97 protein-coding genes, 1 pseudogene, 2 riboswitches and 1 other annotated feature are annotated in these 108,542 nt (G+C 51.3%); of the genes and pseudogenes, 12 read left to right on the top strand and 86 right to left on the bottom strand.

All coding sequences use genetic code 11. From position 1 onward, the window contains the following. Positions 1–235: 235 nt before the first annotated feature. The 11 genes from H8J70_RS01885 to H8J70_RS01930 all read right to left on the bottom strand — a co-directional run bounded on the left by H8J70_RS01885 (position 236) and on the right by H8J70_RS01930 (position 8,562). Positions 236–1,270: an MmcQ/YjbR family DNA-binding protein gene (locus H8J70_RS01885; RefSeq protein WP_186502066.1), complete on the bottom strand. Its 1,035-nt coding sequence runs from the start codon at positions 1,268–1,270 to the stop codon at positions 236–238. Positions 1,271–1,334: 64 nt separating this feature from the next. Beyond that, a complete protein-coding gene (locus H8J70_RS12550; RefSeq protein WP_343068679.1) occupies positions 1,335–1,994 on the bottom strand; it encodes an MATE family efflux transporter in 660 nt (219 codons plus the stop codon). Positions 1,995–2,006: 12 nt separating this feature from the next. Next, complete coding sequence (locus tag H8J70_RS12555) at positions 2,007–2,744, bottom strand: MATE family efflux transporter (RefSeq protein WP_246415228.1); 738 nt, start codon at positions 2,742–2,744, stop codon at positions 2,007–2,009. Between the two features lie 199 nt (positions 2,745–2,943). Next, positions 2,944–3,105, bottom strand: a complete 162-nt coding sequence (locus H8J70_RS01895) for a hypothetical protein (RefSeq protein WP_186502067.1) — start codon at positions 3,103–3,105, stop codon at positions 2,944–2,946. A gap of 351 nt (positions 3,106–3,456) precedes the next feature. Next, a complete protein-coding gene (locus tag H8J70_RS01900) occupies positions 3,457–4,017 on the bottom strand; it encodes a hemerythrin domain-containing protein (RefSeq protein ID WP_186502068.1) in 561 nt (186 codons plus the stop codon). 17 nt (positions 4,018–4,034) lie between these two features. Beyond that, positions 4,035–4,628 carry a hypothetical protein gene (locus H8J70_RS01905; RefSeq protein ID WP_186502069.1) on the bottom strand — a complete coding sequence of 198 codons (594 nt, stop codon included), beginning with the start codon at positions 4,626–4,628 and terminating at the stop codon, positions 4,035–4,037. Between the two features lie 13 nt (positions 4,629–4,641). Continuing rightward, positions 4,642–4,887 carry a DUF1858 domain-containing protein gene (locus tag H8J70_RS01910; RefSeq protein WP_186502070.1) on the bottom strand — a complete coding sequence of 82 codons (246 nt, stop codon included), beginning with the start codon at positions 4,885–4,887 and terminating at the stop codon, positions 4,642–4,644. Positions 4,888–5,065: 178 nt separating this feature from the next. Continuing rightward, positions 5,066–6,451 (bottom strand): sodium/glutamate symporter, encoded by a 1,386-nt coding sequence (locus H8J70_RS01915; RefSeq protein ID WP_186502071.1) that lies wholly within the window; start codon positions 6,449–6,451, stop codon positions 5,066–5,068. Positions 6,452–6,491: 40 nt separating this feature from the next. Beyond that, positions 6,492–7,655, bottom strand: coding sequence for an alanine dehydrogenase (locus H8J70_RS01920; protein ID WP_186502072.1), 1,164 nt, complete (start codon positions 7,653–7,655; stop codon positions 6,492–6,494). Between the two features lie 199 nt (positions 7,656–7,854). Then, on the bottom strand, positions 7,855–8,160 hold the full coding sequence (locus H8J70_RS01925) for a rhodanese-like domain-containing protein (protein WP_186502073.1): 306 nt from the start codon (positions 8,158–8,160) through the stop codon (positions 7,855–7,857). A 12-nt stretch (positions 8,161–8,172) separates the two neighbouring features. After that, positions 8,173–8,562: an HI0074 family nucleotidyltransferase substrate-binding subunit gene (locus H8J70_RS01930; RefSeq protein WP_186502074.1), complete on the bottom strand. Its 390-nt coding sequence runs from the start codon at positions 8,560–8,562 to the stop codon at positions 8,173–8,175. Between the two features lie 196 nt (positions 8,563–8,758). Further along, positions 8,759–9,003 (top strand) — a binding site (T-box leader). 76 nt (positions 9,004–9,079) lie between these two features. Here H8J70_RS01930 and H8J70_RS01935 point away from each other — a divergent pair. Continuing rightward, positions 9,080–10,321 (top strand): YkvI family membrane protein, encoded by a 1,242-nt coding sequence (locus H8J70_RS01935; RefSeq protein WP_186502075.1) that lies wholly within the window; start codon positions 9,080–9,082, stop codon positions 10,319–10,321. A gap of 182 nt (positions 10,322–10,503) precedes the next feature. On the opposite strand, the gene H8J70_RS01940 is transcribed toward H8J70_RS01935, so the two are convergent. The 8 genes from H8J70_RS01940 to H8J70_RS01975 form a co-directional block, all read right to left on the bottom strand. Continuing rightward, positions 10,504–10,665 (bottom strand): FeoB-associated Cys-rich membrane protein, encoded by a 162-nt coding sequence (locus H8J70_RS01940; RefSeq protein ID WP_186502076.1) that lies wholly within the window; start codon positions 10,663–10,665, stop codon positions 10,504–10,506. Between the two features lie 118 nt (positions 10,666–10,783). Continuing rightward, positions 10,784–13,174: a ferrous iron transport protein B gene (feoB, locus tag H8J70_RS01945; RefSeq protein ID WP_186502077.1), complete on the bottom strand. Its 2,391-nt coding sequence runs from the start codon at positions 13,172–13,174 to the stop codon at positions 10,784–10,786. 2 nt (positions 13,175–13,176) lie between these two features. Next, the gene (locus tag H8J70_RS01950) at positions 13,177–13,422 is read right to left on the bottom strand and encodes a FeoA family protein (RefSeq protein WP_186502078.1); all 246 of its coding nucleotides are present in this window, start codon (positions 13,420–13,422) and stop codon (positions 13,177–13,179) included. Between the two features lie 82 nt (positions 13,423–13,504). Next, entirely contained in the window at positions 13,505–13,798 is a 294-nt protein-coding gene (locus H8J70_RS01955) for a DUF2325 domain-containing protein (protein ID WP_186502079.1), read from the bottom strand. Between the two features lie 347 nt (positions 13,799–14,145). Further along, positions 14,146–16,227: a heavy metal translocating P-type ATPase gene (locus H8J70_RS01960; RefSeq protein ID WP_186502080.1), complete on the bottom strand. Its 2,082-nt coding sequence runs from the start codon at positions 16,225–16,227 to the stop codon at positions 14,146–14,148. Position 16,228: 1 nt separating this feature from the next. Continuing rightward, positions 16,229–16,876, bottom strand: coding sequence for an HMA2 domain-containing protein (locus H8J70_RS01965; RefSeq protein WP_186502081.1), 648 nt, complete (start codon positions 16,874–16,876; stop codon positions 16,229–16,231). A 6-nt stretch (positions 16,877–16,882) separates the two neighbouring features. Next, positions 16,883–17,161, bottom strand: coding sequence for an HMA2 domain-containing protein (locus H8J70_RS01970; RefSeq protein ID WP_186502082.1), 279 nt, complete (start codon positions 17,159–17,161; stop codon positions 16,883–16,885). 78 nt (positions 17,162–17,239) lie between these two features. Beyond that, the gene (locus tag H8J70_RS01975; RefSeq protein WP_186502083.1) at positions 17,240–17,455 is read right to left on the bottom strand and encodes a 50S ribosomal protein L9; all 216 of its coding nucleotides are present in this window, start codon (positions 17,453–17,455) and stop codon (positions 17,240–17,242) included. Between the two features lie 462 nt (positions 17,456–17,917). On the opposite strand from H8J70_RS01975, the gene H8J70_RS12805 reads away from it, so the two are divergent. Together H8J70_RS12805 and H8J70_RS01985 are read left to right on the top strand one after the other, a co-directional pair. Further along, on the top strand, positions 17,918–18,148 hold the full coding sequence (locus tag H8J70_RS12805; protein ID WP_425489116.1) for an ArsR family transcriptional regulator: 231 nt from the start codon (positions 17,918–17,920) through the stop codon (positions 18,146–18,148). 160 nt (positions 18,149–18,308) lie between these two features. Then, positions 18,309–20,414, top strand: coding sequence for a heavy metal translocating P-type ATPase (locus H8J70_RS01985; RefSeq protein WP_186502085.1), 2,106 nt, complete (start codon positions 18,309–18,311; stop codon positions 20,412–20,414). An 82-nt stretch (positions 20,415–20,496) separates the two neighbouring features. On the opposite strand, the gene H8J70_RS01990 is transcribed toward H8J70_RS01985, so the two are convergent. The 3 genes from H8J70_RS01990 to H8J70_RS02000 all read right to left on the bottom strand — a co-directional run bounded on the left by H8J70_RS01990 (position 20,497) and on the right by H8J70_RS02000 (position 22,895). After that, entirely contained in the window at positions 20,497–21,228 is a 732-nt protein-coding gene (locus H8J70_RS01990; RefSeq protein ID WP_186502087.1) for a hypothetical protein, read from the bottom strand. 450 nt (positions 21,229–21,678) lie between these two features. After that, positions 21,679–21,882 carry a 50S ribosomal protein L9 gene (locus H8J70_RS01995; protein WP_186502089.1) on the bottom strand — a complete coding sequence of 68 codons (204 nt, stop codon included), beginning with the start codon at positions 21,880–21,882 and terminating at the stop codon, positions 21,679–21,681. Positions 21,883–22,187: 305 nt separating this feature from the next. Continuing rightward, complete coding sequence (locus H8J70_RS02000; RefSeq protein ID WP_246415229.1) at positions 22,188–22,895, bottom strand: ZIP family metal transporter; 708 nt, start codon at positions 22,893–22,895, stop codon at positions 22,188–22,190. 385 nt (positions 22,896–23,280) lie between these two features. Between H8J70_RS02000 and H8J70_RS02005 the strand changes: the two genes are divergently transcribed. Next, on the top strand, positions 23,281–23,838 hold the full coding sequence (locus H8J70_RS02005; protein WP_186502090.1) for a DUF3793 family protein: 558 nt from the start codon (positions 23,281–23,283) through the stop codon (positions 23,836–23,838). Positions 23,839–23,858: 20 nt separating this feature from the next. Then, on the top strand, positions 23,859–24,272 hold the full coding sequence (locus H8J70_RS02010; protein ID WP_186502091.1) for a flavodoxin domain-containing protein: 414 nt from the start codon (positions 23,859–23,861) through the stop codon (positions 24,270–24,272). 101 nt (positions 24,273–24,373) lie between these two features. On the opposite strand, the gene H8J70_RS02015 is transcribed toward H8J70_RS02010, so the two are convergent. From H8J70_RS02015 to H8J70_RS02095, 17 genes are all read right to left on the bottom strand, one after another. Then, positions 24,374–25,141: an EFR1 family ferrodoxin gene (locus H8J70_RS02015; RefSeq protein WP_186502093.1), complete on the bottom strand. Its 768-nt coding sequence runs from the start codon at positions 25,139–25,141 to the stop codon at positions 24,374–24,376. A 195-nt stretch (positions 25,142–25,336) separates the two neighbouring features. Next, positions 25,337–26,629: an S-layer homology domain-containing protein gene (locus H8J70_RS02020; protein WP_186502095.1), complete on the bottom strand. Its 1,293-nt coding sequence runs from the start codon at positions 26,627–26,629 to the stop codon at positions 25,337–25,339. Positions 26,630–27,170: 541 nt separating this feature from the next. After that, positions 27,171–28,487 carry an S-layer homology domain-containing protein gene (locus tag H8J70_RS02025; RefSeq protein WP_186502097.1) on the bottom strand — a complete coding sequence of 439 codons (1,317 nt, stop codon included), beginning with the start codon at positions 28,485–28,487 and terminating at the stop codon, positions 27,171–27,173. Between the two features lie 286 nt (positions 28,488–28,773). After that, the gene (locus H8J70_RS02030) at positions 28,774–30,252 is read right to left on the bottom strand and encodes a [FeFe] hydrogenase, group A (protein WP_186502098.1); all 1,479 of its coding nucleotides are present in this window, start codon (positions 30,250–30,252) and stop codon (positions 28,774–28,776) included. A gap of 226 nt (positions 30,253–30,478) precedes the next feature. Continuing rightward, on the bottom strand, positions 30,479–31,354 hold the full coding sequence (locus H8J70_RS02035) for a DMT family transporter (protein WP_186502100.1): 876 nt from the start codon (positions 31,352–31,354) through the stop codon (positions 30,479–30,481). A gap of 165 nt (positions 31,355–31,519) precedes the next feature. Then, on the bottom strand, positions 31,520–32,176 hold the full coding sequence (locus H8J70_RS02040) for a 3-oxoacid CoA-transferase subunit B (protein ID WP_186502102.1): 657 nt from the start codon (positions 32,174–32,176) through the stop codon (positions 31,520–31,522). Then, complete coding sequence (locus H8J70_RS02045) at positions 32,176–32,919, bottom strand: CoA transferase subunit A (RefSeq protein ID WP_186502104.1); 744 nt, start codon at positions 32,917–32,919, stop codon at positions 32,176–32,178. The genes H8J70_RS02040 and H8J70_RS02045 overlap by 1 nt, the downstream gene beginning before the upstream one ends. A gap of 23 nt (positions 32,920–32,942) precedes the next feature. Continuing rightward, positions 32,943–33,737: an enoyl-CoA hydratase/isomerase family protein gene (locus H8J70_RS02050; protein ID WP_186502105.1), complete on the bottom strand. Its 795-nt coding sequence runs from the start codon at positions 33,735–33,737 to the stop codon at positions 32,943–32,945. A gap of 425 nt (positions 33,738–34,162) precedes the next feature. Next, the gene (locus tag H8J70_RS02055) at positions 34,163–35,134 is read right to left on the bottom strand and encodes an NADH:flavin oxidoreductase (protein WP_186502107.1); all 972 of its coding nucleotides are present in this window, start codon (positions 35,132–35,134) and stop codon (positions 34,163–34,165) included. A gap of 14 nt (positions 35,135–35,148) precedes the next feature. Next, positions 35,149–36,033, bottom strand: coding sequence for a radical SAM protein (locus tag H8J70_RS02060; RefSeq protein WP_186502109.1), 885 nt, complete (start codon positions 36,031–36,033; stop codon positions 35,149–35,151). An 81-nt stretch (positions 36,034–36,114) separates the two neighbouring features. Further along, positions 36,115–36,375 (bottom strand): ArsR/SmtB family transcription factor, encoded by a 261-nt coding sequence (locus H8J70_RS02065; protein ID WP_246415230.1) that lies wholly within the window; start codon positions 36,373–36,375, stop codon positions 36,115–36,117. Between the two features lie 96 nt (positions 36,376–36,471). Then, positions 36,472–36,921, bottom strand: a complete 450-nt coding sequence (locus H8J70_RS02070; RefSeq protein ID WP_186502113.1) for a flavodoxin — start codon at positions 36,919–36,921, stop codon at positions 36,472–36,474. 73 nt (positions 36,922–36,994) lie between these two features. Further along, positions 36,995–38,002 carry an aldo/keto reductase gene (locus H8J70_RS02075; RefSeq protein ID WP_186502115.1) on the bottom strand — a complete coding sequence of 336 codons (1,008 nt, stop codon included), beginning with the start codon at positions 38,000–38,002 and terminating at the stop codon, positions 36,995–36,997. A 2-nt stretch (positions 38,003–38,004) separates the two neighbouring features. After that, positions 38,005–38,631 (bottom strand): TetR/AcrR family transcriptional regulator, encoded by a 627-nt coding sequence (locus tag H8J70_RS12745; RefSeq protein WP_186502117.1) that lies wholly within the window; start codon positions 38,629–38,631, stop codon positions 38,005–38,007. 282 nt (positions 38,632–38,913) lie between these two features. Next, positions 38,914–42,045, bottom strand: a complete 3,132-nt coding sequence (locus H8J70_RS02085; protein ID WP_186502125.1) for an autotransporter outer membrane beta-barrel domain-containing protein — start codon at positions 42,043–42,045, stop codon at positions 38,914–38,916. Positions 42,046–42,384: 339 nt separating this feature from the next. Beyond that, a complete protein-coding gene (locus H8J70_RS02090; RefSeq protein ID WP_186502127.1) occupies positions 42,385–45,786 on the bottom strand; it encodes an autotransporter outer membrane beta-barrel domain-containing protein in 3,402 nt (1,133 codons plus the stop codon). A gap of 242 nt (positions 45,787–46,028) precedes the next feature. Beyond that, positions 46,029–46,583, bottom strand: a complete 555-nt coding sequence (locus tag H8J70_RS02095; protein ID WP_186502129.1) for an NAD(P)H-dependent oxidoreductase — start codon at positions 46,581–46,583, stop codon at positions 46,029–46,031. Positions 46,584–46,698: 115 nt separating this feature from the next. Here H8J70_RS02095 and H8J70_RS02100 point away from each other — a divergent pair, with 115 nt between their 5' ends. Then, positions 46,699–47,097: a peptide deformylase gene (locus H8J70_RS02100; RefSeq protein ID WP_343068680.1), complete on the top strand. Its 399-nt coding sequence runs from the start codon at positions 46,699–46,701 to the stop codon at positions 47,095–47,097. Positions 47,098–47,263: 166 nt separating this feature from the next. Here H8J70_RS02100 and H8J70_RS12560 read toward each other — a convergent pair whose 3' ends face one another. From H8J70_RS12560 to H8J70_RS02130, 7 genes and pseudogenes are all read right to left on the bottom strand, one after another. Beyond that, a complete protein-coding gene (locus tag H8J70_RS12560) occupies positions 47,264–48,304 on the bottom strand; it encodes a mechanosensitive ion channel family protein (RefSeq protein WP_186502131.1) in 1,041 nt (346 codons plus the stop codon). 155 nt (positions 48,305–48,459) lie between these two features. After that, a complete protein-coding gene (locus H8J70_RS02110) occupies positions 48,460–49,566 on the bottom strand; it encodes an MBL fold metallo-hydrolase (protein WP_186502133.1) in 1,107 nt (368 codons plus the stop codon). A gap of 73 nt (positions 49,567–49,639) precedes the next feature. Then, complete coding sequence (locus tag H8J70_RS02115; RefSeq protein WP_186502135.1) at positions 49,640–50,473, bottom strand: pyridoxamine kinase; 834 nt, start codon at positions 50,471–50,473, stop codon at positions 49,640–49,642. A gap of 194 nt (positions 50,474–50,667) precedes the next feature. Beyond that, the gene (locus tag H8J70_RS02120) at positions 50,668–51,834 is read right to left on the bottom strand and encodes an iron-containing alcohol dehydrogenase (protein ID WP_186502137.1); all 1,167 of its coding nucleotides are present in this window, start codon (positions 51,832–51,834) and stop codon (positions 50,668–50,670) included. A 197-nt stretch (positions 51,835–52,031) separates the two neighbouring features. Then, positions 52,032–52,292 (bottom strand): annotated as a pseudogene (locus H8J70_RS12450) (SDR family oxidoreductase); the annotation flags it as partial. 12 nt (positions 52,293–52,304) lie between these two features. After that, complete coding sequence (locus tag H8J70_RS02125) at positions 52,305–52,868, bottom strand: SDR family NAD(P)-dependent oxidoreductase (RefSeq protein ID WP_222433547.1); 564 nt, start codon at positions 52,866–52,868, stop codon at positions 52,305–52,307. A gap of 136 nt (positions 52,869–53,004) precedes the next feature. Continuing rightward, a complete protein-coding gene (locus H8J70_RS02130) occupies positions 53,005–53,889 on the bottom strand; it encodes a LysR family transcriptional regulator (protein ID WP_186502140.1) in 885 nt (294 codons plus the stop codon). 689 nt (positions 53,890–54,578) lie between these two features. Between H8J70_RS02130 and H8J70_RS02135 the strand changes: the two genes are divergently transcribed. Further along, positions 54,579–56,063: an amino acid permease gene (locus H8J70_RS02135; RefSeq protein ID WP_246415232.1), complete on the top strand. Its 1,485-nt coding sequence runs from the start codon at positions 54,579–54,581 to the stop codon at positions 56,061–56,063. 73 nt (positions 56,064–56,136) lie between these two features. Here H8J70_RS02135 and H8J70_RS02140 read toward each other — a convergent pair whose 3' ends face one another. Then, positions 56,137–56,772: a flavodoxin family protein gene (locus tag H8J70_RS02140; RefSeq protein WP_186502142.1), complete on the bottom strand. Its 636-nt coding sequence runs from the start codon at positions 56,770–56,772 to the stop codon at positions 56,137–56,139. Positions 56,773–57,110: 338 nt separating this feature from the next. Here H8J70_RS02140 and H8J70_RS02145 point away from each other — a divergent pair, with 338 nt between their 5' ends. Then, positions 57,111–57,806 (top strand): ferredoxin--NADP reductase, encoded by a 696-nt coding sequence (locus tag H8J70_RS02145; RefSeq protein ID WP_186502144.1) that lies wholly within the window; start codon positions 57,111–57,113, stop codon positions 57,804–57,806. Between the two features lie 106 nt (positions 57,807–57,912). On the opposite strand, the gene H8J70_RS02150 is transcribed toward H8J70_RS02145, so the two are convergent. The 29 genes from H8J70_RS02150 to trkA form a co-directional block, all read right to left on the bottom strand. After that, complete coding sequence (locus tag H8J70_RS02150; RefSeq protein WP_186502146.1) at positions 57,913–58,653, bottom strand: YebC/PmpR family DNA-binding transcriptional regulator; 741 nt, start codon at positions 58,651–58,653, stop codon at positions 57,913–57,915. Positions 58,654–58,669: 16 nt separating this feature from the next. Beyond that, positions 58,670–59,242: an RNA methyltransferase gene (locus H8J70_RS02155; RefSeq protein ID WP_186502148.1), complete on the bottom strand. Its 573-nt coding sequence runs from the start codon at positions 59,240–59,242 to the stop codon at positions 58,670–58,672. After that, complete coding sequence (gene trmD, locus H8J70_RS02160) at positions 59,239–59,976, bottom strand: tRNA (guanosine(37)-N1)-methyltransferase TrmD (RefSeq protein ID WP_186502150.1); 738 nt, start codon at positions 59,974–59,976, stop codon at positions 59,239–59,241. The genes H8J70_RS02155 and trmD overlap by 4 nt, the downstream gene beginning before the upstream one ends. Then, positions 59,973–60,476, bottom strand: a complete 504-nt coding sequence (gene rimM / locus H8J70_RS02165; protein WP_186502153.1) for a ribosome maturation factor RimM — start codon at positions 60,474–60,476, stop codon at positions 59,973–59,975. The genes trmD and rimM overlap by 4 nt, the downstream gene beginning before the upstream one ends. Before the next feature lie 6 nt (positions 60,477–60,482). Continuing rightward, entirely contained in the window at positions 60,483–60,890 is a 408-nt protein-coding gene (locus H8J70_RS02170) for a YlqD family protein (protein WP_186502155.1), read from the bottom strand. 8 nt (positions 60,891–60,898) lie between these two features. Next, positions 60,899–61,126 carry a KH domain-containing protein gene (locus tag H8J70_RS02175; protein ID WP_186502157.1) on the bottom strand — a complete coding sequence of 76 codons (228 nt, stop codon included), beginning with the start codon at positions 61,124–61,126 and terminating at the stop codon, positions 60,899–60,901. Between the two features lie 15 nt (positions 61,127–61,141). Further along, positions 61,142–61,408 carry a 30S ribosomal protein S16 gene (gene rpsP, locus H8J70_RS02180; protein ID WP_186502159.1) on the bottom strand — a complete coding sequence of 89 codons (267 nt, stop codon included), beginning with the start codon at positions 61,406–61,408 and terminating at the stop codon, positions 61,142–61,144. A gap of 47 nt (positions 61,409–61,455) precedes the next feature. Further along, positions 61,456–62,808 carry a signal recognition particle protein gene (ffh, locus tag H8J70_RS02185; protein ID WP_186502161.1) on the bottom strand — a complete coding sequence of 451 codons (1,353 nt, stop codon included), beginning with the start codon at positions 62,806–62,808 and terminating at the stop codon, positions 61,456–61,458. 27 nt (positions 62,809–62,835) lie between these two features. Next, positions 62,836–63,156 (bottom strand): YlxM family DNA-binding protein, encoded by a 321-nt coding sequence (ylxM, locus tag H8J70_RS02190; protein ID WP_186502162.1) that lies wholly within the window; start codon positions 63,154–63,156, stop codon positions 62,836–62,838. 183 nt (positions 63,157–63,339) lie between these two features. Continuing rightward, the gene (locus H8J70_RS02195; protein WP_186502164.1) at positions 63,340–64,515 is read right to left on the bottom strand and encodes a phosphoribosylaminoimidazolecarboxamide formyltransferase; all 1,176 of its coding nucleotides are present in this window, start codon (positions 64,513–64,515) and stop codon (positions 63,340–63,342) included. 51 nt (positions 64,516–64,566) lie between these two features. Continuing rightward, a riboswitch (ZMP/ZTP riboswitch) is annotated at positions 64,567–64,648 on the bottom strand. A 124-nt stretch (positions 64,649–64,772) separates the two neighbouring features. Further along, on the bottom strand, positions 64,773–65,999 hold the full coding sequence (dnaJ, locus tag H8J70_RS02200) for a molecular chaperone DnaJ (RefSeq protein WP_186502166.1): 1,227 nt from the start codon (positions 65,997–65,999) through the stop codon (positions 64,773–64,775). Positions 66,000–66,022: 23 nt separating this feature from the next. Beyond that, on the bottom strand, positions 66,023–67,885 hold the full coding sequence (dnaK, locus tag H8J70_RS02205) for a molecular chaperone DnaK (protein ID WP_186502179.1): 1,863 nt from the start codon (positions 67,883–67,885) through the stop codon (positions 66,023–66,025). Positions 67,886–67,921: 36 nt separating this feature from the next. Continuing rightward, complete coding sequence (grpE, locus tag H8J70_RS02210) at positions 67,922–68,494, bottom strand: nucleotide exchange factor GrpE (RefSeq protein WP_186502181.1); 573 nt, start codon at positions 68,492–68,494, stop codon at positions 67,922–67,924. Between the two features lie 14 nt (positions 68,495–68,508). Then, the gene (gene hrcA / locus H8J70_RS02215) at positions 68,509–69,549 is read right to left on the bottom strand and encodes a heat-inducible transcriptional repressor HrcA (RefSeq protein ID WP_186502183.1); all 1,041 of its coding nucleotides are present in this window, start codon (positions 69,547–69,549) and stop codon (positions 68,509–68,511) included. A gap of 295 nt (positions 69,550–69,844) precedes the next feature. Beyond that, positions 69,845–70,627 carry an enoyl-CoA hydratase-related protein gene (locus H8J70_RS02220; RefSeq protein ID WP_186502185.1) on the bottom strand — a complete coding sequence of 261 codons (783 nt, stop codon included), beginning with the start codon at positions 70,625–70,627 and terminating at the stop codon, positions 69,845–69,847. Between the two features lie 35 nt (positions 70,628–70,662). After that, the gene (locus tag H8J70_RS02225; protein WP_186502187.1) at positions 70,663–71,520 is read right to left on the bottom strand and encodes a 3-hydroxybutyryl-CoA dehydrogenase; all 858 of its coding nucleotides are present in this window, start codon (positions 71,518–71,520) and stop codon (positions 70,663–70,665) included. A 388-nt stretch (positions 71,521–71,908) separates the two neighbouring features. Further along, entirely contained in the window at positions 71,909–73,435 is a 1,527-nt protein-coding gene (locus tag H8J70_RS02230) for an FGGY-family carbohydrate kinase (protein ID WP_186502189.1), read from the bottom strand. Positions 73,436–73,529: 94 nt separating this feature from the next. Next, positions 73,530–73,666, bottom strand: a riboswitch (FMN riboswitch). A 61-nt stretch (positions 73,667–73,727) separates the two neighbouring features. Beyond that, complete coding sequence (locus tag H8J70_RS02235; RefSeq protein ID WP_186502190.1) at positions 73,728–74,261, bottom strand: hypothetical protein; 534 nt, start codon at positions 74,259–74,261, stop codon at positions 73,728–73,730. Positions 74,262–74,401: 140 nt separating this feature from the next. Then, positions 74,402–74,848 (bottom strand): large conductance mechanosensitive channel protein MscL, encoded by a 447-nt coding sequence (gene mscL / locus H8J70_RS02240; protein ID WP_186502192.1) that lies wholly within the window; start codon positions 74,846–74,848, stop codon positions 74,402–74,404. A 75-nt stretch (positions 74,849–74,923) separates the two neighbouring features. Further along, positions 74,924–75,256 carry a YerC/YecD family TrpR-related protein gene (locus H8J70_RS02245; protein WP_186502194.1) on the bottom strand — a complete coding sequence of 111 codons (333 nt, stop codon included), beginning with the start codon at positions 75,254–75,256 and terminating at the stop codon, positions 74,924–74,926. A 125-nt stretch (positions 75,257–75,381) separates the two neighbouring features. Beyond that, entirely contained in the window at positions 75,382–79,014 is a 3,633-nt protein-coding gene (locus tag H8J70_RS02250) for a PolC-type DNA polymerase III (RefSeq protein ID WP_186502196.1), read from the bottom strand. 27 nt (positions 79,015–79,041) lie between these two features. Next, positions 79,042–80,562, bottom strand: a complete 1,521-nt coding sequence (locus H8J70_RS02255) for a VanW family protein (RefSeq protein ID WP_186502198.1) — start codon at positions 80,560–80,562, stop codon at positions 79,042–79,044. Positions 80,563–80,597: 35 nt separating this feature from the next. Then, entirely contained in the window at positions 80,598–81,644 is a 1,047-nt protein-coding gene (holA, locus tag H8J70_RS02260; RefSeq protein WP_186502200.1) for a DNA polymerase III subunit delta, read from the bottom strand. Then, positions 81,634–83,775, bottom strand: coding sequence for a ComEC/Rec2 family competence protein (locus H8J70_RS02265; protein ID WP_186502201.1), 2,142 nt, complete (start codon positions 83,773–83,775; stop codon positions 81,634–81,636). Before H8J70_RS02265 ends, holA begins: the two co-directional genes overlap by 11 nt. Then, complete coding sequence (locus H8J70_RS02270; RefSeq protein WP_186502203.1) at positions 83,772–84,308, bottom strand: ComEA family DNA-binding protein; 537 nt, start codon at positions 84,306–84,308, stop codon at positions 83,772–83,774. The genes H8J70_RS02265 and H8J70_RS02270 overlap by 4 nt, the downstream gene beginning before the upstream one ends. A 191-nt stretch (positions 84,309–84,499) precedes the next feature. After that, positions 84,500–85,951: a TrkH family potassium uptake protein gene (locus H8J70_RS02275; protein ID WP_186502205.1), complete on the bottom strand. Its 1,452-nt coding sequence runs from the start codon at positions 85,949–85,951 to the stop codon at positions 84,500–84,502. A gap of 46 nt (positions 85,952–85,997) precedes the next feature. Further along, complete coding sequence (locus H8J70_RS02280; RefSeq protein ID WP_186502207.1) at positions 85,998–87,449, bottom strand: TrkH family potassium uptake protein; 1,452 nt, start codon at positions 87,447–87,449, stop codon at positions 85,998–86,000. Positions 87,450–87,497: 48 nt separating this feature from the next. Next, on the bottom strand, positions 87,498–88,943 hold the full coding sequence (locus H8J70_RS02285; protein ID WP_186502208.1) for a TrkH family potassium uptake protein: 1,446 nt from the start codon (positions 88,941–88,943) through the stop codon (positions 87,498–87,500). A 2-nt stretch (positions 88,944–88,945) separates the two neighbouring features. After that, positions 88,946–90,292 carry a Trk system potassium transporter TrkA gene (gene trkA / locus H8J70_RS02290; RefSeq protein WP_186502210.1) on the bottom strand — a complete coding sequence of 449 codons (1,347 nt, stop codon included), beginning with the start codon at positions 90,290–90,292 and terminating at the stop codon, positions 88,946–88,948. 197 nt (positions 90,293–90,489) lie between these two features. Here trkA and H8J70_RS02295 point away from each other — a divergent pair, with 197 nt between their 5' ends. Both H8J70_RS02295 and nadE read left to right on the top strand, forming a co-directional pair. Further along, positions 90,490–92,037, top strand: a complete 1,548-nt coding sequence (locus tag H8J70_RS02295) for a putative polysaccharide biosynthesis protein (RefSeq protein WP_186502212.1) — start codon at positions 90,490–90,492, stop codon at positions 92,035–92,037. A gap of 125 nt (positions 92,038–92,162) precedes the next feature. Further along, on the top strand, positions 92,163–94,064 hold the full coding sequence (nadE, locus tag H8J70_RS02300; RefSeq protein WP_186502214.1) for an NAD(+) synthase: 1,902 nt from the start codon (positions 92,163–92,165) through the stop codon (positions 94,062–94,064). A gap of 135 nt (positions 94,065–94,199) precedes the next feature. Here the strand turns inward: nadE and H8J70_RS02305 are convergent, their stop codons facing one another. The 6 genes from H8J70_RS02305 to H8J70_RS02330 all read right to left on the bottom strand — a co-directional run bounded on the left by H8J70_RS02305 (position 94,200) and on the right by H8J70_RS02330 (position 101,137). Continuing rightward, on the bottom strand, positions 94,200–97,367 hold the full coding sequence (locus H8J70_RS02305) for an efflux RND transporter permease subunit (protein ID WP_186502216.1): 3,168 nt from the start codon (positions 97,365–97,367) through the stop codon (positions 94,200–94,202). A gap of 13 nt (positions 97,368–97,380) precedes the next feature. Next, positions 97,381–98,544, bottom strand: coding sequence for an efflux RND transporter periplasmic adaptor subunit (locus H8J70_RS02310; RefSeq protein WP_186502223.1), 1,164 nt, complete (start codon positions 98,542–98,544; stop codon positions 97,381–97,383). Continuing rightward, entirely contained in the window at positions 98,528–99,202 is a 675-nt protein-coding gene (locus H8J70_RS02315) for a TetR/AcrR family transcriptional regulator (RefSeq protein ID WP_186502225.1), read from the bottom strand. The genes H8J70_RS02310 and H8J70_RS02315 overlap by 17 nt, the downstream gene beginning before the upstream one ends. 136 nt (positions 99,203–99,338) lie before the next feature. Further along, positions 99,339–99,851 (bottom strand): energy coupling factor transporter S component ThiW, encoded by a 513-nt coding sequence (gene thiW / locus H8J70_RS02320; protein WP_186502227.1) that lies wholly within the window; start codon positions 99,849–99,851, stop codon positions 99,339–99,341. Next, positions 99,844–100,653 (bottom strand): hydroxyethylthiazole kinase, encoded by an 810-nt coding sequence (thiM, locus tag H8J70_RS02325; protein ID WP_186502229.1) that lies wholly within the window; start codon positions 100,651–100,653, stop codon positions 99,844–99,846. Before thiM ends, thiW begins: the two co-directional genes overlap by 8 nt. A gap of 13 nt (positions 100,654–100,666) precedes the next feature. Continuing rightward, positions 100,667–101,137 carry a NanQ anomerase/TabA/YiaL family protein gene (locus tag H8J70_RS02330; RefSeq protein ID WP_186502231.1) on the bottom strand — a complete coding sequence of 157 codons (471 nt, stop codon included), beginning with the start codon at positions 101,135–101,137 and terminating at the stop codon, positions 100,667–100,669. A gap of 105 nt (positions 101,138–101,242) precedes the next feature. On the opposite strand from H8J70_RS02330, the gene H8J70_RS02335 reads away from it, so the two are divergent. Further along, the gene (locus H8J70_RS02335) at positions 101,243–101,740 is read left to right on the top strand and encodes a flavin reductase family protein (protein ID WP_186502233.1); all 498 of its coding nucleotides are present in this window, start codon (positions 101,243–101,245) and stop codon (positions 101,738–101,740) included. 49 nt (positions 101,741–101,789) lie between these two features. On the opposite strand, the gene ftsY is transcribed toward H8J70_RS02335, so the two are convergent. From ftsY to H8J70_RS02350, 3 genes are all read right to left on the bottom strand, one after another. Next, positions 101,790–102,734: a signal recognition particle-docking protein FtsY gene (gene ftsY, locus H8J70_RS02340; protein WP_186502235.1), complete on the bottom strand. Its 945-nt coding sequence runs from the start codon at positions 102,732–102,734 to the stop codon at positions 101,790–101,792. A 2-nt stretch (positions 102,735–102,736) separates the two neighbouring features. Further along, on the bottom strand, positions 102,737–106,291 hold the full coding sequence (gene smc / locus H8J70_RS02345; RefSeq protein WP_186502245.1) for a chromosome segregation protein SMC: 3,555 nt from the start codon (positions 106,289–106,291) through the stop codon (positions 102,737–102,739). A 173-nt stretch (positions 106,292–106,464) separates the two neighbouring features. Continuing rightward, positions 106,465–107,145 (bottom strand): DUF554 domain-containing protein, encoded by a 681-nt coding sequence (locus tag H8J70_RS02350; protein WP_186502247.1) that lies wholly within the window; start codon positions 107,143–107,145, stop codon positions 106,465–106,467. Positions 107,146–107,360: 215 nt separating this feature from the next. Here H8J70_RS02350 and H8J70_RS02355 point away from each other — a divergent pair, with 215 nt between their 5' ends. Continuing rightward, on the top strand, positions 107,361–108,314 hold the full coding sequence (locus tag H8J70_RS02355; protein ID WP_186502250.1) for a magnesium transporter CorA family protein: 954 nt from the start codon (positions 107,361–107,363) through the stop codon (positions 108,312–108,314). A 119-nt stretch (positions 108,315–108,433) separates the two neighbouring features. On the opposite strand, the gene H8J70_RS12810 is transcribed toward H8J70_RS02355, so the two are convergent. Beyond that, positions 108,434–108,538, bottom strand: coding sequence for an IS3 family transposase (locus H8J70_RS12810; protein WP_425489114.1), 105 nt, complete (start codon positions 108,536–108,538; stop codon positions 108,434–108,436). Positions 108,539–108,542 lie beyond the last annotated feature (4 nt).

Genomic DNA, 108,542 nt, shown 5'->3' on the forward strand with positions numbered 1-108,542 from the left:
TACTTCTCCAAGTTGATTCCCTCCATGAATCTGTTGAAAACCAACACCGGATCGCAAATATCCAGAAAATCTGAAATATATAGTGGCAAAATTGCCTGTTTTGGTTTAGAATAATTAGTGGTTGAATTTTTCATTGGTTATGTAAATTTTACCACAAAAGGAGGTCCGCTGACTCGAAAGAGTCGGTGGACCTCCTTTGTTATTTGGGTCTGTGTTATTTCACAGCCCCTTTTCGTTAGTGCTCGTTTTTATAAGCAGTGACGAGCCCTTCGATATGTGCTACTATGTCAGCTGTGAGGCGGCGGCCGCTGCGCACGGCATGAAAGCCATACGGCTTTAACCGTTCCAGTGTGAGGAGATCATCCGGATAGGCTTCGACCTTGGCGATGGTCATCATCCGCTTGGCCTTGAGGCCTGATTCCGGTGCCAGGTCGACGGCGATGGCGCGGCACTTATAAAGAATGGCCGAGTCCGGCGCAGCGCTGTAGAGGTAGACCGTTTCGCCCTTGCGGACCGTACCGGTCTGTTTCCACGTAATGCACGGGTTTTCTTCAAGGCCCTTGCGGAAGTCGTAGTATTTGGGATTGGCCGGAATGATCCAGGCCGTACCACGCCAATCCTTGCCGCCGGCCAGGCTGTAGCTTTCCTGAAGGAGCTCCTGCCAGGCCGCATCAGGCAGATCGCTGTCGATGAGGATACTGAGCCAGTGCTTTTTATTCATATGGTAGGCCGGGAAATAATGGCGTCCGTCAGGCAAAGCGACCACCTTTTCTGGTGCCGCCTTGACGTTGAGGACCGTAACCGTATCTGTCCCCGCCAAGCCTAATACCTTGGCAGGAACAGGCATGACCAGACCGTACCACTTATTTTCCGGCGTTTTTAAGGTACAAAAGCCGGGATACTTCTCCCAGGGCTGCTCCGTTTCTGTACCATACTGTGCCCGGGCGTACGCCACGATGCGGGCCGTCCCGTCGGCCTGGACAGTGCATTCGTCTTGCAGGCGCCGGACGACGGCCTCTGCTGCTTCGCGTACGGCGGCGGCAAAGGCACCCGTATCGTTAGGCATTTCAAAGGGCAAGTAATTCTCCCCCATATCGGGATCGTACACGTGCAGCGTGAGCGTATTTTCTGTGAGGGTTACGTGCAGTTCGACGCCCAAATCACCTAAGGGCGCTGCATAGGTCCAGACGCCGTGGTCTGCGTGAAAGCCAAAGGCAGTCAGTTTTTCCGGCACGAAATGCCAACGCGCCAAGAGATAGGATACATCCATAGAATTCCTCCTTTCATCTTTGTCTAATCCGGCACGCCGCTTCAAAAGGCGTTTCGTTCTGCCTCTACGCCTGGCTTTGCCGGTACTTTCTTTCCCGGGCAAGGAGCGAGCGCAAATGCTTTAAGTACCAGAAATAGAGGACGATGAGGAGGGCTGCCGTGACGATCCAGCTTACGGGATAGCAAACCATGATGTTCGTAAAGGTCGGGTTGCCCGGAAAAATTGTCCAAATCCAGGTCAGGCGGACGCCGCAAATGCCGACCAGGGCCAGGATAGCCGGCGGCAGGGAAAAGCCGTAGCCCCGCAGGACACCGGAAATGATTTCTATGAGAATATTGGTAAACTGCATGTACGTAACGTAGAAAAGGCGCGTATTGCCCATGGCGATGACGTCCGGGTCTTTGCTGAAAAAGCCGAGCATAGGCGTAGCAAAGATGTAGATGACAATGACCAAGAGGCCCATATAAAAAATGTTGAGGCCAATGCATTCCCAAAGGATGCGGCGGCAGCGGGCAAAGTTGCGGGCACCGAAGTTCTGGCTCGTAAAGGTCGTCGCTGCCTGGCCGAAGGAATTAATAATGCAGTAGACGTTGATTTCAATCGTATAGGCCGCAGCCGACGCTGCCATGGCATCGGCACCGAGGCCGTTGATGGCGTATTGGATGATGACGTTAGAAATGCAAAAGACCATGCCCTGCAAGCCTGCCGGCAGGCCAATGCGCACGATAGGCGACACTTAGGCGCGGCGGATGTGGAGCGCTTTGGGATCGAGATGAAGAACGCCCGTATCGCGGCGCAAGAAGACGTAGAGAATACCGGCGCAGACGACGTTGGCCAGAACCGTAGCAATGGCGACACCTGCGACACCGCCAGCAAAAACGAGGGTAAAGACCAGGTTGAGGATAATATTGACAGCACTGGCCACAGCCAAAGCCATGAGCGGCGTCCGCGTATCGCCGCGGCTGCGGATAATGGCCGCTTCGAAGTTGTAGAGGCTCATAATGGGTAAGCCAACGAGGTAAATACGCAGGTACTCCTCAGCCGGACCGATGACGTTTTCCGGCACGCTGAGAAAAGCCAGCATAGGACCCGTCGTGATTTCCCCAATAAGGGCCAGGGCTACGCCGACGACGAGAGCCATGGGCAGGGCTGTGTGCAGGGCTTCGCTGGCCTTATCAGGACGGCGCGCCCCCAAGAGCTGGGCAATGACCACGTTAGCCCCCAGGGAAAGACCCAAAAAGAGCGTTACAAAGAGGGAAATGATGGGCGTATTATTGCCTACGGCGGCCATGGCTTCCTTGCTGACGAACTGGCCCAGGACGGCGACATCGGCCGTATTAAAGAGCTGCTGCAAGACCCCCGTCAGGGCCAGGGGCAAGGCAAAAAGCGTCAATTTATCCCATAAGGACCCATGCAGCATATCGAGCTGCCGTTGTTTGTGTTGTACCCGTTTCTCTCGTTGGATTTCGTCCATGATCGCTCCTCTTCTGCCAGCGGCACAAGTATTAAAATAATTAAGGATAGGCCTTATTATAGCACAGTGTACGGCAAAGAAAAGAGGCAACGGCTACGTATATGTGCTACACTTTTTCTGTAAGCAAAGACATACAAAAAGCCGCAGCGAGGAACCTTCCCTTCACTGCGGCTTTCATCTGCCATTGATCATATTTTCTTTACCCCATAGCAGGCAGGCTGCTATACAAACTGAGACAAATACCGACGGGCAAGCCCTTGCGGGGACCACGGCGGTGATCGTTGTCATCCTTGTCTTTCTGTGCTTTTTTCCAAGCCGCATAGGTCCGGCTCAGTACCTTTTCCATTCCCATAATATACATAGCAAGCTCTCTCCTCTACCTAAAAATACAGGTGCCGCCAGCCCCTCATGGTACGTGTTGCTGCTGGCGTTTCCCTTATCTTTCACCTCGTAACGAGATTAATTATAAGATATATGAGGGCTTAAATCTAATATCGTTTACGAAAGGGGCAGTGCCTGGACAGTTCCGTAGAATCGCGCTTTTTCAGCCCTTCCCGGAAGAATCCTAAAGGATGGAAAAACGTTGTACTTGAAATTTACAGCATGCAGGCAGTACATAGTTAAGGGAGAGATTATTTTCGCGTAGAACAAAAATGCATGCATTACAAAAAGTAATGTGGCGCAGTCCCCCACCGGTCCTGCGCCGCCTTACTTATACTAAGTGATATTTTGCTTCGAGCTTGTCCAGGAGAGCCAAAGACTGGGCCGTAAAGGAGGCACTGTCTTCGGTTTCCAGGTCCCGTGCAGCCGCGTCGATTTTTTCCTTTACGTCAGCCGGGAGTTCCCGTTCTGCCATAGGATAAACGACGTTGTTTTCTTTTTCTACATGGACCTGCAAGCGGTTCACATAGCCCATAGCTTCCGTCAGAATCTGCAGCTTGTATTCTGTCTGCGGATCTTCGGCGTAAAGCTTGAGCGCTTCGTTAAGGGAGCGGATATGGGCCCGGCCCAGGTCGTGTTCGACGAGCATGCCGTGGGTAATGATCGTGTTGGCCAGAGGACCGAGCTTATCGATCATTTCCGGGAACAAAACCTGTTCTTCCCGCTGGTGGTGATGGGCGTCGGCGTAGTTGCGGACGAAATCGACGATGTCGGCAAATTCCGCCTGGTCTACGTCAGCCCCTTCGAGGATGGAACAGCACGCCGCTTTGATGATGCGGAGCATGCGGGAAATATTTCTGTGCTGTTCAACCATAACATCTATGCTATACATGTTTTTTCTTCCTTTCCTTATGCGGCTTTACGGGAAATGACGAAAGCACCGTCTGCTTCCTGCGTAAAGGCAAAGTCCGTACCAGCCAGGAGGCCTTTAATCATGGCCTGACGCAGGGCGTAGTAATAGGCGCCGTTGTCACCCCAGAAGGAGCTGTGAATGTCCATAGCCTGCTGCCAGACGAAGCGTTCATCTGTGCTGTCGACGACCTGGTTGACCATATCGCAGGGCATGCCGTCCAACAGGAGGTCATCGAGCTGATGGTATACAGCCGGGGCCGTTTCCCCACTGACGCCCTGGTTTTTACCAAAATCGTAAGCAGCCTGTTTCAGTTCTTCCAGACGTTCCGCATGGCCTTCGACCATGGCGTTGACGAAGGCGGCATAGCGGCCTTCTGCGTCGTGAATGCGGGACTGGAGCCAGCCATGGATGTTGGCTTCGTCAATGACTTCTTCCAGTTCCCGGCGGTCCTTGGTGCAGTATTTGTCAGCCAGGTCTTCTGCAGACCAGTTGTGTACGCGGGCGTACGCCACGAGTTCATCAATCAGTGCTTCCTGAAACTGGATTTTTTTGTACAGCCAAAAATGAATCGGTCCCAAAAATGCGCTCATCTTCGTCTCCTCCTTACTGCTTGCCAGCCTGAATGGCAACGTTAACAGCCATGGCTACCTGCTGCGGATCGAGACCGTGGACGCGGCACGCATTTTCCAGGCTTTCAGCCTGCGACGACGGGCAGCCCAGGCAATGCATACCCTGTGCAATCAGTGTATCGGCTACTTCCGGGTGCTGGCGGAGAATATCGCCCATGAGCATATCCTGTGTAACTTTTTCATTAGCAGCAAATTTGTTTAATACGTTTTTCAGTGTCATCGTGTGTGCCTCCTATATAATGGAAATTGTATATTCAATAGTAATAGGTATTTCTTTTCTCTTTCTGAACACAGTATAGCATGGATAAGGCCACCTTTTCCGTTGTAATCACAACACCTGACAAAATTTCTCAAAAAAAATTCCTCCCCTGCCAAGGACAGGAGAGGAAAGGAAAAACTTATTCTTTGATGGCTGCTGTTTCTACAGCATCGGTGCCTAGGCCCGGACGATGTTTGTCCGTACCGCCCCACCACCAGCCGCAGGCTCTGCAAACGACAAAGCAGGCAATGGTGAGCGCCAGGTAGAGGCCGCAGAAGAGCCAGTGCTGGCCTTGCATGAGCATAATCGGCCCGAAGGACCAGGCGAACATTTCAAAGGGCGTATTGAGGGAGCCTACAATAGCCGTATCGTTCAAGGTCTTGGACTTGTTTTCCGGATCGACAATACGCAGGAGTACGAAGCCGATGGCAAAGACGCCTGTGGAATAGCCATAGACGAAGAGCGACCGTTCGAACCAGCTTTCGTTATTCATCTGCGGACCGACAATCCAGAGCATGTACGTAACGATGAGGCAGCCGAAGATGAGCAGCATGAGCAACGGAATGGCGTATTCTACGACGACGTCAAGCTTGATCGAAGCAATGCCGAAGAAGACGAGATAATCCGTTGCCGTGCCGGAAATACGGCTGATGACGCGGTTATCAATGTAGTCGTACGCCGGTGTGCGCTTCAAAATGAGGAACAAGGCGATCCCCAAGAGGAAAGCAAAGAGGTAGCTCGGCAGATCGAGGCCGGTGCTCTTATAGACGAAGTCCATAATCAGCCAGCCGGCGCCGGAGCACAGGAGGAGCAAGGCGAAGTGGAAGGCCAGCGTATCCAAGGTCGTCGAGGAAATAGTTTCATCACCCATGGACTGACGGTGGTTCTTCGGAATAAGGCCGGTCCGCAAATCGCCGGAAATGTAAGAGAAATCCTTAATGTACGCCGTGTAGCCTTTACGGGCAGCAATCTTGGTATAGATAAGGCCGCCGAAAATACCCGCTAAGAGGCCGACAGTGGCGCAGGTCATGCCAATGTCCTTGGCATCTTCAAAGCCCATTTCTGCCAAGGCCGAGCCGACAGCAGCTGCCGTGCCGTGGCCACCGGAAAAGCCCGAAGCCAAAAGGAGGCCGAAGGAATAGTTAATATCCGGGAAGAGCTGGGAAATGACGACGATAGAGAAAATGACGGGCAGGCTGAACTGAATGGCCTGGGCCAGTGTCTTATAGCAGAAGTACGAGCCGAGACGGGCCACTTCCTTTTTCATATCGTTCTTGTGGATCGTAAAGCCCTGCAGGCCAATGGCGGCGAAGATCAGGATGATCAGTGTACCGGGATAGCTGCCGAGGCCCTTGGAAAAAGGCAGGATGCCTGTATAGCGGACGGCCAGTGCCAAGAGGCCGGCAACCATGGCTGAAGGCATGAAGAATTTCTGAATAAAGCCTACTTTACTGCGCAGGAGTTGTCCAATGAGGATAAATACGGAGGCAATAAAGAAGTCGATGAGGAAATTAGTAACGGTCACAGCGGTGTCCCCCTTTGTCAGAGTGTGCGTTGCTCAATAATTATAATTTAATGAAGTTCGTCGATTTGGAAGTCGTAGCGGCCGGTGCCGGGTCGATAGCCTGGTCCTTGATGCCCAAGATGACTTCCGGCTGGATCCACGGTTTGTCCTGGATGGCGCTCGTTTCTTCGTGCGTCAGGTAGCCCTTGTAGGTAACCATAGCGCGGCGCAGGAAGCCGTCTTTAGCGCAAGCCTGGGCGACGCCGTTGTTGATGATGCTCACGAAATGCGGCAATACGGAAGCAGCATAGGCCTGGGATGTGGACTGGCCGCAGGCAGCAGGAATATTGCTGACGCAGTAATGAACGACACCTTCTTCGATGTACGTCGGGTTGGAATGGGTCGTTTCATGGAACGTTTCGATCGCACCGTAGTCATTACTGATATCGACGATAACCGAGCCTTTTTCCATAGAAGCAACCATAGAGCGGTCGATCATGTATTCTGTTGCATTCTTCGGCCAGCGGACGCAGTTGTAGACGACGTCTACTGTAGGAAGAATTTTTGTCAGGTTGTAGTGGTTGGAAATCATCGTATCGATGGATTCGTGGAACTGCTGGCCCAGGCTACGCAGAACGCCAATGTTGATATCCATGACGGTAACACGGGCACCGAGCTGCTGCAACACGCCGACGCAGGCACGGCCAACCGTACCGGCACCGATGACCAGGGCGTGAATGCCGGGAGCCCCGCCGAAGCCGTTGACGAATTTGCCTTTGCCGCCATTGCAGGACATGAGGCTCGTAAGGCCCATCATAGCGCCGATCTTACCGGCAGCTTCACAGTTCGGCGAACCGTAGCGGTGCGAATCTTCTGCAGCGAAGGAAATGGCCTTGTGCTGCAAGAGGGCATCGACTTCTGCCGGATGGGCAGCGGGATGGATGCACGTGAAGATGATCTGGTTTTCCCGGATGAGCGGGAATTCCCGTTCTTCCAATTCTTTTACTTTAGCGACGAAATCGCAGGTTGCGTAAATATCTTCCATCGTGTCGGCCAGCTTGGCACCGGCGGCTACGTAGGCTTCATCAGCAAAGCCGGCCCCTTCGCCAGCGCCTTTTTGTACCAGCACATCACTGCCTGTACGGGCAATCATAGCTACTTCTGCCGGTGTGGCGATGACACGGTATTCATCGGCTTTAATATCTTTTAAAATACCAAATTTCATGAATAATTCCTCCTCGAACTACTAAGGTGTATATAAATAAAATATATAATGTCCTGTACAATTATAGGGGACATTTACAGTACTTGTCAATACAAAAGGCCTTATGTATAGTGTATACAAACATGTTCACTATACACAAAGCCTTTGATTCTTTATGCAAAATGTAATAATTCGTTTTATCGATTGCCCAGCTACGCCCCTATTTGGTCAGGCCGTAGGGCCAGTTGATGACACCACCGAAGTTTTCTACGTCGGTATAGCCCAAGTCGCGCAGTTTCTTCTTCGCCTGTTCGGCACGCATGCCGGAATGGCAATATATGAGATACTTTTGCGTCTTATCCGGCAAGGCCGCGGCAGCCGTTTCTGCCGTTATCTTTTCGTTTTCCAGCCAAACAGCACCGGCAATATGTCCTTCCGTGTATTCGCCGGCGTGGCGTACATCGACGGCAATGGCTTTACCTGCATCGAGCAGGGCTTTTGCTTCCTTCGTATCAAATAATTTCAAGCTGCTCATCTCCTAAATAAATGTCGGTTCATAAATGACTTCGTTGGCCAAGGCCCGGAAGGCCGGCATGTAGGCCGTGCGGATCCGTTCGATGAGGGCCGGCCAGCGCGTGTCTTCGTTGCTCCTGTCATCCCGTTCGCGCATCATTTCCAGCCACAGGCTGTCGTCCATGAAGGCATATTCATCGTAGGCCTCCATAATGATTTCCCGCGGGCCCGACGAGAAGAAGGCGCCGCTGTCGTGGTGATCCAGAAGCTGGGAGAGCAAGGCCAGGGCCAGGTCAAACTGGACTTCAAACAAGTGGATCGTGCCGTGTATGGCCAGGGGCGTGGGCTCTTCTGTCCCCAAGGCGGCTGTAAGAAGCTGTAACTGCTTTAGGTAGCGTTCTTTTAATTCAGGCATAGTCGTGTCCCTCCTTTTTTCTAAGTATACCACAACTGTCCATATTTCACCATGTTTTTCTGTGTTTTCTATATTTTCTATACACTAGCAACTTAAAGGTTTTACTGAAACGTTTACTTTAATTTTTTAATATTTTTCAAGAAATTTCCTTGACACGCTCTGTCTGGCATGCTATCATTGCCACATCAAACATCACACAAACGCGATGAAGCAAACTAGTAGGTCTGCTGGAATGTTGCAGAGAGCTGTCAGCCGGTGCGAGACAGTACAGGAAGCAGAGTGAACTCATTGCCGAGCGGCAAGGCTGAAGCGAGTAGGCCTTCCCGGGAACTCCCGTTACAGAGCATGGATATCGCCACCAGGCCGTATCCGAGAGAGCGCCTGCACGGCAGGTGAATAAGAGTGGTACCGCGGAAGGAATATACGCCTTTCGTCTCTTACGTATACACGCAGAGAGACGAAAGGCGTTTTCGATTCTCTCTGAAAGTTCTATTCGTATCCTAAGGGGGAATCTAGTATGCCATCTGCATCTGCTGTAAAAACAGCTTCATTAAGTCTTTGCTTTTCCGTCGGCGCCGTCCTGTTCAGCTCCCACGCTGGCGGCGGCTTTGCCACAGGCAATCAGGCCAACGTCTACTTTATCAGCTTGGGCTGGCTCGGGCCTATTACAGCCATCATCACCATGCTGCTTCTGACACTGACCATCAAAGAAGCCATGAACATGTACAATTCCCGTCATTTAACGAGCTACAAGCAATTATTCATGAATTTGTACAGCCCCTTTAAAGCCGTGGAAGTCCTCTTTGAAGTCTTCTTCTACATCATGGTCCTCATGGCCGTCTCGGCAGCTATTTCCGGTGCCGCCTCGGCCTTAGCTGACCAGCTGGCTATCAATTACTACATCGGTGTCGTCCTCGTCGGCGCCGTCGTCTTTGCCCTGACCATCTTCGGTGCCAATCTGGTCCGCAAGGCTACGACCTACATGGGCATTGGCATCTTGGTCACGTCCATCCTCATCTTCACCATCGGTATCTTTATGACCGGCGACGTAGTCGGCACGACGACCGTCACGGCCGCCATGGAAAATGACTTCATGGCCAACGGCTTTGCCAAATTGCCCCAGGCTATCCTCTACGCCGTAACCTACGCTGGTTTCCAGTGCGTCGTCATTCCGACCATGATCGTCGTAGGCACGCCCTTGGTAACGCGTAAAAATTGCGCCACCTCCATGTGGTTCTCCTTTGCCATGAACGCCGTGGCCCTGACCTTATCGGTCTGCATGCTCTTGGGCTGGACCGGCGTCTACGGCAAATCGCCCTTGCCGACCCTGACGAGCTGCCAAGCCATGGGTATGCCCTGGCTGACCGTCGTCTACAGCATTTGCCTGCTCCTCTGCCTCGTTTCGACGGGCGTTACGACAGTCTTTGGCTTTACAGCCCGTTTTTCTGAAGTACAGCCCTTGAAGAAAATCTCCCGCAGCAGCGTCGTCCGCTCGGCCATGGTGACCTTCTTCATCATTCTCCTCTCTATGACCGTTTCCTTAGCCGGCCTGACGAATATCATCAAATATGGCTACGGCTACTGTGGCTACTTGGCCATTGCCATCATCATCGTGCCCTTCCTGACTGTTGGCTGGTACAAAAACAAACGCTACGCCACGGACGCAGCCTACAAAGGCCGCATCGACCAGATGAACGCCCAGCCTGAAAGTTCCGAAGAGTATGCACCGGTCACTGAAACGATGAAAGAAACGATCTGATTTCGTTCCCCAGTCTCCCTGTTTCCTTACGGCCTGAGCCGCAAGGAAGCAGGGATTTTTTTCTTCTTATATATAATACATTATATTGCTTTAGAAAAGGCAAAAACGGCCGGACCTATGGGAGTATATCACTCCGCATAGGTCTGGCCATTTGTATAAAGGGGGAAAGACTACGCTTTCACCTACTTCTTAGGTTTCGGCGCACAGCCCGAGCAGCCACTGCAACCGCCGCCACTGCTGCCGCAGCAGCTGGCCGTGCCCTTGAAGAGGCCGCGTACGTGCCGGCCAATATAAAACGCCGCAATCAATACGACAATGCCTACGATGATAGTAGTAATATCCATAATCTTCACGACCTTTCGCGGTGATGTAGAAGGATCTCTTCTACACCTTCAGTATAATACAATTTACAGAGAAAAGCCAATAACCTCAAGGGCTACTGGCTTTCCTACTGTTATATTGTTACGCACCAAGTCCGGCGAGGAGAGCCAGATGGTACACAGCAAAGGCAAATACATAAGCCAGGACAACGCCGAGGCCCATGGAGAAGAACATCCATTTCCAGGAGTTCGTTTCACGCTTGATTACAGCCAGGGAGGCTACGCAAGGCATGTAAAGCAGGCTAAAGATCATGAGTGACAGTGCTACAGCCGGGTTGAAGCTGTTGTCGTTAGCCAGGTAAGTAACAAGGCTGGCTTCGTGCGTGTCATCGGCTTCAACGCTGTAAATCGTAGCCAGTGTGGAAACCATGACTTCCTTAGCAGCCGTGCAAGCTACGAGGCCGACACCGATTTTCCAGTCAAAACCAAGCGGTGCAATAACCGGTTCGACGAAGTGGCCGAGGCGGGCAGCATAACTCTGGGAGAGTTTTTCCGAATTCTGCTGGTCATCGAGAGCAGCCGTTGCGTCGTCTGCTTTGACCTTGGCATCAAATAGCGGCAGAGCCTGTGCATAGAGCGTCGGGTTCGAAGCCTGGAGATCGGCAAAGCCTGCAGGATATTCCGGTTTTTCTTCAAGCGCCTGAGCCTGAGCTACGTCAGATACATCCTGTTCTTCTGCGTCAGCTGCTTCTGCATCGGCATCAGCTGTAGTGATCATCGATTCATACATGGTGTTCAACGCTGCATCATCTTCAAGGCTCTGTACACCATAAGACTGGAGAATAGCAGCCTGTTCCATTTCCATCGTTTCCGTTACCTGATCTCTGGCAGCGTCAAAATCCTGGGAATATTCAACATCCATCGGATATGCTGTAAGGAACCAAACCAGGATAGATGCGCCGAGGATGATTGTACCGGCTTTTTTCAGATAGAGAACAGTACGTTCCCACATGTGCATGAGCACACCTTTGATGGTTGGAATGTGATAGGGAGGTAATTCCATAACGAACGGTTCCGTTTCGCCTTTGAAAGCCGTCTTACGCAAAACAATAGCGACGCCAATGGAAACGAGAATACCGAGAATGTAGATGGCTGTAAGAACCGTGCCGCCGTAGCCTGTAGCGCCAAAGAATGCGGCAATAAACAGGGTGTAGACCGGCAAACGGGCACCGCAGCTCATGAAGGGGCACGCCAGGATGGTGACCATGCGGTCTTTTTCATTATCCAGTGTACGAGCAGCCATGATGCCAGGCACGTTGCAACCAAAGCCGAGGATCATGGGGATGAAGGATTTGCCATGCAAACCGCAAGCCCGCATGATACGGTCGATAAGGAAGGCTGCACGGGCCATGTAGCCTGTGTCTTCAATAAGACTGATGAAGAAATACAAAATGATAATAAGCGGTACGAAGCTCAGTACCGCACCCACACCGCCGATAACGCCATCGACTATGAGGGAACGGAGCTGGTCATTGGTAATGACCGAGCCGAGGTAGTCGCCGAGCATGCCAAAGCCCTGATCGAGCCAGTCCTGCGGGTAAGCGCCCAAGTCGATAACGGACGTAAACATGAGCCACATGAGGCCGAGGAAAATAGGAATACCAAGAATCCGGTGTGTGAGCACGCGGTCAATTTTATCTGATAAGGTATCATTGCTGCCCGTCCGTACAATTGATGCATTGTACGCATCAACGGCAAAGCGGTGACGGTATTCGGCGAAGCAGAATTCCAGATCCACTTTATTTTTTAAGGAATCGCGCAGCGTCTGGGCCATAGCCACGATAGGTTCTGTCCCTTCGATGACGCGAACCTTGTTGAGGACATCGGGATCATTTTCCAGTAACTTGACTGCCAGCCAGCGTACAGGGTACTGGATACTGCCATTCTTTTGAATCATATCGCTGAGGCTGCGGATAGCCGGTTCGAGTTCCGGGCCATAATCGACTTCAGCATTTTCAATGACTTCACCTTTTTTAGCGACTTCCATAACTGCCCGCAAGAGCTCTGTCGTACCAACATTTTTACTGCCTACGAGTGGGACTACTGTGGCCCCCAGCTTCTTGCCGAGCTTTTCCAAGTCAATTTTGGCACCCATGCGTTCAGCAATGTCCATCATATTGAGGCCGATAACCACTGGCCGGCCCAATTCGACGATCTGGGCTGCTAAATACAAGTTACGTTCCAAGTTCGAAGCGTCCAAGACATTAACGATAATATCAGGTTTCTCATTTATAATAACATTTCTTGCAACTACTTCATCGAGGGAACGGGCGGTCAAGCTGTATGTGCCCGGTAAATCGACAAACAAGAGGCTGTTGTTTTCGTACGTGCAGCGCCCTTCTTTTTTTTCTACAGTAACGCCGGGATAATTGCCGACGTGCTGTTTTGCACCTGTAATATTATTGAATATCGTCGTCTTGCCGCAGTTCGGATTGCCCGCTAAGGCAATTTTAATCGTTGCTGCATTATCCATGACTACTGTCTGCCTCCTTCTACAGCTACGCTAATCATAGCTGCTTCATTCTTTCGTAACGCCAATTCGGTCCCTTTGACCTTAATTTCAACAGGATCGCCCAAGGGCGCTACCTTAACAACAGTAATATGGGTTCCTTTGACGACGCCCATATCTACGAGACGATGCTGGATATTGCCGTGACCGGCCAAGGCTTCTACGACGCCGCTGGCTCCTACTTTCATATCCGCCAATTTTACTACACTCATCTCTTCGACACCTCCTCTTTTTTTCCCTTTGCTGTTCATGCTACCAACCCAAACTGCCAGGCAGTTCAGGTCGGTCATGCGTTTAGACTGCGCACCGCTCAGCGCGGGCCTCTAATATAGACTTTAAGGCACTGGAGCTGCTCGTATGGGAGCGGATGACCTCCACGTTTTTACGCTGCGCCTCTTTTACTGCACAATGTACCATCCGGTGAGAGACAGTACTTGTGAACAACACTACCAGGTCAGGCGAGCCGATTTTCGATTTAAAATCACTCGGTACCTGAGTAAACACCTTTGCCTTGTAATCGAATTCTTTACAGATCGACTTATACTGGCAAACCATACAATCGTTTCCGCCAACTATGACAACACTCATTTACATCGCGCTCCTCTGCTTTGTGCTCAGTAAATAATACTTACACTTCCTTCCCCTGGTAAAAATTCTCGCAAGATTTTGATAATCTTGTTCATTACGTTATTTAGTATATAAAATCACAAAGTAAATGTCAATACTTATTTTCATTTTCACTCGTTAGTTTATCGTTTATGTGAGAAATAAGCATATATGCACGTTTATAGTTTACTATATCTCATTGTTCTTTCTATTATTGATATTTACTATAAAAATAAACAGCACCACTCGTAACATACTAGTTTACGTAATGGCGCTGTTTGTTTTTAAACATATTATTTTGCACTAATAACCATTATCCATATTGAGAGTTAGACCCGTTTTACTGCCGGTTTCAAAATACGGACACTGTTCATGACCACTGCCAGAGTTGCCGTGTTGTGGATGACGGCTGCCCAGAGCGGGCTAATGCGGCCTAAGGCGCCCAAAATCATAGCCGCCGAGTTGACGATAATCGTAGCTGTGAAATTCTGATTAATAATGCCCATGGTCTGACGGCCAATAGCCAATGCATCGTAGAGCTTGGCCGGGTCTTCCGACTGAATGGTAATCGCTGCCGATTCAGCGGCAATATCGGTCTTGTTGCCACCCAGGCTGACACCGATATCGGCAAAAGCCAGAGCCGGCGCATCGTTAATACCGTCGCCAACCATCATGACGTCGCCCCGTTTCTGGAGCTTCATGACATAGTTCGCCTTATCTTCCGGCAAAATTTCTGCGTGGTACGAATCGATATCGAGGTTGCGGGCTACTTCTGCGGCCACTTCCTTCGAGTCACCGGTGAGCATGACAATTTCGTCGATGCCCAGGCGGCGCATGCGGTTGAGTGTTTTCTTCATGGCCGGGCGGACCGGGTCGAGAATAGCCAGGGTCCCCAGGAATGCACCGTTGCGGGAAATATAGAGCAGATTCTTGCCGTTTTGTTTATCCGTTAATTCCGGCAGGCCGGTTACAGCCTGTTCCTGCATGAAGCGGCGGCTGCCGACGAGGATTTCCCCGCCTGTATAGCCTTCGAAATCCGGCACGATGGCACGCATGCCGCGGGCGACGATGGTTTCCGAATCGCTGTGGGACGGCGTCGTCCAGTGGTTAGCCTTGACGTATTTCTGGATAGCTACAGCCAAGGGATGGACGGAGTGCATTTCTGCCGAAGCAGCCAAGAGGATCAGTTCCTTTTCGTCGACGCCTTCAGCCGTGACGATCTGCTGAATCTGCGGTGTACCCATGGTGATAGTACCGGTCTTATCGAGGACGATCGTATCGATATGAGCTAGGTTTTCAATGTAGTTGCCGCCCTTGATGAGGATCCCCTTGCGGGCTGCAACACCGATAGCGGCGGAAATAGCCGTAGCCGTCGAGAGCTTGAGGCCGCACGAGAAGTCGATAAAGAGCAGGTTCAGGACGCGCTGCCAATCCTTCGTAGCGCCATAGACGATGGCTGCGCCGATAAAGGAGACCGGCACGAGCATATTAGCCATCTTGTCGGCAAAGTTCTGGACCGGTGCTTTGCGGGTCTGGGCTTCTTCGACGAGGTGGATAATCTGAGCCAGGGACGTATCGTCGCCGACCTTTTCGACGGTTACGACGAGAGCACCGGCTTCGACGACACTGCCGGCGTAGACGAAGGAACCTTTCTGCTTAATAGCCGGATTCGATTCGCCCGTGACGGACGCCTGGTTGACAGCGGCGTTACCGTTCAACACACGGCCGTCGACGCAGATCTTTTCACCCAGGTGGACGGCGATCTGGTCGCCTACCTTCAGAGAATCGACAGGTACCTTGCGTTCCTTGCCATTTTCAATAAGCCAAACATCGTGCTGGTCGAGCTTGAGAAGGCCGGAAATCTGTTTGCGCGCCCGTTCGGCTGCGTATTCAGTCAGCATTTCAGCGCCATTAGAAAGGGCCAGCAGGGTAAGGCTCGATTCAGGCTTACCGGCGACAACAGAGGCGATAACGGCTGTAGCCGTGAGCGTATCGGCATTAGCCTGATGGTCGCGGACGACACCCATGACGCCATTCTGAATGAAGCGGCGGGCAATAAAGAGCGTAAAGAGACGGCGGAATAAGAGCATGGATTCATAAAATTCCGGGTTTGTCTTGCGCACGATATTCATGGCAATGAAACCGCCCACAGAGAGGATAGCTTCACGTTTGTACGAGCTTACGTCGAGCTCCTTATGTTCATCGGTCTCTTTGCCATAGGTCTTTTCAAAGCTCCGCAGAAGCGGCATCACCTGCTGAGGCTGGAAAGGCTTTTTGTAATAAATGGTTACCAGGCGGCCATCCGTCGACGCAGCAGCTACACCGGGAAGCTGCCGCACACGGGCACCCAGGAAGGGACGAATGCGTACAGGAATTTCTGCGCGAAGCCGTAATTTTACACAATTGAACATATTATTTCCCCCTTAAGAGACTAGCAGCCCACCAAAGCATTTGCGGGCCCGACGCACGCTGATCCATCATGACGATCTTGCGGATACCCCGGACGATAAAGGCCAAGGCAACGAGAGAACGCAGATCGAGGACGTTATGCGTACCGCCGGAAATCACCTTACTGAACTCGTTACATACGTCATTGGCGGTCTTGCGAAAATCGGGGGTTGGCTTTTTATCCTGGCCGGCCAGTGTATCGAGCTGCTTCAAAAGGTCTTCACCCGGCATTTTAACAGCAAAGACTTCTTCTGAGAGTACCTTTTCAATCGTATTGAGCGTCGCTTCATCGCCTAAGATGAGGAGGCTCCCTATGGCGGGATTGACTTCTACGCGCTGCACACCGGTCATCTTATAGAGCGATTCGGCAACGAGCTGATCGAGGGCAGGATTGCGCACGAGACTGGCAGCGCGATAACGGCGGCGGCCTAAGCTGGCTGCTACACGTGTAAAAATAGGTACCGGTGCAGCCGGGCGGACAGGGGCCGGACGAACCTGGCCTACCTGGACAGGACGGGCTGCCTTGGGTACATGGGGATAGCGGGAATCAAAGAACTGATGAATGGACTTCCCGATGGAAGCGCCAATCATAAAACCGGAAACATAGGACATAGTATGTTATCTCCTTTCAAGATGCTTGACTACATACTGCTCCATCTGGGCCAGTTCGTGATTTGCCCGCAGCAGTGTAGGCTGGTATTGAATGAGTACCGAGCCCGTCAACACATTGATATCGACAGATTCTATTTCGTGATACGCTGAGATATACGCGTCTACCTGTTTGCAAAGGGCATGATTGCCAATGAGGCGTTTACTGTGCAAGCGGATACGGCCAGGGATGTATGACGACACCTGGACAGAACGCAGGATAAAATCCCATTTTGAAAATGATAGCATAGAGTAAGTTACCTTTCGTACTAAAGGAACAGAAAAAGAACTGCCCCGGCTACGAGACAGTCCTTTGTACGTTTCCGGTTATTTTGCTGCAGCTTCCTGTGCGGCGATCATGTCTTCCAGTTCTTCTTTCTGACGCTGTAATTCTGCCAAAGGAACGTTAGCCGACGCGCTTGTGGCTGCAGGCTGCTGCAGGGCCAAAAGCTGTTGTTCCCGTTCTACCATGAGCTTGTAACCGAAAATACCAGCTAATACACCAACACCTAAACCGATCCAAAAATCCTGATTCTGAAACATACGGTACATCTCCTTTTAATGAGCTGGCGCTAGTACTAAAGAGTACGTCAGCTGTCTCTTGTATTGATAACCTCTTACAAAATTTATTATAACCGAAAGCAGGAATTATTGTCAATAATTTTTGAAGATCTCGTATTTACTTTTTTCGTTATAGTCTGTCATCCTAGTGATTACAGGCCATAACAGGGTATTTTTAAGGAATTCTTAAACTTTTATTTAACCATCTATATACGCACAGTTTTATCAAAATCGGTAAATTTATTGATAATATTCTGGATATAAAAGGTTTAATCTTGTGTGAAAATTTCATTATACTCGTGCCTTTTCTAATAGGTAAAAACAGGGAAAACAAAAAGAGACAAAAAGCTCTTTCACCCATTGACATTTCTTTCACAACCTTGTAAGCTATAGATAGAAAAACAAATGAATAGTTGTTCATATGTTACATTAGGAGGAACAAATATGGCAAACCAAGCTCCTGTCTGTGATTGCGACGTCATCCACCAAGACGTAGTCGATGACGTCCAGTCCCAGCTGCTGCCACGGGCAGAATATAATCACTTGGCGGCACTGTTCAAGCTCTTCAGCGATCCCACACGGGTAAAGCTCCTGTCGGCCCTGGAATGTCACGAATTGTGCGTCTGTGATTTAGCCGTACTGTTAAACGTCACCAAATCAGCCGTATCACACTAGCTCAAGGTCCTGCGCATGGGCAAGCTCGTCACGTATCGCCGGGACGGGCAGATCGTCTACTATTCCTTAGCCGACGATCACGTACGGACTCTCCTCGATATGGCGCGGGAACACGTGCACGAATAAGGAAATGCCCACAGGAAGAAAGGAAGTGCTCAGCATGGAAAAAACATTTTTATTAAAGGGCCTCGATTGCCCGAACTGCTCTGCCAAGATTGAAGAGGAAGTGGGCAGTTTGTCCGGCATTACTGCGTCAGCAGTCAATCTCATGTGTCAAACCCTGACCATTTCTGTCGATGCCGACGCAGAAGCAGCCGTCTTGCCGCAGATTGAAAAGATCGTCCACACGCACGAACCGGACATCGAAATTATCGACACGTCCCATAGCGCCGCTCAGGATGACGACGAAGAAGAGGAAGAAGGACTGCTACGCAAGCAGCGTCTCATCGTCGGCGCTATCCTCTACGCCGCCGTACTCTTAGGCCATGCCTTTTTCGGTCTTTCTGACACGGTATACCTGGCCGTCCTTGTCGCCGCCTACGTCATCCTCGGCTACGACGTCGTGCTCCAGGCCTTGAAAAATATCCGTCACGGCCGTGTCTTCGATGAACATTTTCTCATGAGCTTGTCTACCATCGGTGCCTTCGTCATTGGCGAATACCCTGAAGCCGTTGCAGTTATGCTCTTCTATCAGGTCGGTGAATTTTTCCAGGATAAGGCCGTCGATAATTCGCGCCATTCCATTAAGTCCCTCCTCGACATCCGCCCTGATACAGCCCACGTCCGTCAGGGGAACGATATCGTTACGGTGCCGTCGGGCAGCGTCGCCATCGGCTCGACCATCGTCGTCCAGCCGGGCGAACGGATTCCTATTGACGGCACGGTCCTTGCCGGCACGGCCTTAGTCGATACGAAGGCTCTCACAGGGGAAGCCGTACCACGCCGCGTAGAAGCCGGCGACGAAGCCCTGTCGGGCTGCATTTCCACAGACGGTATGCTGGAAATCGAAACGACCCACAGCTTTGGTGAATCAACAGCCAGCAAGGTCATCGATCTCGTAGAAAACGCAGCTGCCCGCAAGGCACCCATGGAACGGTTCATTACCCGCTTCTGCCGTTACTACACGCCAGCTGTCGTCATCGGTGCTGTCTTCCTGGCTGCCGTACCGCCTCTTTTCTTTGGCGGTGTCTGGACAGACTGGATCATGCGCTCCTTTGTCTTCCTCGTTATCTCTTGCCCGTGTGCCCTGGTCGTTTCCATTCCCCTTACTTTCTTTAGCGGCATTGGCGCAGCATCCCGCAAGGGCATTCTCGTCAAGGGCAGCAACTACCTGGAAGCCTTGGCCCAGGTCGATACGATCGTCTTCGATAAAACCGGTACACTTACAAAGGGTACCTTTAACGTAACAAATATCGCTACTGCAGCCGGTGTCAGCAAGGATACGCTCCTCCACTACGCGGCTCTTGCCGAATGCGGCTCCCGCCACCCCATTGCCACATCCATCATGGAAGCCTACGGCAGCACACCGGACCGCAGTGAACTCGCAGCGTACTGCGAAAAGAGCGGCCGCGGCATTTGCGCCACCTGGCAGGGTAAGGAAATCCTCGCCGGCAATGCCCGCCTCCTGCAGGAAGCAGCCATTCCCTTTACGGAAAATGAAGAAACGGGCACCAAGGTCTATGTGGCCGTCGACGGTACCTACATGGGCTGCCTGGTCATTGCCGATGAAGTCAAAGAAGACAGCCAGAAGGCCATTGCAGAGCTGAAGAAAAAAGGCGTTTCCCAAACGGTCATGCTCACAGGCGACAGCAAAGCCATCGCCACGGCTATTGCAAAGAAACTGGGCCTGGACAAATGCTTTGCCCAGCTCTTGCCGGCAGAAAAGGTAGAACGCCTGGAAGAGCTCGACGCGGCGAAGAAGCCCGGTAAAAAACTGGCCTTCGTCGGCGACGGTATTAACGATGCACCGGTACTGGCCCGGGCTGACGTAGGCATTGCCATGGGTGCCCTCGGCTCAGACGCCGCCATTGAAGCAGCCGACGTCATCCTCATGACGGACGAACCGTCGAAGATTCCTGAAGCCATGAACATTGCTAAGGCGACGCGGGCCATTGCCACGCAGAATATTGTCTTCGCCATTGGCATTAAAGGGCTCTTCCTTATCCTCGGTGCTCTCGGTATTGCCGGCATGTGGGAAGCTGTCTTCGGTGATGTCGGTGTGCTTATCCTGGCCGTCCTCAATTCCATGCGGGCTATGCGCGCATAACTCCTGTACAGCATTTCCTTTCAGGCATATAAAAAGTGGCTTCGCGAAACTCCTGTATTCGCGAAGCCACTTTTTTGTCGTGTTAGAGCAGCGCCAGACAGACCGAAAGGATGGCGCCCATACCGATGATACCGGCCAAGGTCCATTTGCGCCGTGAGGCCTGGTCCTTTTTTTCCTGTTCTTCTAAAGCCGCTTCCAGGGCTGCCAGACGTTTTTCCTGGTCTGCGTTTTGGGAACGGAGATTTTTGACAGCCGCCGTAAGGGCTGCTACTTCTTTTTCTAAGGATACCTGTTTTTCTTCCTGTGCTGCCAGACCGGCACAGAGATGGAACTGGTTTTGTAGCTGTTGCACGACGCCCAGGAGTTCGCGCCGTACGAGTTCCGACAGATCCTTGCCGTCCGGACCATAGAGCTTTTCTTCCAGCTCGTGCAGGACGGTCTGACAGGATTCTTCATCAGCTGCACCTAAGGCAAAGAGATACTTCGTCAGCTCGCCGACGCGTTCCTGATAATCGAAGGAAACGCGCTGGGCCTGGGCAGTGGTCACTTGGGCATCGGCCAGGGTACTCACGGCGCCTTGGAGACGGCGGATAGCATCGCCGTGATTGTGGAAAATAAACCACGACCGGCGCGTGCGCTGGGCATTGTCGGCTGTACTCTTAGCTGCTTCAGCATAGCGTCCGGCCCGGCGTACTTGCCCCTTCAAGGATTGGAGCTCCTTGAAAATAGCACCGATGACCTCAGGCAGTTCAGAAACAGCCGGCGTCAGCTTGGGTGGCAGCACGGCCCGTGGTACAAGAACATCTTCACTCATGGTTTTCAACTCCTTTTGTTGGCTTTTGGGAATGGCAGCGCTTACGCCAGGCGCTTTGCGGCCGCGCTAGGCGTAATTGACGTTATTACTACTAATTTCGCCTCTATCCCCCGTTGCTAAAGCAACGGGTACTTTCGTCTCCTTCCGTCGCTCCTCTTGCCTGGGATGAGTACCGGAACCGTGACATGCCACTGGCATGTCACCCACCTTCATGCGGCCTTATCGCAGCCGCATGAAGTATAATCAACGTTGTTACTACTAATTTCGCCTCTATCCCCCGTTGCTAAAGCAACGGGTACTTTCGTCCCCTTCTGGTACTCCTCTTCCCTGGGATGAGTACCAGAACCGTGACATGCCACTGGCATGTCACGCCCCATGGAAAGCAAAACCGGCGTGCAGAATACACTCTGCCGCCGGTTTTGTTTTTTTCTTATAATGCCGTTTTTCGAATTACTGTACAGACTGAGCTGCGATCATGTCTTCCAGTGCTTCTTTCTGACGCTGTAATTCTTCCAGGGAAGGTGCTGCTGCAGGAACTGCAGGCTGCTGGAGGGCCAGGAGCTGCTGTTCTCTCTGCTGGATCATCTTGTAACCAAAAATACCAGCTACTACACCGATGCCTAAACCAATCCAAAAATTCGTGTTCTGAAACATGAAAATCCTCTCCTATCCGCTAGCAACAATAATAAACGGGCCCTTGTTTTCTCTCTGAACATGGGTCTTACTCATTATACACAGCAAAACGAAAGAATGTCAATGATAAAAAAACTCTTTTCACATTGTGCAAGGTTTTCCCTATTTCAGATAAGCAGGGAAAATACAGTAAATTTTAAGAGTTTTTATAAATATATTTACGAATAAATATATTTATTTCTTATATTTTATCAAATATATTCAGTTTGCAATAAATCGAATGAGAACCCATATCAAATTCTATTATAATAAGAACTATTCATCAATCATCCTAAGGCCGTGTCGAGAGCCATCATGATGGTGAAGCCCAAGGCAAAGGACAAGACGCCCAGATCGGAATGCGGGCCTGCAGACATTTCCGGAATCAGCTCTTCGACGACGACGTAGAGCATAGCGCCGGCAGCAAAGCTGAGCAGATATGGCAAGACCGGGACGACGAGGGCTGCCGCCAAAATGGTAATGCCGGCACCAATGGGTTCGACGATACCTGAGAGAACGCCGCCGGCAAAAGACCGCCAACGGCTGAGACCGGCACTCTTAAGGGGCATGGAAATGATAGCGCCTTCAGGGAAATTCTGAATCGCAATGCCCAGCGCCAAGGTGAAGACACCGGCCAGGGTGAGGCCGCTTTCACCGCTCAAATACCCGGCGCAGACGACGCCGACAGCCATGCCTTCAGGAATGTTGTGCAGCGTCACAGCCAGAACCAGCATGGTCGTCCGCTGTAAATGACTATGCGGGCCTTCTGCCTGCTGGCTGTGTAAATGAAGATGAGGAATAAGGTGGTCTAAGGCGAGGAGTAAGAAAATGCCCAGCCAAAAACCAATGACGACAGGCACAAAGGCCAGCTGTCCCCACGCAGCGCTGAGATCGAGAGAGGGTAAGAGGAGGCTCCATACGGACGCAGCAACCATGACACCGGCGGCAAAACCGGTCAAGACGCGTTGTACCGAAAGAGACAGCTCATGTGTCAAAAAAAGACACAGCCAGCGCCGAGGGATATCCCCAGAAAAGGCAGAACAAGACTTTGTAGCATTGCTTCCATATAACACAACCTTCCTTTCTTTTTATTTTACAGAAAAACTAACGATTGTCAATATCAATAATCACGTTCTTTTCTCTTACAAGGATATTACGAAATTCCATCTCATAATTTTATATAGATATTGCTATGAATTAATCCTGATATACTAATAAAAAAGTCACGCAAAACCGTGATGCAATACATATTCCATCATTAATTATAAATTTCACTTGTATGTCAATTTTGATATTTTATATCAATAAAACATTGACAACTGTTATCATAATTGGTATAGTATGTCTTGTCAGAAACACAAAAGGAAAGGAGGTCTGTTCGTGAACATCGACCAACTACTTATCACCTATTGTGCGCCAACCTTGGCCCGCCTGAAGATGGGTGCTCTTCTGTGTCTACACCGCGCAGGTACAAAAGAACAATACGAAGCCAGCGTGGCCCGTTATAACGAGCAGTACAACCACAAGGGACTTTATTTTCGCATTCTCTATCAATGCCCCCAGCGTACACTGCTCTACGTTTACCGGCCGGACATGGTTGAAGCCTATCTCCGCCAAGCTGATGTAGCACGCTTCCTCGCCAACCTGGGCTATACGCCCGAAGCACCTGCACCGGTCTTGTTGAATCACCTGGCTGATCGTTTTGCCAACGGAGGGTGTTTCCCTCATGAGTCAGGTATTTTCCTGGGCTATCCCTTAGCCGACGTCATCGGCTTTATCCGGCACAAGGGCAGCGACGCCAAGCTTTGTGGTGAGTGGAAGGTATACGGTGATGCCGAACAGGCCGCCGCCCTGTTTCAGGCCTACTCCAGCTGCCGCGCTGCCTACGAAAACAGTTTTGTAACGGGAACGGCGCTGGAAAAACTTATCGTTGCGTAACGTAAGGAGGACAAAGACACATGGTAGAAATTGCATATTGGAGTGGTACAGGTAACACAGAAGCTATGGCACAGGAAATCAAAGCTGCCGCAGAAGGCGCCGGTGCCAGCGTAGAATCAGTCCGCATGGAAGACACGACAGCCGATGCTGTCGCCGCTAACGACGTTATCCTGCTGGGCTGCCCGGCTATGGGCTCGGAAGAGCTCGAAGACAGCGTCGTCGAACCGTTCTTTACAGCCATTGCTCCCAAACTGAGCGGCAAGAAAGTCGGCCTCTTCGGTTCCTACGGCTGGGGCTCCGGCGAATGGATGGACGCGTGGAAACAGCGCGCTGAAGACGCCGGCGCTATCGTCTTCGGTACAGCCATTGTCAACGAAACACCGAACAATTCCGAAGAATGCGCCGCCCTGGGCAAAGCTGCAGCAGCACAATAAACAGTAAGACATTCCCTTCTTAATTCACACTCTTTTTTATCTCCCACAGATACAGAAACCGCACGATACTCCCCCGTATCGTGCGGTTTTTATATACCGGCCTAACGGCGGTACAGATCTTCAGCGTTAACTTCCGGATGATGATATTGATCTTCCCTGGCAATGGCGTGACCGTGGACGAAAATGCCGCCATGAGGACACCACTGAACGCAGGCCATACACATAGCACAATGGTCACTGACGACAACCTTGCCGTCTTTGAGCGTCAGGTTGCCTACGGGACAGATATGGACACAGAGGCCGCAGCCTACACAGGCATCGGGATTAGCCGTAATGGTAAAGCGGCGGCTGCCTACTTGCCGTACGACGCCCAGACCCATAATAGATCCGGCCAGACTACGTTTTACGTGCCGCAGGGATTCGCGCCGTTCCATAACGGCGTGGGCAATGGCAGCAACGTGATCTTTGGCTGCATCGAGACGGCGGTAATCATAGGAAACGCCCTTTTTCCACGTCGACGTACTGTTGGCGATCATGGACACGGAATCGGCATAGGCCAGGCGGCAGCGATGCCACGCCAAAAGCTGCTGCAGGTTGTACAAGGCATTGCCAGGCGTACTGCCACAGGTAGCGACGGCATAGATATAGGCCGACGGGGCAAATTTCGTATTGCGGATAAACTCCTGTACAGGCCAGGGAATATCGCCAAAATAGACAGGAAATACAAAACCGATGACACGGTCCCGGATGAGCGTACACGTACCATGCTTCGTCAGGTCGGCAATATGCACAGCCGTATCCCCTGTCGCCGCAGCAAGCTGCCTGGCTACGCTGAGGGAATTTCCGGTCCCTGTAAAATAAAGGATCATAAGTCTCACCCCAATATATAGGTTTTTCTTCCGTTACTTATGCTTATATTATACCACATTTGACGCCTGAATACGACGTTTTCCCGCTCTACGTACGAATTATCACGAAGTTTGCCAAAAGCACTCTCACGGCCAAATAGGTGCAAAAAAAGACCACCCCGAAGGGTGGTCTTTGTATGTGCCGTAAGGTATTTCTTAGAATACGAATACGAACTGAGCACATGTCTGTTCTTCCGGATCGGCAGCGTTGCCTTCTTTGGTTTCGGAAGCGAAGGACTGCATAACGGAGAACATAGCGCTCTTAGCGAATGTGTAGTCGATGCCAGCGCCCCAAGATTTAACGTTGTCGAGGTTATTCCATCTCCAGGAACCTGTGGAACCTTTGATGTAGCCGTTCGGGTCAACATTGATGTATTCAACCCAAGCATCCCAGGATTTCGGAGCTGCGAAGGAAGCAGAACCATACTGCAGTTTACCGATCCAGAGATCAGCGTCGTCCTGTTTGGAAGAGTCTGTCTTGTTCAGTTTTTCGTAGTTGCCGAGCAAGGACCACTTCTGGCCGAGGCCGAAGTTAGCATAAGCGCCCCACATATCGTCGGTTGCAAAGCCAGTCTGGCCGGAGAAGTTGTTGTAGTAAACGCCAGCGGATGTACGGTGGCCGAAGAAGCCCTGTAATTCGCCATAAGCCGTCTTAACACCGTCAACATCTGTTTTGCCATCTACGTATGTGCCAGCTGTATCACCGATCTTAAATTTACCATAGCCAGCCGTAGCAGCGAAGTGGTTGTTCTTGTATTTCAACTGAGCACCGTCGAAGGAATCGCTGTACTGGTAAGCATAGCCACCATCACCGAGGTTGTAGCTATAACGGCCAACCAACAGATCCCAGTTGTTGCCGCCGAAGTTGTAATCTACGTTAGCGAGATCAGCGTAGATGTCTTCGTTGTTGTCGTTCTTCGTGTCGATAGAGCCGTTGTCAGCAAAGTTCAGGTTGTTGGTGCTGATGCCCAACGTAGCTTTCGTACGGTCGTTAACCTGTGCGTTAGCGCGTACACGTACACGGAAGTTCCAGGAGTTATCGTTTTCTTTGTTGTCCTGCTGGTAACGATAACGGAGACGAGCGTCACCTGTCAATTTAACGTTGCCAACTTTGTTTTCGAGGTTGGATACGCGAACGCCGAGGCTGTTCAGTTCATCAGCAAATTCGTCAGCCAATTTGTTGATCAGAGCGCGCTGTTCAACAGAAGCTTTGTCCATGTGAGCCATGGCTTTAGCTGTCATTTCAGCTGCTTCATAACGAGTGATGTTACGGTTGCCTTCGAAATGTGTGCCATCAACACCCTGGATGATGCCTTCGTCTGCCAATTCTACGACAGCGTTGTAAGCCCAGGAATCAGTCGGTACATCAACGAACGGGTTTGCTGCGAAAGCGCAAGTAGCGCCAACGGCCATGGTTGCAACTAATGCTGCTAATACTTTAGTTTTCATTGCGAATTACCCCTTTTCTAAAAAATAGTTTGTAAGAATGTTCCAATCCGTCACAGTCGAGCGGTGGTCTTACGTCTTAGGGGTTCATTGGCGAGTTGTCCTAGTTTCCTCTCTTTTACTACCCTATACGTTGTAGGCCTGTTGCTCTTTCTCGGTTGTCACCTGAACCACCGGCTCACCAACAACCTTGTTGACATTATACCGTACCTTCGCTTTTTTGTCAAAATACGACGAAAATGGCTTAACCATGCGGTTTACAGGCTCTCAAATTTGATAGAGCAAGATGTAATCTTTAAATTTTCTTAAATCTTACCGTAAATTTCTTCAAATTGTAATCTTTCTGTAACACTACAATGGTGTCTTTGAAAGTGTAAAAAATCCCTGCCAAAGCGATTGTTACGCCTTTCACGACCTATAGCTAATTGCAATTATTCTCTATTCGCTTGTGTTTTGTATACAGTATGCTAATTTGGAATAGCTACCAAAGGGGCAGAAAAAAAGCGACCACAAGGCCGCTTTTTTCTCAACATTGCTGTATGGATTAGAAGAGGAAGTTGATTTCAACATCCGTGAATTCATCGGGATCATCAGAGCCGTGTTTGGCTTTCGTGCCAAAGGTCTGGGCTGCCGTGAGGATGACGTTTTTGGAAAGGGTGTAGTCGATGCCGGCGCCCCACGATTCTACGTTGTCGAGGACACTGTCATCACGCCAGGAGTTCGTCGCACCACCGAGGAGGGCGCCCTTGTCGGCGTTGATGTATTCTACCCAAGCATCCCAAGAGCCGCGGACTTCGCTGTCAGCGCCGCCGTAGGTGAGCTTGCCGATCCAAACTTCTGGATCCTTCGTATCGCCATCAGTGAGGTTTTTGCTGATGCTGTTGATCTTTTCATAGTTGGCAAAGGCATTCCATTTGCCCAGGTTGAAGCTGGCATAGCCGCCCCAGAGGTCGTCAGCGCGGAAGCCTTCCTGGCCGTTGAAGTCGTTGTAGTAGACGCCGACTTTGGAATCAGCTGCACGGCCGCCGCCGAAGTAACCTTCCAAGACGCCGTAGCCTGTCTTCACGCCTTTAGTACCTTCTTCAAGGGAACCGGCAATGTCGCCGAGCTTAAATTTACCATAACCGGCAGTAGCACCGAAGCGGTCGTTGTGGTAGGACAGTTCGGCCCGGTCGAAGACGTCGCCGTACTGGTAACCATAGGTGTTGTCACCGCCGAGGATGTACGTATCGGTCCGGCCGACGCTCAGGTTCCAACGGTCACCGCCGAAGTTGTAATCGACTTTGGCGTCATCTGTGAAGACGTCCTGGTCGTTATCGTTTTTCGAATCGATAGAGCCGTCAGCACCGAAGTTCAGGTCGCCTGTGCTGATGCCGTAGGTAACGGTCGTGCGGTCGTTGACCTGGGCGTTAGCGCGGATACGAACGCGGTAATCCCAAGAATTATCATTGCGGTAGTCTGCGTTGTTGCTCTGATGCTGGTAACGAACGCGGGCATCGCCGGTCAATTTGACGTTGCCGACTTTCTTTTCCAGGTTAGAAACGCGAACACCCAGGCTGTTCAGTTCATCAGCGAATTCATCAGCCAATTTGTTGATAAGAGCGCGCTGTTCTACAGAGGCTTTGTCCATGTGGGCCATGGCTTTGGCTGTCATTTCGGCTGCTTCGTAACGTGTAATATTACGGTTGCCTTCGAAATGCGTGCCATCTACACCCTGGATGATGCCTTCATCGGCCAATTCTACGACGGCGTTGTAAGCCCAGGAATCGGTCGGTACATCGACGAATGGGTTGGCAGCAAAGGCGCAGGTTGCACCGAGGGCCATAGTCGTTGCGAGGGTTAACATGATTTTTCGTTTCATTATACATCTCTCCTTTTGACACAGTATCTTATTGTGATAAGGAGGAACTTTCACATACTCACGGCTTCATTGGCGAGTTTTCCTAGTTTCCTCTCTTTTACTCCCGTAAGATGCACTGGTTCTCCTTATCGCTCCGTATTACAGGGACACGTACGGAACGCTATGATTATAGCGTATTTGATAAAATATGTCAATTGTATTCGATTATCTTTCTCATATTAATTGAAAATTTTACATACAAAAAGGACCTCCGTCACGGGACGGAAGCCCTTTCTTATACGTGAAATTATTCTTTTTTATCTGCGTCTGCCGGTGCATCAACAGGTGGTTTATAGCTTGGCGACATGGGGTTTGTCACAGGTGTCACGTGTTTCATTTCGCCCAAGTCATCGCTGCGGTCCGTAAAGTACGTGTGCAACATCATTTCTGCCGTTTCCGACAGGGGTTCGCCGAGGAACTGCTTGTACAGGTCCTGAATTTCCGGGTTTTCCCAGCTGGCCTTGTACTCTGCTTCGACATCGCTCTTGTAGAGAGAATCCATACGGGCCTGCTGTACCTTTTTAACCTGCGGCAGTTTTACCTTCGGCTGGCCGCCGCCACCGATACAGCCGCCCGGGCAGGCCATGACTTCGATGAAGGAATAGTCTTCGAAGTTGCCGGCTGCGACGAGTTCATCCAGGAATTTACGGGCATTGCCGAGGCCACTGATAGCTGCGACGTGGATGACGAAGTGACCGAAGACGACGGTTGCCTTCTTGACGCCTTCGAGACCGCGGACCGGTTCGAAGGGAATGAAGTCGGCCGGTGCTTTACGGCCTGTAAAGAAGTAGTACGCTGCGCGCAGGGCTGCTTCCATAACGCCGCCGCTGTTGCCGAAAATACGGCCGCCGCCGGTAGATTCGCCAAAGACTTTATCGAAATGATCGTCTTCGAGCTGGTCGAAGTCGATGCCTTCAGACTTGATCCATTCGGCCAGTTCCCGCGTCGTAATGGAAATATCCGTATCGCGCAGGTCTTCCTGGTTCCAGTAGGCTGCAGAGGCATTCAATTCGGGACGGCGGATTTCTGCTTTCTTCGCCGTGCAGGGAGCGACGTCGACGATGACGACATCTTTCGGATCGAGGTTTTGCTGTTTTACAAACCACGTCTTCATGACGGCGCTCAAGATACTGATAGGACTCTTGGTAGACGACAGGTGCGGCATCAGGTCCGGATAGTACGTTTCCAAAAATTCAACCCACGCCGGGCAGCAGCTCGTAAACTGCGGAATAGGAATTTCTTCGGACTGCAGGCGGTGCAGGAGTTCCATGGCTTCTTCCATGATTGTCAGGTCAGCGCCAAAATCCGTATCAAAGACATAGTCGGCGCCCAGCTTCTTGAGGGCTGCAACCATCTTGCCTTCGACGAAAGTGCCAGGGTCCATACCAAAGGCTTCGCCGAGACCGACGCGGACAGCCGGTGCGGTCTGAATCATGACGACCTTGCTTGGATCGGCAATGGCGGCTTTTACTTTGTCTACGTCAGAGACTTCCGTAATGGCGCCAAAGGGACACACGGCGGCGCACTGGCCACAGTGGACGCAAATAGGCATGTCGTTCGTGCTAGGCAGATAATAGTAATCCATGACGGTTTGCGTAGCAGCGCAGGTACGACGGCACAATGTGCAATTCTTGCACTTAGTTTCGTCGAATTGAATAGAAAAATTATGTTCATCAATGGGTACACGGCGCTGTATTTCTTTAAATCTGGACTGAAATTCGGGCATTTTTTCTCCTTTTTCTATGCTAATACCATCACTTCATATTAAATGATATTTTTCACAATCTCTTATCTAATAGAATAATACAAAACACTGCTTTTTTCCATGCCTTTTTTGTGAAAGGTGAAAGAAGTTTTACATACTATCTATTCATTTTTTACATAGATAAACTAGAATCATTGCTCAAATAGTATATCTCAGGAAGGCCTTTCTCACAAGACTTCTTGCTATATTAATTTCGTTCTACATGAATGCGGTGACCGCGCAGTTCTGCTACACCTACGCCACCTAAGACGAGGACGGCGCCGAGCCATTGCAGGAGAGTCAGCGTTTCACCCAGGAAGATGGCCGACAATGCCAAAGCCGAAAGGGGTTCGATGTAGCCGCAGATCGATACGGATTGGGCTGGCAGCTTTTGGATGCAGGAAAAATAAAGGCAACAGGCAAAGCCGGTGTTGAAGAAGCCAAGGAGGGCAATCCAGGCAAAGGTGGAAAGGCTGAGGTTCCATTCCGGCGTCGGTGCGCTGAGATTGACAATACCTACGATGACGGAGGCGATGAGGAGTTCTGCTGCCGACAGGGCCATGCCGGTGATGTTTTTGATTTTTTTGACAGAGATAATTAAGAGCGCATAACAGGTCGCGGAAAGAAAACCACAGGCCATGCCCCAGGAAAGACCATGAGCTTCTACATCAACGCCGTTGATGCAGACCATGCCTAGCGTAACAAGGATGATGCCCAGGACCTTGGGTACGGTGAGGGCTTCTTGGAAGATGAAACGGGCCAGGATCATGACCAGAATAGGACCGGCATAGCATAGGAGTGTGGCCAGGCTGACGCCGACCTGCTGATATGCTTCGTAAAGGAAGAGCCAGTTGCCTGCCAAGGCAAGGCCGGCAACAAGGACCCATACCAGGTCACGGCTAGGTTGCAGGAGCTGCTTCAGTTCATGACGCAGACATACGACTGCCAAGAGGCAAAAGCCACCTATCAGGGTCCGGCAAAGGACGATTTCGTAGCTCGACAGGGGAATGTGGCTGGCAACGATGCCATTGGAGCCAAAAACAAACATGGAAAATGCAAAGAGTACATACGGGTTATGCAGCATAAAGCATCTCTTCCTTTCGCGTATTCGCGTATATTCATTTCATTATAATGAATACAGGAAGAAAAGACAATGCAAAAACAGCCAGCCTGCCCTATCTTTTACAAAACAGGGGGACTGGCTATCTTTGGGCAGTTCCTGAAACGCAGCAGGAGGATGGTATCTGCGTCAGGTCATGACGCCGAGGTCGGCGGCCACGGTAAAGTCTGCATCTGTGCAAGCGCGGATATCGTCGACGCTGTAGCCCGGAGCAAGTTCCTGGAGAACCAGGCCGTCAGGTGTCACTTTAAAGTAGCACCGCTCCGTTACGATGTCCGTCACGCATTTAGAACCTGTCAGTGGGAGTGTACATTTCTTAAGGATTTTGGACTTGCCACTTTTTTCGCAGTGGTCTGTGGCAACGATAATCTTTTTGACGCCGGCACAGAGATCCATGGCGCCACCCATACCCGGTACGAGCTTGCCCGGTATTTTCCAGTTGGCAATATTGCCTTCCTGGTCTACCTGCAGCGTACCGAGGACGGTAGCGTCAATGTGACCGCCGCGACTAAAGCCAAAGGATTTATCGTGCTGTACGACGGCGCCGCCGGGAATGATGCTCGTCGGCTGGCCGCCGGCATCGGCCAGGTCCAGGTCCCAGTCCTGCCATTTCGGCGTAGCACCGCAGCCGACGATGCCGACTTCGGCTTCGAGCCACAGGTGTACGCCTTCAGGCAAATAATTGACGCACATGAGGGGCACGCCAATGCCGAGGTTGACGAAATCACCGTCAGAGAAAAATTTTGCGCACCGTGATGCAATGAGTTCGCGTCCTGTATAAGCCATTATGCCTTGCCCCCTTCCGCTTTTGCTGCTTCAGCAGCTTTGATTTTATCGAGTTTGCGCTGCCACGATTTGTACATAGGCCGTTTTTCACCTTGCCGTACGTAGAGCATGTCCACGACCGGTGCCGGTACGTCGATTTCATCAGGACCGAGCTCGCCTACTTCGACCAGCTCTTCTACTTCGACGATGACCTTGTCGGCTGCCATAGCCATGTAATCCTGGCAGCAGAGGCTGGTCAGGCGGAATTGGAGGTTCCCTGCTTTGTCGGCCTTCGTCGCTTTGAGGAGGGCAATGTCAGCATGAATGGGCATTTCCAGGAGGTATTCTTTCCCGTCCAGGTTAAGAACCTGTTTGCCTTCAGCTACTTCCGTGCCCACACCGGTGGGTGTAAGGATGCCGCCCAGGCCGTAGCCGGCAGCACGGATGCGTTCGGCAAAGGTGCCCTGAGGAATGAATTCCACTTCCATTTCCCCCTTCAGATAGCGTTCGATGCTGACCGGGTTGAGGCCAATGTGAGAGGTCAGAAATTTCGTAATCTGCTTGCTCGTTACCAGACGGCCTACGCCCATGTCGGGCTGGCCCGAGGCAATGGCAATGGCGGTCAGGTTCTGGACGTTCTTTTCAATGAGGCCCGTAATGATTTCTTCGGCCGAAATTTCACCGTGGAGATCGCTAAACATAATGCGCTGGCCGTCATGGAACTGGTCCAGCACTTCGTCGAGGCTGTATACTTTATTTTTCACGTTGGTATGCCACCTTTCAAGAGTTATGTACCGCTAAACTGGGCTTTCCGCTTTTCGATAAAGGCCTTGCAGCCTTCCTTAAAGTCTTCGGAAGCAATGCATTCGCGCTGGGCCGGCGTTTCGGCCTGGGCGAGCCATTCCTTGTACGTCGCAAAAGACGCTGCATAGACCTGGCGTTTGATATTCTTGTACGAAAGGAGCGGGCCTGCAGCCAAGCGTTTGGCCAGCTTCAGCGTTTCGTCGTGCAGGTCTTCCGGCGTCGTCACCTTGTAGGCCAGACCCCAGTCTTTGGCTTCGGCAGCGCTGACCGGACGGCCCGTAGTGGCCAGCTCGAGCGTGCGGTGTACGCCAATACTGCGCGTCAGGAGGAATGTAGCGCCTGTATCGGGTACGAGGCCGAGGTTGACGAAGGCCAGGATAAACTTGGCATTATCGGCGCAGATGAGGAAATCACCGCTCAGGGCGAGGCTCACGCCGGCACCGGCAGCAGGACCACTGACGGAGGTGACGATCATCGTGTCCATTTTTTTCATATAATCTGTGAGGTATTCGATTTTGGCCAGGAGTTCGTCCATGTTGACTTCTCCGCCGCTTTGAATGCGTTTGTAGAAATAGCCAATGTCGCCACCGGCAGAAAAAGCTTTCTCCGAACCCGCAAGGACGACCGTGCGGACGGCAGTATCGCCTTCGGCAATGGCCAGGGCATCGATGAGCTCATCGGCCATTTCGACATCAATGGCGTTCATGTTTTTCATATAATCCATGGTGATCTGGGCAATGCCATTTTCTACGCTGTAATGAATCTTTTTGTATTCCATAGTTTCTCTCCTTTGCGTCAACCTGAAACAGGCCATCCAGCTTGTCCGTCTGCTATGTACGCTATGTAAAATTTGAGAATGATTTTCTATGAAAATACTATACCATTTTACTCCAAAATGTGCAATAAGTAAAACTGTACCATTGTTGTATTCTTTATGCCAAAATTGCAAGAATTACGAGAAAAGCAAGGATTATTCCCGTCTTACAGGCAGCTTTTCCGGATAAGTTATGCATTTTATGCATAGTCTTGTTTTCTCAAAACAATGTGTTTCTTCAGTGGAACATTTTTGTTATAGCGTTGTCTCAAAAAATCAGTAAGAGGCCTGCCTGGCCAATGGAACACGACAAAAAGCAGCCCTGTGACGAAGGAAGGATGCCTCGCACAGGGCTGCTCTTTATATAATACTATTATATGTACTTTTTCTTATTGATTGAAGCCCCAGCGGGGATTCTTGTAAAGGGCCCGGCCTACACCGACGAGGTCGGCTTTGCCGGCTTGCAGGAGGGCTTCCGCATCGGCCGGTGTCTGAATGCCGCCTGTGACCAGGACGGGCACGGAAACGACGGCTTTAACGGCAGCAGACATGTCGGAGAAATAGCCCGGTTCCTGGTGATCCTGGCGGATATAGCGGCAAGTGCCACCGGAAAGATCGATGAGGTCGACGCCGGCTTTTTCCAAGAGGACCGCCGTCTGGGCAGCGTCTTCAATCGTGCTGCCGCCAGGCTGGTAGTCACAGCCACCGAGGCGGACGGCGACGAGATAATCCGGGCCCACAGCATCGCGGACGGCGGCGACGACTTCTAAGAGGAAGCGCGTACGGTTTTCCAGACTCTGCGGGCCGTATTCATCGGTACGCGTATTGAGCAAGGGCGAATAGAACTGGTTCAGGAGGTACGCATGGGCGCAGTGGATTTCTACACCGTCGTAGCCGGCTGCTTGAACGCGGCGGGCAGCAGCGGCATATTGCCCGACGAGGTATTTGATTTCTTCCTTCGTCAGCGCCCTGGCTTTTCTGCCACGGCAGGTGACATCGCTCGACGAAAGGAGTTCATAGCCTACAGGGTCTTCATTCGTCCAGGCGCCGGAATGGTTCATCTGGGCGATGACGATGAGCTCCGGCCGGACGGCGTGGATAGACGAAACGAGGTGGCGCTGGGCCAGCAGGACGTCGTCGCTGGCCAGGGAGACCTGCTTGTCGTCTACCTTGCCCGTAGGATCTACATAGGCGTGTTCCGTAATGATCGTACCGACGAGGGGGTTCTTGGCAATGGCCGTATAGTGATTGATGAGGTCGGCACTGATGTGGCCCTTAGCTGACGAATGGGTCGCCATAGGCGGAAATACGAGGCGTGTGGTCAAGGTTTTGTTTTTGATTTGCAGTGTATCGTGGATCATAGGTACTCCTCCTTTTAGACGTAGCGCATGCTGTGGCGCCGGGCCTGCAGGACCCGTTCGTCCTGTTCACTGAACTCAGCCAGGATTGCATCGAGACGCTGCAGTGTTACGTCCCGTTCTTCCGGCAAGGTCGTAACGAAGGTGACGCTGCTGGTCGAGGTCATGGTGTTGATCGTAATGGGAATGGTCAGGTCGGCAACGAGCTCGCGGACCTCTTCGATCCGTTCCCGTTCTGTCGCTTCGACAAATTCACCGGCCTTTGTCTGTTCGTAGAGCTTTGTGCCCGGCAGGATGGCCACGTTGGTATACATCATGTAGTACGGATGGATCTGGTTAAAGATGGCGGCACTCTTTTTGGCACTTTCTATGAGCTTACCCTTACCGGCCAGACCACCTAAGTAAATCATGCGGTAGGTCATGCCGGCCGCATCAAGCTTATGGCATTCCGTAAGAATATCAGCTGCCGTATAGCCTTTGTTGACGGCTTTGAGGACGTCATCGTCACCGCTTTCGATGCCGATCATGACTTCATCGAGGCCGTGTTCTTTAATCCGTTTGATGTCGTCGACGGTCTTGTGCTTAATGTCGTTAATCGTAGCGTAGGTTGTAATGCGGGCGTCCGGATAGTAGCGGCGCATGAGATCCCATACGGCGATCTGCTTGTCTGCGCTGAGGACAAAGGGGTCGCCACCAGAGGCCCAAATATTCTTGACATACGGCTGGTAGCGCTTGGCCTCCTGCAGGTCGGCTTCGATCTGTTCCAGAGGGGCTATCCAAAAAGGCGTGTCTTCGTAAAAATTACAAAATGTACATGTATTATGGGAACAGCCGGCTGTGACTTCAATAAACAAGCTATCGACATCGGTCTGGGGCCGGACTATAGGATCATGAAAGTGCATAGGAACATCTCCTTTTGATTTACATTTCTAAAAATATCGATATGAATGAGTGAAGAGAAAGGCAGGAGCTGCCTCCTGCTCTTACAGTTCTTCGCGGATATACACGGCCAGACGGCGGAGCATCTCCTCATTGCGCCGGTAATAGGTCCATTTGCCGTAGCGCCGTGACTCTAAGAGACCGGCCCGCTGCAGCATGTCCAGGTAATGGGAAATGGTCGACTGGGAAATGCCTGCTTTGTCGCAAATAGCGCCGACACAGACACTGTGTTCAAACGTATCTCCTGCGGGGATATGAATCCCTTGGGGCGGGAAATACTGTTCCGGATGTTTGAGCCATTTCAATATTTGTAATCTTGTCTCGTTGGCTAATGCCTTAAAAATTTCTATCTCATTCATGGCTCTATTATATCGTTATTTTTCGATATGTCAATACATTTTTTAGAGGATGTCACCACTGACGCTGCCGTTGAGCATGGTGCCCTTGACGATATGGAGTTCCGGGTACTTGCCTTTCAGGTCCTGTACGGCCTTGTCGATGCCGCTGCCACCGGACGTAGCAAAGAGTACGATTTGGGCATCGCCAAAGGAATGGCTGTCCAGATACGACAGGATGACGTGCGGGGCTGTATACCACCAAATAGGGAAACCGATGTAGACGACGTCGTATTCAAAAGGCTTGACGTGGTCTTCTACCAATTTCGGACGGGAATAATCGTCTTTCATTTCCAAAGACGAACGGCTCTTTTTGTCGAGCCAGTCCAAATCAGCTTTCGTATAGGCCTGGGCCGGTACGATTTCCTGTAAGTCAGCACCGACGAGTTTGGCTAATTCTTTTGCTTTCCCGGCAGTCCGGCCGCCGGCAGAAAAATAGGCTACGAGTTTTTTCATATAAATCACCCCTTGGGATTATTGTATATCTCTTTTGTTATAATTGCAAATGCATTTCTTTTCTGTTTTTCCCTTATTCCTTACGCCAATTACGGCTAAAGGAGCGTTGCTGTGATTCATCAATTCCCCGGTGACCATAGACCTGGCAGGCGTCGAGGCCTTGCTGCAGTTCGGCAAATTCAGCGTCTGTGAGCACGACTTCCGAAGCCTTGAGATTTTCCAGGATCCGTTCCTTGTTCTTTGAGCCGGGAATAGGAATGACGTGGGGATATTTCTTCAGCATCCAGGCCAGGCAAATCTGGGCGCTCGTGCAGTTCTTACGCTTGGCCCAGCCGGCTAAAAGGTCGACAATGGGCTGGTTGCCCTTGATGTTTTCCTGAGATAATTGAGGCACGAATTTGCGTACGTCGTCGCCTGTAAATTTCGTATCAGCTGTGACCTTGCCGGATAAGAGGCCGCTGGCAATAGGCGAAAAAGCGACGAGGCCAATATGCTGTTCCTGGCAGTATGGAATGAGTTCGTCTTCGCAGTCCCGTTCGACCATGGAGTACAGGTTTTGTACAGCCGTCAAGGGCGTAATATCCTGGGCAATGCGCAAGGTCTGGACAGGTACCTGGGAGAGGCCCCAGCCACGGATAAGACCTTCACGGATGAGACGGCCCATAGCAGCAGCTACATCCTGAAGGGGTATGTCTTCGTTAACGCGGTGCCAGTAATAGAGGTCGATATAGTCTGTCTGCAGCCGTTTGAGAGACGCGTCGAGGTGGCTGCGCAGAATGTTGTAGACCGGTTCTGATGGAATGTATTCTTCTGTCGTGATGTGCAGCTTTGTCGCCAAGACGATGTTTTTACGGATATCCTTCAAGGCTTTGCCTACGAGTTCTTCGTTGTGGCCCGGATAAAATTGTTCCCGTCCGTACGTTTCAGCCGTATCAAAGAAGGTGCAGCCGTAGTCGTAGGCGGCGCGTATAGCGTCTATGCTGTACGCTTCCGGCGGCACGGCACCGTAGCCATGGGAAAAGCCCATACAGCCCATACCGATTTCTGAGACAGTGAGTTTGCCTATTGTGCGTGTGTTCATTTTTAATCCCCCTTGGTCAATAGTTTGCAGATACAATGACGGGTCAGCTGGCGGATGGATACGTCCGGCCTATCTATGCCGGCTAACCGCATGGATTCGAGCTGCCACGCTGTAGGATAGACGTACGGGTAGATGCCGTACATAAAGGGCAGGAAGGTGTAGTGGAAAATCTGCCGTTCCTCTTTCGTCAGGTCCGGCACATAGGCTTTGAGACAATCATCCATGACGTCCCGGGCATGACCATAAGACTCTTTAAAAGCCGTCAAATGTTCCAAACGGCTGTGCTCTTCTATTTCGTAGAGGTTCATACATTGAATTTTTAGCATGGTCGTCCGCTGTTCCAGGCTCTGTCCGACAGCGTCAGCAAAATCAGTGACGGTCATGGTATCGTGCTGCTGGCGGATGTCTTGCAAGGCCTCAGCCCACAAGTCGTATTCCTCCCGCAGGATAGCCAAAAAAATCTCTTCCTTCGACTGGAAATAATTATAGAGGGCCGGCCGGGAAAGGCTTGTTTCTTTACTGATGTCCTTGAGGGAAATTTCCTGGAAGGTCATCGTTTCGTAGAGTTTGCGGCAGGCCCGGGTAATTTCCTGAGGGCGCTGGGCTACGACGGCGCGCGATACTTTCACATGATCACTTCCTTTTTTTCTGACGTCATGTCATATTATCAGTTTATATTTTTTCTGACGTTATGTCAATATAATTTCTGTAAAAAGATACCGTGCCTTCAGATTGGTGAAGACACGGTATCTGAGAGGAGCTCATTGCAGTTGTATTTACCCATTTAGAAATTTGCACTTTGCCGTGGGGCTCATTTCACCTCTAGCGCTTTTGTCTTTCTACGTTATGAGGCTTTTCGTCTTGCCTATATCGGCCGTATTCGCGGCCACTCATTCCCTGAGAAAGCGAGGTTAGAATTGGTAGTTGAAGCGCGCTGCCAGGGTAATACCTTTTTGCAGGCCTGTCCAGCCCGTGACATGGAAGTCCAGCGTGTACGGGTTGTCTTTGGTGGCTTCGGTGGTCCAGCCGGCTTCGAGGAAGCCGCTCGAGCCTTGGAGACTCGGCGACTGCGTACGCAAACCATTATAGGAGGCAATGCCGTCACCATTGAATTCATATTCCCAGCCCGTACCGATGTAGAGTTTTTGGTGTTTCCGGACCGTGCGGTTCCAGCGTGCGCCCAGGCGGGTAGCTACGGAGTCCATAGAATCGAAATGGTATTGGGCCAGGCCGCGGCTGCTGCGCAAGGTGACGGTGTCGCTGCCTTCGTGGGTCCAGAAAAGCTTAGCGTACACGTCGAGACTCGTATTTTTCTGCAGGGGCAGGACCTTGCCGATGCCGGCGTGCATGGCGATGTAGGGTGAGCTGGAGTTATAAGCAGCGCGGGTGCCATCGATGATGCCCGTGTAATCGTTTTTGATGTGGCCGCCGTGAAGGCTGCCTTCGTAGTAGAGGCCATCGTTTCGGTCTCTACGGACGAGGATGCCGCCGCCCAGGTACTGATGCTCCCCATCACCGCGGGCGCCGCTGTCGAGGAAGGTCGAGTAATTGCCTTTACCGTATTCGATGAAGGGCATGATCGTGTCGATGTAGTCCTGGCGTTGGAGACGACGGACGAGGCCGACGTTGACGTTGAAGCCGTGGCTGCGCACATACGAGCCGGTCTTATGCTTCAGGGATTCAGCGCCCATGACGGCATAAGGAGTGAAGCGGGCCATGGCGTCCATGTTGAGTTTCATAGCTGACGCACCATTGCTGCCACTGCTGCCTTTTCCGTCTTTACCGGGGTCATGAGGCCCACCAGGACCCGGTCCTTGAGGCCCACCAGGGCCTGGACCATGGGGGCCGCCACCGTTGGCGATGGCGTTGGCCTGAGCGGCTGCCATGGCACTTTGTACACCGTCTGTAGCGACGAACTGGACGTTATGCTTCAGGCCTGCCAGGCCGTCTACTTTCCCTTCTACGAGGGATTTGGTGCCTGGATGCAAGGATGCCGCCGGTTCGGGTTTCGGGTTAGGTTCAGGATTAGGTTCAGGATTAGGATTAGGTTTCGGGTCCGGGTTCGGTTCGGGTTCCGGATCTGGTGGCTTGGGCGCTAATTTCGTAATGGTGGCAATGATCTTATCTTCCCCATCCTTCTTGACTTCGACGCCGGTCTGGGCAAAGCCCGCATCTGTCAGAACGCCGTATTTCGTTGCCGTAGCACTCTCCGAATCTTCGTCTGTCGTAACACCGGCTTCGTTGACAATCAAATTGATCTTGTCACCTACATTCAAGATAGTCGCGTCACTGGCACCGGCCTTGATGGTGGCGCCCGTAAGGTCTGTAGGTTCGCCACTGGTGATGGTGAGCATGGTACTGCCGTTGACGGCTTCTTTGGGGATGTAGAAGTTCAGGTTTTGGAAATAGCCGATTTCCTTGACTTCGTTGTTCAGACTTTTGACGTTAAGGGTGTTGCCTGTACTCGTGGGAGCCATTCCGCCATAGAGGCAAAGGCCATCACCAACAACAGTGCCGTTTAAATTGACAATATTGTTTGTGGCACTGCTGTAGCCGTATCCGGCAGCAATGTTGATGTCATTACCGGAGGTAAAGGTCACACCGTCGTTAATATTCATGATATTGCTATCTACAGTCACGCCTTCGGCCACTTCTATAGTGACACCTGCTCCTACAGTGGTACCTTTATTCAAGGTGCCGATATTACCGCTTGCCATAGCGTTTGTCTTAGGCGCTAAACTTATATAAATGTTAGTGCCGTTACCGATAGTGCCGCCTGTAGAAGTGAACGTATTTTCTTTGGCTACGCCGTTATCCCCCAAAACATAGCCAATGTAGACATTCTCTCCGGAAGCGAGCGTTCCCTGCAGGTCTACGGAATTGTTGTTGGTTTGTGACGTTCCTTCTGTGACTATGATATAGCTGCTAGTTGTGTCAAGGATACTGTTCTTTCCTATAATCAGCTTGTTTTCATCAGATACGCCATTGCTTAAGCCTACGACCATCATACGCGGTGTATACGTAAACGGTGTATCAGCTGTACCACCTGTAAGTTCAATTTTATTGTTAGAGGCCTTTTCACCAGAAGAGGCATTGCCAGCCGCAATGGTCCCGTAAAGGGTGACGTCTCCTAATGTTACTATATTGTTGCAGGCACTGGTTCCCTGAAACGTATAACCTCCCGTAATATCGTCGCTTATAGTACCTTTTTCCATCACGATAGTATTTCCATCAGCCGTATCATTTTCTCCACTGCCGCCATTATAGCCGCCATCTACGGTAGAAAATACACCATCGTGGATGATAACCTGATTGTTATTCACATTGCCGGATCCGGAGGCATAGCCGCCATAGACCAGAGAATCTGCATTTCCTGTAGTAATTTCTACCTTGTTATAAGACGCGTTGCCCTGGGAAGTGGAACCACCATATAGGCCCATACCCTTCGTCGCATCAGGGAGATCGACCTCGAGCACGTTGTACGATGCATCTCCTGCTGTACTGCGTCCGCCATAGGCTGAACCAGGCTGAGCCGAGCCACTGATGTCGAGTTCATTGTTCAGGGCATTTCCCTTTTCACTGATGCCGCCAGCCATATCGGAAGCTGTGCCACCGGTAACAATCGTTATATTGCTCGGTTCTGTCGTGACGCCCTCGGTATAGGAACCGACATCGCCGTTTTCAGAGTAAGCTCCGGCAATGTTTTGCAGGGAATCGGCTGTGCCTGTACTAGTGACAGTAAAATGGACACCTGTTACAGGGGCCGCATCAGTATCCTTGGTGTAAACGCCAAAAAGATTCGTACTGGCTGGCCGTGTTGGCGAAAAGCTTTGCAGGTCTAAGGTTACGTCTGTTCCCAATTCCGTCTTGGGTGCATACACGTCATAGTCATTGAAACTGGCACCAAAGTGTACAGTTTGCTTGTCTTGCAAGTCGTTTACGCTTGTAATAGTCGTTGCCGCCTGTACAGGTGTAATACTTCCCAGGCCACAGCCCATCATGCTGATAAGTACCAAAAGAATTAATTTCTGATTTTTCGTCATACTAGCACCCCCACTTTCGTCTATTATGACTGTTCTCTTCCCTTATATGATGCAGTGCCTCTTTGATCAAAGGCACTCGTCAAGCAAAGAAATAAATTTATTCTTTAATAATAATTCTTCATTTTTATTATAACATATTACAATTATTAATCAACATTAATTATTATTTATTATATAAGAGAACTTATTCATATGAAATTATCATAGTTATAAAACTTATCGTTGTTGATAAATTCATAAGCTAAAAATATAGTTCCATATTTTTTTCTCTTTGTCCGTAGCACATGAGGCAGACATTCCATTAAAAAAGACGCCCTATGTAAGGACGTCTTTTTGTATCTAAAATTGGTAGTTGAAACGGGCTGCCAAGGTAAAGCCATGCTGCAGGCCTGTCCAGCCGGTCAGGTGGAGGTCCAGCGTGTACGGGTCATCCTTGGTAGCTTCTGTTTGCCAGCCAGCTTCCAGGAAACCGCTCGAACCCTGGAGACTCGGCGACTGCGTACGCAGACCGTTATAGGTAGCACAGCCGTCACCGCTAAATTCGTATTCCCAGCCTGTGCCAATGTATACCTTTTGATGTTTTCGAATGGTACGGTTCCAACGAACACCTAGTCTGGTAGCAACAGAATCCATGGCATCGAAGTGGTATCGGGCCTGGCCACCGCTGCTACGCAGGGTAACCGTATCGCTACATTCATGGGTCCAAAAGAGCTTGGCGTACGTATCGAGGCTGGTGTTCTTCTGGAGAGGCCGTACTTTACCGATACCGGCGTGCATAGCTACGTATGGCGAATTCGAGTTGTAGGCAACGCGGGTACCCTCGATGATGCCCGTGTAGTCGCCTTTGATGTGGCCGCCGTGAAGGCTGCCTTCGTAGTAGAGACCGTCGCTTTTGTCTCTACGGACGAGGATGCCGCCACCCAGGTACTGGTGTTCTCCGTCACCGCGGGCACCGTCATCGAGGAATGCAGAGTAATTGCCTTTGCCATATTCGACAAAGGGCATGATCGTGTCGATGTAGTCCTGGCGTTGGAGACGACGGACGAGGCCGACGTTGACGTTGAAGCCGTGGCTGCGCACATACGAACCGGTCTTATGACGCAATGATTCACCGCCCATGACGGCATAGGGTGTGAAGCGTGCCATAGCATCCATATTGAGCTTCATGCCGGAGGTATTGTTACTGCCTTTGCCACTGTTCTGACTGTTGACTACAGCGTTTGTCTGGGCGGCTGCCATGGCACTTTGGACGCCGTCTGTAGCAACGAACTGGATGTTATGCTTCAGACCAGCCAGGCCATCTACTTTTCCTTCGGCAAGAGATTTCGTACCCGGATTCAGTGTAGCTGCCGGTTCGGGCTTAGGTTCGGGTTCCGGTTTTGGTTCAGGCGTTGGTTCTGGTTCCGGCTCTGGTTCCGGTTCCGGCTCTGGTTCCGGCGGTTTAGGCGCTACCTTCGTAATAGTGACGATGATCTTATTTGTACCGTCTTTTTTGACTTCGACGCCCGTCTGAGCAAAGCCCGCGTCCGTCAGAATGCCATATTTCGTTGCCGTAGTACTCGACTGGTCTTCGTCTGTCGTAACGCCGGCTTCGTTGACGAGGAGGTTGATCTTGTCGCCTACGTTCAGGATGGTCGCGTCACTGGCACCGGCCTTGATGGTGGCACCCGTAAGGTCCGTCGCTGCGCCGCCGGTGATGGTGAGCATGGTACTGCCGTTGACGGCTTCTTTGGGGATGTAGAAGTTGAGATTTTGGAAGGCCGCGATTTCTTTTACGTTGTTGTTCAAGGTGTAGACGTTGAGGGTGTTATTCGTGCCGCTCACGCCATTGACGATATACGTACCGCTGTCGTATTCCTGGCCAAACAGGCCGCCGCTGAGGTGAAGGCCTGAGGCGGAAACCGTGCCTAGCAGATTGATGGTATTGTCATTCGCTTCCGTACGGCCGACGCCGGCCACGATATCAATGTCATCGCCAACAGAAGTGCCTGCAGCAAAGGTAACACCGTCTTCGATGTTCACCGTATTGCCATCGGCTACGGTGCCTTGACCGCCATAAAAGACGGTGCCGACGCCCAGGTTAGCGCCTTTTTGGAGGTTGATGGTATTTTCATTGGATTCCACATTCAATGGCCCATAATAATAGGCATAAACAGAATCGGAAGAGCCGCAGACGAGAACGCCTGCGTCCAAGGTGCCTGAGACATTCACGGTGTTTTTATCACCTGTGTTATCTCCTCCATAATTCCAGGCTCCCACAACCAGAGCGCCCTCACCTACATAGCCTTCGATAGTCATGACATTTTCATTGGCCTCTCCACCCTGACCGGTTGCACTGGCGCTGGCTATGACGTCATCAGAGTATACACGGCCGGTTTTGCCCACAGTGAATATATTGCCATTAATAATGCCTTTAGGGGCTTCTGCAGAGCCAGCCATGAGATTCATTCCCTCTCCCAGCGTGCCATCAATTTGCACTGTATTTCCTTTGGCTTCCGTTGTTCCGCGTCCACTTGCCGTATTGTAAGAAACATTAGAAATTTCAGCTCCCTGGTCGATAATCAAATGGTTGTTATTGGCTGGACCAGAAGAGAACCCTGCATATAATTGCTTGAACTGAGTCAGCGTGCCGCTGGTCAAATGAACGGTATTGCCGTTGGCTTCCCCGTTGGTACTATTCATGCCGGCTATAATGCCTAAGTTGGAATCATTCAGCGTCACATCCGTCAGCGTGATGGTATTCTCATCGGCCTTGCTGTCCGCAGCGTTTCCATAATTGGAGCTATAGACCCAGCCCCCTACGATTTCACCGCTTATGGTACTGTTTTTGATGGTTGTCTGATTCTGGCTGGCACTGGTGCCGCCTTGGATATAGGCTGTATGGACATTGCCGATGGTGCTGTCTTCTATTGTGACCACGTTTCCATCCGCCGTGTAGCCTTCATAGCCGCCATAGATATACCTGAAATTGCTGTTGTGTACTGTGACCGTATTATCGTCCGAGCGGGCACCGTAGTCTATCTTGCCATCATTTGCCGATCTGCCCCCAAAGATGTCTCCGCCTGCAGAGTCCCAGACTTCTATGGTATTATGGGAAACGACACCGGTATTGCTGTTGGACTTGCCGCCGTAAAGGCTAAATTCTAAGGCAGAGCCGGCTTTTTTGACACCGTTCATATGGAGAACATTATATGTGGCATTGCCAGTTTGACTGTAGCCGCCATAGGCTTTATCAAATTGCGCGGCATCGCTTATATTGAGTTGATTATTTGTCACCGTGCCGGTATTGCTCATGGCCGCAGCAAGTTCAGAAGCACTGCCGCCTTTCACGGTAACGGTATTGCTGGGTGCAGTATTGCCTTCCGTATAGGAACCGAGAGCACCGGCGTCACCATACGCTCCCACAATGTATGCCAAAGTCTGTGTGGTCCCCGTACCAGAAATAGTTATATTTTTACCGGTTACCGGTTCTGCAGCCTTGTCGGTATACGACCCAAACAGTGCCGTTTGTGAAGGCCTTGCCGGCGTAAACGTTGCTAAGTTGATGGTCAGCTTGTCTGCCGCTTGCGTAGGAGCGTAGACCGCATAGGGGCTGCGGCCCATGACCTGTGCATTTGCAGTGGTCGTCAAATCATCTGTACTGGTAATACTCGTCTCTGCCTGGACCGGTGTAGCATGTGCCAGACCACAGCCCATAAGGCCCAAAAGCACGCAAAGGGCCAATTTTCTCTTCCCAATCATACTACCCCCTCCACCAACATGGTTGGTGCTATCTCTCTCTCTTAGCCACGCTCTCCTTATGAAATGGCTCGATTCCTATCTAATCACGTATCGTTATTTATCTAATTTTATTATAGCATGGTTTTTCATTCATCATGCATACTGATTTGTCATTAATCATTCTTTATCTTGTATAATTCAAATCATATAATTATACACATTGAAAAAAAAAGACGCCCTGTGTGGACGTCTTTTGGCTTGCCTTAGCATTTCTTCAATTCTTCTAGCAGTTTTGCTGCGCTCTTTTTGCAGTCGCTGATGATGCGCTTCTTGTCTTCTTCGGTGCTGACGCCAGGGACGTACATGCAGCCGTAGGTGACGATGGGATCATGGGGTTTCATGCCCGTGAATTCGGCGAGCTGCTGGAAGTTGTAGAGGTATTCTGCCACCGGGCGGTTTTGCGTACTGCCTGCTTTGTATGTGTCAAAAGGCGCGCCGGCAGTGAAGGAAATGATAAAGTCTTTGCCTTGCAGAGCTGTGCCCTGGCTGCCATAGGCGAAGCCGTGGGCCAGGACTTCTTCTACCCATTTCTTGAGGAGGGCCGGATAAGAATACCAATAAAAGGGAAATTGGAAAACCAGGACGTCGGCTGCTTTGACGGCGGCCTGTTCTGCCGGAATGTCGAAGTTCCAGCCTTTTGCGGCCAAGTCTTCGATGGTGATGTCCAAGTCAGATTTTTTGATTTCTTCTAGAATGGTGGCGTTCGCCAGGGATTGTTCCGGATGGGGATGACCGGCGATAAGTAATATTTTTGCCATTGTGTTCTTTCCTTCTTTCGTCTATTATACTAGGTGTAGCTAGTCAATTCTGTACCTATCGGGTATATTATAGCACCATATAAGGAGAAAGGATATATATATAAAACGAGAAATTGTGCGAGATATCATTTTCCTTCAGCGCCATGCTGAGGCAGCGACGCCGGACGATGCAGCTGTGGCGGTGGATTTAAAGGATACACTGGAGGCGCATTTGGAAACGTGCGCAGGCCTGGCGGCAAATATGATTGGCAGTACCAAAGCTATCATCGCCTTTCGCCATGATAAGAAGACGATCATCATGTATAATCCGGAAATCGTGAAGACGTCGAAGAACACCTACGAAACGGAGGAAGGCTGTCTTTCCCTGACAGGGACGCGGCCGTGTACGCGTTTTGAAACGATTGAGGTGCAGTATGAGGATGTCCATTTCAAGAAAAAACGAAAGAAATTCACGGGATTTACGGCTGAAGTGATTCAGCATGAAGTGGAGCATCTGCATGGGATCTTGATTTAGCTTTTTCCGGGAAGAAAGTGGCTCGCAGAGGCGTCACGTACAGTCCCTGAGGCAGGCCGAAAGCGTCCTAGTCCTTACCGATGCGAGCGCAATGAGCGGGCCAAGTGTAACGAAGCCGGGCTGGCGTACTATGTCCTGCGCATAGTACGCCAGCCCGGCTTATTTCTTAGTCTTTCCTAATTAGGAGCTGTATATTTTCCTTTTGATAGACCGTAAAGATTTCTTTGATGAATTCGTGCCTGAGGACGGCTTCATCGACGATGTTGCGGATCCGCAGGACTACGTTGAAGGTAATGCCGTAATCACCCATGGTATCGAAGCGGACCAACGGTTCAAAGCCTGTGACGCCGCTTTCACTGCTTTCGAGGATGTCCCGGGCTACGCGCAGCGTCACGTCTTCGACGTGCTGCAGGTCGTTGTCGTACGTAATAGTCAGGGGAATGGAAATGGTGCATTCGGCCAAGGGCTGTTCGTAGTTGGTAAGTGTGGCTGAGGCGATGCTTTTATTCGGCACGATGACCATATTTCCTGTACCGGTACGAATGGTAGTGTTGCGCCAGTTCATGTCCGTTACGCGGCCGGATTCGCCGGAGGCGAGGCGGATATAGTCGCCCATGTGCACCTGCCGGGACAGGAGTGTCGTAATACCTGAAAAGAGGTTGGCCAGTGTATCTTGCAGGGCCAGGGCCGACGCCAGGCTGCCTGCACCGAGAGCCGTCAGGAGCGGCGAAATGGAAATGCCGTAGGAACCGAGGATGATGATGAGGCCTACCATGTAGACACCTAAGTCGACGATAGTCGTCAAGATGGATGTCGTGGCCGATTCATTGCCGCTCTTCATGAGTTTGCTTTTCAGGTAGCTTGACAGGAGGTGGGCAAAGAAGAAGGTCACCGTAATGATGACGACGCTGTGATAATGGCGCTCTAAGATATTTTGCACGAAATCGGGCAAATTGAGTATACCCTTCGTCAGCTGAATGCCCAGGAGTATCCCAAGGAGAGTCGGCATGAAGCGGAACGTATTGCGCCAGCTTTCCCGGCGTACTGGCGTAACGCGGCACAACAGCTCGATGAGGCCGCGGAAGACCCAATGCAAAATAAAAATACCGATGCCGATAAACAGAAAAAAGGCCAGCATGTGCACGTGCGGGCCGCCATGTTCTATTTCTCTGCTCATCATATTATAAACCGAAACAAACCAATCCATTCTCTTCTCCCCCAAGGGTCCTAAAAGACCGCAAAAAATAGACGGGCAGCATGCAAACGGCATGCTGCCCTTGTTTTTGAACGTATTCTATATTAGCTGTTTCGAAGAAAAAAAGCAAGAAAAAGAGATGAAATGACACGAAAATGCAACAATTACTACCGCATTTGTTCCCACCAGTGCGTAAAGGTCTGCTGTGTATCACCGATGCGTACGACCTGGCCGATTTCCGGCGTGGCTAAATAATAGTCTTTTCCGGCTGAAGCAGCGACGATGCGTTTGTACGGTTCGTCCCAGTCGTGCATAGACAAGGGGTACTTGCCGTTGTGGCAGGGTACAACTTCGCGGGCCCGGAGATCGACGGCGGTCTGGGCTGTTTCTTCGGGCATCATGTGGACAGAGGCCCAATTTTCGTTGTACTGGCCGTCTTCAAGGAGAGCCAGGTCAAAGCCGCCAAACTGGTCGCCTATACGCTTGAAGCGGCCGTCATAACCGCCATCGCCGCTATAAAATACCTTACGGTCCGGCGTAATGAAGGCAAAGCTGGCGTACAGGGTTTGGTTGCGGTGCAGCATGCGTCCTGAGAAGTGACGGGCCGGCAAGACCCAGACAGTCAGGTCGTCGTCGATTTTGACTGGCGTATTCCAGTCTTCTTCAGCGATCTTAGACAAGGGGTAGCCCCATTTTTCATAGTAGCCGCCGTTGCCCAGGCCTGTGACGACATGCTTGACTTTAGGCTCAATGGCACGAACGAAGTCATAATCCAAGTGATCCCAATGATCGTGAGACAGGACCATAACGTCGATGTCGTCCGGTATATCGTCAGGACCATAGACGTTGCTGCCGTCAAAGGCTTTGTCTACGAAGGGCACTGGTGACGCATACGTAGCGGCAATGGGATCGATGAGGATTTTCTTACCGTGCAGTTGCATATAAAAGGACGAGTGGCCCAGCCAGACGACGACGTCCTGCTGCGGGTCCAGTGCTTTGAGATCCGTTTTTTCCGCAACCATAGGCACGGCAGGAATGGTCTTGCCCGGCGTAGGAAAGAGAAATTCTTTCCAGAAGGACCACGACGGTGTTACAGGCGTGTGCGGCGTCTCCGGCACGAACTGGCCGTTCACATAGTGTGGTGACGCTTCAATGCAGGCCTTGCGCTCAGGCGTCATGAGCGGATCCATCTGCGGCAGCGAGACGAACCAATACGCACCGGCGCCAATGACGGCAATGATAGCGGCGAGCCATTTGAGTACAGTAACAAACATAGTGTATCTTCCCCCCATACGTAAAACTTCCACGGGAGAAGAGCCTCTCGTGGAAGTAGGAATCGCTAAGAAATCAGAGTTTTAGCAGTGCCGGCAGCTTATCTTCCAGCTGAATACCCTGACGCGGGTCGATACCCGAATCGAGAGTAGCCTGAATGACTTCGCTTAGGAAATCGGCGGCAATGTGCGTGCTTTCTGCCAGGGCTTTGCCCTTGAGTACGCAGCCCGTAATGACGCTCGTAAAGATATCGCCTGTGCCACAGGTACCAAAGGGAATACGCGGTACAGCGTAGATCTGGAAATCGTCTTCGCCGGCACTCTGGCTGACGACCTGGATTTCATTGGCTGCACCCGGTACAGAGGTGATGATGATCTGTTTTGGCCCCAACGCCAGAAGCTTGCGGCAGAGCGTTTCCAATTCATCCCTCGTTGGCGCCGTTTCACGCCACGGTGTATCCGTCAAGAGGCAGGCCTCTGTGTAGTTCGGTGTTATAAGACCGGCAACGGCGACGAGTTTCTTCATTTCTTCTACCATGGACTGGTCGAATACGGCATAGAGCTGGCCGTCATCGGCCATGGCCGGATCGACGATAACCAGCTGGCCGTCTTTAGCAAAGCGCGTAACGGCTTCACGGACGACAGCGGTCTGGGCAGCGTTAGCCAGGAAGCCACTGTAAATCGCGTCGAAATGGAGATTTAATTTTTCCCATTTGTCCATCATATCGGCCATGAAGGGTGTCAAGTCGTTAGAAACGAATTCCCCGTAGGTCAGGTTGTTGCTAAAAAGGGCTGTCGGGAACGGACAGACCTGGGAGCCTAAGGCAGAAATTACAGGAATGGCTGCGGTCAAGGAACAGCGGCCAAAGGAACAAAGATCATGAATTGCCAATACGCGTTTTATCGTCACGGAAACCATCTCCTAACTCACATTATCTTCTTTTTGTTCTTTTATTATACAACGTAAGAATAGAAAATAGAACACCAAATTTATCTATTTTCTACGATTTATACGCTTTCACCATATTCGCATATAAAAACTCCCTATAGCCTTTCGAGTATGCGAACAGCCACAGGGAGTCTTTTCACCTATATGGTCACAGCTTAACGGTACGATGCCTGATAAATGTGAATAATATCCTCATCAGAAAGTTCTGCCGGATCGAAGAGGAACAAGGGGCCCATACTGTCACGGGCATTCTTGGCCATCTTAGGGAATTCGTCAGGCGTAATGCCATAGTCGCTCATCTTGAGGTCCGCTACGCCGCACGCTTCCTGCATAGCCTTGAGAGCTGTCAGGAAATCTTCCGGTTTATTGGCATCGATGACGCCCATGGCCCGGGCCATATCGATGAAGCGGTCGTCGCAGGCGTGTTTTTCGATAAAGGTGGCGAAATAGGCCAGGGAGAGCATGATCAAGCCGGCGCCATGGGGCAATTCCTGGTGGTACGCCGAAAGGGCGTGTTCCAGGCTGTGTTCGCTCGTGCAGGTGCTGACGTCCATGGAGTAGCCGCCCAGCGTATTGGCAAAGGCTACCTGTGTACGCGCGTCGAGGTTGCTGCCATCGGCGACGGCAATGGGCAGGTAGTGGGCCAGCTTCTTAATGGCCGTCAATTCTACCATTTCACCGGCTTCGTTACAGCCCTTGGAAATGTAACCTTCAGCATTATGGAAGAAGGCATCGAAGCCCTGGAAGGCCGTGAATTTGGGCGGTACCGTCAGCATCAGTTCCGGATCGACAATGGCCAAAACAGGCATTTTGCCAAAGAAGGCCGTCTTTTCATTGGTCACAGGGTTGGTCACGACGCCGCCGGCGTCGACTTCACTGCCCGTGCCGGCACTGGTCGTGATGGCAATAAAGGGCAGGGCCGGTTCGGTCTGCGGTTTCTTGCCGCCTGAGCCCATGGCAACGTAATCCCAGACGCGGCCACCTTTCTGGGGAATCATAGAAGCGATGACCTTGGCCGAGTCCATGACGGAGCCGCCGCCTAAACCGATGACAAAATCGCACTGGTTCTGCTGGCCAAATTCTACGCCTTCCTGGATGGTCGGTTCCAGCGGATTGGCCTGAATTTTATTGAAAATGACGTGGTCTACGCCCCACTGCTGTAATTCGCCGAGCAGCTTATCCAGGCTGCCATTGGTCTTGACGGATTTACCGTTGGAAATGACAATGAGCGCTTTCTTGCCTGGTGCGGCTTCTTTATGCAACGTGCCCAGTTTGCCCGGGCCAAATAATACCTTCGTCGGAATATTCCAAGTGTAACTCATAGTACTTGCCTCACTTTCTATAAAAAGGAAAGATTCTTTTGAATGACCTGCTTACTACATTTCAATATTTCACATAGTATTGGTTATTCTTCTCATAGTATAGCAAAATTGCCTTAGTCCTGCAATGTTTCCCGCGTAGTTGCGCCCATGCCAAAAGGCCTCTCCGCTAAACCGGAAAGGCCTTTACTTTTTTTTGCTTATTTTGTTTCCGGCTGCAAGGGGCCATAGTAAAAGGATGCTGTGGCACCGCCGTCAACTAAAAAGGTCGAACCGGTAATGAAGCCGGCCCGTTCGCTCATGACGAGTTCTGCCACATCGGCTACTTCGTCAGCCGTACCGGGACGGCCGGCCGGGCATTTTGCGAACATGTTCTTGTAAAAATCGCCGCGAATACCGTTGAATTCGTCCAATGCCAAGGGCGTGACGATGATCCCCGGTGCAATGGCGTTAATACGGGCTCCCCGCCTTCCTCAGCGGACTGCTTCGTACATGACGCGTTTTTCATTACACCGCTTCGCCAGCTGATACGCATGGAGCGTGTCACGGATCTGTGACGTTTGCAAGAGCGGTAATTGGAGCAATTCTTCTGCCGGGGTCATAGCTAAGGCCCGGTCTTCTGCTGCCGTGAGAGCAGGCATACGATGGCCGGACTGGCTGGAAATGATAACCCCGGCACCACCGGGAGCTATGACCTGGCCTGCTTCTTCAAGAAGCACGGCCGTACCGTACAGATCAACTTTTAAAATGGTTTCTATCGATGCCTGGGACGGCGAAACGCCGGCACCGTTGATCAGCCCTGTAATGGGCCCGTAGGACTGTCCTTTTTCAATAAAGGCCCGAATATCGTTACGGGACGACACATCAAGCGTCGCCGGTTCCGCATCAAAGCCAGCCTGCTGCAACAGTGTGGCTGCCGCTTCGGCATGGTCCTTTTTCAGGTCACCGATGAGGATTTTTTTGCCTGTCCCCAGGCGTCTTGTAATAGCCAGAGAAATCTGGCCGGCACCGACAACCAGCATGATTTTCTTATCCATATACTATACCGCCTTTCTGTTTCCCAATCAGCCAGGCTCCGTATACTGCGCAGTATCTTTCATGCCTGTACCTATATTGTATAGGAGATACGGCGACGAATCAATTCCAATTTCGGTGCTATACAATTAGGGATTCTTATTTCCCAAGTTTTTCTTCAAACATAGCGACGAAGTCAGCAATGTATTCTTCTGTCTGTTCATTATTCCAGAAGGCATAATAATCGCGCGTTACCTGTTTGCCATCCTTCATGAGCGGCAAGAGCTGGATGCCGCTGTTGTCAGCGTTGACGGGCTGACGGCATTCGGACAGATAGTAGCCCCGGTTGGACAAGACGAAGAGCTGTGCTTCTTCTAAGTTGGCTGCCTGGACAAAATCGCCCTGGACGCCGAAATAGTCGCGATAAAAGGCTTCATCATCGGACTGCTGGGCCGGCGTCGTAATGATGATGCACGGCGTATTTTTCAGATCGTCCATCGTAATATCTGACAATTGGCCCAAATAGCTTGTTTCCGGTAATTCTACGTAGACCTTTTCCTGGATGAGGAACTGGTTGACATATTTATCAGCAGGCTGACGGCGCAGGTCATTAAAGACCAGATCGGCTTTGCCTTCCCGTAAAAGGTTGTATAAGTCATCATGTGTACCGCTTACGAGGTAGAGCGGCAAATGCGGATATTTCTGACGAAATTCCGGGATGATCTGCTGCAATTCCGTGCCGTGATATTGGCGCGGATAGCCTACGGTAAATACCTGTTTAATGCCCTGGTCGAGCAATTTCGTTTCTTCGCACAGGCGGTCGAAATCGTGGATCAGGATGAGGCTCTTGCGGTAGAAATGTTCACCTGCCGGCGTAAGAGAAAATTTTCGTCTGTCACGGTTGAGTAATTTGACGCCCAGTTCCCGTTCCAGCGCCTGAATCTGCTGTGATACGGCAGATTGGGAAATGTTGCATTCTTCTGCAGCTTCAGTAAAGTTGCGGCAGCGCACGACTGCCTGAAAGTATCGCATTTGTTTAATCATGTTTTTTACCCTTCATACTCTCTCTCTAATTACATTAAAAAACTATGGATGCCCTATTCAATCGGGTGAATAGGAAAAAGGATATATTTCACAAATGCCCTTTTGTATTCTTCCATAGTTTACCTTTATACTCATAAATTATTTTATCGTTTATGTTAACAAAATGTCAAGAGTTTCAAGATAAGGTTTATACATCTTTTAAGTTTCAAGTCTTATTTTCCATTTTGGCTCTTTTCTGTCACATCCTTTGTGTTATTCATTTTTTACTTGATTTTTTTAGTTTTTTATATATACCGAAAAGAAATATATACGTGATTCCCAGTAGCGTAGCAGCCATAGAGAAGACTGGCTGCCAGAGAAAAAGTAATACGAAAGAAGCCATTAGCCTGAACGATGCGGAAAAACCGGCTTCCTTTCTATCTTTTTATTTTACACCTAAATTGTCTCTTGTATATACAGAAAAGCCTATTTATCGCATATTTTCGCTATTTGAATATGCACTTTAGTCATTTCTAATTTGCGTTTAATAATAAATTAAATAGTCGTCTTTTCATTAATAACTTTTGAACTTTACATGTTTTATGATAAAAACAAAATATTTTTCATGAAATATCTTTACAAATTAATAAATGCGTGTATAATCTACAGTTGTTACGGATGTACAAAACTTATTCGAGGGGGAATGTCTTATGAGGAAGAATATCTTCCGCACCAAAAGTATCAACGAGTTCATTTTAGAAACCAAGAAGGACGGCGGTATGAACCGCGTTCTCGGAACCTTTGGCCTGACAATGCTGGGGATTGGGGCCATCGTAGGGACAGGGATCTTCGTTCTGACAGGGGTGGCAGCTGCGAATTATTCCGGTCCTGCACTGATTATTTCTTTCATTATTGCTGCTATCGCCTGTGGCTGTGCGGCTCTCTGTTATGCCGAATTCGCTGCTATGGTGCCCGTTGCCGGCAGTGCCTACACGTATGGCTATGTAGCCCTGGGGGAATTCTGGGCTTGGGTCATCGGCTGGGATTTGATTCTGGAGTACGCCTTCGCCGTGTCGGCTGTGGCCATTGGCTGGTCCGGCTATTTTAACAATATCCTTATGAATCTGGGTATTACACTGCCTCAGGCCCTGACTATGGCCCCCTATGACGGCGGTCTCGTCAATCTGCCGGCTATTGCCATTTTGGCGCTTATAGCCTTTATCAACATTCATGGTGTACAGCAGAGCGCTACTGTCAACAACATCATCGTCGGCATCAAATTGGCCGTTGTTGCCTTATTCCTGGCCTTGGGCGTGAGCCACGTAGAAACAACCAACTGGGTTCCCTTTATGCCCTTTGGCTGGTCTGGTGTCTTTGCCGGTGCTTCGATCATCTTCTTTGCCTACATTGGCTTTGATGCCGTTTCAACAGCAGCTGAAGAAGTAAAAAATCCGCAGCGTGATTTGCCCCGCGGCATTATTCTTTCTCTCATTATCTGCACGGTTCTTTACATCGCCGTTTCTGCTGTCCTCACCGGCATGGTACCGTATCTTGAATTCAAGACAACAGCCGCTCCGGTTGCCTTTGCCCTGCAGAGCGTCGGCTACCACTGGGGTGCCGCAGCCATTTCTGTCGGCGCCATTTGCGGTCTTTCTTCGGTACTCCTGGTCATGAGCTTTGGCCAGAGCCGTATACTCTTCGTTATGTCCCGTGATGGTCTCTTGCCGAAATTCTTCGGTCACGTCCATCCGAAATATAAGACGCCGGCCCGCAGCTCCCTGCTGGTCTTCATCATTACGGCCGTCACAGCAGGCTTCCTGCCCATCAATATCGTTGCCGAAATGACCAACATCGGTACGCTTTGTGCCTTCATCATCGTCTCTGCCGCAGTTATCGTCTTGCGCAAAAAAGCTCCGAACCAGGTCCGTGCCTTCAAGTGCCCCCTCGTTCCGGTCATTCCGGCCTTAGCTATTCTCTTCTGTGGCGTCCTCATTTACATGCTGCCCTTAGTCACACAGATCCGTTTCGTCGTCTGGCTCGTCCTGGGCTTTGCCATTTACTACTTCTACGGCTACAATCACAGTATCTTAACGACACTGCGCCGCAGTACCGTACCGCTTGAAGATGGCGCTGTTCCCGTAGCTACGGCAGAAACCGTACAGGACAAAGGTCATATCATCGATATCCATCATTAATCACATATCCCTAACTAACGAAAAGACCGCCTGCACATACGCCGCAGGCGGTCTTTTCGCATAGATTTAATTTTTATTGGCTTAACCGGGCTGCCATGGCTTTGACGGCTGCCATATCTTTAGGAAATTGAAATTCCTGGTGTTCCTTTTTTTCCGTTTCGCTGAAGGAAGCCATGTTGAACTTGCTGTAGTCTTCTACTTGCAGCGTATTGCACGCCGCATAGATAGAGACCGTCCCTTTGAGGTAGCGGAAGAGGTCTTCTGTCCGTTTGAATTGTTCCTTGTAGGTTTTTTCGTAGTATTCATAGGGAGCATTCATGGTGTAAATGAGGCCGACATTGATTTTCTTGTCTACATAGGACGAATAGTCGTCATACGAGAAGGAACAGAAAATAAGCCGTTCTACGAGGGCCCGGAACTGGGCTGTCGGTTCACCGAAATAAATAGGCGTACCGATGATGACGGCGTCAGCGGCGAAGATGGAATCGATGAGCGGCGAAAAGCCATCGGGCCAGAAACAATGACAGCGGCGGCCGTCCTTTTTCTTACAGGCCAGACAGCTGCGACAGCCTGTCCCCTTGACGTCATAGAGATCGACGTATTCCGTTTCTGCTCCGGCTTCGCAGGCGCCCGCTTCGGCAGCCTTCAGCAAATGGGCTGTATTCCATTTTTTACGGGGACTGGCATTGATGAGTATCGTTTTTTTCATGGTGATTACCTCCTGTATATGTTTGGTCAATTGCTTTGTCATACTTTGCGTTTAGGTTCTGCAGAGACTTGCAGGTCCGCTTGCCTCGCAGGGAATGCTTTTTATATTATTATACGTCATATTTTGTTATACGGAAACTGCAATTGCACAAAATAATACTAAGAAATAACTAACACAAAGTAAGAATTTGTGTTATTATATAACTAAGAAGTGGGAAAAGTGAAAAGCCGTGCTTCAGCGTGCGCGTGTGAAGTACGTGAGGGGCTTTCGCTTCACCCCATTTTCCGTCCAACAGATATTATCTCTCAACGTATTATACTACAAGGAGGTTCTTTGCTATGGATTTTGCTAAGACGAAAATTACCAAAATTGTTCAGGAAACGAGTGACACATACAGCTTTATTCTCGACGTTCCCGCAGGCTTTACATGGGTAGCCGGCCAGCACGTACTTTGGAAATTACCGGGTTTCGAACTGGCTGAAGAAGATCGTGATACGCGTGTATTTACGATTGCATCGGCTCCGGAAGATGGCTATCTCATGTTTACAACGCGTATTGCCGACCCGCATACGAGCTTCAAGGAAGTATTGCTTCACAAAATCAAGGTAGGAGATCCCATGGAAGTTGCCAAACCGATGGGCACGTTTGCTTTTGATACGGACCATTACAAGAAGACCGTTGTCCTGGCCGGTGGTATTGGGATTACGCCGATTCGTGCTCTCCTACGTCATTATATGGAAGCTCCCGTTGCGGACCATAAATTGACGGTTCTCTATTCGGATGACCGCGGCGAATTCGCCTATAAGGATTTCTGGGAAGAAATGAAAGCCAAGGTTCCGGCCATCGATTTGCAGCTCATTTCTATTCGCGACAAATTCATGAGCGGTACGGATGATTATGCCAAGGCTAACGGCAATGAAGCAGAATATCTGGTTGCCGGTTCGCCAGGCATGAACAAAGCCTTCACGGAACGTCTGGAAGGCTTAGGTGTCAAAGCCGAAAACATCAAGACCGACGTTTTCATGGGCTACTAAGTACATAACGTGTGAGGGTGCGCCGCGGCGTACCCTCTTTTCTTTTGCCACGTAAAAACAGCGCTTTTGCAGAACTGTCTGCAAAAGCGCTGTTTTATGTAAGGAATTAGTCTTCCGGCATATCTTCCGGGAATTCACCGTTGTGATATACGTCCTGTACGTCATCGATATCTTCGAGGGCGTCGATCAGATTTTCCAGCTTCTTGCCATCTTCTACACTGAGAGCGATGGTGTTGTCCGGAACCATAGTGATCTGGGCGTGTTCCGTTGCGATATTGTTGTCGGCCAAGGCTTTTTCTACGTCATCAAACACGTCCGGCGTCGTGATGATTTCGAATTCTTCATCACCGGTCTTGACGTCGTCAGCACCGGCATCGAGGGCTACTTCAAAGAGCTGTTCTTCTGTAGCGTTGTCTTTGCTGACAATAAAGATACCCTGGTTTTTGAACATCCACGATACGCAGCCTGTTTCACCGAGGTTGCCGCCGTGTTTGCTGAATTCATGACGTACGGCAGCTGCTGCACGGTTGCGGTTATCCGTAAGGACGTTAGCCGTAACGGCAACGCCTGCCGGGCCGTAGCCTTCGTACGTGATTTCTTCGTAGTTCTGGCCTTCCGAAGCGCCTGCGCCCTTCTGGATAGCCCGTTTGATATTATCTTTCGGAATGTTGTTTTCCTTTGCTTTCTGCAGTGCGAGCTTCAAGCGCATATTGCCTGTCGGGTCAGCGCCGCCCATGCGTACGGCAATAGTGATTTCACGGGAAATCTTCGTCGTGATCTTGCCGCGGATGGCGTCGTTTTTGCCTTTTTTGCGCTTAATGTTCGCCCATTTGGAATGTCCGGACATGGTATTTCCTCCTCCGTTATTGCCACCAGGCTTCGCCGGCCAGGCGGTCCAGGATGATCGCCGCTGCCGAGCGGACCGAAAGGTGGTTATATTCCCCGGCTCCGTAAATCGGTTCCAGGATATAATCGAATTTTTCCATTGTTTCTTTAGTCATGCCATAGCCTGTGCCGAGCAGCAACAGGATGGGCGTAGCCTCGGTCTCCCGTTTGGCGCGCAGGTCCTTGTAGGAAATAGTATTCGCATAGGTCCGCGCGTCTGTCGTGACGACGTAAGGGCGCTTGCCTTCGCTCTCCGTGACAGCTGCCACAGCCGCTTCAATGGAAGGGCGGATGTCCAGAATATCAAAGGCTTCTGTACGGTAGGCGTTGTAATTCTTACCGACAGGACTATGCCAGAACCCGGTGATCTTGCGGACCATATCGAGCTGGCCTTCGATGTGATGGATGATGAAGTATTTCTTCACGCCATACGTCTTGGCCGAGCGGGAAATGTCGTGCAAGTCATAGTTGGTAATGGCCGTAGCAATGACATTAAAATTTTTATCGTAAATCGGGTAATGCACCAACCCTACATAGAGTGATGATTTCATAATTCCAGTTCCTTTTTCAGTCTGGCCAGGATTTCCCGGTCCTTTGCCGACAGCTGGCTGTGCGCGAGGAGATCGGGCCGCAGCTGCAGCGTCCGGGCCAGTGCCTGGGTACGGCGCCAGGTGGCAATTTTTGCGTGGTCACCGTTGCGCAGGACCGGCGGCACATCGTGGCCGCGAAAACTGGCTGGTTTGGTATACTGCGGATATTCGAGGAGGGACGCATAGAACGAGTCTTCTACGGCACTGCCTGCTGAGCCGAGTACACCGGGCAGCATACGGGCTACGGCATCGGTAATAGCCATAGCGGGTATTTCGCCGCCTGTGAGGACGTAGTCGCCGACGGAAATGGTTTCGTCAGCCAGATATTTTTCGACGCGATAATCGACACCTTCGTAATGTCCGCATAACAAAATGAGCTGGTCATACTCTGCCAGCTCACGGGCCTTGACCTGATTGAAGGTAGAGCCGGCCGGTCCCATGAGGATTACCCGTCGTTTGGGAACATCTCTGCGCACTGTTTCCACAGCGGCATAGAGCGGACCGGCTTTCATCAGCATGCCACAGCCGCCGCCGTAGACCGTATCATCGGCCATACGGTGCCGGTCGTAGACAAAGCTCCGCGGGCTGGTAACATCCAGTTCGAGGAGCCCTGCTGCACGGGCGCGGCCAATAATGCTGTGCTGATAAAAAGCTTCTATAAATTCAGGAAATAAGGAAATTATATCGATTCTCATTCGTCTACCCATTCTGGCGGATCTACCACCATTTTCTTCGCGTCTATGTCAATAGAGCGAACGACGTCGGGGATGGCAGCAAACAGGAGCTCTTTGCCTGTATCGTCTTTGACGACATAGACATCGTTACTGCCTGTTTTAAGGACATCAGACACTTTGCCCAGGACCTGGCCGTCCAAATCATAGACGGTTATGCCGATGATATCAAAGACATAGTACTGTCCTTTTTTGAGCGGTACGAGCTCTTCGCGCGGTACTTGAATCAATTTCTTGACCAAGGCTTCCGATGCGTTGCGGTCGTCGACGCCGGCAAATTTCATGAGTACTACGTTTTTGTGCAAACGTACGTCTGTCACTTCATATTTTTTGCCATCAATATAGGCGTGTTTCATGTGCAGAAACCGCTTGGGGAAATCTGTTTCCGGATAAATACGAACATCACCCCGCACGCCGTGCGGGGCAACTATTTGACCTATGGTAAAAAGCTCCATGTCTTTCATCGTATGTTACTGGCGGAAGGCAACGATCTTGTCATCTTCCAGCAAGATTTCCATGCCCATAAGCTTGCCCAAATCATCGCCGATTTTGACGGTAACGGCTTGGTCAAGAGTTCCCTGTCTGATTTCAGAACCGATTTCCAGTGCTTCGGCTGCTTCGCGGTCGCTCTGGGCCTTCGCTTTGGCAGCGGCAAGGCGCTGCTTCTGTTCTTCTACCTGAGCGCGCAACGAAATGAGGCCCTGTGCGTCGATTTTGGCCTGTTCGGTCATCATGCGCTTAGCCTGGAATTCCAGATTCTGAGCTTCACGATCGATATCGCTCAATGCCTGGTCAGTATTTCTGATGATTTTGTCTTTCAGTGCCTGCGTAACCTTCGATTTTACAACCACGGGGACACGCAATGTAATCTGATCCATGCTTCCTCCTATACGATATCCACTGATACTTTTTTATTAGCTTTCACAGCAGCGGCCTTGACGACAAGACGCAAAGCCTTGGCAATCTTACCTTGTTTGCCAATGACCTTGCCCATGTCTTCCGGTGCTACGTGAAGCTGATAGACTTCGAGGCCTTTCTTCTGAATCTTGGTAACAGTAACCGCTTCCGGACACTTTACCAATGCCCGTGCAATACAAGCAATTAATTCTTCCATAGTATCCAGCCTCACTTACTTTTTGGATGCTTCAAACTGAGCCATGATGCCAGCTTTTTTGAAGAGAGAACGAATCGTTTCGGTCGGCTGTGCACCTTTACCGAGCCAAGCCAAAGCTGCTTCTGTGTCTACAGAGAGGCTTTCGATGCCCTTAGCGGGATCGTACTGGCCAAGCGTAGCAACAGGACGGCCGTTGTTACGAGCGTTGTGAGAATCAGCAACTACTACGCGGTAAACCGGTTTCTTCTTTGCACCTAAACGTGCTAAACGAATTTTAATCATTGAGTTTCACCTCCTTGTGTTAGTATACACGGCTCGTGACGAGCCCCTTAGAAAGGCAGACGCGGCAGGAAGCCCCGTCGTTTGTTACCCTGCATTTTCTTCGCCTGTTTCATCATCTTCTGCATATCCGTAAACTGCTTAAGCAGGCGGTTGACATCCTGCACGCGCGTACCACTGCCTTTGGCAATGCGGCGCTTGCGGCTGTCCTTAATCAGCATTTTCGGATTGGAGCTGGCGCGTTCCTGCGCCGTCATGGACTGAATAATGGCTTCAATGTGTTTGAACTCCCGGCCGTCCATGTCTATTTTATCTATTTCCTTCTTGTACTTGCCAATGCCCGGGATGAGGCTGACCAGACTGCTCATATTGCCCATTTTCTTGACCATATTGAGCTGGGAAAGGAAATCGTCGAAGGTAAAGGAATTACTCTTCATGGCCCGTTTCATTTCGGCCATCGATTCTTCATCGAAGGCTTCCTGGGCCCGTTCGATAATCGTTTCGACGTCGCCTAAATCGAGGATACGCGACGCGTAGCGATTGGGGTGAAATTCTTCGAGACCGTCGAGCTTTTCGCTGACGCCGATGAATTTGATCGGCTTGCCTGTGACGGCCTTGATAGAAAGGGCCGCACCGCCGCGGGCGTCACCGTCGAGCTTGGTCATGATAATGCCGTCAATGCCGAGAGCTTCGTTGAAAGCCGTTGCGGCCGTAACAGCGTCCTGGCCGGTCATGGCGTCGACGACTAAGAGAATTTCGTGTGGTTTGACGCTCTGCTTGATATGAACCAGTTCATCCATGAGTGTTTCATTGATATGGAGACGGCCTGCCGTATCGATGATGACGACATCCTTCAAGTGGCTGAGCGCGTACGGCACAGCGTGCTGGGAAATGGCAACGGGATCCTGGCTGCCTTCTTCTGTGTAGACGGGCACGTCCAAATCCTTGCCGAGCACCTGCAGCTGTGTAATAGCAGCCGGCCGGTATACGTCGGCTGCGACCAGCATGGGGTTCTTGCCCTGCTGTTTCAGCTTTTTGGCCAGCTTGGCTGCCGTCGTCGTTTTACCGGCGCCTTGCAGACCAACGAGCATGATGATCGTCGGCGGGTTGCTCGCCATGGCAATACGGCTTTGCGTACCGCCCAGGAGCTCCGTCAATTCATCGCGGACGATCTTGATGACCGTCTGGGATGCGTTCAGGCTGCCGAAGACTTCTTCGCCTACAGCCTTTTCGCGGACGCGCTTGATAAAATCCTTGGCGACGGCAAAGTTGACATCCGCTTCCAGGAGGGCGCGGCGCATCTCTTTCAGCGCTTGGTTTACATCTTCTTCTGTCAGTTTGCCTTTGCCGCGCAGCTTTTTAAAGGCTGCCTGAAATCGTTCGGAAAGACTTTCGAATGCCATGAGGAAGCCTCCTTTGTCATGACGAAATTACAACTCTATACGTTCCAGTGTTTCCCTGGCCTTAGCTGTTTCTCCTGTATCGAGAAGGCTTACGGCCTGGTCGATACGGGCCCGCACGCTATCAAAGCGCGTGAGCAACTGCAGCCGTGTTTCATAGCTTTCCAGTGCTTTTGAAGCTCTATTGAGCATGTCGTAGGCACCTTGCCGGGAAATCTGCAGTTCTTCACCGATTTCGCTGAGGCTGAGATCGAGATTGAAATACATATCCAGGCAGCGGCGCTGCCGTTCAGTCAGGAGCGGTCCGTATATATCGAGGAGCCGGCCCTTGCGTACTACGTCTTCAATCATGGTTTCACCACCTCGTGCAAACTCGTACTGTGATAGTATACCCTATGAGGAAAACGCTGTCAAGTACTTCTACTTGTCAGTTCGGAAATTTCTGCTTATTTTTGTATGTACGCGCAAAAAAGAAGGACTGTGCCACCGGTGGTTCCAGGGCGCAGTCCTTCTCTTCAGTACATATTATGCGTATTAGTGATGGAACAGGCGGACATGTGTCATGGCCATGGTAATGCCATACTTGTCACATGTTTCGATGACATTATCGTCACGGATGGAACCGCCGGCTTGGGCGATAAAGTCTACGCCACTGCGGTGAGCCCGTTCGATATTGTCGCCAAAGGGGAAGAAGGCATCGCTGCCGAGAGCTACGCCGTGCAGCTGGGCAATCCAGGCTTTCTTTTCTTCCCGTGTAAGCGGTGCCGGCTGCTCTGTAAAGAGGTCCTGCCAAACGCCATCGGCCAGGACGTCTTCGTAGTCGTCGGAGATGTAGACGTCAATCGCGTTGTCGCGGTTCGGACGGCGTACGTCGTCGCGGAAAGGCAAGGCCAATACCTTCGGGTTCTGGCGGAGCCACCAGACATCGGCTTTGTTGCCGGCCAGGCGCGTGCAGTGTACGCGCGACTGCTGGCCTGCGCCTACGCCAATGGTCATGCCGTCTTTTACGTAGCATACAGAGTTAGACTGTGTATATTTGAGGGTAATCAGGGCAATCATGAGATCCCGCTTGGCTGCAGCGGTCATATTCTTGTTCTGCGTCGGAATTTCATTAAAGAGGTCCGTCGTAATCTTTACGTTATTGCGGTCCTGTTCGAAGGTAACGCCGAAGACTTCCTTCGTTTCCGATACCTGCGGTACGTAATCGGGATTGATCTGGAGTACGCAGTAGTTCCCTTTTTTCTTCGTCTTCAGAATGGCCAGGGCTTCCGCTGTGTACCCCGGTGCAATGACGCCGTCCGATACTTCGCGCTTGAGGAGCGTTGCCGTCGGTACGTCGCATACGTCGGAAAGGGCGACAAAATCGCCGTACGAGCTCATCCGGTCGGCACCACGGGCGCAGGCATAGGCCGTAGCCAAGGGGGATAATTCCAAATCGTCGACCCAGTAAATGCGTTTCAGCGTATCGCTCATTTCGTTAGCTACGGCAGCACCGGCCGGGCTGACGTGTTTAAAGGATGCTGCTGCAGGCAGCTTGGTTGCTTCTTTCAGTTCCTTTACGAGCTGATAGCTGTTCAAGGCATCGAGCAGGTTGATGTAGCCCGGACGGCCGTTGAGCACCGTAAAGGGCAATTCACTGCCATCTTTCATATATACGCGGGCCGAAGCCTGATTGGGATTGCAGCCATATTTTAATTGCAGTTCTTTCATGATTAATCCTCCCATATTGTCCCTAATAAACAAAAATACCGACACTTCCGGACTCTTTGCCCAGACGGTCGGCTCTACATCGGCATGCTCCCTGTGGTTTCTGCTCCACTCTCCGTCAGTCACATGCTTCGTATTTATTATACAAAGTAAAATACCCTTGTGTCAACGGTTTCCCCCGTCGTTCCGTAGAAAGGATGCTTTTGGGCATACAAAAAGCCAGGCTGCATCCTTTAGGGAATACAGCCTGGCTGTGTATGTTATGTGCGGTTGACGAGTGCTTCCGGGCGTTGCATGCGGCGGATGACATCTAAGACTTTTTTCTTGATCTTGTCTACGATGCTTTCGTCTTTAGTCTCCCCCACCCAGTCTTCACCGCTGGCTTTAGCAAATTCTTTAAGCAGCTCTTTCTGCTTGGCATTCATGCGTTTTGGCGTGTTGATGTTGACCTGTACGTGGTGATCACCGCGCCGGCCGCTGCTGCCGAGAATTTGTACGCCATGTCCTTTGATGCGGAAGACCGTACCGGTTTGCGTACCTGCCGGGATTTTCAGATCTACCTTGCCGTCCAGCGTATCGACGCGGATGGTGCAGCCCAGTGCTGCCTGGGCAAAGCTGATGGTCTGGCGCGATACGATGTCGTTGCCCTGGCGCGTAAAGTTCGGATCTTCGCGTACGAAGATATAGACGTACAGGTCGCCGTAGCCACCGCCACGAACCCCTGCTTCGCCTTCACCGGCTACGCGCAGCCGCGAGCCGTTATCGACGCCGCCAGGAATCTTGATCTGCAATTTCTTGCGTACATTGACCTTGCCTTCGCCATGGCATTTCTTACATTTTTCGTGAATCACCTTGCCTGTACCGCCGCAGTGGGAGCACGTACGGACATTGACCATCTGGCCAAAGGGCGTATTTTGTACGACCCGCTGCTGGCCTGTGCCGTGGCAGACAGGGCAAGTATCTACCTTGCTGCCCGGTTCGGCGCCTTCGCCGTGGCAGTGATCACAGATTTCATCTTTGGGTACTTGGATTTCCATTTCCGTCCCAAAAGCAGCCTGTTTGAAAGAAATGTCTACGTCGAAACGGAGGTCTGCCCCCCGTTCCGGACCGTTAGACTGACGGCTGCCCTGGCCACCGAAGAAGGAATCAAAGATATCGCCAAAACCGCCAAAGCCACCTTGGCTAAAGCCGCCCTGGCCGAAACCGCCAAAGCCGCCGAAACCACCAAAGCCCTGGCCGGCACCGGAAGCGTTGCCGTTCTGGAAGGCATCCATGCCGAACTGGTCGTACTGGGCGCGCTTGTTCTTATCAGACAAGACGCTGTAGGCTTCGTTGATTTCCTTGAACTTTTCTTCTGCAGCCTTAGGGTTGTCCCGGTTTTTATCAGGATGGTACTTTATAGCCAATTTACGGAAGGCTTTCTTAATATCCGCTTCGCTGGCATCTTTGGGAACGCCAAGTACTTCATAATAATCTCTTTTGCTCATATGGGCAGCCCCTCTTTATCTACTTACTTCTGGTCGTCGTCGACTACTTTGTAGTCAGCGTCAACTACTTTTTCATCACTCTGGCCACTCTGCTGTGCGCCTGCCTGCTGCTGTGCACCGGCCTGTTGCTGGGCACCAGCCTGCTGCTGTGCGTCAGCCTGCTTGTACATTTCGCTGGTCAGGTCGTAGAGCGGTTTCGTCAATGCTTCCGATGCAGCTTTGATTTTTTCTACATCGTCAGTCTTTACAGCTTCTTTCAGGTCGGCAATCTTCGATTTGATTTCCGAAACCTTCGACGCATCGGCTTTGTCACCGAGGTCTTTAATCGTCTTTTCGGCCTGATAAATCAGGGAATCGGCGTTGTTCTTGGCTTCGATGCCTTCTTTACGTTTCTTATCTTCTGCTTCGTGAGCAGCGGCTTCTTTGACCATGCGGTCGATTTCGCTCTTGTCGAGGCCCGACGAGGATTTGATGGTAATCTTCTGTTCCTTGCCAGTGCCGAGGTCTTTTGCCGTTACGTTAACGATACCGTTGGCATCGATGTTGAAGGTAACTTCGATACGAGGTACGCCACGGGGAGCAGCCGGAATACCGGTCAGTTCGAAACGGCCCAGTGTCTTGTTGTCAGCAGCCATTTCACGTTCGCCCTGGAGGACGTGTACGTCAACGGACGGCTGGTTATCGACAGCGGTGGAGAATACCTGGCTGCCAGAAGTCGGGATCGTCGTGTTGCGGTCGATGATCTTTGTGAAGACGCCGCCCAAGGTTTCAATGCCGAGGGAAAGCGGTGTAACATCGAGGAGCAATACGTCTTTGACATCGCCTACGAGGACGCCGGCCTGGATAGCAGCACCAACGGCTACACATTCATCAGGGTTGACGCCTTTGCTCGGTTCTTTGCCCAGGATCTGTTTGATAGCTTCCTGAACAGCCGGGATACGGCTGGAACCGCCGACGAGGATGATTTTATCGATTTCGTTGATGGAGAGACCGGAGTCAGCAATAGCTTTACGGGTCGGTTCCATCGTAGCCTGTACGAGGCTTTCTGTGAGTTCGTTGAATTTAGCACGGGTCAGCGTGAGGTCCAAGTGTTTCGGGCCTGTAGCATCGGCTGTGATGAACGGCAGGTTGATGTTTGTGGAAAGAACTGTCGAAAGTTCGATCTTAGCTTTTTCAGCAGCTTCCTTGAGGCGCTGTTCAGCCATCTTATCCTGCGAGAGGTCGATACCGGTCTGGGATTTGAATTCGGAAACCATCCAGTTCATGACAGCGTTATCGAAATCATCGCCGCCCAGGTGAGTGTTACCGTTTGTAGCTTTTACTTCGAAGACGCCATCGCCCAGTTCGAGGATGGATACATCGAATGTACCGCCACCAAGGTCGAAGACGAGAATCTTGCCGTCGCCGCCTTTATCGAGGCCATATGCCAGGGCTGCAGCTGTCGGTTCGTTGACGATACGGAGAACGTCGAGACCGGCAATTTTACCGGCATCCTTTGTAGCCTGACGCTGGCTGTCGTTGAAGTAAGCCGGTACGGTAATAACGGCCTGGGTTACTTTTTCACCCAAATAGCTTTCTGCGTCTTCTTTCAGTTTCTGCAGAATCATAGCGGAAATTTCCTGCGGTGTGTATTTCTTGTCGCCGATCGTTACGGTGTAATTTTCGCCCATGTGACGTTTAATGGAAGCGATGGTGTTTTCCGGGTTGGAAACAGCCTGACGTTTAGCCAGCTGGCCTACGAGGCGTTCGCCTGTTTTCGAAAAACCGACAACGGACGGTGTGAGACGGGAGCCTTCCGTGTTCGTAATTACTGTCGGTTCGCCGCCTTCCATAACAGCGACTACCGAGTTTGTTGTACCTAAGTCAATACCTATAACCTTAGCCATAGTAAAATTCCTCCAATCCTATACTTTCTACGATGTTTAACCGTTAAATGCAACTTTTACCATTGCCGGACGCAAGGTCTTGTCGCCCAGCAAGTACCCTTCCTGCAGGACTTCTACGACCATATCATTGTCGAATTCTTCACTTTCTACGCGCATGACGGCTTGGTGATAATTCGGGTCGAACGGTTTGCCTACAGCATCAATTTTCGTAACACCTTCTTTTTCCAGAACGCCCATGAGTTGTTTGTAGATCATGTCGTACCCGTCTACAAAGGACTTCATTTCGTCTGTCATGGCATCTTGCGGGGCCTGTAAGGCCCGTTCGAAGTTGTCAATGACGGGCAGGATATTCTGGAGTACTTCCATTTTTACGACTTCAGAAATCTGCAGCTTTTCACCGGCTGTCCGTTTCTTGAAATTCGAGAAATCGGCCTGAAGCCGCAGGTAGCGGTTTTTCATTTCCTCTACTTTAGCTTCTGCATCGGAGGCAGCCTTTGCTTCAGCTGCTTCGTCCGTTTCTTCTGCCGGCGTTTCTTCTGCTATTACTTCATCAGCGGCCTGCGTCGTTTCCTCTGCAGCCGTTGCCGTCGTCTTTTCTTCTTCACTCATTGCCTGCATCCCTCCTATTTATCGTCGTGGTAATGTTCCAGGATATTTGTTACATGCTGCTTCATAAAGTCCAGAAGGCTGATGATTTTCGCATATTCCATACGCGTCGGGCCTAATACGGCGATCTTACCGAGGACCATATCGTTGGCTGTGAACGTGGCTTCGATGATGCTGCAATCGTTGATGGGCGAAAGCTTGGTTTCTTCACCAATGCGTACCGTTACAGGACGGTTACCCTTTTCGCCTTCGTCATGCAGCAGGTTAGCGACTACATCCTGCTCTTCCAGCATGGTAAATAAGCTTTTGGCTTTATCTACATCCTTGAATTCCGGCTTGTTAAGAAGCTCCATCGTGCCGCCTTTATACAACTGTTGTTTCTTCCGAAACGCCTTATGCAAGGAACGGAATGCCGTCCGGTATAAGTCGAGGTCGTCTACAACAGTTCCCCGGAATTTTTCCAGAACGTCCATGTTGATCTCCGATAAGGGCACTCCTGCAAGGCAGCGTGTTAATTTTTCAGCTACGACGTTCAGGTCATCTACATCTACGCCATCCGGTTTCGCATAAATACAGTTTTCGATTTGTCCTGTATCTGTGACGACGATCATGATCGCCCGGCGGTGATCTAAGGGCAGAAAGCGTATATACTTCAATTTTGAACTCGTTTGCTGAGACGTCATGACCAGCGTGACATTGTGCGTAATCCGTGCCAGGCCTTGTGCCGTGGACTGGAATATTTGATCGACATCGCTCATCTTGTCTTCAAACCAGGCTTCTACGAACCGCTTTTCATCGCTCGTAATCTTTGCCGGCTGCAGGAGACAGTCTACGTAAAAACGATAGCCTTTGATGGAAGGAATCCGTCCGGCCGACGTATGCGGCTGTTCGAGATAGCCCATCATTTCAAGATCAAACATTTCATTACGGATCGTCGCTGCACTGACACCTAAATCATATTTACGCGCAATCGTTCTGGATCCGACAGGTTCGGCAGATGTGATGTAATCCTGAATGATAGCTTGCAGTATTTTCTGTTTTCTTTCATCCAAATCCATACGTCTCACCTCTATGCCGTTTAGCATTAGCACTCTTTTTATTTGAGTGCTAATAACTATATAAAAGATAGCATGATTAAAGCCATTTGTCAATGGAAAAAGGTAAATTAGTCAAAAAGTCAAAGAAAAATTTTCGATTTTGTCTTTTCTTCTTTTTTTCCGGACTGGCTTTTTCTATATACATATATATGTACTTTTTCTTAATACACAAAAAGGACGGCGGCATATGCATGCCGCCGTACCCAATTAAGGAGAAATCCCTATGACTAGGAATCACAGTGAAATGAGGTAAACCTTATTTACCTGTAAATTCAGGTTTACGTTTTTCCATGAAGGCTTTCATGCCTTCCTTCTGGTCAGCCGTTGCGAAGCAAAGGCCAAAGACGTTGCTTTCGAAAGCAAGGCCCGTAATGATATCTGCATTGATACCGTTGTTGATAGCTTTTTTAGCGATCTGAACGGCTACAGGTCCCTGAGCCATGATCTTCTTAGCAGCTTTAATAGCAGCCGGCATCAATTCAGCCTGCGGAACAACTTTGTTGACGAGGCCAATACGCAAGGCTTCATCAGCTTTAATGTTCTTGGAGCTGTAAATGATTTCTTTAGCCATGCCAAGACCAACGAGGCGGGCTAAACGCTGTGTGCCGCCGAAGCCCGGGATAATACCGAGGCCTACTTCAGGCTGGCCAAAGATAGCGTTTTCGGAGCAATACCGGAAATCAGCAGCCATGGAGATTTCGCAGCCGCCGCCCAGAGCGAAGCCGTTTACTGCAGCGATAACAGGCTGCGGTAATTTTTCGATTTTCGTAATGACGCCTGCGCCATAAGCAGCCCATTTGCCGCTTTCAGCCGGGCCATAGTCAGCCATTTCTTTAATATCAGCACCGGCTACGAAGGATTTTTCACCAGCACCGGTAATGATAACAACCTGGATGTCTTTGCTTTCAGCAATGTAGTCAACCGCTTTTTCGATATCTTCTACAGTTGCTTTATTGAGAGCGTTCAAAGCCTTCGGGCGATTGATCGTTAAGGTAGCAATACCGTCTTCTACTTTGAAAATGATGTTTTCGAATTCCATATGATGTGACCTCCTTAAATATGCTTGTCAGCCTATTATTTGTTGTAGTCGTAGAAGCCTTTACCAGTCTTCATGCCGAGGTAGCCAGCTGCAACATATTTACGGAGAAGCGGGCACGGACGATATTTAGGATCGCCATAACCTTCATAAAGAACGTCCATAACGTGGAGAACAACATCGTTACCGATGAGGTCGCACAGAGCCAAAGGTCCCATTGGATGATTGTAACCGAGTTTGCAAACTGCGTCGATACCTTCTCTTGTAGCTACGCCTTCCATCAAAGCATAGATAGCTTCGTTCAGCATAGGAACAACGATACGGTTAGCAGCGAAGCCCGGGAAGTCAGCAACTTCAACAGGTTCTTTGCCCAATTCTTTAGCAGCGTCGACAACCGTCTTAACGGTTTCGTCGGAAGTAGCCAGGCCTTTGATAACTTCGATCAGTTTCATAACAGGGGCCGGGTTGAAGAAATGCATGCCGATAACTTTGTCCGGACGGTTTGTAGCTGTAGCAATTTTCGTGATCGGCAAGGAAGATGTGTTGGAAGCGAGAATCGTGTTAGCCGGGCATTTTTCGTCGAGGTTTTTGAAGATCTGGCTCTTGATCTTGTAGTCTTCGATAGCTGCTTCAACAACCAGTTCTACGTCTTTCATGTTTTCTTCCGTAATTTCTACGATGCCTTCGAAATGGCCAAGGATTTCAGCTTTCTGGTCTTCCGTGATTTTGCCTTTGGAAACTTTTTTCGTCAGCTGTTTGTCGATTTTTTTCATGCCGCCGTCGATGAATTCTTGTTTGATATCGTTAAGAACTACATCTACGCCGTGTTCAGCGAATACTTGAGCAATACCGGAACCCATTGTGCCTGCACCAATAACCATTACTTTTTTGAACATGTGAAACTCCTCCTTTTATTAGCGTGATTTTTTTCACTTTTGTGATCAAAAAAAAATCACATTTGACAATAATTAAGATGCACTGCTTACATTCATAGTATAACACGTTTGCAAAAAAAGTCCACTAAAAAATAGATATATTTTATAAATTTCTGTGCGTCTATATGCAGAAAATGCATTATTTATGCTTTTTATTTACTTATATATCGATGTTTATGACTTAATGTAATGATTATTTCTACTCTATGATGATTCCGTATATTCTGTTAGGCCGTCCGGGTAGCTTGTACTATTTATAACGTTTTATACCATTTTAGAATGAAAATAAATAGGAACTGGTTATATTATACCAGTTCCTATTTGTGAATTTGTGCACATTCACGAACTCTTACATCGTTTCCGTGCTATTCAGAGCCGCTAATATATGACGGCGTTTTTCATATTGCTTGCGGTATAAGGTCGTCAGTTCTGCATGGGGTTCATAGCTGTCTTTGACGGCCAGACGCTGCTGCAGGACAGCCTTCAAATTCGTAATATCGCCTACGGCCCGGGCGGCGACGAGGCAGTTCGTCGGCACGGCACCGCCGGCTACCTGCAGTGTCTGGACGTGTGTCGAAAGCATATCGGCCTTGATCTGGTTCCACAGAGCATCGCGGCTGCCCCCTTCAGTAACTGTGAGCTGATTGAGGTCGATGCCGGCTGCGCGGTAGCGGTCCGTTACTTCCATGTAGTCGTAGCCGATACCTTCGAGGACGCAGCGCCAGAGAGCGCCTTGATCCGAATCGAGGGTCAAGCCTGTAAAGGTACCGCGTACGTGCGGGAATTCGCCGTTGCCTCCGGTCAGGTACGGAATAAACATAGCACCTTCACAGCCGGCAGGATGACGGCTGGCGAGACGGTCCATTTCACCGTAATACGTATCGTCCGTTTCCTTGCGGGCAATACTGTCTTTAAACCAGCGCAGGGCCAGGCCGCCTGTGCGTACCATGCCCCAGTAGAAATACGTATCCGGCAGGGTACCGGAATTGAAGATGAGCCCCGTCCCAGGTGATGACAGTTCCGGAATGATGCCGTCCGTAGCGACGCAGAACATAGCACACGTACCGGCTACGTCGACGGCGCGGCCGGCTTCTAAGATGCCGCTGCCCATCATGGATTCCATCGTGTCGCCGGCTCCGGCACAAATGGGAATGCCTGCCGGGAAGCCCGTTTCGGCCGCATCAGCCGCACAGAGCGTACCAATGATATCCCACGGCTTGACGACGCGGGGCAAGTACTTCCTATCGAGGCCCAGGATTTCCAGCTGCTTAGGTGACCACTCTTTGGTGACCACGTTGTAACCCAGGCCCCAGCCCGACAAGGTGCCCCAGTCGATGAAGGCATCGGCCCCGGAAAGACCGGCCAGGTGCATGAGGATGTACGGGCAGTTGTGGACGAACTTGACGCCTTTTTCCTTCACTTCAGGTATATTCTTCAGGAACCAGCGGGCAAACATGGCTGGAAACATGACGTTTGGTTCGGCATTACCCGTTTCTTCACCCCAAATAGCCAGGTGCTGCGCTTTCAGCGCTTCTACGTCGTCAGCTGTACGGCTATCGAGGTAATTAATATACGGTGTAATGGCGTTGCCGTCAGCATCGACGCAGGCAATGCCGCAAATGATGCCGTCACCCATGATGGCCCGTACGCCACGTACGTCCAGATTCTTAGCGGCCATCTGGCAGCTGCATTCACGCATGCACTGCTTGATAAGCTGGTAATATTCGCCTACGTCCATTTGTACCCAGCCAGGCTGGGGATAGTTGAGCGCCGTCTGGGCTGTCGCCATGGCGACTTCCTGCATCTGGTCGTCGTAGACGGCAACCTTTACGCTTTGTGTGCCGGCATCAAAGCCGAGATAATATCTTTTTTCCAATTTTGCGCCTTCTTTCTCTAATAAAAAAAGACTGGCATCGCCAGTCTTTTTATGTCAAAGGAAATACACCCGGACGGCCTGCACCTGTCCCGGCTTTTGTCTTTTCCCATCCAGACTATACTGTCGGTATCGAAATTGCATCGATTCGGCTCCCCTGCGGGAGGTCGCGGACTATCACCGCCGGTCAGGAATTGAAAGGGTTCCCTTTCGCACCATGCCCTAAAGACTAAACGATATGTAGATTGTGTATATAGAAATACTTGCATTACATTATATCATGCACATAGTAAAATTACAAGCGGCTCATGAGCTCTTCCATAACGCCTGTCGTCGACGTTTCCACCGGCGGAAAACGGCGCAGGTCCGAATGGGCTTCGATGTAACCGAGGAATTCGCAGATACTGTTTTCCATATCCTGCAGGCTGTCTTCGTTGAGATTTTCCAGAAGGGCCGGTACGTTTTGGTCGTAACGGCACAGGAGTGCGCGAAGATGGGTAAATTCCGTATGGGCGGCTGTACCAAAAACAGCCCGCATAAGTACGTCATAGAGGGTACACAGGGATGGTACAGAGCGCACGTCTTCACTCTGCCCCAGGCGGGAGAGCCAGGTCATGACGACGCTCGTAAAGAAGGTATATAAGGACATGGCTGCTGCCCGTTCATAGCGCTGGGCCAGGAGTTTATTTTTCTTGTGCCCCTTGGCTGCGTGAGCAGCGGCTTTCTTAAAGAAAAAGCGGTAATCCCGCCATAAATCCTCGTGAATAGAATTGCGGAGAATATCTACGTCTCCGCTGCCAAAAATGGTAATGCCTATCTTCGCTTTCATAGACTTTGACAGCGCGCGGCCCTAAGGGACCACCGTGTCTGTCTCCTCTCTGTATATGATTTATTTTCTAATAGGTTTTATTACTAGTCTGTAACCTAAAAGAACTCCCGGAAAAGCCGGGAGCTCTTAGTATACCGCACTTATTGAAGCGGCGGCAATTCGCTGGTGCAATGGGGGCAGCGCGTAGCGTCATCGGCTACAGGCTGTTTACAGTACGGGCAAAGGCGCGGTTCCGGAGCGGGTGCCGGGGCCGGACGCATACGATTGATCTGTTTAATAACGAGAAAGATAGCAAAGGCTATGATCAGGAATTCGATCAATACGTTGATAAACGACCCATAGGCAATAACAGGAATACCTGCCGCTTTGGCATCAGCCAGCGTTTCTACATGCTGGGTCAAGCTGAGGGGAATAAAGAAATCCGAGAAATCGATACCACCGAGAAGAACACCAATAGGCGGCATAATGATATCATTAACCAGGGATGTAACGATTTTGCCAAAAGCACCGCCAATAACAACGCCGACGGCCATATCAATGACGCTGCCGCGCATGGCAAACTCTTTAAATTCTTTAAAAAATCCCATGTCCATCACTCCTAACATTATAATTTAAAATGATTCTCTCCTTATCGTACAATATCTCATTTTAAATTGCAATGCTTATTTCTTCTTAATACCGATTTTTAACAAGTCAGGGTTCTTTTCCGCCATGCGGTCGAGGATTTTCCCATAACCGCCGCTGCCATAATTGAGGCACCGTTTGATACGGCTGATGGTTGCCGTACTGGCGCCTGTCTGTTTGACGATGTCTTCGTAAATATCGCCGGCCTTGAGCATGCGCGCTACTTCCAGGCGCACAGCAATGGCCCGCATTTCCTGAATCGTGCAAATATCTTCAAAAAACTCGTAACATTCATCTATGGACTGGAGCTCCAATACTGCTGCAAAAAGCTGGTCATGCAGATGATCTCTCAGTTTTTCATTGACTGCCATATGGACACCTCGTTTACTTTCATGCTTTAACATAGTAAATCTTTTCTCTTTATTATAGCTCAGAACGGGTCTCCTGTCGATACCTGAAAAAGGAAGGGCCAAACACAAGGTCCGGCACCACTTCCTTACATAGCAAAGAGATCGAGCAGTTCGTCTTCAGGCAAATCACCGAGGCAGCCATATTCGCTCATCAGGTCCAGCATGGTCTTGCCTACTTTACCGCGCAGCTTGAGGTCCGCTTTGGATGTGAAAGGACGTTCATTGCGGGCCGTTACAATCTGTTCGGCAACGTTTTCGCCAAGGCCGTCGATAGCCGTAAAGGGCGGCAGTATTTTGCCATCGCAAATGGTAAACTTCGTCGCATCGGAACGGTTAATATCGACATTGAGGAAGGAATAACCGCGCAGGCTCATTTCCTTCGCCAGTTCCAGGGCCGAATAGAGATCCTGGTCGATTTTGGAGGCACTCTTGCCCATGGCTTTGATTTCCTTCATAGCCTGCTCCTGTCCTTCCAGGCCGTGTACCATGGCCGAAAGCTTAAAGGCCTTGGCGCGGATCGTAAAGTACGCCGCATAGTAAGCCAGGGGATAATTGATCTTGAACCAGGCAATGCGGAAGGCCATCATAACGTAGGCCACGGCATGGGCACGGGGGAAGAGGTAGCCGATTTTCAGACATGATTCGATGAACCATTCGGGAATGTGCCCTTCCCGCAATTCGCCTTCATAATCGGTCGTCTTCTGGCCCAGCTTGTTCGGCTTGTCAATGCCCTTGCCTTTACGAACATTTTCCATGACCTTGAAACTCGTCTTGGGTTTGATACCGTGCTGAATCAGATAGTTCATGATGTCATCACGGGTGGAAACGGCTTCTTTCAGCGGTACGACCTTGTTCCGGATCAAATCCTGGGCGTTGTTCAGCCATACGTCTGTACCGTGGGAGAAACCGGAAATACGTACCAGTTCGGAGAAGTTCTTGGGCTTCGTGTCGACGAGCATTTGCCGGACAAAGGGCGTACCGAATTCGGGAATGCCCAGGCTGCCTACAGGCGAGCCCAGTTCTTCCGGCGTCAGGCCCAGGGCCTTCGTCGAGCTAAAGAGGCTCATCGTCGCCGGGTCATCAAAGGGAATGGACTTGGCGTCTACGCCGGTCATGTCTTCAAGCATGCGGATAACCGTCGGGTCATCGTGACCGAGGATATCGAGCTTGACCAGACGGCCTTCGATGGAGTGATAGTCAAAGTGAGTCGTAATAATGCCCGTATCCTTCTTATTGGCCGGATACTGGACAGGCGTAAAGTGATGGACGTCCATATCACGGGGAATAACCATGACGCCGCCCGGGTGCTGGCCCGTCGTATTCTTGACACCCATGCAGCCGTTGACCAGGCTGTTGACGAAGGCATCGTTGACCTTAATCCCCTTGGCGTCGGCCCATTTCATGACGTAGCCGTAAGCCGTCTTGTCTTTGACGACACCGATCGTACCGGCGCGGAAAACGTTATCCTTACCAAAGAGTTCTTCCGTATATTTATGGGCTTTCGGATGGTATTCGCCGGAGAAGTTGAGGTCAATATCCGGTACTTTGTCGCCATCGAAGCCTAAGAAAATAGCAAAAGGAATGTTGTGCCCGTTTTTCTGGAGCTCTGCACCGCAATGGGGGCATTTCTTGTCAGGCAAATCGAAGCCGCCGCCGTATTCGCCATGCGTAAAGAATTCACTGTACTGGCATTCAGGGCACACATAGTGTGGCGGCAAGGGATTGACTTCTGTAATATCGGACATGGTCGCAACGAAGGACGAGCCGACAGAACCACGGGAGCCTACGAGGTAGCCATCGTCGTTGGAGTGCTTTACGAGCTTGTGGGCAATGTAATAGAGCACGCCAAAGCCGTGTCCCAAAATGGATGTAAACTCTTCGGTCAGGCGGTCTTCGACGATCTGCGGCAACGGGTTGCCGTAAATCTTGTGAGCTTTTTCATAGCACATCTTTTTCAGGGCTTCCGAAGAACCGGCAATGCGCGGGAAATAGAGGGTTTCCTTAGGAATAGGCCGGACGTAATCGATTTCATCGTTAATGGCGTTCGGATTCGTAATGACGACTTCCCGGGCCCGTTCTTCACCGAGATAGGAAAACTCTTCCAGCATTTCATCGGTCGTGCGGAAATAGAGATCCGGCTGGTGCTGGGCATCCTTGAAGCCCTTGCCGGTCATGAGAATTTCCCGATAGATTTTGTCTTCAGGATTCATGAAATGGGCGTCACACGTAGCGACGGTCTTTTTGCCCAGTTCATCACCGATGCGCAGGATCTTACGGTTAATATCGCGCAGCCCTTCGTCGTCCGACACGAGGCCTTCGCGGACGAGAAACTCGTTATTCGTAATAGGCTGGATTTCCAGGTAGTCGTAATACGAGGCGATCTTCTTCAGTTCTTCATAGGGCAGGTTTTTCTGCACCATAGAGCGGACCAGCTCGCCGGCTTCACAGGCCGAGCCGAGAATGAGTCCTTCGCGGTATTCGTTGAGGACGGCCCGGGGAATACGCGGACGGCCACGGTAAATATATTTCAGGTGGGAAATGCTGACCAGCTTGTACAGGTTGCGCACGCCGATCTGATTTTTCGCCAGGATAACGATGTGGTACGATTCGTCTATTTTCGTATCGAAGAGGTACCCTTCCATGCCATAAATAACCTTGACGTTGTTGGTTTTATTCGTCGAGACGTCCTGCAAGAGCGGGAACGACTGGACGACACCGTGGTCCGTCACGGCAACGGCGGGATGATGCCATTTCTTGACGGTTTTGATGAGGTCCTTGACCGTAATGAGGGCATCCATATCGCTCATGACCGTATGCAGGTGCAGTTCGACACGGGGCGTCGGGTTCGTATCGACCCGTTCTGTCGTCGTAGTAGCCGCCGGCATGATGCTGTCTACGTTGAGAACGTAATCGTTGAGATAATCGCTGTACTTGACGTCGCCGTGCACCTTGACACTGGCGCCGACCTTCAGGTTGGCCTGCAGAGCATCCAGTTCTTCCTGTGTTATCGTGTTGCGGCGGCGGAATTTACTGTTGCCCTTGGCTACATCCAAAAATTTCTGGGCCGAAATGCCATTGGTCTTATCGGCCAGCTGGAAATTGACGATAATTCGCTTGGTCTTCGTTTCCCGGAATTCGACTTTGACAACGTCTCCCTGGAACAGTACATCCGGCCGTTCTTCACCGATGACGTCGTTAATAGGCGTTACTTCGCCCTTGACGTATTTACCCAGCCAAACGCGGCTGTCCTTTGTCGTACTGCCGGCAGAACGGGATGCTTTCGTACTGCCCGAACTGCCACCCTTAGCTTCATTAGCTACGGCCATGCAGGCTTTGATGTACGCCGGATCGTTGCGCAAGGAATCATCCGGCTCTTCCTGGTCATATATATCTTCATGGGGAATATCATAGCCTTCCATATCCTGACAATCGACATTAGCTATAGCATTGAGATCGGCATCGGTCTGGCTGAGGGGCATATCACCGCCGTGATGGAGAAATTCCACACGGTTTTCAACGGTAACCTCACCGGGCAGGGAAAGATGTGATACGACTGCTTGTTTCAGAGCTGCTGCATCTTCTACGTTCCAATCGGTCCGGGTCCGCACGTGCCAGTGCCGGCCTTTTTCTTCCGCACAGATTTCCTGTACCAGAAGATACTTATTTTCTGCAATGGGCAGAGAAAACTCTGTTTTCGGAACAATGTGCAAAATTCTCATAGGGATTCCTTTCTATATGGTTAACGGTCATTCACTCTCCCCAGCGTCTGCGTCACCAGCTGCAGACGGGGACACGGCTTCTTCGGCCGGGGCTTCCGGGATTTGCGTCGGGTCATGGGGTGCATTGAGCATGGCATCCTGTGGCTGTTCGCCGTCGAGGTTCGTCGTCTGTACCGTTTCTTCTGACGACGGTCCCGGCGTGAGGATGATTTCCGAGTTAGGGTCGTAATGGGAAACGATCGTATCGGTATAATGATCGCCGTCGGCGTAAGCCACAGTGCGGCGGATTGTAATATCGTGGCCGTCGTAGCCTTCCTGATCACGTTTATCTTCTGTGACGGAATCGTCATGACGATGGATGACGCGGTGAGGCAGTGTTTTTTGCGAAACCGTGGCAAAAGACACGTTGCATGTATCGGCGTGATTCCCCAGAATATAGACGGTCAGGGAGCCTTGGTTCATTTCCGTGCAAATATACACGGGATGTTTAAACGGATTAGTAAAAGCGAAATCCAGCGAGTTATCGGCTACTGTCGCATCCATACCGACGGGTACGTAGCCGGCCGGTGCGTAATGGGGCGAACGGCTGGCGATAATCATGCCCGAACGCAGGGCTGCATTAAAGAGGGTCGTACTCACCTGGCAGACACCGCCGCCGGCATCGAGGACGACTTTATTATCGAAATAAACCGGTGCGTCTTTGTAGCCCTTATCGCGCGTACGCGTGCCGATTGTATCGTTAAAGGAGCAATCCTTGCCGGCTGCCACAAGGGTATGATTGAGGAGCTTTTGGGCAATGTTGATGTTTTCATCGCGATTGCCGTTGACGCCGTCAAAATGGGTCGTATAGTACGTCAAGACCGTATCGATATCCTTCAGATCAGCTTCTTTGACCTTGGCTTCTGTACGTGCTGTGACCGGCACAGCGACGGCAGCCGTACTGCCCTGGTGCAGTTCATCTACGACGCGCTGCTTTAAAGCGTCCGCATCAATGGTGATCTGCGCTTTTTCTTTATGAATTTCTACACCCCCCTTGCCTGTCGGCGAGGCATAGGCGTCTTGGGGCTCTGCATTATAGGAATCATGGATCTCGCCGATAGCCTGCGTCAGCTTCTCGTCATCGACAGCAATGGAAAGAGGTACGTCCTTGCCAAAGCGCAAGGTCTGCACGACATCGGCTACGCGCTGCCAGGGAGTACCCGTGCGGCCGACGAGCAAGGCTTCGTCCATAATGCGTTCCCTGTCGAAATGGCCATCGAGTTTCTCCAAAGCCAATGTTTCATTGACGCCGTCTGCCTGGAGGGCCAGCGTCTTTTTGCCCAGCTCCCCTTCCCGTTCGTCCAAGTACGCATTAATATCGTCTTCCGTCAGATTGGCTGCCTCCTGGCCGTCAATGCTTACCAAGGAAGCTGCCTTGGTCTGGGCAGCAAAGAAGGTGCCACCGCCAACGACACAGAGGACGGCTACACCGGCGAGTATTTTTTTCCAAGGCCGTTTATGTTCCTTGATGCCGTGGCTTTCGCGATAGCGACGGCGGTAGTCTTTCATTCTCTCTTTTCTTGCTTTTTCTTCATCCTGCAACGTTAAGCCCTGCCTTTATGGTGACAATATAAGCAAATGAGCTGTTCCATATCGATGGGCGCAGCCATACCTCTGCGAATATTGAGCTGTAGTGTAAATATCTGGCTGATGAGTTCATCCAGTTCTTCTATTTTCCAATATGAAATCACTTTTTTCAAGCTATATAACGCATATTTTACAGATTTTCCCCGATTGACGCCGGTGAGGATTTCATCACACTGCCGGGGCGGACAATGGGCGGCTAATAATTCCTTATAGGCCCGTAAGAGCCGCAGGCGCGTAATGACATACCCCGTATTCTTCAGAAAGGCATCCTGCTTGGCGAAGAGGCCATCTACAAAGGGCAAGGTATGGGCCCCATCGCGTTGGAGAAAATAATCGGTAAAGGTAAAAAGATTCTTTTCCATAGAACCGGCAAAGAGGGCCGTCAAGTCCTTCGCGTCGATCTGCTTCGTGCCATCGGGAAGCATGATCTGCAGCTTATCCAGTTCGGAAAAAACGTACATGAGGGGAATCGTTTCCCACGTCTGAAAGAGGGCCCGCAAATAGCGGTCGCCCCGGCTGGTTAGGGAAAGGTTATGCTGCGCCAGGTAGTCGTTGACATAGGTCATGACCGATTTGTTATCGACAGGGCGGCATTCTGCCACGTCGGCCAGCTTAGACAATTCCTTGAAAAAGACACAGCCCGTATCGAGCTTGCTCGTTTCTTTGGGCATCTTGGTAATAAAAAGGAGACCATTCGTTTCGGGCATATTCTCCATTTGCGCAAGAAACCACGTCTCTTCCTTCGTCAGCTTACTGCGCGAACGGCCGCCATGCTTGATGGGCAGCAAAGGGCAATCCTTCCAAATGACCAGGCCGCTGCCGCCAAAAAGGGATGATGCCTGAAAGGCCTCCACCACCGTGGCTACAGGTACGTCTTTTTCAAAAACCGTCTGTTCCGGCGCTTCCCCGGCCCGCTGCTGGCAGGCTGTGAGAAAGCGGCGTTCTTCCCGTTCCATGAGGTACGGTTCATTACCGTATATACACTTAATATTGCTATGCTTCATGAGCGGTGCCTCCTGCTGTCGTATAAGACCAGGTTCCCTGGCGCCACGTTGCCGTAATGGCACCGTCCAACGCCGGTGTAAAACAAGGAATACCATAAGCCTGGCCCAAGCGCCGCCATTCTTTCCAGGCCCTGTCGGAAAAGGCCTGGCCGCTGTCGTAGACGACGAGAGCCGCTGCCTCTTTGGGAAAGGCTTCCGGCGAAATTCCCTGCAGGGACCGTACTTCCAGGCAGGCCATAGACGGCCAGTCTGTATGGGGAATCGTATCATAGACATAATAAGGCAGAGAAACGGCTGCGGCCGTATAAGGTCCTGCCTTTTCACCTGCTTCGATGACCTGCTGCACGGCCAGATTGCTGCACAGCTGCGTCGCCGTAGGGCCTGTAGTTTCACCGCTCACGGTAACACTTTCTAAGGCAAAGATGCCGTGATAGCGCAAGGCCGGTACGAGGACACAGGCAGCCTGTTCGGGATTAGACCATCGGCTCTTATTATACCACAAGTACGCCGAACTATCATCATGGACGACGCACGTAGCCTTGTCGTTTCCTACGTCGAAAATATAGACCGTAAGCTCCGGTTTTTGCCACCACGCATAGCACGACGGCACGAGAAAAACCAGTGCCGCCAGCGGCATGAGCAGGCGGCGTTTTTCCGGCAAGAAGAAGATGGCTCCGATGAGGAGATAATAGGCAGCGGCACTATACCAGGGCAGGGCACCGAGCCACCAGCGGCTGTGCGGCAAGGAGGCGAGAAAATAATTGCCCTTGACGGCCAGCTCCATGAAAGGCTGAATGACTGCCAGTAGTACCTGGCCCAAGGGCAGAAAGAGAAGGCCTGCGACGGATGCGGCCAGGCCCAGCAAAATAACCAGATCGAGGATGGGGCCGACGAGGATATTGGCAAAGACCGAATAGACCGGCAAGGAGGAAAAGCTGGCCAGGAGCAAGGGTACGAGCAGGAGCTGCGCACTCACGCAGACGGCAATACCGTCACGCAAAAAGGGTGGTAAGGCCGTGAGGACCCGGCTTATAGGCTGGCGCAGGAGGATGATGCCGGCAGAAGCACCATAGGACAGGCGGAAGCTCAAATCAAAGAGCAGGCAGGGACTATAGATGAGCATCACCAGAGATGTCAGGGCCAGGGCGTGAAAGGCCGTATAGTCACGGCGGGCAACGAGACTGCCGGCAGCGATGATGCCCATGGCTGCTGCACGCACGACGGGCGCCGTAAAATCCGACAGGGCTCCATAAAAGAGAACGACCACAGCGGAAAGAGAAAAGAGCGCCGCTTCCCGTAATTTCAAAGACCGTCCCAGAAGCTGGATCAAGGACAGCAAGAGAGCTACGTGGGAACCCGATACAGAAAGTATATGGATAATCTTTGTCGAACTGAAGCTTTCCAGGAGAGCCGGTGGCAGTTCATCGTAATGGCCGCCAAAGAGAAGGCTGCTCAGCATGTTTGCCTGATCTCTGGAAAGGACAGTCCCATAGAAAGCTACCAAGCGCTCGCGCAGGGAATAGACGACCAGGGAAAGTCCCCGTGGCGGCGCAAGGATACGTACAGGCGTACCGGCCTTGGCGTAGGCTTTGAGGAAGATGTCCCCTTCCCGATCACGGTGCCTGGCATCGTAAAGACCTTCGTTGCCGTAATAGCGTATGGGCCGTACAGCCGCCGTCACGGCCAGACGTGTAGACGGGATGTACTCTTTGCTGCCCGGCAGCGTCACGTACAGGTTTCCCGTGGGCTCGTCCAAAACGGCAGCACCGGCAGCGCTATAGGCCAGGCGGTCCAAGGTAAGGACATAGCGGGTCAGGGTCCCTTCGTCCGTACTGTAGGAGTTCTTCTTCTCTACAACCGTTCCTTCTATGTACCAGGTTTTGCCGGCCAGGTGCACCGGTAATGACGCATAGTGCCGGGCATCCCACTGCATTCGTCCGGCACCGCAAAAAAAGACGGCTATGAGGAGCAGAGCCAGAAAGAGATGCGGCTTTTGCCGGGCCAGCCAGCAAAGGGGCGCACAAAGAGCGGCTAAAACAAGCCAGCTGTACCAGGGCAAACTAAAGGCATCGGCCACGGCAATGCCACAGGCGAAGGCCACCGCCATGGCCAGGCCGAGATAGAGCTTCATACAGAAACCTTATCCTTGAGTTTGTCATATTTAGCCTGGCCAATCCCTTTGACCTGCTGCAGTTCTTCTATGGAGGTAAAGCTGCCGTGTTCTTCGCGATAGGTCAGGATCTGTTCGGCCATGGCCGGACCGACGCCAGGCAGTTCCGCCAGCTTTTTGGCATCGGCTTCGTTGATATTGATGGTGCCATCGTCTACAGCGGCCCCGGCAGGAATGCCGTCGAGGTTATAGGGAATGTGGACGTGCATGCCATCGTGCACGCGGGCGGCAAAATTTACAGCATCAGCACTGGCATAGGGCAAGGCTTCCCCTGCGGCCTGGACGGCTTCACCGACGGTTACGTCCTTGGCAAAGGTATAGAGGCCAGGCTTGCGCACGGCCCCGGTAATATAGACGTACAAATCAGATGGCTGGGGCTCCTCTACGCGCGGTACTGCGGCCGTACGGTCAGCCGTCAGTTCCCCTAAGGACGTACCGAGGACCTGCCAGGCTGCAAAGGCCAGGAAAAACAGGATGACGAGCAGCTTTTTCATAGGTTCCTCCTTTTCAAAAAAAACAGCTTCCGGCGCACAAAGCGTCAGAAGCTGTTTTTCCGTGTAGAAACGATCTAAAACAAAAAAGAAACAGAGCATGAATAGGAAACAGTATAGGTATGGGTATATTATAGCATACTGCTACAAAGGCGGCCATATTCTTTACCCTGTTGGAATGACTGCAAATTGTCCTACCAATTCCCCTTGCTTTTCCAAAAGCTGCGGTGCAGCATAGCCAGTACCGTAAACAGTTCCAGCCGCCCAAGGAGCATGGAAATGCAAAGAATAGATTTGGAAAAGACCGAAAGGCCGGCATAGGTACTCGTTGCGCCAGTAATGCCAAAGGACGGTCCAATACAGCCCATGGTCGTCACGCTGATGCCGATGGCATCGAAAATATTGATACCATCCCACGTGAGGAGGAGGGCCCAAAAGGCAATGAAGGCTAAATACAGAAAAAAGAACTGGCTCACGCGGATGACCGTATCTTCGTTGACGCGCTTATTATTGACACGCACTTCGGCAATCATGCGCGGATGAACGCGCTGGAAGACCAAGGTCCACAGGGAACGGCACAGGATAACGACACGGGAAATCTTAACACCTGCCGCCGTCGAGCCCGTACAGCCGCCACTGATCATGAGCAGCATGAGGATGCCCTTGGAAAAGCCCGGCCACTGGTCGTAATCGGCCGAGACAAAACCAGTCGTAGCAATAGACGCTGCCTGAAAGGACGCGTAGCGGATGGCCGTAAAGAGATCGATAGGAAAGGCCTGCAGCAAATCGGCGGCAATGCAGGCCGTAGCCAGGCCGAGGATGAACAGGTAGGCCTTAAATTCCGTATTTCTGCGGACGACGCCAAAGCCCTTGCGGTAAAACTGGTAATAGAGACCAAAGTTACCACCGGCGAGGACCATGAAAAAGGTCATCCACCCTTCAATAGCCGGACTGTCGAAATGGGCAGCACTTTGATTATAAATAGAAAAGCCACCGGCAGAAATAGTCGACATGGCGTGGTTGAGAGCGCTGAAAAAGTCCATGCCGCAGAGATAAAAGACGATGATCGCCACGACCGTAAAGAGCATGTACATGCGAAAAAGCATGTGTGTCGTATCGCGCAGGCGCGGCAAGAGCCGGTCTGCCGTCGGGCCCGTATCCTCGGCGTTATGCATGAAGACCGTATGCTGCCCCGATTCAGGCAGGATGGCAATGAAGATGACGACGATCCCCAGGCCGCCGAGCCAGTGGGTCAAGCTGCGCCAAAAGAGGATGCTAAAAGGCAGAACTTCCAGGTCTTCAATGACTGTCGCCCCCGTACCGGTAAACCCGGAAATGCTTTCAAAGACGCCGTCCAATAGATTGAGGTAGCCGCCGACGACGTAAGGCAGCATGCCCAGGAAGGTTGCCAGGAGCCAGCCCAGGCCCGTAATGGCAATGCCTTCGCGCATAGTGAGACGCTTCGTACGGATGCGGCCAATGCGCAAAAGAACGATGCCACACAAGGCCATGATGGCAGCCGAAATTATAAAATAAATCAGATCGTCTTCCCAATATACGAGTGCCATGAGCAGGGGCACACAGGTTACACCGGCCTCAGCCAGGGAAATCTGTCCCAGGAAGCGGCAGACAACACGATAATCCATAGACTCACCTCTTTTGCGCAGAATTGATAGTATGTTTCCTTAGGAATTACCAGCCGCTGCGCCGCCAAAAGGCAGGCATGAGAAGAGCCAGTATGGGATACATTTCCAAACGGCCGAGAAGCATGGAAATACAAACGACGATCTTGCTGAGAACAGGCAGGTCCGCATAGGTACAGGTCGGGCCTACCATGCCGAAGGCCGGACCACAGCTGCCCATAGTAGAAACGCTGAGACCAATGGCATCCAGCGTAGGGACACCATCCCAGATAAAAAGGACCGACCAGAGCGTATCGAGGAATACATACATGACAAAAAAACGCATGACGCCGTATAACACATCTTCACTGTAATCGGAACCATTAGAATGGACGACGAGAACGCTACGCGGCGCCAGCTTTTGCCGCACGAGCGTATATATAGATTTTACCAGCAGCTGCAACCGCGTCATTTTCAGGCCGCCGGCAGTCGAACCGGCACAGCCGCCGCAGAACATGAGAAACAACAGGAGGGCCCGGGAAAAGGCCGGCCACGTATCGAAATCAGCCGACACGAAGCCGGTAGACGAGGAAATGGATGCCGCCTGAAAAAGGGACTGCCGGAAAGCCTCTACCGGTGCATAAGCGAGGTCACTCACAAGATTCCAGGCCATGAGGGCCGTCGTCACGAATACGAGGCACACGTAGAGGCGGAACTCTGCGTCCTTCAAAATCACCTTAGGGCCCTTGCGCCAGGCAGCGACGTACAGGCCGAAGTTGGCGCTGGAAATGATCATGAAAAAGGTAATCCAGCCTTCAATGAGGGGACTGTCAAAATGGGCCACACTGTCGTTATACGGCGAAAAACCGCCTGTAGCGATGGTTGAAAAGGCATGATCCAGAGCGACGAGAAAACTCATGCCACAGAAATAATACGCTGCCGTCGCCGCTGCCGTAAAGACGACGTACACGAGGAACAAGGCCTTGGCCATTTCCCGGATACGCGGCATCATGCGGTCCGACGTAGGACCTGTACTTTCGGCATCGATCATGTGCCCCATGCCCCGGCCGAGTTGGGGAAAGACGGCGACGAAGATAACGACGATACCGAGGCCGCCAAACCAATGGGTCAGGCTGCGCCAAATAAGAATGCTGCCCGGCAGGGCTTCGATATCCGTAAGCACCGTAGCGCCTGTGCCGGAAAGGCCGGAAATACATTCCAGCGTACCATCGAGAACATTCAAATAGCCGCCAAATACATAGGGCAGCATGCCCAGGAAGGTAATGAGAATCCACGCCAGTCCTGTAATGGCCACGCCTTCACGGCCCGTCAGGGTTTCACTGGCAAAGTTCCCCTTCTTTTCGAGGATCCAGCCCAGGCAAAAATTGATGACCGCCGCCATAAAGAGCGGTACAAGGCCACCGTCCTGCTCAATCAGAGCAATAACCGCCGGAATGAGGAGAACCAAGCCCAGCGCCTTGGCAATACGGCCCAAAAAATACAATACTACACGTATATCCATGAATAGTGCACTTCTCTCTTTCTACTGTGCTGTCTCAGGCCACAGTGGTTACCATTTGCTGCGAAATTGGGAAATCACAGTCTGTATGACGACGAGGAAGGAAAAGATTTCTATCCGTCCCAGAATCATGACCAGGCTGCAATACAATTTGGTCCATACAGGCAGTGTCGCATACGCATCGAGGCCATACAGAGCTGCCGTCGAGCCGACACTGGAAAGGCAGCCTGCAGCCAGGCCCATGGCTTGGAGCAAGGTCACGCCGGATAAGGAAATAATCAGCATGGACAGGAAAAAGACAGACATATATAAAAAGAAAAAGCTAAGGACACGGCTAATAATCCGCATGGGCACAGGCACATTATCGATTTTCAGGCTAATGACCATTTGCGGGTGGAGCGTGCGTTGCATTTCCTTAATGGCCATACGAAAGAGGACGATAATACGCATAACCCGGAGGCCGCCTGTGGCCGAACCGATACAGCCGCCGACGAATACCAGGAGAAATAAGGCGTAGCGGTCAAATTCAGGCCAGCCTGTAAACTGGGTAGATGAAAGGCCTGTCGTACTGATAAAGGAAATAACTGCAAAGAAACCATAGCGCAGGCTTGCCAGGCCATCGAAGGTGTGCGTATGCCAAAGGTGAAAAGAAATCAGGATCCCTGCGACAGCGATAATTCCCAGGAAGGTGCGCAGCTCGTGATCGCGGAAAATTTCCAGCCAGCGTTTCCGGGCAAAGGCCTTCCAAATGAGGAGAAAGTTGCAGCTCGCTACGATCATCGAAAGGATGGCCGCCAGCTCGAGGAAAATGTTGCCGTTGCCTACGACATCGAGGGACATGAGGGTACCACTCGTTGAAACCGTATCCATCGACCAGGCAAGGGCATCGGTCGGCGCCAGGCCGGCCAGAAAGTACAAGACAAAGGATAATACCGTAATGGCAATATAGACCTTGCCAGTCTGGATGGCTGCATTGTCCATGCGCGTCAGCATAGGGCTAAAGGCGATACTCTGGTGGGCCGACAGGACGATGCCGAAACCGCCGCTGACCTGCGGTATGATAGTTACGACGAGGATGATAAAATTGAGGCCGCCCATCCATTCCATCATACTGCGCCAAAGGAGGATAGAATTGGGGACCACATCGTAATCGAGAAAACTGAGGCCTGTCGTCGTATAGGCAGAAATACTTTCAAAAAATGCGTCTGCCGGCGCCAGGAGGCCCTGTAAAATATACGGTGTCATGCCGATAAAGCCCAGGAGAAACCAGACGGAAAGCAAGTAAACGGCACCTTCAGCTACGCCAAGCTGTTTCTTATGCACGTGGCCAGTCCGTTCGAGAAAGACCCCTAACGCCAACGTCACTACTAAGGGCATGGCGTAGGACAGTTCCGTATTCTCCTGCCAGAGCATGGCGCAGACCAGGGGTATAGCCAAGGCCGCCGCGTTCAGCAAAGCCATCCGTCCCATAATGAACAGATAAAGGCGTATACTCATGACTAGTCCCTGCCTTTAAAATAACGCATAACTGTTTTGGAGTGTTCTGTCTGGATAAAGAGGATCGTCCGGTCACCAGCTTCGAGGACAGAGCTGCCGTCCGGAATGTGGGCCACGTCATCGCGCACGTACGCACAGACCAGGCATTCCCTTGGGAGCCGTACATCCATAAGGCGTTTGCCTGCGACAGGCGCACCGGCCTGGACGATGACTTCTACGGCCTCAGCCTTGGCCCCTTCAAGAAGTGATACGGATACAACGCCGCCACGGCGGGCGAAGGCCAGCACTTCACTGGCAGAAAGGAGACGGGACGAAAGGACGATATCGACACCGACCTTCTGCATGAGGTCTACATATTCGATGCGGGCTACACGGACGATCGTCTTTTTGGCACCAAAATGCTTGGCAATAAGGGCCAGCATGAGGTTCAGCTTGTCATCTTCTGTAATACAGATGACTACGTCCGCATCGGCTACGCCTTCCTGGACGAGGAGGTCGATATCCGTGCCATCGCCACAGATGGCAATGCCGCTGTTTAAATGATCGGCAACGAGGCGGCAGCGTTCGCGGTCCTTTTCAATGACCTTTACATTGACGTCCTGATCGTCGAGCATGGCTGCCAGGGAGCGGCCTGTCCGGCCGGCGCCGATAATCATGACCCGTTCGACCTTTTTTGTGCCGCTGGGGACGAAGTTGGTGCTGAATTTTTCAATGGCTTTGGGATCGCCAATGAAATAGGCATTATCATGAGGCAAGAGACAATCATCGCCATGCGGGATGATCATGCGGTGATCCCGGAAGATCATGCCGGCCAGAATAGATTTTGGCATTTCCAAATTTTTTAAGGGAATGTTGGCCAAGGGCGAATGGCGGCGTACCTTCGTTTCAAAGAGACGGACCTTGCCGTTGGCAAAATCTTCTACGTCGAGAGCTGCCGGCATCATGAGGATGCGGTCAATTTCACGGGCCGTAATCAATTCCGGATTGAGCATGAGGTCGATGTCGAAATTTTCCCGCAAATAATCTTTGGCTTCCGACATGAACTGCATATCGCGGATCCGCGCTGCCGTATAGCGGATGCCATGTTTTTTCGCTAAAATACAGGCGATCATATTTACTTCGTCTACAGCCGTAACGGCGACGAGGATATCCGAATTGCGGATATCCGGATCGTTCATGGTAATCGGGCTGGCGCCATTGGCCTGAATCGTCAAGACATCAAGGTTATTCTTGACGTTTTCCAACCGATCCTTATTCTGGTCTACTACTACTACATCATACTGTTCGTTTGACAATAGCTCAGCAATACTATATCCTAGCTTGCCGGCGCCAATTATTACAATACGCAAGCGATGTCCCTCCTTTATAAATCGGTATTAGTATAGCATATGTACTGCAATAAAAACAGATTTTATCCCTATACAGCCTAGATTTTACGTAGTCCTTTCTCTATCTTTTTCTCTATAGGTATGATAAAATTAATTGTTTATTGCATAATAAAATTTTGATATGCTCGTCTGTGAGCAGCGTAAAAAGAGGTTGTACAATGGCAAATAAATTCGTCTCCGGGACACTCATCCTGACACTCTCCGGCTTTGTCGTCAAAGCCATCGGCAGTATCAACTGGATTATTCTTTCCCGTATCCTGGGTGGTGAAGGTATTGGTATTTACCAGATGGCCTTCCCTATTTACTTATTGGCGCTAGAAATTTCCAGTGCCGGTATTCCGATTGCAATTTCAATTATTACGGCGGAAAAAGTAGCCCGCCTGGATTATGGCGGGGCCCAGCGGATTTTCCGCGTTTCCCTGTCTATGCTCTGTACGACGGCACTGATTCTGAGTATCCTCGTCTTTTTCGGCTCGCGCCTGCTCATCGATTATCACATTATCCGTGAAAGCCGGGCCTACTATTCTCTCATCGCCCTGGCACCGGCCATTTTCTTCACGACCATCATCGCCGGCTATCGCGGCTACCTACAAGGCTGGCAGCACATGACACCGACGGCGATTTCCCAGATTGTGGAACAGCTCGTCCGCGTCGTCGTCATGCTCGGCTTTGCGGCGCTCCTCATGCCGTACGGCCTGGCCTATGCCGCCGGCGGCGCCAGCCTTGGTGCCGGTGCCGGGGGCCTGGCCGCCTGGTTCGTCCTCATTTACTATTACTATAAGCTGAAACGGGGTCTGCCTAAGGACGGTCCTGTATTCCCGCAGGAAAGCATTACGCACATCCTAAAACGGCTTATCGCCCTGGCCGTACCGATTTCCCTGGCCAGCATCATGCTCCCTGTCGTCTCTAATCTGGATCTGCTCATCGTACCGCGCCGCTTGGAAGTAGCCGGCTATGCGACACACCAGGCGACAGAGCTCTTCGGTTATCTCACAGGCATGTCCGTACCGCTCGTCAACCTGGCAACGATCCTTACGGCGGCTATGGCTATGAGCCTCGTACCGGCCATTAGCCACAGCTTTACCTTAGGCGATAAGGTGGAAATCTACGGTAAGACCGCCGGCGCTATGCGCGTGGCCCTTCTCGTAACGATTCCCTTTTCCGTCATGCTCTACGTCCTGGCTGAACCGGTAGTTACCTTTATTTACAATGCTCCGGCAGCTACGGAAGCTACGCGGGCTGTATCAATTGCCATTTGCTTTCTCGGCCTGCACCAGATTACGACAGCAATCCTGCAGGGTCTCAAAAAGCCGAAAATCCCGGTTATCAACATGGGTATTGCCTGCCTGGTCAAGGTTGCCTGCAACTGGTTTCTCGTCGCCATTCCGGCTTTAGGAATCACCGGCGCGTCCTATGCCACCGTTGCCGATATCGGCGTCGCTGCCGGCCTCAACCTCTTCTTCATTTACCGCAAGACCGGCTACATCATCGACGTCAAGATCATCCTGCGCAATGTCGTCTGCGCTGTCATCATGGGCGTGGTCATGTATTTCCTCTACGCCGCCATCGGTTCAATCGGCCTCTTCATCAGCCTGGCCGTTACGACCATCGTTGGCTCTGCCGTTTACCTGGGCCTCATGGCGCTCTGCGGTGGTGTCACGCGGGAAGATGCAGCACGCGTACCGTTCTTCGGCCGTTTCTTTTGAGCCTGTCAGCTAAGGAAGTTCCTCTGGGGACTTCCTTTTTTTGTTTTACTCAGGTGCAATGCGTCCCTAAATATGATACTATAAATGTAACATTATATAACATTTTTACGTAGGGAGGCTTTTAGATGCTAAAAATAGCACTTGCCCAAATGAAAGTATATCCTGGCGATCCACGCCGTAACGTCACGGTCATGAGGGACTATATCAGCCAGGCCAAAGAAAAGCATTGCCAGCTCATTATTTTCCCGGAGCTTGCCGTTCCGGGATATTTGATTGGCGATATATGGGACCAGCCTGATTTTATTCACGAATGTGTCCGCTTAGGCGATGAGATCAAGGACTTATCCCAGGATATAACAATTATCTTCGGCAACGTTGCGACCGATCCGGAACGCATCAACCCTGACGGGCGGCAGCGCAAGTACAATGCCATGTTCATTGCCCAGGGCGGTAATTTCCTGGCACCGGCCAACTTCCCTTATCCCTTCTATATTAAGACACTCATGCCGAACTACCGGGAATTCAGCGATACGCGTTATTTTACGTCACTCCTCGAAGTGGCCCAGGAAGATCTCGTTTTTGCGGAAGACCTGGTCGCACCAGTTGTACTCCCCCTGCCGGGCGGCAAGACACTTAAAATCGGACCGCTCATCTGTGAAGATAGCTGGGATGACAACTACTCCTTCAAGCCCATGCAGTATTTACAAAAACAATACGGCGTCGATCTCTTCATCAACATTTCCAACTCGCCTTTTACGCTGGGCAAGACCCAGCGCCGGCACCGTCTCTTTGGCAAGGCCATTGACGACCTGCAAGCACCGGCCCTCTACGTCAACTGCACGGGCATCCAGAACAACGGTAAAAACGTTTTTACCTTTGACGGTGCCAGTGGCGCTTACAACAAAGACGGTTCTCTGCAATACGAATGTGACCTCTTTCAGGAGGAACTGGCCATCGTCGACTTCGATGAGGACGCTCATGCCTTCGTTTCACCTGTAAAGAGGAATGAACCTCAGGCAGAAGCCGGTGAAATCTACGCCAGTCTCCATTATGGTCTCCAGTCTTTCCTGGAGAGCACAGGTCTAAAAAAAGTAGTGCTCGGCGTATCAGGCGGTATCGATTCTGCCGTCAACGCGGCCCTGTACGCTACAGTATTGCCACCGGAAAATATTCTTCTCGTCAATATGCCCAGTGTCTACAATTCGGATATGACCAAAAGCCTGGCCAAGGAGCTGGCCGATAACATTGGCTGCCTCTATACGGTCATCCCCGTCCAGGACAGTCTGGAACTGACACGGCGCCAGTTTGCTGCAGCCGAACTGACCCAAAAGGATCAGCCTGCAGGCCTCTTGGAACTGAGCGACTTCATTGAAGAAAACATTCAGGCCCGCGACCGTTCGAGCCGAATTCTCGCAGCCGCTGCGGCAGCCTTTGGCGGCGTCTTCACGTGCAACGCCAATAAGGCCGAACTCTCCGTCGGCTATGCTACACTTTACGGCGACAGTGCCGGTTTCCTGGCGGCAACAGCCGACCTTTGGAAGCATCAGGTTTACGATTTGGCCCGCTATTTGAACGAAACCGTCTTCGGACGGGAAGTCGTCCCTCAAGGCAGTATCGATATTGTACCGAGTGCGGAATTATCGTCCAAACAGGACGTTACTAAGGGCCAGGGCGATCCTCTGGTCTATCCGTACCATGACTACCTCTTCCGCGCCTTTATCGAACGCTGGCAGCGGGCAACACCGCAGACGATTCTCGAATGGTATCTTGCAGGCACGCTGGAAGAAAACCTGGGCTGTAGCGTCAAGGTGGCCGACCTCTTTGCCACACCGGCTGACTTCATTGCCGATTTGGAAAAGTGGTGGCGCCTCATTGCCGGCTTTGCCGTAGCCAAACGTATTCAGAGCCCGCCGCTCCTTTCCGTGAGCCGCAGGTCTTTTGGCTACGACCTGCGCGAAGCCCAGCTCACGCCATATTATACGACGCGTTATGAAGAACTGAAAGCACAAATACTGAAACAAGGCTAAGAGCCCTTACACAGAAACAAGCCTCTATAAGGAAGCGACCTTATAGAGGCTTGTTTTTATCCAAAAATAACTCCGCCCGGTAGTACCAAGGCGGAGTTATTACGTTACTGGCCGAAGTCTATGTAGTCGTGCGATTTAGTCCATGTCCCGCAGGTGGCCTACGGTCTGGGGCTGTTTCGGCGCATGGTGTTTCTTGCCACTACCCAGGTTTTCAATGATGATGAAAAGCATGGGGATGATGAATACACCAAAAATCGTCGCAATAGACGTACCGAAGACGACAGTGACACCCATGGTGACACGGGAAGCCGCGCCGGCGCCGCTTGCCAGGGCCAGCGGCACAGAGCCGACGACGAAGGCCAGGGACGTCATGATAATCGGGCGGAGACGGATCTTTGCCGCTTCGATGGCAGCTGAAACAGGGTCCATACCACGATTATCGACACGCACCTTGGCGTATTCGATGATCAGGATGGCATTCTTGGCGGCCAGGCCGATAACGGCGAGAAGGCCAATCTGGAAGTAAATGTTGTTCTGCTGGCTCAGGATATAGGCAAAGAAGGATGCCCCAAAGAGACCAGCTGGTACGCTGAAGAGCACGGCAAATGGTACTTTCCAGCTTTCGTACAAGGCAGCCAGTACGAGGAAGACGAAGAGCAGAGCCAGGATGAAGACGTAAATCGTCTTGTTGCCGGCTTCAATTTCTTCACGGCTCATGCCGCTCCATTCGTACGTGTAGCCTTCGCCGAGCGTATCTGCAGCCACTTCCTGAAGCGCTTTCAGGGCGTCACCAGAGCTGGCGCCGGCACTCGGGCTGCCCTGGACCGTAATGGCCGGGTAGTCATTGAAACGGTTGATGATCGACGCCGAGCCGATTGGCTTTGGACGAACGAAGTTAGCCACCGAGACGAGGTCATTATTGGCATTGCGTACATAAATGTGGTTATTGGCATCCACGGTCTGGCGGAACTGCGGTGCTGCCTGGATGATAACCTTGAAGTTACGACCGAAGATAGTAAAGTCGTTGACCTGGTACGAGCCGTAGTACGACTGGAGGGTCGAGTACAGCGTGCTCAGGGTAACGCCTTGTTTGGCAACCTGGTCACGGTCGATGTCGAACTGGAAGCCCGGCGTATCGGCAGCGAAGGCCGTGTAGACTGAGCCGATTTCCGGACGCTGGCGGGCAGCGGCAATGAATTTCTGAGCCGTATCATTCAGCTCAGCCGTCGTGTGGCCACCGCGGTCTTCAATCTGGATGGTAAAGCCAGACGATGTGCCCATGCCGTCGATTGGCGGCGGGTTCATAGCCATGAGCTGTACCTGCGGCATCTGGGAGCCCACGCCCATAGTCTTACCGACGAGGGTATCGACGGAAAGATCCTTAGTCGTACGTTTGCTCCAGTCGTCGAAGCTGACGAAGGCCGTCATGCCGTTGGACTTAACGCCGCCGGCAAGAATACTAAAGCCTGTAACGTTCATGACATTGTTGACGCCAGGCTGCTGGCGGAGCCAATTGCTGATCTGCGTTGCCGCTTTTTGTGTTTCCGTCTGGGAAATCCCTTCCGGCAAGGTCGCGTTGACCATCATGAAGGCGTTATCTTCTGACGGCACGAAGCTCGTCGGCATAACGCGGAAGACGGCGCCTGTGAGAGCACAAAGAACGAGCAGGAAGGCTACGACCCATTTCAGGTGCAGTTGCAGGTGAGCCAGGCGTATGCCGTACCAGTCGATGAGGCGGTCAAAAGCCAGGTTGAACTTTTGGAAGAACTTGTAAATGCCCTTTGGATTTTCATTGGGCTTATGGACGTTCAAGAGGGATGCGCACATGGCCGGTGTCAGGGTCAGGGCGACGAAGGCCGAAATGATGACCGACACGGCAATGGTGAGGGCGAACTGTCGGTACAGGATACCGCTCATGCCGCTCAGGAAGGCTACCGGAACGAATACGGCCGAAAGAACGCAGGCAACACCGATAACCGGATTCTGTACGTTCTGCATGGCGATGATCGTCGCCTCTCGCGGACTCTTGGCGTTATATTTTATTTCGTATTCAACGGCTTCAATAACGACGATAGCATCATCGACGAGAAGGCCGATAGCCAAAACCATGGCGAACAAGGTCAGCGTGTTGATAGAAAAATCGAGGACCTTGAAGCAGGCAAAGGTACCTAAAAGGGATACAGGAACAGCAATCAATGGAATGAGTGTCGAACGGCCGCTCTGCAAGAAAAGATAAACGATGAAGGCAACGAGGAGCAAGGCTTCGATGAAGGTCTGAATAACTTCTTCAATAGAGGCCCGGACGAACTTCGTGCTATCGTAAACGACGACATAATCGAGGTCATTCGGGAAAGATTTCTTAGCATTTTCCAGGACCTTCATAGCGCCGGTGACACTCTGCATGGCGTTGGCATCAGCCGTCAGGCTGACCATGAAGCTGGCCGCGTTCTGGCCGTTCAAGTCACTGGAAATGTCATAGCTCTTCTTGCCCAGGTTGACATCGGCAATATCGCCGACACGGACCATGGAACCATCGCTGTTCCTGCGGATAATGATATTTTTAAACTGTTCTGCTGTCTGCAGACGGCCATCCGTACGCAGCGTATACTGGAAGGTCTGGTCGTTCGGCGTCGGCTGGGAGCCAATACTGCCGATAGCAGCCTGTGTATTCTGGGATTGAATAGCTGAGATGACATCCGTTGGCGTAACCTTGAGGATGCTCATCTTCATAGGATTGAGCCAAATACGCATAGCGTAGTCAGCGCCGAATTCCTGTACGTTCCCAATACCGGGGACGGATTTCAAGGCATCCATAAAGAACTGTGTTGCATAGTTCTTCATGAACGTGGCATCATACGTGCCATTTGGGGAAACGAGGGCGAAAACCATAGCCGTCGAACTGGTCGACTTTTCTACGGTAACGCCGGTCTGCGTAACTTCTGACGGCAGTGTAGACGTAATCTGGCTGACACGGTTCTGCGTGTTGACCATGTCCATGTCGTCATCCGTGCCGGTTTCGAATTGCGCCGTCATGGAGTAAACGCCGTTATCGTTACTGGAGCTGGACATGTTGACCAGGCCGTCGACGCCAATCATCTGGCGTTCGATAACACTGGCAACGGTCGTGCCCAAAACATCGGCATTAGCCCCAACGTACGTCGTATATACCCGAATCTGCGGCGGCGTTACGCTAGGATATTTTGCCACCGGCAAGGTTACCATCGACAAAGCCCCGAGAATAGAAATAACCAGGGCAATAACGACGGCAAAGATAGGCCGGTCTATAAAGAACTTAGATAACACGATGTAGCCTCCTCTATTTAGACGTCGTTGTTGCAGCAGTCGAATCCTTTTCGAGTTCGGCTTTCGTCAGCAAATTCTGATCGAGAGTTGCTCCTTTGGCTTTCTGATAGCCATCGACGATGATCGTATCGCCATCGTTGAGGCCGCTCGTAATGATCCAGAAGTTACCGACTTTCTGGCCCGGTGTGACTTCCTTCGTCTGGGCCTGGCCATTGCCGTCGATGACAGTAATGTAATATTTACCAAGTGTCTGCTGTACAGCCCGCTGCGGTACGGCTAAGGCGTTGCGCTGTACCTGCGTATCAGAAACGACCGTTGCATAGAGGCCCGGAATGAGGACATTATCGGGGTTGTCGAAGACAGCCTTGACGATAATGGAGCCGGACGTGCCGTCCATGCCGTGGTTGATCTGCGTGACGTGGCCTTCATAGGGATACATAGTGCCATCGCTCAAGCGCAGCATGAGGTGGCTGCCCCAGTTATTAGGCATATTGCCGGTCCCCTGTTTGGTCATCTGCAGATATTCTGCTTCACTGACGGAGAATTCTACATAAACCGGATTGGTCGAGGAAATGGTGACCAGTGCCGTCGAGCCGGCTGTAGCATAGGTGCCGATAGGAACATCGTCGACATTTAATTTACCTGAAAAAGGCGCATATACAATCGTATCGTCAACGTTATCCTGGGCTGCATCTACTTGTGCAGCGTTCGCTTCGAGAACGGCCTGCTGCTGCGCTGTAGCAGCTGCCTGGTCGGTTACGGTCTGCTGGGAAATAGCATCCTGGCTGGCCAATTCCTGGTAGCGGCGCAAATTGAGCTGCTGATTGGCCAGGTTGGCAGCGGCCTGAGCCTGCGTAGCCTTGGCCTGAGCCAAGGCTGCATCATATTGGCGGCTGTCCAAACGAAACAGGGCCTGTCCCTGTGATACGTTCTGCCCGCCTTGTACATATTTTTCTACGACACGGCCGGAAATCTTTGGCTGTACAGGCACCTTTTCCGTAGCCGTTACGGTACCGCTGTATTCAGCAGCTACGGGCATATCTTCTGCCTGTACCTTATACGTGTTAACCTTTACGGCTGCCTTTTGTGCCCCCTCTTGTGAGCCACAGCCGGCCAATAAGGCAACCACCGTCAGTAAGGCGATGCCTAATGTCCCTAATTTACGTTTCTGTATCATGCAATACTAGCCCCCTGTCTTTTTTTATTCCATAAAGAATGATACGGATGCATTTTTCCATATATTCCGGGTAAGAGAAATCATCCTTCGTCTGTTCCACATAATCTAAGACGCCATCGGATGCGCTGCGCAGTATATGCATGAGCAGCTGCTGATCGAATTCCCGGAACTCTTCACTGGTCTGGGCTTCTTGAAAGAGCCGTTCCAAAAGGCTCCAGTCCCGCTGGGAGTATTCATCCAGGCCGGCACAAATCTCAGGCATTTTGGTAAAAATCTGATTGGCCCTGCGCATGGAAAATACACCTGTCGTACGCGTGCGGATTTTGAAAAAACCGACGAGCTTTTCTTCTGCCGAAAGGCTTGGATCCTGCAATAGTTCCAAATGCCGGTCATAAATGGCGTCCATCATGGATATCAGTGCTTCCTTGATGATTTCTTGTTTTGATGAAAAATATTCGTATAATGTCCTCTTGCTGATACACATCTTGCGGGCCAGGTCGTCCATATGGAAATCAGGCCCTTGTACTTCAATTTCATCGAGTGTCGCGTTCAGAATATCCTGTCGTATATCCTGACGCGACCGCTTGCGCATGGTACAGCGCGTCTCCTGTTGTTCTGACACGGTTTGTCGTTTCTCGTCTACTAATTCATTACTCATAGCATCACCTGATCTTCATCCCCTATATTAAAACTAGAATCGAAAACTCAGTACCAGTTTATAGTTTAATATACCAGGCGTCATTAGTCAATGCAAATAGGGCTTTGACAACAAAATTCGTGACGGGAAACACTGTTTATCGTTTCAGTAAATCTTCTGCCAGTTTTTTCAGGGGCAGGATTTTTAAGAGCACAGCGGCGCAAATGGAGCCGATGAACGTATTGGGCAGGAAAGCTACGATAAAAAACCACAAAGCAACGGCCTTGGAATCGAGGATGAAGGCTGCCAGCGGATAAGCGATGAGGCCGCCTAAGACACCTGTGCCGATGATTTCACCAACGACGGCACCCCAAATGGAGCCGGTCTTTTTATAGAGGATCCCCGAAAGGCAGGCACCGATCATGCTGCCCGGATAGGCCAGGATCGTACCGACGCCCATGGCTATACGGATAGACGAAATACAAAAGGCGCCGGCCGTCGAATAACGCCAGCCCAAGAGCACAGCCAGGAGCACGTTGATCAAGTGCTGCAAGGGAAAGACGCGGGCGCCGCCGAACGGAAAGGAAACGAACGGTGCCAAGAGGACGCCAAGAGCGATAAAAAGAGCTGTTAAGGTGAGTTTTTTTAATTGAATTGCCTGATCATTCATAGCTATGCCAAACCTTTCCCAAGCTGGCATACATGTCAGCCTGCAAACTATATAACGAATCGAATAATTGCTGATGAAAGGTGCCCGGTCCCTGGCTCTTCCTGGCCGCCTGTTCACCGGCCAGGCCCATAGAAAGGACACCGCCCACGGCCGCTACAAAAGGCGACGTTACGGCTGCAAAGGACGCGATAAGCGACGTAGTCATACAGCCTGTGCCGGTCACGTAGGTCAGCATGGGCGTGCCATTTGCCAGAAGGAGGGACTGGGTCCCATCGGACATAGCGTCGACGGCGCCGGTAATGACGACAGTCGTCCCCAGGGCCTGGGCCATTTGGGTAATCAGGGCTGCCGTGACCTGGCCTTTGGCGTGGTTATCTACGCCGGGATTGATGCCGCTCCGTCCCTGGACGAGGCAGGTTATTTCGCTAAGGTTGCCACGAATGACACTGACCGGGATTTCCTGCAAGAGCTCCCGTGCCGCTGCCGTACGGTACGCCGTGCCGCCGGCACCGACAGGGTCGAGGACAACCGGCACGCCTGCCTTAGCGGCAGCCTTGCCGGCGCGCAGCATGGACGTCAGCGTCCACGGCTGGAGGGTACCTAAGTTGAGCACCAGAGCCTGTGCGGCCCGGGCCATATCTTCTACTTCTTCCGGAGCCCAGGTCATGGTCGGTGACGCGCCAATGGCCAAGGTGGCATTGGCACAATCGTTGACCGTTACGACATTTGTAATTTGATGAATAAGAGGCCGCCGGGCCCGCAGTGTGGTGAGAGCCTGTCCGGCTGCGTGTAATACATCCATAGGTGCGGCTCCTTTACACGTGTATTTTCATAATGATTTTGCGCACACCTGCACCCGTACCGTCCGGTGCACAGAGCGTGCGATGGCCGTCGGCCGGCGAAAAGATAGCAAAGGTGCCGGGCGTCATATGAATGACTGCATCCTTTTCCGGCGAACCGTCGTAAAACCAAAGATCCTTTTCCGGCTGGGACGACTGGACCTGGCCTGCGTCAAAAAGTGGCTGCCAGCCAATGTCTTCGGCCCCTTCCAGGAGAAACTGGATATCCACATACTGCCGGTGTGCTTCGATAGGCCGGTCCGCAGCCGGCGCTGTCTGTGATTCATCGACGTTAAAATAATGGGGACCGGTCAGGTCATGACGGCCGGTGGTCAAAATTTCCGGCGGCAGCAGGGCCAGTTCGGCCAGCTTTTCAACCCACGGCTGTAAGAACGACGGCACCATAGCCGTGTCTTCTTTCCACTGTTGAATATTGCCTACATACATATAAATCCTTCTTTCCTATACTGATAAAACTGATTTCGACTTTTACAATCTATGTTATAATATATATATGTTATATATTATACAGCTATTTAGGAGGTACCTAGTATGTTAGAAGCCAAAGAATATGCAAAAATTTTTGCCGACCGCATTGCCAAGGGGGCGTTCCTCACCACCTGTGACGGCCAAAAATCCGATACGATGACTATCGGCTGGGGCAGCGTAGGCTACATGTGGGCCATCCCGACGGTTACGGTCATGGTCCGTCAGACCCGTTTGACCAAAGAAAACCTGAACCAGGTCAAAAGCTTCACCATTTCCGTACCGGTTGATGATTCCTATAAAGACGCTATTGCCCTGTGCGGCACAAAATCGGGCCGCGATCTGGACAAATTCGCAGCTGCCGGCCTGAAATGCAAAGCTTCCAAAGCCGGTACGACACCGGTCATCGACGGCAAGGGCCTCTTGCAGCTTGAATGCACAGTCCTCTATGAACGTCTCATGGATGTCGACGCCTTGGCACCGGAATTAAAAGACAAATGGTACACAGGCGATACGGAACATACGATTTACGTCGCCAAGATTACGGACGCCTATTTGGATTAATGCCCCTTTAGGCAGGACAGCCTGTTTCCTCGGAAACAGGCTGTTTTTTTTAGTCTTCTTCCTGTTCATGGGCTTCAACGTTGCGGTCAAAGAGAGCATCGGCAAACTGGGCCGCATCAAAGGGCCGCAGATCATCGACACCTTCGCCGACACCGACCCAGCGGACCGGTACGCCCAAGGTCCGTTTGACCGACAGGATAACACCGCCCTTGGCCGTGCCATCGAGCTTCGTCAGGACGACGCCCGTCAGGGGTACGACTTCGCCAAAGAGCTTGGCCTGGCTGACGGCGTTCTGGCCGGTCGTCGCATCGAGGACGAGGAGCGTTTCCTGCGGTGCACCATCAATATTCTTGCCAGCGACGCGGGCCATCTTGCGCAATTCTTCCATGAGGTTGGCCTTGACGTGGAGACGGCCGGCTGTATCGACGAGAAGAACGTCAATATGACGGGCCTTGGCAGCCGCCGTCGCATCGAAGACGACAGCCGCAGCGTCGGCACCTTCCTGATGCTTCACGATAGGTACACCTGTCCGTTCCGCCCAGATGGTGAGCTGTTCAGACGCAGCGGCACGGAACGTATCGCCAGCGGCAACCATGACCGACTGGCCCTGTTCTTTATAATATTTGGCTAATTTGCCAATGGTCGTCGTCTTGCCTACACCGTTGACGCCAACGATAAAAATAACCCGCGTCGTACCCGTGCAATCCGGTACAGGTTCGTTATTTTCTTCGAGGAGTTCGACAATGCACTTTTCCAAATAGGGCACGACGTCGTTGCCGTCTTTGATCTGCCGCGATTTAACACCTGTGCGGATCTGGTCGAGGAGATATTCTGTCGTTTCTACACCCATGTCCCCGGTGAGCATAACAGCTTCCAGGTCATCGTACATATCTTCATCGATCTTGGCGTACCCCCGTACAACCGTTTCAATATTCTTAATGAGCGAGCCCTTCGTCTTTTCCAGGCCCTTGCGCAAGCGCGAAAAAAATCCCATACTTAACTTCCTTTCTGCATTACATCATCTACTTTTACCGTCAAAAGGCGTGAAATGCCCTTTTCTTCCATGGTCACACCTTGCAGTGTATCGGCAGCTTCCATCGTCTTGCGGCGGTGGGTAATGACGATAAATTGTGTCGTTTGACTGTATTTCTTCATATAATCGGCCATGCGGATGACATTAGCTTCATCCAAGGCAGCGTCGACTTCGTCAAAGAGAATAAACGGTGCCGGATGGTAGGCCTGAAAGGCCAGGAGCAGGGCAATAACCGTAAGCGCCCGTTCCCCGCCGGAAAGGAGGGTCAGTGTCTGCTGCTTCTTGCCCGGCGGCTGAATCGTAATTTCGACACCGGCGTTGAGGACGTCGCTTTTATCGGTAAGGCTGATCTGGGCCTTGCCGCCGCCAAAGAGCTGGCTGAAAATCCGCTGGAAATGACCGCCAATGACACCAAAGGCCTGGGTAAACTGCTGGCTCATGGCGTCATCAATTTCTGCTACCACCGTCTGCAGGCGTTTGCGTGATTCCAGCAGGTCATCACACTGGGTACGGTAAAACTGCTGCTTGGCTACAGCCTGCTCGTAGTCTGTATCGGCGTTTGGATTGATCTGCCCTAAAGCGGCCATCTGTTCCTGTAGGCGGGCCAGGTGCTCCGTCAATTCCTTTAAGGATCCCTCGCGCCGCCGTTCCAACGCCTGTTCCCGCGTCAAGCCCTGGCGGGCCAGGTGTTCTTCACTGCGGGAGATTTCACTGCGGTACTTTTCTGCCTGCATTTCGGCTGCATGGACCTGATGATTCCACTTTTCCTGATCTGCCCGCAGGGAAGACAGTTGCTGATCCAGTTCCTGGTTTTTATGGAAATTGGCTTCCCGCGCAGCATAGAAGGCCTTCTTTTCCTGATCCTTCGCTGCCGTTTCCTGCTCTTTTGCCGCTATATTCGTTGCTAATTCCTGCAGGAGCTGTTTTGTTTCGGCCTGGCGCTGCTGCAGCTGGTGGCGCCGCTCAGAGAGGCGCTGCCATTCGCCGGCAGCCTGGTCGGCCAGGTCCTGCTGCTGTTGCTGCTGGGCCTGTATATGCCGCACCTGCTCCTGCAGCGTCGCCAAGGCGACCTGCCGTTCCGTCAGAGCCTGGCGGCAGCTTGCCAATTCTGCCTGGGCCTGGCTCAGGCCGGCTTCCAGTTTTTCTGTATCGGCCGCAACCGGTGCCGCCTGGGTCGTAAGTTCTTCTTCCTTAGCCCATAAGGCTGCCTGTATTTCCGAGCGGCTGTCATACAGGTGTTGCAGCTGCTGACTGGCCTGACTGCTGGTCTGGCTGGCCTCGGCAACTGCCGTTTTTGCCTGTTCCAGTTGCCACGTCAGCTGCTGTACTGCCAGCTGCCCTTCTTGTACGGCTTTGCGCACTGCTTCGGCCTGGCTGGCAGCGTCCGTAAGCTGTTGGCGCAAGGCTTCGCCTTCCTTAGTCAGGGCCTGCAAGCGCTGGTCTGTATCGTGCCATTGTGTCTGCAGGGATTGGATCGTCGCCCGCCGGCTGAGAAGGGAGCCTTCCCGGTTCTTGTTGCTGCCGCCGGTAAGGGAACCGCCGGCATTAAACAGGGTACCATCAAGACAGACGATACGCAGGCGGTGTCCGTATTTACGGGCCGTTTGCGACGCGTCAGCCTGGCTTTCAGCTACGAGAGTTTTCCCCAACAGGGACGAAAAAATCCGGGCATATGCTGCATCGTATTGAATGAGGTCACTGGCAAAGCCCAGGATTCCCTTTTCCTTGGCTGCTGCTAATTCATCGGCTGTGCGCCGCCGTTCTTTCACCGTATCGAGGGGCAGGAAGGTCGTCCGGCCAGCCCGCCGCTGGCGCAAGTAGGCAATGGCTTCTTTGGCCGTTTCTTCTGTACGCGTGACGATGTAGCGGGATGCACCGCCTAAGGCGATATCCATAGCCGTCACATAGTCTGCCGGCAAGGTACACAGCTCGCCTACGAGACCGCAAATATCGGCCTGCCAGGTTGCCCGTGCTTCGAGGACCGTCTTGGCTGCCAGGCCGGCGCCTTCGTGTTCCTGTTCCATACTTTCCAGTACGTGAATACGCTGCTGCAAGGCTGCCGCCTGGCCTTTGAGCTGACGGTATTCCTGCTCAGCCCGGGCCGTTTCGCGGCTCTGGAGCTGCTGCTTTTGCATTACCTCTTCCAGCTCGGCCTGCCAGGTCTGCAGTTTTTCCTGTGCTTCACACAGGCTTCTTTCCCCTTCGTGCTGGCGGCTTTGGGCCTGCGCTGCTTTTTCCGTTTCTTCTGTCTGCTGCCGTTCCAATTCCTCTGCGCGCTGCCTGTTTTCATCGAGACGGCGCCGCAGGTCTTCTATTTCTCGTTTCAGGATGAAGAGGTTCTGGGCCTTTTCCGTGTTTTCTGCCTGCACCTGAGACAAGGCAGCCTGCATGCGGCTAACCTTCTCTTCCGCTTTGGCTAAGACGGACTGGGTCAGGTTAAAGCCCTGACGGGCTGCTTCGCAGGCGGCCTGGCGCTGGGCCAGGTCGTGCACGCTCTGTTCCTGCTGGGCCTGAATATGGGCCTGTTTCTTTTTCGTTTCCGCTTCTTCTTCTTGCAGCTGTACGTGCGAACGAAGGAGTTCTTCCTGGCGTGTCACAAATGCTTCCTGACGGCTTTTCATGCTATCCAGTTCATTATGAACGGTCAGGGTTTCTTCATCGAGGCGGCGCAGATCGGCACTTTCCTGTTCCATGACAGCGAGTAATTCTTTTTTAGCCGCTTCTGTCGCTTCCGTCTGCCGTGACAGGGCCCGGTACTCGCCGGTAGCGGCAATGCGGTTATTTTCTGCCTTAGAAAGGAGCCGTTCGGCATTGCGTAATTCCTGCAGTGCCAGCGTTCCCGCATAGGAAATGCGTTCACTGTCGAGGGCCCTAAAGGCAGTAAGCCGTTCAGCCTGGGCTTTTAACGGCACGAGCTGTTCTTCCAGGACGCCCATCATATCGTGAATGCGTTCTAGATTATGCTCTGTTTCGGCAATCTTTCGCAGTCCTTCCTGTTTACGGCTTTTGTAGCGGCTAATACCGGCCGCTTCTTCAAAGATGAGACGCCGTTCTTCCGGTTTACTGTTTAAAATAGCATCTACCCGGTTCTGACTGATGACGGCCATGGAATCCTGGCCGATCCCCGTATCGGCAAAGAGCAAATGAATATCCTTTAAACGGCACGGCCGTTTATTGATAAAAAATTCACTCTCGCCGGAGCGGAAAATACGCCGCGTAATGACTACTTCCGTAAAATCTACGTCCAGCTCGTGCTGGCTGTTGTCAAAATACAGGGATACTTCTGCCGCCCCCTGGGGACGTCTCTTTTCCGTGCCGGCAAAGATAATATCTTCCGACTTTTGTCCCCGCAGGTGACGTACATTCTGTTCGCCCATAACCCAGCGCACGGCATCGGAAATATTACTTTTGCCGCTCCCGTTGGGGCCGACAATGGCCGTAATGCCATGGGCAAAGGTCAAGGTTGTCCTGTCTGCAAAGGATTTAAATCCCTGCAGTTCCATTTTTAATACCTGCATATTTTGTCAGCATTCCTTTACATCATCCATTTATTATCTGCTTGAGAACATAGTGCAAGCAATAATAACATACATATAATATCATACTTCAGAGCGACATACCATGACCGGCGGCGGCATAAAAATAAAAAAACCGTTTACGCCGGTATACCCGGTATAAACGGCTGCCTTTTTCAGACGAAAAGATGGTAATACAAAATAGGAATGAACAGGGCCGGCAGAAAATCGGCTACCTTTAATTCTGTTACGCGGAACATATTAAGGGCAATACCAAGGATCATAACGCCGCCTACCGCATTGAGCTCGCGGATAACGTCCGGTGTCATAAGTGGCATAAAGAAACTCGCCAAGAGAAAGAAAAAGGCTTCATAGACCAGGTTGACCAGGCCGACGGGAACGACGCCCAGACCGTAAATGGTACCGAAAATGAAGGCCGACGTAAAGTCGAGGACACTCTTAAAGTAGAGAAGGTCATTGCTGCCCAGGGCGGCCTGAATGGGGCCGAGAATAGCGAGGGCGCCGACGACCTGCATGACCGACAAGGTGACAAAGCCTTTGACAAAGGTGTTGTCTTCACCTGGCCGCTGCATGCGCCGTTTCAAAAACTCACCAAACTGCTGCATGCGGTCTTCAATACCGATGATCGTCCCCAAAAGAGTGCCGACGATGAGGCTCGCCAGGACGAGGAGCAAATTCTGGCTTTGCACGGCGCTTTGGACGCCCATAATGGCAACACATAAGGAAATGACGCCGAAAATGGCCTTCGTATATTTTTCTGAAATGCCCCGTTTGAGGAAAAACCCCAACAGGGCGCCTAAAGACGCCGTAACGCCGTTGATAATGATTGCAATCATGCTGGCTAACACTCCTCACTTCACGCTGATAGCTATTATTATAGCAAACTTCCCCTCTCTCTGCCAGGAAATGAGCGAGAAAGCGGCCTGGAGGTAAATTTTACATACCTATGACAGGGAATTTCCTGTTTTCCCTTGACTTACTCCCTATTTATGATTATATTGTACTTTGGACTTTATTCTTACCCATCACACCAGGAAAGAGGGCTGCCGCCATGATTCAGGTTTATAAGCACAACAATGGTCACCTCGATGACGATATTTCCCTGGCTTCTGCAGAGAAGGGATCGTGGATTCACGTCGTAAATCCTAGCGCCGAAGATTTACAGCTCGTTTCCATGGTTACGGAAATCCCCACAGATGTATTAAAAACCTCACTGGATACGGAAGAACGTTCCCACGTGGAACTGGAAGACGAATACATTTTCGTCGTTATTAATATTCCTATTATTATGGAAACGGACAGCTACGACACACTGCCTCTTGGCATTTTCATTACGCCTGATTTTATCATTACGCTCTGCATCCAGGAAACAGAAGTCATGCGGACGTTTACGGAAAATAAATACCCTCTTTTCTATACCTTTAAGAAGACGCGCTTCCTCTTTCAGATCCTCTATCGTACGGCCACGCTCTTCCTGCGCTATTTGCAGCAGATCAATCACCGCACAGACGATATTGAACAGGACCTGCGCCATTCCATGCAAAACAAGGAATTCTTTCTCCTCCTGGAGTTACAGAAATCCTTGACCTATTTCACATCGGCCCTGCGCAGTAACGGCACGGTTATGGAAAAGCTCATGCGCCTGCGCCGCAATACGTCCCTGCATCACCTGTTAAAGATGTACGAAGAAGACGAAGACCTCCTGGAAGACGTCATTATCGAAAATAAACAGGCTATTGAAATGGTTGAAATGTATTCCAATATTCTCATGAGTACGTCCGATACATTTGCTTCCATCATTTCCAATAACCTGAGTATTGTCATGAAATTTTTGGCCTCTATTACGATTATTCTGGCCGTACCGACCAATCTCTTCAGCCTCTGGGGCATGAACGTCCCGGTACCGCTGGCCGACAGTCCCTTGGGGTTTCCCATCGTCATCGGCCTGGCGATTCTTTGTTCGTGCATCGCCATCTACATGCTCTGGAAGAAAGATCTCTTTTGATAGCTGCGCGTTACCTATACGGATAAGAGCCCGTTCCACCTTGAACCGCTCCCCGTCAAGTAGACAGAGCAAAAAATAAAACATGTACTTATTCTGCCACCGATATCCGGTGGCAGTTTTTATGCTGCCACGTAATAGTTATTGTGCTTTTCCATCGGGGTTACTACACCCAGTTTTCTCTGTAAACGCTTAGTATTGTAATAGCCAATGTAATCTTCAATCATTGCA

It is taken from the genome of Megasphaera hominis (assembly GCF_014269395.1).
GTDB classification, from domain to species: Bacteria; Bacillota; Negativicutes; order Veillonellales; family Megasphaeraceae; genus Megasphaera; species Megasphaera hominis.

Bases quoted from the DNA above. Each gene is read 5' to 3' on its own strand.
- H8J70_RS02060 (WP_186502109.1), bottom strand. From the start codon at position 36,033: ATGCACTTTCATGATCCTATAGTCCGGCCCCAGACCGATGTCGATAGC.
- H8J70_RS02150 (WP_186502146.1), bottom strand. From the start codon at position 58,653: ATGTCCGGACATTCCAAATGGGCGAACATTAAGCGCAAAAAAGGCAAA.
- rimM (WP_186502153.1), bottom strand. From the start codon at position 60,476: ATGAAAGACATGGAGCTTTTTACCATAGGTCAAATAGTTGCCCCGCAC.
- H8J70_RS02145 (WP_186502144.1), top strand. From the start codon at position 57,111: ATGGATTTTGCTAAGACGAAAATTACCAAAATTGTTCAGGAAACGAGT.
- H8J70_RS01940 (WP_186502076.1), bottom strand. From the start codon at position 10,665: ATGGATATTACTACTATCATCGTAGGCATTGTCGTATTGATTGCGGCG.
- H8J70_RS02245 (WP_186502194.1), bottom strand. From the start codon at position 75,256: ATGGCAGTCAATGAAAAACTGAGAGATCATCTGCATGACCAGCTTTTT.
- H8J70_RS01955 (WP_186502079.1), bottom strand. From the start codon at position 13,798: ATGAGTGTTGTCATAGTTGGCGGAAACGATTGTATGGTTTGCCAGTAT.
- H8J70_RS02295 (WP_186502212.1), top strand. From the start codon at position 90,490: ATGGCAAATAAATTCGTCTCCGGGACACTCATCCTGACACTCTCCGGC.
- H8J70_RS02270 (WP_186502203.1), bottom strand. From the start codon at position 84,308: ATGAAAAAGCTGCTCGTCATCCTGTTTTTCCTGGCCTTTGCAGCCTGG.
- H8J70_RS02250 (WP_186502196.1), bottom strand. From the start codon at position 79,014: ATGAGAATTTTGCACATTGTTCCGAAAACAGAGTTTTCTCTGCCCATT.
- H8J70_RS02025 (WP_186502097.1), bottom strand. From the start codon at position 28,487: ATGAAACGAAAAATCATGTTAACCCTCGCAACGACTATGGCCCTCGGT.
- H8J70_RS02090 (WP_186502127.1), bottom strand. From the start codon at position 45,786: ATGATTGGGAAGAGAAAATTGGCCCTTTGCGTGCTTTTGGGCCTTATG.
- H8J70_RS02010 (WP_186502091.1), top strand. From the start codon at position 23,859: ATGGTAGAAATTGCATATTGGAGTGGTACAGGTAACACAGAAGCTATG.
- H8J70_RS02125 (WP_222433547.1), bottom strand. From the start codon at position 52,868: ATGGATAAGAAAATCATGCTGGTTGTCGGTGCCGGCCAGATTTCTCTG.
- holA (WP_186502200.1), bottom strand. From the start codon at position 81,644: ATGAAGCATAGCAATATTAAGTGTATATACGGTAATGAACCGTACCTC.
- H8J70_RS01985 (WP_186502085.1), top strand. From the start codon at position 18,309: ATGGAAAAAACATTTTTATTAAAGGGCCTCGATTGCCCGAACTGCTCT.
- nadE (WP_186502214.1), top strand. From the start codon at position 92,163: ATGCTAAAAATAGCACTTGCCCAAATGAAAGTATATCCTGGCGATCCA.
- H8J70_RS02070 (WP_186502113.1), bottom strand. From the start codon at position 36,921: ATGAAAAAACTCGTAGCCTATTTTTCTGCCGGCGGCCGGACTGCCGGG.
- H8J70_RS02285 (WP_186502208.1), bottom strand. From the start codon at position 88,943: ATGAGTATACGCCTTTATCTGTTCATTATGGGACGGATGGCTTTGCTG.
- ffh (WP_186502161.1), bottom strand. From the start codon at position 62,808: ATGGCATTCGAAAGTCTTTCCGAACGATTTCAGGCAGCCTTTAAAAAG.
- H8J70_RS01965 (WP_186502081.1), bottom strand. From the start codon at position 16,876: ATGTCCTATGTTTCCGGTTTTATGATTGGCGCTTCCATCGGGAAGTCC.
- H8J70_RS02140 (WP_186502142.1), bottom strand. From the start codon at position 56,772: ATGAAAAAAACGATACTCATCAATGCCAGTCCCCGTAAAAAATGGAAT.
- H8J70_RS02110 (WP_186502133.1), bottom strand. From the start codon at position 49,566: ATGTTTGTTACTGTACTCAAATGGCTCGCCGCTATCATTGCCGTCATT.
- H8J70_RS02330 (WP_186502231.1), bottom strand. From the start codon at position 101,137: ATGTATGTAGGCAATATTCAACAGTGGAAAGAAGACACGGCTATGGTG.
- H8J70_RS12810 (WP_425489114.1), bottom strand. From the start codon at position 108,538: ATGATTGAAGATTACATTGGCTATTACAATACTAAGCGTTTACAGAGA.
- H8J70_RS01895 (WP_186502067.1), bottom strand. From the start codon at position 3,105: ATGTATATTATGGGAATGGAAAAGGTACTGAGCCGGACCTATGCGGCT.
- H8J70_RS02120 (WP_186502137.1), bottom strand. From the start codon at position 51,834: ATGAGTTACACTTGGAATATTCCGACGAAGGTATTATTTGGCCCGGGC.
- H8J70_RS02255 (WP_186502198.1), bottom strand. From the start codon at position 80,562: ATGAAAGACTACCGCCGTCGCTATCGCGAAAGCCACGGCATCAAGGAA.
- H8J70_RS01975 (WP_186502083.1), bottom strand. From the start codon at position 17,455: ATGTTTCAGAATCAGGATTTTTGGATCGGTTTAGGTGTTGGTGTATTA.
- H8J70_RS02175 (WP_186502157.1), bottom strand. From the start codon at position 61,126: ATGGAAGAATTAATTGCTTGTATTGCACGGGCATTGGTAAAGTGTCCG.
- H8J70_RS02035 (WP_186502100.1), bottom strand. From the start codon at position 31,354: ATGCTGCATAACCCGTATGTACTCTTTGCATTTTCCATGTTTGTTTTT.
- feoB (WP_186502077.1), bottom strand. From the start codon at position 13,174: ATGGATAATGCAGCAACGATTAAAATTGCCTTAGCGGGCAATCCGAAC.
- mscL (WP_186502192.1), bottom strand. From the start codon at position 74,848: ATGGGATTTTTTAAAGAATTTAAAGAGTTTGCCATGCGCGGCAGCGTC.
- H8J70_RS12555 (WP_246415228.1), bottom strand. From the start codon at position 2,744: ATGGACGAAATCCAACGAGAGAAACGGGTACAACACAAACAACGGCAG.
- thiM (WP_186502229.1), bottom strand. From the start codon at position 100,653: ATGGATGTATTACACGCAGCCGGACAGGCTCTCACCACACTGCGGGCC.
- H8J70_RS12560 (WP_186502131.1), bottom strand. From the start codon at position 48,304: ATGGATTGGTTTGTTTCGGTTTATAATATGATGAGCAGAGAAATAGAA.
- H8J70_RS02350 (WP_186502247.1), bottom strand. From the start codon at position 107,145: ATGATTGCAATCATTATCAACGGCGTTACGGCGTCTTTAGGCGCCCTG.
- H8J70_RS02310 (WP_186502223.1), bottom strand. From the start codon at position 98,544: ATGATACAGAAACGTAAATTAGGGACATTAGGCATCGCCTTACTGACG.
- ylxM (WP_186502162.1), bottom strand. From the start codon at position 63,156: ATGATTGAAGACGTAGTACGCAAGGGCCGGCTCCTCGATATATACGGA.
- H8J70_RS02235 (WP_186502190.1), bottom strand. From the start codon at position 74,261: ATGAAAGCGAAGATAGGCATTACCATTTTTGGCAGCGGAGACGTAGAT.
- H8J70_RS12805 (WP_425489116.1), top strand. From the start codon at position 17,918: ATGGCAAACCAAGCTCCTGTCTGTGATTGCGACGTCATCCACCAAGAC.
- H8J70_RS02335 (WP_186502233.1), top strand. From the start codon at position 101,243: ATGTTAGAAGCCAAAGAATATGCAAAAATTTTTGCCGACCGCATTGCC.
- H8J70_RS01960 (WP_186502080.1), bottom strand. From the start codon at position 16,227: ATGTTCAATTGTGTAAAATTACGGCTTCGCGCAGAAATTCCTGTACGC.
- H8J70_RS01910 (WP_186502070.1), bottom strand. From the start codon at position 4,887: ATGACACTGAAAAACGTATTAAACAAATTTGCTGCTAATGAAAAAGTT.
- dnaK (WP_186502179.1), bottom strand. From the start codon at position 67,885: ATGGCTAAGGTTATAGGTATTGACTTAGGTACAACAAACTCGGTAGTC.
- H8J70_RS02055 (WP_186502107.1), bottom strand. From the start codon at position 35,134: ATGATCCACGATACACTGCAAATCAAAAACAAAACCTTGACCACACGC.
- H8J70_RS01920 (WP_186502072.1), bottom strand. From the start codon at position 7,655: ATGAAATTTGGTATTTTAAAAGATATTAAAGCCGATGAATACCGTGTC.
- H8J70_RS02085 (WP_186502125.1), bottom strand. From the start codon at position 42,045: ATGACGAAAAATCAGAAATTAATTCTTTTGGTACTTATCAGCATGATG.
- H8J70_RS01930 (WP_186502074.1), bottom strand. From the start codon at position 8,562: ATGCCTGAATTAAAAGAACGCTACCTAAAGCAGTTACAGCTTCTTACA.
- H8J70_RS01950 (WP_186502078.1), bottom strand. From the start codon at position 13,422: ATGAGTGTAGTAAAATTGGCGGATATGAAAGTAGGAGCCAGCGGCGTC.
- grpE (WP_186502181.1), bottom strand. From the start codon at position 68,494: ATGAGTGAAGAAGAAAAGACGACGGCAACGGCTGCAGAGGAAACGACG.
- H8J70_RS02225 (WP_186502187.1), bottom strand. From the start codon at position 71,520: ATGTTCAAAAAAGTAATGGTTATTGGTGCAGGCACAATGGGTTCCGGT.
- H8J70_RS02170 (WP_186502155.1), bottom strand. From the start codon at position 60,890: ATGGATCAGATTACATTGCGTGTCCCCGTGGTTGTAAAATCGAAGGTT.
- H8J70_RS01905 (WP_186502069.1), bottom strand. From the start codon at position 4,628: ATGAGCGCATTTTTGGGACCGATTCATTTTTGGCTGTACAAAAAAATC.
- H8J70_RS02280 (WP_186502207.1), bottom strand. From the start codon at position 87,449: ATGGATATACGTGTAGTATTGTATTTTTTGGGCCGTATTGCCAAGGCG.
- H8J70_RS02355 (WP_186502250.1), top strand. From the start codon at position 107,361: ATGATTCAGGTTTATAAGCACAACAATGGTCACCTCGATGACGATATT.
- H8J70_RS02265 (WP_186502201.1), bottom strand. From the start codon at position 83,775: ATGAAGCTCTATCTCGGCCTGGCCATGGCGGTGGCCTTCGCCTGTGGC.
- ftsY (WP_186502235.1), bottom strand. From the start codon at position 102,734: ATGGGATTTTTTTCGCGCTTGCGCAAGGGCCTGGAAAAGACGAAGGGC.
- H8J70_RS01990 (WP_186502087.1), bottom strand. From the start codon at position 21,228: ATGAGTGAAGATGTTCTTGTACCACGGGCCGTGCTGCCACCCAAGCTG.
- H8J70_RS02095 (WP_186502129.1), bottom strand. From the start codon at position 46,583: ATGGCAAAAATATTACTTATCGCCGGTCATCCCCATCCGGAACAATCC.
- smc (WP_186502245.1), bottom strand. From the start codon at position 106,291: ATGCAGGTATTAAAAATGGAACTGCAGGGATTTAAATCCTTTGCAGAC.
- rpsP (WP_186502159.1), bottom strand. From the start codon at position 61,408: ATGATTAAAATTCGTTTAGCACGTTTAGGTGCAAAGAAGAAACCGGTT.
- thiW (WP_186502227.1), bottom strand. From the start codon at position 99,851: ATGAATGATCAGGCAATTCAATTAAAAAAACTCACCTTAACAGCTCTT.
- H8J70_RS02275 (WP_186502205.1), bottom strand. From the start codon at position 85,951: ATGGATTATCGTGTTGTCTGCCGCTTCCTGGGACAGATTTCCCTGGCT.
- H8J70_RS01995 (WP_186502089.1), bottom strand. From the start codon at position 21,882: ATGTTTCAGAACACGAATTTTTGGATTGGTTTAGGCATCGGTGTAGTA.
- trmD (WP_186502150.1), bottom strand. From the start codon at position 59,976: ATGAGAATCGATATAATTTCCTTATTTCCTGAATTTATAGAAGCTTTT.
- H8J70_RS02220 (WP_186502185.1), bottom strand. From the start codon at position 70,627: ATGGAATTCGAAAACATCATTTTCAAAGTAGAAGACGGTATTGCTACC.
- hrcA (WP_186502183.1), bottom strand. From the start codon at position 69,549: ATGGATTTGGATGAAAGAAAACAGAAAATACTGCAAGCTATCATTCAG.
- H8J70_RS02195 (WP_186502164.1), bottom strand. From the start codon at position 64,515: ATGAAAGAACTGCAATTAAAATATGGCTGCAATCCCAATCAGGCTTCG.
- H8J70_RS01970 (WP_186502082.1), bottom strand. From the start codon at position 17,161: ATGCTATCATTTTCAAAATGGGATTTTATCCTGCGTTCTGTCCAGGTG.
- H8J70_RS02015 (WP_186502093.1), bottom strand. From the start codon at position 25,141: ATGATCCTTTATTTTACAGGGACCGGAAATTCCCTCAGCGTAGCCAGG.
- H8J70_RS02135 (WP_246415232.1), top strand. From the start codon at position 54,579: ATGAGGAAGAATATCTTCCGCACCAAAAGTATCAACGAGTTCATTTTA.
- H8J70_RS02050 (WP_186502105.1), bottom strand. From the start codon at position 33,737: ATGGAATACAAAAAGATTCATTACAGCGTAGAAAATGGCATTGCCCAG.
- H8J70_RS02155 (WP_186502148.1), bottom strand. From the start codon at position 59,242: ATGAAATCATCACTCTATGTAGGGTTGGTGCATTACCCGATTTACGAT.
- H8J70_RS02130 (WP_186502140.1), bottom strand. From the start codon at position 53,889: ATGATTAAACAAATGCGATACTTTCAGGCAGTCGTGCGCTGCCGCAAC.
- H8J70_RS02020 (WP_186502095.1), bottom strand. From the start codon at position 26,629: ATGAAAACTAAAGTATTAGCAGCATTAGTTGCAACCATGGCCGTTGGC.
- dnaJ (WP_186502166.1), bottom strand. From the start codon at position 65,999: ATGAGCAAAAGAGATTATTATGAAGTACTTGGCGTTCCCAAAGATGCC.
- H8J70_RS02075 (WP_186502115.1), bottom strand. From the start codon at position 38,002: ATGAACACACGCACAATAGGCAAACTCACTGTCTCAGAAATCGGTATG.
- H8J70_RS01900 (WP_186502068.1), bottom strand. From the start codon at position 4,017: ATGTATAGCATAGATGTTATGGTTGAACAGCACAGAAATATTTCCCGC.
- H8J70_RS01935 (WP_186502075.1), top strand. From the start codon at position 9,080: ATGCCATCTGCATCTGCTGTAAAAACAGCTTCATTAAGTCTTTGCTTT.
- H8J70_RS02315 (WP_186502225.1), bottom strand. From the start codon at position 99,202: ATGAGTAATGAATTAGTAGACGAGAAACGACAAACCGTGTCAGAACAA.
- H8J70_RS02040 (WP_186502102.1), bottom strand. From the start codon at position 32,176: ATGGCTTATACAGGACGCGAACTCATTGCATCACGGTGCGCAAAATTT.
- H8J70_RS01885 (WP_186502066.1), bottom strand. From the start codon at position 1,270: ATGGATGTATCCTATCTCTTGGCGCGTTGGCATTTCGTGCCGGAAAAA.
- H8J70_RS02030 (WP_186502098.1), bottom strand. From the start codon at position 30,252: ATGCCCGAATTTCAGTCCAGATTTAAAGAAATACAGCGCCGTGTACCC.